This window comes from Dyadobacter bucti, assembly GCF_005869225.1.
Lineage (GTDB): Bacteria > Bacteroidota > Bacteroidia > Cytophagales > Spirosomataceae > Dyadobacter > Dyadobacter bucti.
This window is the reverse complement of sequence record NZ_SWFP01000002.1, coordinates 630,857-746,199: the sequence shown is the minus strand read 5'-3', so window position 1 is coordinate 746,199 and position 115,343 is coordinate 630,857. Positions and strand designations below refer to the sequence as shown.

Below are 115,343 nucleotides of genomic sequence, written 5' to 3'. Positions count from 1 at the left end.
AATTTCGCCTGAAACGTCTTCTCCGAAACTGTACACATGCCAATAGCCCGGATCTCTCGAAACCGATAATTTTTCGCGCGTCCATTTGTTACCACCTCCCGGTGCAAGTGCCCATACTGGCCCGGACATATCACCAAAAACGTACTTTCCGGCCAGGGAAGGAATAGCTTTGCCGCGGTATAAAAACCCACCCGTAATGCTCAGGCCGTCGGTATGCGGGTATTCAAAGATCGGATCGATGGGTTTTTCCGGTTTGGGATCAGTAGTACTGAACGGATGAAAGCCCTCGATGGCTCGCCAGCCATAGTTGCCGCCTTTTGTGATGATATCTATTTCTTCAAATTTATTCTGACCAACTTCACCGGCAAAAAGCCGGCCGGTTTTTTTGTCAAAGCTGAAACGCCAGGGATTGCGCAGGCCATAGGCGTAAATTTCGGGACGTGCACTTATGGTTTTGACAAAAGGATTGTCGGCAGGAATCGCATAAGGTGTTTTGTTTACATCAATACGCAGAATTTTGCCTAATAAGGTGTTGAGATTCTGTCCGTTGCCGTAATCGCCGTGCTTGTCGCCACCTCCGCCTCCGTCTCCGCTGGCGATGTAAAGGAACCCGTCCGGCCCGAATTTGAGATCGCCGCCGTTATGATTGGACTCCGGCTGATCAAAAACAAGCACTTTACGCATCGTTTTCTTGTCGGCTGCCAGGGGATTTTCTTTGCTGACCGTGTATTCCCTGACCTCGGTATGGTGGTTAATACCTACTTTTCCGCCGGCCGTAACGCTGATGTAGACATAAAACTTACCATTGACAGCATAGTCGGGATGGAACGCCAGCCCCAGTAGCCCGCGCTCGTCGTAACCGTCTCTTTTTATTACTATATCGGAAATGTCGAGAAAAGGTTCTTTAACCAATTTACCCTTCTGAATGACCCTGACCCTTCCTTCCTGCTCGCAGACAAAAAGGAGTGAGGGGGATTTTTTGGTTACGGCAAACGCGGTAGGATGGACGATTTCGTCGGTGACAAGCTGCAACTTCACATTTTTTGACTGGGCCTGCCCGGTAACGGATGTGCCAAACAGGCTGACTGCAAGAACAGCGAGAATTAACTTTTTATACATAACTGAAGATTTTAGCAGGAATATATAAAATTTTCGGTTTCTGCGGTAATTGCTTCGCCGACTGGAAGTCGGTTACATAGGCGGCACCGGCTGGAAGCCGGCGCCAACCGGGAGGAATTCGGCGGAGAGATTATTAGTTGTAATGGCCCTTGGCGGAAACTATTGTAACCACGACTTTCGTTTCGTCCACAGCATACACGATCCGATGTTCCTGGTTAATTCGCCTGGACCAGAATCCGGCCAGGTCATGTTTTAGTTGTTCGGGCTGGCCTGTGCCGGTATAAGGATGCGCAGTCAGTTCGTCGAGAAGTTTCCGGATTTTTTTGAGTACAGCCTTATTTCCGGATTTTTTAAGTTTTTCGATTCCTTCGAGGGCTTTGGGGGTAAATTCAATGGAATAGCTCATAAACCGAGTAAATTGTCAAAATCGGCTTTGTCTACTTTTGTTGTTTTACCTTCCCTGTATTGATTGATTCCTTCCTGGATTTCAGCCATAGTTTCGGGATCCATGAAGTATTTGTCCTTTTTCCCCACAGGAGTTAAAGCATACGCTTTTTCCTTGCCGCGCTGAATGATTACCTGTTCGTTTGCATCAGCCAGATCCATGTATTTTTTTTGATTATCCCTGAACTCTCTGGAGCTAATAACAAACATGATGATGTTTTTTGTTGTGTACGAAATTGGTACACAAATTTAAGTCAAAAGGTTCAGATAATAACTCGCCGACTGGAAGTCGGCTGCATAGGCGGCACCGGCTGGAAGCCGGCGCCAACGGGTCGGTGCCAGCATTCAGCAGCATTACTGATTCAGTAATGTCATAATTTGATTTTCCAGGCCCTGGCTGGGGCGCTCGGCACTGGTATCCACCGCATTCAGATTTTTGTCAAGCAAAACATATTTGGGGAATACTGTCAGATCGTATTTCTCGATGACCGATTTTTCCCATTGAGGGTTTGCCCATAAATTGATTGTTTTCAGTCCGAACCTTTCGCTGTACCTGCGCCAGTTTTCTTCCGTTGTGTTTACACAAACGTTTACGATTTTGACCTGCTGGTCTCTGAATTTCTCCGCCAGCGCATTCTCGAAAGGAAATTCTTCGATACAAGGTTTGCACCCCGCAAACCAGAACGATAACACAACGACATTTCCCTTCATGGACTTCAGTGACGTCAGCGAATCTTTTAAATCGGTCAAGACAAAATTTGGTGCAGGCTTATTTTTTTCAAGAAACTTCTCTTTGCTTTTGAGCGATAGCTGTAATTTTTCCAGCCAGACAGGATCACGAAAAATGTTGCTGTTTTGTTTCAAGTATTCTTTCGCAACGTCTCTGTTGTACTGGTTGAAAACAAGCTGAATGGCCCACGCTTTGTACATATCCAGGACATCTCCCGACAATTCCATTTCGGCCTGACAAATGTGAAATGGAAGCCAATCGGCTGACTTGCACCCTGCAAACTTTTTTTCCTTCAGTCTTTTATTGAAAAGCTCGTAGAGAAATAAGTAATACTTATAATTGTTTTTTGCAGATTGGTTACCGACCGGCAGGGCGTCCAGAAAACTGTAATAGTTGGGCGGAATCGACTCTGCCTTTTGAATAGAAATCTCCCGCGATACAACAGTGTTCATTCTGGCAGATGCATCGGCATATCTGATGTTCCAGTATTCATGCGTTTGGAACCACTTGGGCAACTCATCTTTATTCTGATCAAAAAACAGCATTTCTTTTTGATAGAGGTCATTCATTTTGGCGCTGTAACTTGTCAGGTAACCGGCCGGTGGAGATGCTTCGCTACTTTTGTTTTTGACGGGAGACGAGCTGAGAAATTTCTTTTTTAACAAATAGCCATTAATCAGAGAAAGGCTGTCGGCAGTTTGAAACTTCACATTTTTAATGTCCGAGAAATCAACGGCGCAGGCAAGACTCGCACCGGGTATTAGCAAAATGGGTACCTCTATTCCTGGTAATGTCAATGTCACGCTTTGAGGCCCGCTAACCGGTATTTTGTAAGTTTTTTTTCCGAAGCCTGAGGATAATGTGTCGATGATATCGGTGTATTCTTCCGGAAACATTTTGTAGGAGGACACTTTACATGCATTGGGCCTAGTGTTGTTGGTATAATTAATTTCCAAAGAAGCCGTGCCGCTGAAATCATACCAAAAAGATGTCTGAGCGAACAAAGTATTCATCGCAGTTAGAAAAACACATATCAGAATTTGAATTTTGTGCCGGATCCGGCATTTTCTTTTGTTGTGTATCATCTTTTTCCTGACGATTTAATAAATAAGTGGGCAAAATTGTATCTTGAACAGTCGGCCCAAAATAGTTTGCCCGGCAAGAACAAATATAAAGTTATACTGTCTGCGAAATGGAATCGATTTATTAGTGAAGTGCATGCCTATTTTTTCGCTTTCGGGAGTTTTGCACCTCTGGTCAGGTCCCAGGATTGGTGGTAAGTTTTGGCCGATTTAGCGGTTACCCATATCAGCCCCAGCTCTTGTTTCGGGTTTTTGATTTGTGCCAAGATCATGTTTCCCCAGTCAGTGACGGGATTTTTTAGTTTCCACCATCCCAGTGTATTGCTGCCGTTCATACCGTCTTCGTCTGCGGGATAGCCGATCTGAAAAGCGCAGGCGGTCGGGGCGAAGCGGTTGGCCCAGGCTGCAAAACCTTTGCTCAGATCCTCTACGGTAGCTTCCGAAGCAAAATCCACGAAAATGAGATCACCTTTGCCACGGTATGTGGGAGGCATAAAGCCAGGATCATAATGCCTGATAAAAAGACGGTATGCCGGGTTATACGATTTTATTTTGTCGTCCCAGGTTTTGGCGGCGGCATCTGATGCTTTTTCATAATATTCCAGATCAATGCCGAATCCTGCTACGGATGGATGGTGTTTGAATTTGCCCAGCCAGCGGTCAATTTCAGTCAGAATATTAGTACTGGTTTTTTTGGACGGAAAAATTTCCAGAAATACGGCCACGCCCAGCAGGTCCATGTAATTCAGATAGGCTTCATGCTGTGCTTCCGTAAGGCCGTTGTGCCCGGGCGTAAGACCAGACATATCGCCGACAGCCCAGAATGCCCACGATTTGGAACCCGGAAAACGATTGTTAACATTAAAAATAACCTGAGCCAGCTCCTCCTTGGGAAGATTTATAAACTTGCCGATTTTAATATCCAGGGCAGTAATACCGTCTTCGGCGCTGATGCGGGACGGCTGCCAGGCGCCTGTCCATTTGTAGGAGGCGGCGGCGGGTTTTTGTTCCGGAGTTTGGGTTCTGTGACCTTTGATCATGTATGCCGAGCTGAGCAGGATTGTCAGGATCAGGGTGGTTATGGCAAGAGGGAGTTTTTGGTTCTTCATTGATTGTTTTTGTTTTTGCTGGTTTTGCCGATCTGGAGATCGGCTGCATAGGCGGCACCGACTGGAAGTCGGCGCCAGCTGACGCATATAAAACCTTTGTAAAATGCTTTCACTATAAAAGGCAGCGAACGTGGTGTTTGTACCTTAATTTGCGTTGAAATAAATAAACAGTCAGTAAAATGAAAATCAGAAGTTACGAGCTTTTTCAGGTTCCTCCCCGTTGGTTATTCCTGAAAATTGAAACCGACGAAGGTATTGTGGGCTGGGGCGAGCCTGTTATAGAAGGAAAAGCGGCTACCGTGAAAGCAGCAGTGATAGAATTGATGGAAGCATTGATCGGGAAAGATCCGATGGATATCGAAGGACATTGGAATACCATGTACCGGGGTGGCTTCTACCGGGGCGGGCCTATTCTGATGAGCGCACTTTCGGGAATCGATCAGGCGCTCTGGGATATCAAGGGCAAATTTTTCAACGCTCCCGTTTATCAGCTGCTGGGTGGTAAGGCAAGGGATAAAATAAAAGTATACTCCTGGATTGGCGGCGACCGTCCTGCCGAAGTAAGCAGCGCGGCGAAGAAGCAATTCGATAATGGTTTCAAGGCGATCAAAATGAACGCTACGGACGAAATGCAGTACATTGATTCTTTTGAAAAAATCGATCTGGTATTGCAGCGCGTTGCCTCGATCCGCGAAGCAGTGGGTTATGGCCTGGATATCGGAGTGGATTTTCACGGACGTCTGCACAAACCGATGGCAAAAGTGCTGGCCAAAGAACTCGAACAGTTTCACCCTATGTTCATCGAAGAACCGGTGCTGCCTGAAAACAATGAGGCGCTGAGGGAAATTGCGCAGCATACATCCATTCCCATCGCGACCGGCGAGCGTATGTTCAGCCGCTGGCATTTCAAGGATCTGCTGACAAAAGGATATGCCGATATCATCCAGCCCGATCTGTCACACGCAGGTGGTATTACCGAATGTAAAAAAATACTTTCTATGGCGGAGGCATTTGATGTGGCTGCGGCCCCGCACTGTCCGCTGGGGCCCATTGCGCTGGCCGCCTGCCTGCAGGTGGATGCTACCTGCCATAATGCTTTCATCCAGGAACAAAGTCTGGGCATACATTACAACCAGGGCAACGATTTGATGGATTACCTCGAAGATCAGTCTGTCTTTAATTATGAGAATGGCTATGTAAATATTCCGTCCGGGCCGGGGCTGGGAATTCAGATCGATGAAGCGCAGGTCAGAAGGATGGCGGAAGTGGGGCACAACTGGAAAAATCCGCTCTGGACGCACGAAGACGGCAGTGCAGCAGAATGGTAAAATTGAGTTTGAAAAGTTTGGCGTAGCTGAAAACTACGCCAAACCCCGCTAATCCAGGACAAAAAATCCGACACCATGATCAATACCGCCGCCAGGCCAACCAAAATCCGATACACCATTTTAGCGGCAGTTTTCGTGAATGTGGTGATCAACTACATGGACAGGAGCAATATTTCGGTCGCAGGCTCGATGATCTCGAAAGAACTGGATCTGGATTCTGTAAAAATGGGCTACGTGTTTTCGGCTTTCGGGTGGACATATGCTTCTCTGCAAATACCCAGCAGCGTACTTATTGACCGATACGGGGTCAGGGTTTTGTATGCACTTTCGCTGGTATTGTGGTCTGCCGCAACCGTTACCATCGGTATTGCAGAAGGGTTTGTTGCGTTGATCGCGCTCCGGCTGCTGATCGGAATGGCCGAAGCGCCTGCCTATCCGATGAATAACAGCATCGTCACAAGCTGGTTTCCTGATCAGGAAAAGGCATCTGCAATTGCTACTTACACATCGGGGCAGTACCTAGGTCTCGCATTTCTGACCCCATTGCTAACCTTGATCCAAAGCTATGCAGGCTGGCGTGGCTTGTTTTACATAACCGGCACGATCGGCGTGCTTTGGGGTATTTTCTGGTATTTCTTTTACCGGAATCCGTCAGAACATGCAAAGGTTAATCAGGCTGAGCTTACTTATATCCGTGAAGGGGGTGGGGGAATTGAGGTCAGGCCGGACAACAAGATGCCTTTTGCCTGGAAGAATTTTGGCTTTATTCTCTCGAAGAGGAAACTTTGGGGGATCTATCTCGGACAGTTCTGTGTGGCCAGTACGTCCGTTTTTTTCATTACCTGGTTTCCGCAGTATCTGATCAATTTCCGTAAAATGGATTTTATCAAATCGGGAATTTATGCATCATTTCCTTTTATATGCGCTTTTCTGGGCGTGTTGCTTTCCGGTTTTTTGTCTGACTATCTGGTTAAGAAAAATATCTCTCCGAGCGTAGCGCGCAAGACGCCCGTCATTTTCGGTATGCTTCTCGGCGTAAGCATCTTGTTTGCCAATTACGTGACAAGTCCGTTTTGGGTGATATTTTTTATGTCTGTAGCATTTTTCGGGAATGGACTGGCATCGATCACCTGGGTTTTTGTATCACTGCTCGCACCCAAAAATCTGATCGGCCTGACGGGCGGTACATTCAATTTTATGGGCGGGCTGGCCAGTATCATCGTTCCTATTGTCATAGGCTACCTGGTAAGGGACGGGGATTTTTCTCCGGCACTGGTCTTCGTGGGTTTTCTGGCCGTAACCGGCGGGCTGAGTTATATTTTCCTGGTCGGGAAGGTGGAAAGGGTTTTGATGGATGGGGTAGAGTGATTGAAGTCATTTGTGGTCATGTGTAGTCATGAAGGTCGTGTGTGGCCATGAGTTCAAGTATGGTCATGAAAGTTATGTTTGGTCATGAATAGTCATGAGGTCATGTGTAGTCTAGTAATGCAGCGCAGTGGAAAGGCAGGGGTAGCGTCTGCCGCCGGGCGGCCCGCTACGTCTGGGCGACATCGTTCTGTGACCGATTCCAGTTTTATTCAGGACAAAAATCATGTTTTGAGCATTTATTCCCTATTAAGTTCGTGTAAAAAATCAGGAACCCGCATCATGAAAAAAATCCTGGTCATCAACGGCCACCCCAATCCCGAAAGTCTCAATCACGCGCTGGCGGAAGCTTATATCAAAGGTGCAAGGAATACCGGGGCAGAAGTGAAATACCTCATCATTGCGGATCTGAAATTTAACCCCGACCTGCATTACGGCTACCGTAAAAGGACGGAGCTGGAACCGGACCTGCTCAATGCATGGGAACAAATTAAGTGGGCAGACCACATGGTTTGGGTGCATCCGACCTGGTGGGGCGGTATGCCGGCCATCATGAAAGGGTTCATCGACAGGCTTTTCCTTCCGGGAATGGCGTTCAGGTACCGTGAAAACTCAGTGTGGTGGGACAAGCTGCTTTCGGGGAAAACCGGGCATATCATCACAAGTATCGATCAGCCTGCTATTTACTACTGGCTGGCTTTTGGCCGGCCCAGCATCAACCAGCTGAAAAAATCGATACTTCAGTTTTGCGGCGTGGACCCTGTGAGGGTCACCGTCGTGACCAATGTGAGAACAGCAACACCGGAAAAGATCCGGCAGTGGATAGAAAAGGCTGAGAACCTTGGTAGTAAACTTAAATAGCGTTTGAAATCAGCCGGTTGTAAGGCTAACCGACCAGATTTCATGCGGGCCCAGAACGAGTTCCAGGCTCGTCATTATTCTCGGTTCCTGCTGATTTTCGGAGATGAGCAGATGCGCGGTTGCCTGAGAAAATTGGTCTGGCAGGATCACGGATTGTTCCATAGTGCTATGATTTGCAACCAGCAGGCATGTTGCACCGGCTTTGTGCAGTAACAGTGACGAGATTTTAAGTGCCGCGTTAGTCCTCGTAATCTCTACCTGCTCCGGTTTCCATTGCAGTATATGTTGAAGCAGGTAACCCACCGGATAGACGATGTCTTGATCGAGGATGCCGCCGGGGCCGGTCGTCTCGAAAAAAGTAACCGAAGCCGCACATCCTTCCGACAGATATTTAACACTGCCCAGTGTCCAGCATGCTGCGAATGCAGTGGTCTGGCGGTCATCATAATCGCCTGGTGCCTGGCTGTCGCCAGGCATTGCAACTGTTCTGAACCGGGGTTTCAGCGTGACCGGTGATATATATACCGCTTTGCCCGCAGACAGTTCCCCCGCACTTTTTATCAGGTCAGACTGGGCGTTCAGGTTGTCCGTTAGCGTCAGGTCATCGGATAAATGAGCCTGTGGATTCAGTGAAAAAGATACAAAGTCAAAGTTCTCATACGAAACCGGATTCCGGTTGAATTCCGCAAAATTGGCATCTGTCCCGCCTCCGATTTTGACATCCGGCAGATACTCACGCAAATCCGGTATGATCAGCTTCGGGTTCGTGCGCCGGGTCTCAGTTTCGAAAAGGATCAGTGTTTTGATCGATGAAGCATGTTGTTTGAGCACTTTTAACAACATCTTCAGGACATTGTCGAATCGCTGATTGCAAAAAACTACCAGCTCAAGTGGCATTTTCAGTTGGCGGCTCTGCTCCAGTGCCTTGTGCAGTTTTGCCGGGGCGTCCAGCTCGGAAAGTACAATGTCCGTCCTTAAATGACTGAAACCCACACGGGAAAGAAAAATGCGCTCTTTTTCTCCGGGTGAAGGCTCATTTTGAGCAAGCTGTACGCCTATCAAAGGAAAACGGCTCATTTCTCCCGTGGCGACTATCCTGATTTCCCTCTCTCTGTCCGGAGCTTTCGAACCGGTGGCGGTGGCCACTGTCAGTTTTACAGCCTGGCTAATCTCCGTACCTGCTGTGATTAGCTTGGGAAAAGGTAGATCCAGCGGCGTACAATAGGTCTTATAGGAAGCATCGGACCAGTTGCGCTGGTCTTCGGTTTCAAAAACCTCCCCTTCAAAATCCAGCCGGGCCGCACCGTTATTATCCAGTTGCCACTGCATTGCACTGATGTTCTTGAAAGGCTGATGCGGGCTGATCCGCTCAGGGAAAAAGGCGTATGAGAAGTAACCGTTCGAATGTTCGATGTAGCAGGGTTGGCCTGCGAGGTGGTCGGTAGAATGTAGAATGCAGAGACCGATGCGGTTCCTTAAAAACCTGCTTAACGCTTTTCCATCTATTGTAAATCCTATTGTACCGTCAGCAGAACCGGTAATCCGTACTTTCCAATTGAACTGTACGGAATCATGACGGACGGTACTGGTGTAACTGATCGCAAAGGAATTGACGGTCCGCGAAATGGTTTCGCTTTGGATGGTGACCGGTAATGTGTTCCAATCCTGGTCACGGATCGCAAAATAGATCATGCGCAGGATTTCCTGGTTACCAATACGGATGTAACGAAGGTAACCATTGACGTAGTCGGCCTGTAAAGGGCCAGCTTGCAATAACATACGTTCTTTTTAGTTAGGTTGATTCGTGGTTTTCTTTCCTGCAGAGCTGGTGTGTATTTACAACTACAATATCCGATAAAAACTTTTAAAAATCAGAGGGACCTGCGGCGGATCAGGCTGAAAGGATTGGCGATTTTTGCAATCTGTCTTTCACGTACCATTGAACTCAGCGTTCTGCCCATGTATTCAAAATCCGTCGAAACCACAGTGATGCCGCCTTCCAGGATTTCTTTCATCGGGGTATCGTCGTAGGAAATCAGTCCCACATCCTTGCCGAGCTGCCAGCCTTCATGGTGCACATGTTTTACAAATTCGATCAGGTCGCGGTCGGAAAAAAGCAAGTATGCTTCCCCTTTTCTGATGGCCTGGGCATTAAGCCGCTCTGTTACTGCGCATTCGATTTGGTTTGTGTTCCCAAAACGCCTGAATCCCGACACAATACCGTCCGGTACAAACTGAAACTGGCCTTTGGAAAGGACGAGCGTCAGTTTTTTGTATTTGGACAAAAGATCGGGGCAGGAATCAAGGGCCGCATAAATATCATTTTCGAAATCCTGGTATATCGCCGCATAATTGCCGGTAACCTGTTCCGCAGCCTTGTCGATGATTACCAGCTGGTCTTTCGGAATTCGGTTGACCACCTCCGAAACATCCTCATTAAAGTGCGGCATGATCACAAAATAATTGTAATTGTTGAGGTTGTTACCGATGAGGCTTTCGAACAGGTTCCGGTCGTAGTGATGAAAGAAGAGGCTCAATCTGGCATCCCCGGGAAGCCCGGCTTTCATCGCGTAATACAAGGTTTCCTTGTATGCATTGAGGGTATCGAAAAGGACAAATATATTGAGCGCGCTGCGCACTTGTGTATTGGTTACATAAAAACCTTTTCCATGCCGGGCCTGTATCACGCCCCGTTTACGCAGATCTTCATAGGCTTTTGCCACGGTCACTTTTGCAATGTTCTGCCAGCCGGCCAGTTCGCTGATCGAAGGTAGCTGCTGCCCGTGGTTCAGCGTTCCGTTTTCAATCGATGCGATTACATTGTTCAGGATCTGCTGGTATTTTGGTTCCCTGGAACGGGCGTCTATCTTGATTAAATCTTTCATTTTCAATGTCGCCCCCGTGTGAAATAATAGCTCTTTTTCGGAACATGCCCATCAGGAAAAAAAGCCGGAATACGCATCATACCATAGCAGGCCGGGAAACTGTAAAAGGTATTGGTGTTTTTGGGTATTTTAAATAGAAAAAATAAAACTTTCCCTGTCGTCATCCGGACAATTTAAAAAAACATTACCTTCGTTATCTCTACTGTACTCTACTGGTATTTACATAAAAGTAGTTCATTAAAAAATGAAAAGCCATATCCTGTTCATTGCGCTGATGTTATCGGCAGCTGTCACGTTTGCGCAAAAGCCATTTTCGAAAGGAAGGTTAAAAGTTTCTGATAACCAGCGTTACCTGGTGCACCAGGATGGTACTCCGTTTTTCTGGCTGGGCGACACGGCCTGGGAGCTTTTTCACCGGCTTTCCAAGCCTGAGGCGGATCAGTATTTGCAACACCGTGCCAAACAGGGTTTCACGGTTGTTCAAGCCGTGGCACTGGCCGAGATCGACGGACTGAACACCCCGAATGCCGAAGGGGCAGTTCCTCTGGAAAACAATGATCCGGCCAAACCCAACGAGGCATATTTCAAGCATGTGGATTATATTATAGACAAAGCAGCGGAAAATGGTATCGTCATCGCACTGCTTCCGACCTGGGGCGATAAGGTTTTTAAAGATAAATGGGGAAAAGGGCCGGAAATATTCAACGTCAGCAACGCGGCCGCTTTTGGAGAATGGATCGGGAACAGGTATAAGAACCGTGAAAATGTGGTCTGGGTACTCGGTGGCGACCGTACTCCCAGAAATGATTCGGATGATGTGAAGGTATGGCGGATGATGGCTGAGGGCGTTGCAAGGGGTACCGGAGGGAATGACCATGCGCTTATGAGCTTTCACCCGCAGCCGAACGGTCTCACCATGGGTGGTTCATCCAATTGGTTTCATAATGACAGCTGGCTGGATTTCAATATGCTGCAAAACGGCCATTGCCGGGACGAAATTACCTACGACAAAATTGCTTTTGTTTACAATAAAAAACCTGTGAAACCGGTACTGGACGCTGAGCCGATCTATGAGGACCATCCCGTTTGTTTTAATGCCGCCGACCTTGGGACTTCCAACGCCTATGATGTAAGGAAATATGCCTACCTGGATCTTTTTGCAGGCGCTTTCGGGCATACTTACGGGTGCCATGATGTATGGCAGATGTATGATAAAAACCGCGAACCGCTCAACGGGCCGCACCTGCCCTGGCATGAAGCGCTTGACTTGCCGGGGGCCAGGCAAATGACCTATGTACGCAGGCTGATGGAGTCGCGCCCGATGCTGGAACGTGTTCCCGACCAGTCGCTGGTGGAAGAAAATTACAACGGGCCGGCCAACCGGGTACAGGCCACCCGCGGCAAGGACTATGCTTTTATCTATGTATCCACCGGAACGCCGGTTACAGTACATGCGGGTAAAATCACAGGGAAGGAATTTTCGGCCCATTGGTATGACCCGAGAAAAGGGGAAGCCACCAAAATCGGTAACTTCCCCAATCAGGGCAAACATCAGTTCAAAGCGCCAACATCCGGTTACGGGAAAGACTGGGTTCTGATCCTGGACGATGCCGGCAAAAAGTACGACGTGGATTTTGCTGCCCAGGCAAAATGATTATTTGAATATCGCGGCAGGCTCGGGGGCTTATTTATTGATGACCTCGATCTTGCCGTTTTTCATGACCAGTTTTACATCGTGCAGCGATTTTTTAAATTCTTTCGTCATATCTCCTCCAAAAACGCTGATGTCTGCGAAAGCATTTTCTTTGATCACGCCAATCTGATTTTCCATTTGCAGCGCCTTGGCAGCATTGGCCGTGGCTGTTTTCAAAACAAATTCGGCGGGAAGTCCGAACTCGTAATAGCCTGTAATGGTATGTTTGGCGTTCCGCCCGCGGGGCTCTTTCATATCATAATAGGCATCTGAGCCCGCCACCATCATCACGCCCGACTTGCGGATCTGTTCCAGCCATACCGGCATTTTTGTCAGGCCCTGTTTCAATTCCTCAACCGTGTATTTTCCGCCAAGTACCTTGTTGAACTGCATCGAATAATCAAGCGAGCTGTATGTGGGAACCAGATAGATCCCTTTTTTTGCCATCAGTTCCAGCGTAGCATCTTTGAAACCGTAACCATGCTCCACACCATCGACTCCGGCCTCAATGGCTGCGTGTACTGCCCAGTCGCGGTCGCAATGTGCGGTTACTTTCACCCGCTGTTCGTGGGCGGTTTGTACGATCGCTTTCATTTCGTCCAGGCTTAAAGTGAGCCTGCCGCCGATCGCCAGGATTTTGATCACGTCCACGCCTTGTACTATGTGTTCTTTCACAGCTTTTTTTGCTTCCTCAACACCGCTGACCATGCTTTGCTCCATCCTGGATACCCGGTCGAAATCTTTGACCGGGAGATTGCTCAGCTGGCCGTCCATAGAGCCGATGATCGGGCCGGATACCAGCATCCTGGGACCGGTGATATAGCCGTTTTCGATGGCATTCCTGACTTCCACATCCAGGTACTGACCGGAGTTTCCCAGATCGCGTATCGTTGTAAAACCCGCATCCAGATAACTTTTGGCAAAACCAACCGCGCGCAAAACTCTTTTTTCGGACGAATTCATCACGGCGTCCACCGCAAGCTCTTCAGTAGCACCCTGGGCCGTCAGAATGTGCGTATGTGCATCCACCAGACCGGGCGTGACGGTGGCACTGCTGTAATCTAAGATTTCGGTATTGGGCGGAACTTCGAGTTTCTGGCCAACTTTAAGTATCAGGTTACCTTTGATGAGAATTTGCTGATCTTTAAGAAAAACGCTTTTTTCAGAATCGTAAAGCAGCCCGGCTTTGAGGAGATAGTGTTTTTCCGGTGATTGTGAATGTACTGGTAATGTAAAAATGAGCGCGAGACAGGCAATGAAGAGCAATCGGAGACAAACAATCATAAAAATGCAGTTAGGTGGTTGATGTGCCGGTCTAAAGCGAACCGGATTTTACCAATAGGCGGTAACACAATAAATCTACTCTCTGCTTGTCGGGATGAACTACTGGGATAAGAAGAAAAACTGAATTAAAACAGAATTAATATTACAAAATTTGTGTAGAAGTATTGAATTACTTCGATTTTATTTTGTAGTTTTCGCTACTTATTCAAATAGTCAAGACCCTCGGAGAAATGGACATTCCTCATCACCTTATTTTGTTAATGCTAATCGCATTTCCGCTGACGTTTATTTTTCTTTTCTGTAAGGATGTCATTTATCCTTATTTCAAAAAAAGCAGGTAACACGGGCAAGAACGCGTTGTCAGAAGGGTTTATCACCAACCAGAAAATGCCTGCCGTTGTTCCTGTATCCGTGCACTGCGGTGCTCACAAAAATCAGTACAGCCACAATAACCGACGCGTATAGCACCGGGAGGTTGTCGTTCCGGTTGGCAACGGCCACGGCAATCAGTCCCCATATTCCTACCACCGAAGTTTCCCGCAGGTTTCTCGTCCAGGTCAAAGCTATGTTCACGAAACCGGCGGCACAGATCATGATGATGGTCCAGCTGGTAGCGGAGACCCCAAAGCCGTCCCAACCGATTTTCGTTAGATATGCTGCTACATTCGCGATAATGGCCAGGCAGATCCATCCCAGGTAAATGGCGAAAGGCCACGATTCCAAAGCGATCTTTTTGAGCGAAATAAGGTCCAGCTCCATGCGTGTCCGAAACACGATCATAATGAGCGACGTAAGCAGGGCAGCCATAATGAGCACCGATAAGCCAATATAATCGTACAGCCAGGCAAGTATCCAGAGGCAGTTGGCAATACAGGAAATGACAAACAGCCAGCCGATCTTTGAGACGATGGCCGGAGCTTCCCGTGGCTGAAAAAGTCCTTGGGCCTGGTAAATACAAAACGCCGCTAAACCGAGATAAATAACACCCCATATTGAAAAAGCATATCCCGAAGGTGTAAAAAGGTTCTGGTAGCGGGCCGATACGCTGGCCATGGTACTGCCGTTGAAAATGCCGGTATTGGAAAGGTAATTCATGATCACCGTGATGATCAGCGCCAGGATGTTCGATATCTGCAGTGTTTTTTTCATGCCGTATGTAAATGCTTTGGATAATCCTTTCTTTCAAAAATAAAGCCAGCACAACTATCACCGGAGTTTTGCCGATTCAGTGTAAAATTTTCCTTATATGGTGGATGCAGTGTCAAATTTGGGGAACAACCCGACTTCCTGTTTCAGCAATATAATTTTGAGAAAATAAAGCTACTTTTGGCATGTCTAATTTTCATGATTTCAAACAAAATAGTGAAATTATAACAAAATGATCATATCGCTTTCAAGGCATGATCCGGTAGTGATAAAAGTTTGTTAATGTGTGCACAGCAATACAATGAGACCAAAATTCCTAACTATTAGTGACACCGTAATTGAGAAGATCAAATCGGGGGAATTGCAGCCCGGTGACAAAATACCGTCTGAAAATGAACTGATTAAAAACTACAGAGTCAGCAATACAACCGCGAGAAAAAGCCTGCTGGAAATAGAAAACCGGGGTTGGGCGAAACGCATTAAAGGCAAAGGCACATTTGTACTGAACCGGACCGTAGGCCACCACCTGATCCGAACGCTCGGGTCCATTAATGCTACCAGGCGGGGTTTCCATGAAAGCCTGATCGCCGAAGGTTTTCAGCCGCATAACCTGGTACTGGAGAAAACGATCCTGGACGATGGCATTTCGTCGGAAATAGGGGGTAAACATTTTATCATGGACGGGCCGGTGATGAAAATCCATCAGCTGCGCTATGCCGACGACGAGATCATCAAGGACGAGATCAAATATATTTCCCTGAAGCTGTGCCCGAAGATCAACCGGATGCCTACCGAAATTTCGTATTTCAAAGTGTATGAAAATACTTACCACCTGCGGATTGAGGAGGTGAAGCAGACACTGAGCACCGAGATCGTGGAGCCGGATTCCGAAATGAACAATTTTGAGCTGACAACGCCGACGCCTATGTTTATCCTGGACAGTGCGGTGATCTGCAGGGATGATATGATCGTTGAGATAGAAAGATCATACTACCGGGGCGACAAGTATAAGTTCGCGATCAGTGCCAATCCGGATTATAATGACGGTGACTAAAAGTGCACCTCAAAACCACTTGAAAACTTCAGAGGCATATACTTCGTGACCTTTCTGGTTAAAATGATTGACGCTTGCCATGTAGTCACGGATGAAGTTCTCGTTTTTTGCAATTTTCTGAAATGTGGCGAAAGGATCGGCCAGTCCGGTCTGGTATGTCGCCGCCAGGTCTCTCACTTGCGCCGCATGTTGCGCATAGGCATTTCCAGGTGCATTGATATCGATGCGCTGATCCGCGCCGGGCGTTACCAGTATCACTTTGATGTTGTTTTTCTGTGCGGTTTGGATCATGAATTCCCAGGCGGCCCTGGATTTTTCCAGTCCGGGTCCCGTATCATTTCCGGTGTAATCGATCACCACCACGTCCGGTTTGTGGTTGAGTACTTCTGCTTCAAACCGGGCCGCTCCCGAAACCGAGTTTTCTCCGCCTACAGCCGTGACGATCACATTGATCACCGCATAAGGGTACGTCTTTTTCAGTTTCTGCAGTACCAGGTTCGGGTACGATTCCAGCGTATGTACTTCATGATTTGCCCAGGAACCGCCCGGTCCCGAGTGCCCGTGGAAAACCACATTGACCCGCCGGTTCTTGGGCCAAACAGCATTCAGCTCCTGTTTTACCGACCCAAGATACCCGAGGCTGTCGGCCACTTGTGCATGGGCTGACAATACCATTGTTGACAATAAAATGCTTAGTACCAGTGCTGATTTCATGGTTTGACGGCATTAAGGGAATGTATGGTAACCGGCCCGGTAAGTCCTGATTTTTTCAGCGGGACATTTTCCCAGGGCGTCAGGTTTTTGTTGGCTTTTACAATGTTGGTTTTGGTGAACTTTTCGCCGGAAACAGCGTCTCCCGTAAGCCGGTTCGACCAGGTATTGGCTACTTCCACCCGAAGATCGTTATGGCCGTTTCTGATCACTCCCGTCACGTCAAACCGGTGCGGCAATGTCCATGAAATGCCGAGATGTTTACCGTTCAGCCATACGTCAGCTACCTCGCTGACTTCTCCGAGGTCGAGGAAAACTTTATCCTGCTTACCGGAAACAGCATATTGAAAAGTTTTGGTGTAGGTGGCAGTACCGGAAAAGTATTTCACGCCGGCATTTTCGGATTCCGGCCAGGAGATCAGTTTCGGGAAAGTTACTTCCCTGGGCGCGCCCCATTTTTCGGGGAACGTGAGCTTCCAGGGGCCTTCGATGACTTTCGACTTTGGTTTGCTTTCAACCGTTTGGATCTGGCCGTTATTTTTCAAAGTATAGGCGCCTTTTTCGGCAAACATTACCTGGCCGTCCTGATAGGTCAGCAGGGGCGGGTTTTCTCCATGATAGCCGATCTCCGTGAAATGCGGGTCAGCTTTACCATTTTCAGCAAATACCACGAAAGCGGCCCCGTGCGGCGGGAGTGAAAGCGGTAGTTCAATGTGCGTTTTTGTTTGTTGGTAGACCGGGATTTTGGTAATAATACCTGAAACGGGGTTCCACAGCTCGGGTGCCTTGTTCTCTTGCCTGAACACGCATTTTCTTGAAATCCAGCCGGAAGTCGTATTGCGGACCAGATAGAAATCTTTGCCTCCGCCTGCATAATGTATGTAGTCCAGCGTGCCTTTTTCCTGATCGGGATAACTGAAATCGGGGGTGATAGGAGCAGTTTTGGAAATATCCTTTCCGGCGAGTAAGCCTCCTTCTGCTTTCAGCTGATCGAGCTTCTTCAAAGCTGCGGCATTTACTTTCACGCCTTCTCCCACGCTCAGCACTTTGTATCTGCCAACTCCCGGTAATACCCATTCACCATTTTCGACAGTGAGGTCGCGGAGCAGGATTTCGGTATTGATTACTTCATAGTCAATTCCATTTCCGGCCTTGAACTTTGTGTTTTTGGGTGGGATCAGGTTTGGAATATCGTCTCCATAATAGTACAGCACATCGGCCACATACTTTGTTTTCTGAAGGATGTATGAAATGCGGCTCAGGTAGTCATTGAAAGGTTTGATCTTGGGCCACCACGTATTGCGGTCATTGTAATGCGTGCCTGCAAAGTAGGCGATGCCCGGATATCCCATTTCGCCCGGATTATGCGGAAAGCCGTGGATCACCAGCCTGTTCATACCCTCCGCAAAAGCCCTGTCGGCAATGATTTTCAGGTCTGCCGGGCCTTCCTGCCAGTCCCAGTAACTCGTGAAAGCCTCTTCTTCCACAATACCCCGTTTGTAAATATTGGATGCCGCAGCAATTTCCTTCACCAGCCAGATCAGGTCCACAATGCTGTCTTTGTCGAAAAAAGTACGGTTATACCAAAACTCGCCCCGGGGCACATCCAGCGAGCCGAGTGCCTTTAAAGTTTCAACCGGAATGTGGTGCAAATGACCGGGCCCGCCGGCTTCCGAGATGATCTGCAGGTTATAGCGGTTTGAAATTTCCTTCGCTTTCCGGTAGTGGTTGTGGATCATCAGTTCCGAAAAAGTTTTGGAAAAATCGAAATCGAACTGTTCTGATGTCTTTTGGTCAAATAACCCCTTGTCATAAATCGCCGGCAGGAATTTGTAAATGTCATATCCGTTCAGCTTTTTAAAGGTCGCCGGCAGGGATGGTGTCCAGGCAAATTCCTTGGCTTCATAACTTGCCAGATAAAGGTTTTTTAAAGCTGTTTTGGAAAAATCACCCAGCAGCGGTTGTAGCTTTTTAATAAAGTACATCAGGTGCATTTCGGTGGCTGTCGAGTCAAAATGGTCGAGGATCGGTCCGGCCGAGTTCTGGGACGGGCGGATCAGCTGCTCACCGGAGTTGGAACATATGTAGCGGTAAATTTCCCATTTTCCGGCAGGGGCTTTCCAGTCAAGCGTATTGTTTTTCGGATCGAAAAAAGCAGTTACGTTCACAATCCCGGAAGTGTCGGACAGGTTTTTGGCCCCTGAGGGGACCGCGATCACGGCTATTTCTTCGTAGTATTCCGGCTTGCCGTCTTTTCCGTAGACGATCTGGCGTGGTTTACCCTGACGGTCAGGTGTGATTTCAGGAACGGGCAGGTTGATCTTCTGAGGACTGTCTGTCGTTGTTTTGGAATAATATAAAGTTTTGGAAGCGAATTGCGGAGTTACCCAGGTACCGCCTGCATTCCAGCTGCTGGCAAGGTTCAGCCCGACTTCCAGCCCGAGCTTCCCGGCTTCATCAATCGCAAATTTGATAGCTTTCAGGGAAGAATCGCTCATGAAAGCCGGGCCGGCGGGAATGATCTTGTTCGGGTCGCTGGCCGGGGGAAGGCCGATCTCAAACAGATCCACGCCTCCCAATCCTGCATTTTTGATAGCGACCAGTTCTTCTTTTAGACGTACTTCGTCGGTATACCCGTTCAGCCACCACCAGTATACTTTGGGGCGGGACGTACCGGCCGGGTTTTTAAAATCTTTTGCCAGATCCTGCGCATGTGCGTTTTGAGCTGCAAAAGTCACGGTCGCCAGCAGCATACCTGAAATTACCTTGCGGAAATCCATGTTCGGAAAGGTTTAGAGAATGATCATTTGATAACTTTCACCGTTTTCAGCACCACCGGCCCCATTAGTCCGGAAGGTACAAGCGGTGTTTCGGTCCATAAAAGCTCACGGGAACCTCTTGCATTCAGGTTGGTTTTGGTAAATTTTTCCTGGCTGCCGATATCCCCTATGATCCGGTTGGACCAGGTATTGATCACCTCAACCCGCAGGTCATTTTGTCCTTGTTTTATCAATCCCGTCACATCAAAACGGTACGGTTTCGTCCAGGCAATGCCCAGGGATTTTCCGTTCAGCCACACTTCCGTTACTTTGGCCACTTCGCCCAGATCCAGATAAACGCGGTCGTTTTCCTGCGTTTTCAGGTTGTAACTGAAGGTTTTATCATACATACCCGAGCCTGAATAATGCTTGATTCCCGGTGTTTCCGATTGGGTCCAGGAGATCAGCTCGGGAAAAACGGCTTTTTCAGGAGCGCCCCAGCCTTTCGTAAACGAGATATTCCACGGGCCTGAAACGACGGTCGAATCGGGCGTGCTTTCAACGGTCTGGCTTTTTCCGTTTCCTTCCAATTTGAAGCTTCCTTTTTGTAATAACCTTACCCCGTCGGACGCATGTTCGAGCAGGGGAGGGTGGCCGGTTGCCGATAACGAACTGTAATGTTCGCCGCTATTATTTTTATTAAAAACAACAAAAAACGAGGAATAGGGCGGAAATGTGAGCGGGATACTGATATTTCCTGTCGACTGGTTGTAGATTTTTACCGGGCTGATCGTGCCGGTCTCGGGGTTCCATATTTCCGGTGATTTGCCTGATTGACGGAAAGCGCAAAGACGGGAGATCCATTCCTTACTTGTATTTCGTACAAAATAAAAATCCTGGTCTCCCTTGCGGTAATGAATGTAATCCAGTGCCGGCTGGCTTTTGTGCATGTAATCCAGGCGTGCGGATAATTTGTCGGGGTAATCGAAATCCGGTTCGAGGTTCATCGATTTCAGGATTTCCAGAGGCGGCCCGGTATGCACTGCATTCTGTCTGATGCTGGCTTTTTCCCACAACTGATCGATCAGCTGTTTGCTTTGGGGTGTTACGCCGGTTGGTTTTATTCCGGTGATGCGTGCACCGTCTTTGAGCAGTTGTTGTAATTTTCTGAGTACTGCCGGGTTTCTGCCGGAGATCGGCCCCAGTGCCAGCACCTTGAACTGCGCACCGTAAGGCAGCGTCAGTAAACCATTTTTGACAGTCAGGTCGCGGATCAGGATCTCGCTGTTGATCACCTCATAGTCATAACCCGAACCTACTGCAAACCGGGTATTCTTTGGCGTTACAAAATTGGGCACCTGATCGCCGTAGTAGTAAAGTACATCGGCCACAAAGTCCGTTTCCTGTAAAATGTAGGAAACCCGCGCCAGGTAATCGTTAAAAGGCTTCACCTTGGGCCACCAGGTGGTTTTATCGTTGAAATGCGTTCCGGCGACGTAATAAATCCCGGGGTAGCCGACACCCGCCGGGTTGTGGCTGAAACCATGTATCACAGGGCGGTTCATGCCTTCGCAAAATGCCCGGTCGCCGTTCGGTTTCATATCGCCGGGGCCTTCCTGCCAGTTCTGGAAGCTGGTAAATGCTTCCAGTTCGGTGATTTTCCGCTGGTAAATATGCGAGGCCGCAGCTATTTCCTTCACAAGCATCAGCAGGTCAATGCTGTCGGGCGTGGCATCGTACTGGCTGTGGTTGATCCAGAATTCGCCCCGCGGCACGTCCAGTGCTCCCAATGCCTTGATGCCTTCCACCGGAACATTGTGCAGCGGAGGGCCGGGGCCGCCGGATTCAGAGATCAGGTTGAGGCCGTAGCTGTTCGCGATTTCTTTCCCTTTCCGGTAGTGGTTGTTGATCATCAGCTCGGAAATAGTGAAGTCAAAATCCTTTTTGAAAGTGTCATAGCTATCAGGGCTGAACGCTTTTTTATCAAACAATGCAGGCAGGAATTTGCTGACATCATATCCGTTGAGCTTTCGGAACTGGCTGGCCATGGACGGTGTCCAGATAGTTCCGGTTGCTTCAAAACTGGCCAGATACAGGTTTTTGAGGGTTGTTTTGCTGAAATCTCCAAGCAGCGGCCGCAATTTTTGGATAAAATATTCAAAATGGACGCGGGTAGCGGTAGAATCAAAATGGTCGATGATCAGGCCTTTGGAATTCGGGCTGGGCAGTTTGAGCATTTCGCCGGAACTGGCACATACATACCGGTAAATGTCCCAGTCCCCGGCAGGCGCATTCCAGCTCAGAACTTCATTTTTCGGATCAAAGAATTTCGAGATATTGATGATCGATGCGGTGTCCAGATACTGGCCCTGCCGGTTGGCTGGAATGGCCAGGACGGTTACTTCCTCGTAATAAACCGGTTTCCCATCCGCGGCATAAGCGATTTCACGTACTTTCCCTTTTTCATCTTTTTTGGAAATTTCAGGAAACGGAAGTTTGGTTTTGTCCCTTGCCGACAATTTTGTTTTGGAAAAATACAGGGACTTGGCACCGTACTTCGGTTCTATCCAGGTCCCGCCGGCGTTCCAGCTGCTGGCCAGATTGAGCCCGACTTCCAGCCCCAGGCGCGTCGCTTCCTTAATAGCCAGGACAATGTGTTTCAGGGAAGAATCGCTCATGAAAGGCGGGCCGGCAGGTACGAGGCCGTCGGGTTTGAAACCGATCTCGAAAATATCCACGCCGCCCAGGCCCGCGTTTTTGATAGCCTGTAATTCTGCTTTGATCCTGGTGGAATCGGTATACCCGTTCATCCACCACCAGTATACTTTGGCGCGGGCGGTGCCGGAAGGATTTTTGAATCCCTCGCGGAGATCAGTAGTCGTTTCTACCTGACCGGATCCTGCGGGTTTGCTGCATGAAGTGTACAGCAAGCCACAGATTATCAATGATATAAATCCGAAATATATTGTTCTCATAAGCCCCTGAGGTTAAATGAATAAGGTTACCACGACACCACCAGACTCCCGGTAATGTTTTCGACCACAAAATGCTTCCCAAGTTTCGGGTCGCCTTCTTTAAAGGAAATTTTGCCTTCTTTCCAGGGATAATTGGCATTGAGATAAGCGTGAAAGTCCTTTGCGGTAATGTCGTCTTCGGCATATATGCGTACCGTCGCATTTTTTAATCCGCTGACCCTGAATCTTTTGGAAATTCCCATTTCTCCCGAATGCAGCTCTTTGAGCGAAACGATCCCGTCATTTTGCCCGACAAATACCCGTGATTCCCGGTTCCATGACGTGGGCAGCGTGTAAACCGAATTTCCCTGGTCGAGTTTCGTATCGAGTCCGAGCAAGAGCGGAGCACCTTGCGGGAACCTGAACTTGTTCTGAATGGTCGAATTGGGATTATAGCCCGAGAAAATGAATGCATTGTTGCTGCGCGCGATGGTTAATACGGGGTTTTTAACCGACGGATCTTCTTTGACAATATCGAGGTTCATCCCGAACTCCTGCAATGCATAACGCATCAGCAGAGGACCGGTGAAGAGCTTGGCAGGGTCATCCGGCGTAAGAAGTTTTCCGCCGGTGAATTTGCTGGAATTGGTTCCACGGATATACACCACTTTTCCACCTTTCCACTCCGGTTTTTCACGTACCCAGGCCGCATCGCGCAGTTGCCCGGCCTGGGTCATCTGGGAAAGGGCGCGGGTGCCTGCGTCTTTGGTATCCATAATTTGGGTGGTCATGCCGCCGCCGGAAAATAATGCGCTGTGCAGGATTTGGTCGGGGTAGGGCGTAGTCATGGCGTCGCCCCTATACACCGAAGTGATCTTGAATTCACCTTCCAGCGGTGCAGCGTTCTTGAGGTTCAGCAGGTCGAGAAATGCTTTTCCCGCGTGGCCGGCTGGTCCGTAGACCATCAGTTTTCCGCCGTTTTTTACAAATGCTATCAGTGATTTTTCCAGCTCGGAATCCGCGTCGGGCACAATCGTAACTAAAACCGATTCGCTGAATTTCTTTGGTTGGTTCTTGATCACATTTTTAAATGAGCCCGTGGAAATAATGGTATTCAGCGGAAAACCATTGTTGATCGCCTGACGTACCAGCCAGTCGCCATAATAGATTTCAGGCAGGCGGTCTTTGTATTTGTACGCCCAGTCGTGGTATTCATCGAATGGATACACCCACACCAGCGGGCCGGGCGCCGTCGGGGAGTCGTAACGTGCTTTTAAGATATGGGGTGTTACTTCGTCGGGAACCTGCGTGGGCATATTTCCGTAAGAATCATCGATACTCAGAAAATTTAGGTGTGTCGGCAGCTTAACCTCCCCTTTGGCATTGATGCGGGAAACGGACATCGGCAGGTAAATATCATGCGGCTCACGTCCGTAACGGTCGAGCCAGGGGCTGTTGATCCACCAAGGATCGTGGGTATAATACCTGAAAAGGTAGCGTTCATCCGGCAGTTCGGCCATCCGCGACATGTAGCCAACCATTTCCAGGCCAAAATCCCCGTCCAGGGCAGCCCAGGGGGAATTAGGGGGCGGCAGTATGTTTTTATCCTTATAAATCGATCGAAGATCAACGCCGTCGCGCGCGAGGTCGGTGCCTGTGGAAAGGTTGGTTCCCCTGGTCTGGATCTGAATGTCAGGACATTCTGTTCTGAAAAATTTCCAGAAATCGGAGATTTTCGATTTGGTTGCAGCCAGTTTGGCCTGGTCAAAGCTTTTCCCGTCAAAAATAGCACCGGTCGACGACCAGCCTTCTACCCCGAAACCGAAACCATTGCTCAGCCACAAAAAGTCAAATCCCATATCTTTCAGGAACTTGTTACTTTGTTTTCCCAAAAACGTCCCGAACGGCGTGCCCTCTGGAATCCCGTTGGGAAAGCCTGCATAAGGTTCTTTGTCGGCCTTTAATACCGAATAGCAGCTGACCATGGTATTGTGGCCCATGGCACTGCCGCCCAGGATTTCAGGATGCCTTTTGTATTTGAAATCCGACTTGGCAAATTCCGGCCCCGGATCAAAGGTTTCTCCAACCCGGATAGGCTTTCCGGTTACTTTCCGGCCTTCCTCTTTCAGCGTTTCAACGATGAACTTTAAATCGCCATAGGTAAACTGGGGTGGGTTTTCGAGGTAAAAATAAGCGCGCTCATGAATCGATAATTCTTTCGGCCCGGAGTTTACGGCATGTTTGGTATTGGGGTTACCGATGTAGCGGGCCCATTCCATCGGCTGCGAAGGTGTGCCTTTGTATTCCAGAATTTCGGAGCCGTCGCCTGTCCATAACATCACCGAAACGGTGTCCGCATGCCGGAGCAAAGCATGCCATTGTACGAACATTTCTTTGGCTACTTCCCGGATATAGGCTTTGTCATTTTTTTTGAACGGTTTGAGCGAAGCTTCAAGCGTAATGTTGTTGAAAGGCTTGCCCTTTAACGTGGACGGCTGCAATTGTGCACGGGCCGCCGCGCTGGCGAGCAGCAGACAAAATACGGGTAGGAGATGCCGGAGTCCTGATTTTCTGAAATTCATTTTCTTTTTCGTTAATAATAGAGAATAGTCACGGGGCCGAAAAGGCCGGATGGGGTCAAAGCGGTTTTGTTCCACGGCAGGCCGTTTTTGCCCCAGGACGAGGTTTTTAAATTGGTACTTGCATATTGCTGGTTCAAGACAGCATCGCCGATGATCCTGTTCGACCAATTGTTACCGATTTCGATTTTCAAATCATTTTGCCCGGTTTTCATTGCTCCGGAAATCTCGTACCGGAAAGGCGGCGTCCAGGTAGTTCCAAGCGGTTTGCCGTTCACCCATACGGTGGCAATTGCAGACAGATCGCCAAGGTCCAGAAAAATCCGTCGGGCCGATTTTTTTGACTCCTTATCGATATCGAATTTTGTAGTATATGTAGCACTGCCTGAATAATACCTCACCCCGTCCACCTCGCTCTTTGTCCAGGACTGCAAAGTATTCATTTCGACGGATTTCGGGCCGCCTCGCTTTTCAGAAAAGGCTACCTGCCATTTTGTTTTTAAAGTATCTGTCTGATTGGGGTCCGAAAAATAGTAACTGACGTTGCCGCCAGATGTACCCGCAGGCGACGCCGGATTTTTATCAAAAACAACAAAACTGCTCCCAAAAGGAGGTAGTATGATATCCATATCGGTAAAGTTGCCGTCGTTTTTATCGGAATCAATAGCATAGGCTTCGCCGGAAACCGGGTCCCATATTTCAACCTTTGCGTTGGATTGCCTGAACCTGCAATGTTCGCTGATCCATTTGCCCGTGGTATTCCGGACCAGATAGAAGTCCAGGCTTTCTTTTTGATAGTGAATAAAATCCAGTGTACCGGCTGCTTCGTTTTTATATTGGAAGTCAGGCGGTGTTTTCAGGTGTTGCGCAATATCCAGTTCCGCGATCACGCCTCCCTGTTTTTGCCATTCTGCAAGCCGTTTTTTAACCTCGGGCCCGATCCGGTTCCCGCTGCCGATACTGAGCACTTTGTAGCGGCCGACTCCTGGCAAAACCCATTCCCCGTTTGCTACTTTCAGGTCTCTGAGCATGACTTCGGTATTGATGATTTCATAGTCATATCCCTTGCCGGCTGTGAAGCGGGTGTTTTTGGGTGGGACGAGGTTTGGAATGTCCTCACCGTAATAATAAAGCACGTCGGCCACAAAACGGGCGTTTTGCAGCACATAGGAAATCCTGGCGAGGTAATCATGAAAGGGCTTGGCGGCAGGCCACCAGGTCTGCTTGTCGTTGTAGTGAATGCCGGCAAAGTAGCCTATTCCGGGCAGCATATCGCGCTTCGGGTTATGCGGGAAGCCGTGAATGACGAGCCGGTTCATACCTTCGCAAAATGCCCTGTCCGCGATGATCTTGAGTTCGGCGGGGCTTTCCTGCCAGCTTTTGGTGGTGGTGAAAGCCTCTTCTTCCACGATACCCTGTTTGTAAATATGCGATGCAGCTGCGATTTCTTTCACCAGCCATATTTTATCGATTCCATCTTTGTCGGCATTGACGGTCTTATGCCAGAATTCGCCCCGGGGGATATCCAGGGCGCCCAGTGCTTTCAAGGTTTCAACCGGAATGTTGTAAACGCCCGGTCCGCCTGCTTCCGAGATGATCTTCAGCCCGTTTGCATTGCAGATTTCCTTTGCCTTTTGATAATGGTTACGGATCATCATCTCAGAGAAAGTTTTCCGGAGGTCGTGACGAAAATTTTCCATGATTTCGGGTCTGTACTTTTTGCCGTTAAAGAGTGCCGGGATGAATTTTTGGACGAGATAACCGTTGAGACTGAGAAATTTCTCCGGCACTCCGGCCGACCATGCAAAGTCGGTAGCTTCGTAGCTGGCTAGATACAGGTATTTGAGGGCAGATCGGGAAAAATCACCCCCGGCGAGCGGTTTCAGGCGGTCAATAAAATAGCGTAAGTGTTCGGCAGTTGCCAGGCTGTCATAGTGGTCTATGATCGGACCGACGGAATTGGGCGAGGGCAGGAACAAGTGCTCGCCTGAATTGGCACATATATACCGGTATATTTCCCAGTTCCCGGACGCGGGAAGCCAGTTGAGTTTTTCGGTTTTTTTATCAAAGAATGAGGTTACATCAACAATGTCAGAGGTATCCAGATATTCCCGGCCGGATGTAGGAATAGCCAGTACTGTTACTTCCTGGCAATAAACAGGTCTTTTGTCCGGATCATAGGAAATCAACCTGCTTCTGCCCCGCGGATCATTGGGGGAGATTTCGGGAAAAGGTAATTTTACACCTTTTTCCGAAGCCGGACCAAGTTCTGTTTTGGATGAATACAAAGTCTTGGCGGCATGTTCCGGCTTGACCCAGCTGCCACCGGCGTTCCAGCTGCTGGCGACGCTCATTCCCGCTTCCATGTCCAGCTTGTAGGCTTCATCCAGAGCGACTTTCAGGGATTTCAGGAAACCGGGGCCCATAAACGGAGGCCCGGCTTTGATCATTCCACCCGGATTGTCATCTGCGGAAACGCCGATCTCAAAGATATCGACACCGCTGATCCCGGTATTTTTCATGGCACGTAATTCTTCCTTCAACCTGACCGTATCTACATCACCGTTCAGCCACCACCAGTATATTTTAGGTCTGGCACGTTGGGGAGGTTTTACGAAATTTTTATAAAAATCACTTTTCAATGCTTTTTTATCCTGCCCCATGCATGCATAGGGCAGGATAAAAAAGCATAGGATCCTGAAAACGGATTTCATAGGCATCAACTATTAATAACCCGGATTCTGTCCCAGTTTTGGGTTAATATCAATTTCCCGCAGGGGTATAGGCATGATCAGCTCGTGGTCCGCGACTGTAAAACTCAGCCCGTTATCCTGAAAATACTTGTTCATGACCGTCTGCACACGACCGGTGCGCACGAGGTCGAACCAGCGATGGCCTTCCAGGAAAAATTCTACTTTTCTTTCCTGTTCGAGCGCGAGTGTCAGGTCGGTTTTGGTCAGTGCAGCCAATGGTTTCAGTCCGGCACGGGCTCTTACCAGATTGATGTAAGTGTGTGCGTCGGCGGTACCATTGGTTTCATTCAAAGCTTCTGCGTACATTAAAAGTACATCTGCGTAGCGCAGAGATGTGAAGTTAATACCGCCGTCGCCCACGATCCCTGTTGTGAAATCTACGAATTTGAGTCCGTACAACTCTTTTTCATACTTGCCGGTGTTCAGTCGCACCGAATCGCCTATGGATGCGCTCCGCCTCAAATCTCCTGTTTCGTAGGAATTGGACATCTGGCGGGTAGGAAGTACGCGTCCTGATCCCTGCATGTTACCGGGGAAAATAGCCATGTCAAAGCGGGCAGGGGTAAAAATGCTTGAAAAAGAATTGCCCTCGCCAAGGTTTCCCGACATGTATTTCACTTCAAAAATCGACTCCTGCAATTCGTCGTTCCCGTTGGTGAACAACCTTTTATAGTCAGGGTTCAAGGAATATGTTTTCTGGTCGATCACCTCTTTCAATACATTTTTGGCAAGATCAAACTGCTTGTTGGTCAGGTACACTTTGCCGAGCAATGTTTTGGCTGCGCCCGACGATGCCTGCGATTTGCTCGGAAGCGTTACGCCGTTCAGCAGGGTAGCTGCTTCGGTCAGGTCGGATATAATGATGCTGTAAACCTCACTGACCGGTTTTCTGGTCATATCAAAGTTCATGATCTCGTCCGGGCTTCTGAAAGAAACGTTGACGACAGGCACGTTACCGAAGATGCGGACCAGGTAAAAATAGCTGTAAGCGCGCAGGAACAACGATTCACCTTTGAACTGGTTCTTCTGAGCGTCTGTCAGATTTACCGCGTCGAGGCGGGAAAGGACATTGTTCGATCTCGCTATGGTAGCAAAACAGGTGGTCCATACCGTGTTGAGAAAATCATTGGAAGCGGTAGGGTTCATCTCATCACACTCCGTTTCCGATACGGTAGGAGAAGTCCATTTGATTTCCGAATTGTCGGTCGTCAGGTCTCCGAGATTGATAAGGGAAGCATTGTGCAAGCCCTGAAGTCCGGCATAATTACCAACCAGCGCAGTTTCAAAATCCTTTGCGTCTTTGTAAAAAGAATTTTCACTGATCTGGTATTCAGGCTGTAAATCCAGAAAATCCGAACAGGAGCCGAGTGCGACCCCCATGCATATATAAATGATATACTTTTTCATTGCAGCAGCTTTTAGAAAGTTAATTTGATACCAAATGTGTAGGTCCGTGGCAGCGGATAGTTCAGATAGTCGATACCGGCATTGACCACATTGTCGCCCGAAATGCTGGATTCGGGATCGTAGCCCGGATAGTCGGTGAAGGTGAACAGGTTGGCTACGTTGGCATATACATTCAGGTTGGTCAGTCCCAGTTTGGAGGTAAGTTCTTTGGGCAGGTTATAGGACAATTTCACGTTCCTGATCCTTACAAAGGAATTGTCGAAAAGGTAATGTGAAGATGTACCAAAACCCAGCGCGTGGTTGCTCCTGATCGATCTTGGCATGATACCGTCGCCCGGATCAGACTCCGATCTCCATCTTCTGTCGGTCAGGATCAGGTTGTTCTGCACACCATTGGAACCCAGCAGCGACCCGCCTGCGTCGAGGTAGGTATAGGCCCCGTGCGAGCCCACCAGGCCAACATTGAGGCTGAGGTTTCCCAGTGAGAAGTTGTTGTCAAATCCCCAGGTGAAATCCGGCCAGGGCGATCCAACGATCTTTCTGTCGCTCTGATTGATAACCTTGTCACCATTCACGTCTTCGAATTTAAGATCGCCTGCCTGTGTTTTGGGATGCTGAAGTGCAGCTCCGTCGAGCTCGGCGCTGTTCATGAATACGCCCAGCTTGTTGATCAGGTAAAAACTTGAAATCGGAGAGCCTACTTCCGTAATCTGGTAGGCCGAATTCGCAATTCTCCCGCCCTCTGTGGCCAGCTTAAGGACCTTGTTGCGGTTGTGGCTGAATGTGACGCTTGAATTCCACTCAAAACGTTTGGTGCGAAGGTTCACAGTCTGCACACCGATCTCGAAACCTTTATTTTCAATATCGCCTATGTTTTGTGTGGAGCTGTTGAAACCCGACGCAGCAGGCAACTGAACCGCCAGTAACAAATCGGTTTTATGGTCGCGGTAGGCATCGGCGGTGATCGTGATCCTGTCTTTGAACAATCCCAGATCAATCCCGATATTGGTTTGTTTCGATTTTTCCCAGGTCAGGTTATCGTTGGATAAAGTGCTGGGGATCAGGCCAGGGTTCAGGGCCCTGTTCCTGATGTAACGGGTTGTCGATAATAGTCCGATGTGGGTATAATCGCCGATCTGGTTATTACCGGAAATACCATAGCTGGCCCTGATTTTCAGGTTGCTGATGAAATTCACGTTTTTCATGAACTCCTCTTCCGAGATATTATAACCTGCTGAAAAGGAAGGGAATGATCCCCATCTGTTATTTGATCCGAATCTTGAACTTCCGTCGCGTCTTACAGTTGCAGTAAACATGTATTTTCCCGCATAGGAATAATTCACCCTTGCCATCATGGAAAGCAATGCCCATTCATTGACGATCTGCGAACCGGCATTCACGATACCGGCAGTGATAAAGGGCACATATTCAGTAGGGAAGTCCGACGCACCGGCTGTAACCCTGTCCACGCTGTTTTTCTGGGACGTGAAACCCACCAGGGCGCTCACGAAATGTTTGTTATTGAAAACCTTGTTATAGTTTAATGTGTTTTCATTCAGCCAGTTGAGGGTTTCGGTTTTGGAGGTTCCTGCGGATGCAGGATAGTTGAGCGTGGTAAAGTTCGGTACTGCCGATGAACGCCACAATTTGATGTTGTTGGAACCGAAATTCACCCCGATCGAGCTTTTGAAAGTGAGGTCATTGGTGAGGTTGATCTCCACAAAATTATTGGTGACCACATCCATGATCTTGCGCCGGTCGTCGCTGCCGTTGCTCACGGCGAGCACGTTGGCCAGGAAACCTAAGCCGTCGGTCACATCCGCCTGATTAAAGTAGTACCCTCCGTTAGCATCATAAACCGGTATGGTTGGCGAGGCTGCGAGCACGTTGGCCAGAAGCCCGCCCGCTCCATAATGTGATTCGGTATTGGCAAACCTTCCGAACCCGTAAGAGCCATAGGTAGAAGTCCCGATCTTGATCCATTTGGCAACCTGCGCATCGACATTTACACGTAAATTGAAACGGTTGTAATCAGAATTGATGATAACGCCTTCCTGCGAGAAATACCCGCCTGATATAAAATACTTGGCTTTTTCAGTACCGCCTGTGGAGGAAACCTGAACGTTGCGCACCGGTGCAGTCCTGAATAGGACATCCTGCCAGTCGGTGTCAGTGGTGATCGATCCGGGGTTCCGGAATTCCGGCCGCACCCTTGTGGCTGCCGAACGTACTTCGTTGGGATCATCCGCCTTTCCGCCCGCATATACCCAGGCATTGTCGCGCCCGTCGGCCAGGTATTCTGCATATTGTCTTGCATTCAGCATTTCCAGCTTATTGGCCACTTCCTGAAATCCGTAGGAAGCATCCACGCTGATCTGCGATTTTCCATACGCGCCGCGTTTGGTAGTGATGATCACGACACCGTTTGCACCGCGCGAACCATAAATCGCCGTTGCGGATGCATCTTTCAGTATCTCGATCGACTCGATATCAGATGGGTTAATAGAGGCGAGCGGATTCACACGGTTACCTGTGTTAGAGGCCATACCCGCCGATGAAAAGCTGTTGGCACCATAGCTCCGCATGTCTGACCCGCCACCGCCTGACCCGATTGCAAAACCATCGACGACATATAGCGGCTGATTTCCGCCGGTGATGGAACTTACGCCGCGGATCAGGATATTGACGTTCCCGCCCGGCGCACCGGTGGTCTGACTGATTTGTACGCCCGGTACTTTCCCCTGAAGCATCTGGTCAAAACTACCTGTGGAAGGCTGGATAAACTGTTCATTGGAAATCTTGGTGATCGAACCCGTGAGGTCCTTTTTACGCTGCGTACCATATCCTACCACTACTACATCCTGTAATTGCTGCTGGTCTGCTTTAAGGCTTACATTGATTACCGAACGGTTGTCGATTTTCACTTCCTGCGGAACGTAGCCGATAAAACTTACCACGATACTCGCACCTGCCGAGACGGCAATTTTGTATTTGCCATCCACGTCGGCAGTTGTTCCGTTGTTTGTCCCCTTTTCCGTGATCGTTGCACCGATGAGCGGGGCATTGTCGTTGTCAGCGCTGATCTGGCCGGTCACGGTAATTTTCGGGTCATTCTGGGCGAGGAGCGTGCCGGTACAGAAAAGTAAACCGAGCAGCGCACCGGTCACCCAGGGCGAGAGCTTTGGGAATAAAGTACGTTTCATAATTTTTCAATTATTTAAATTAGACTTGTAAAAAGGGTTTAATCCTGGCGATCCGCATCCCGGGCCCTTTACGGGTCCGGTTAGGGCTGGGCCCGTGAAGGGCCCGGGTACGTATATTTCTGGCGAATTCGTACGGGGGGCCTTTACGGGCCTCCGTATAAAATAAAATTAATCCTGGCGGATCACTACCGCTTCGAGATTCAGATAATTGGCAATTTTTTCAATAGCCTTTGCATGATGTCCCACACCGAGCGCAAAATGGTGGGTAGGGCCTTCTTTCATCCATCTTTGTAAAAATGTCCTGACATCCGGCTTGAAAAACCCGCGCGTGTTGGTGTTGCCGGTAGGAGGGATAGGGCCCTCCACAGACTGTCCTTCCGCGATAACAAACTTGAATTTTCCGTCAAAAGTAGAGTTGATACTCAGCATCGTAATAGGTCCTTCCTTGATCTTAAACTCAACACCTGCCCCGAAGCCTGGCTTGCCATGGTATTTGGTAAGGCTTCTCAAAACAGGCTTTCCTTGTGCAATGGCTACATTGTGAGGGCCGTCGTGTCCTACCAATACGAAACCCTCGTTGAAATCCACCGGGTGGAATTCAGCGAAGCTACCGCCGATCCCTAAACGTTCCATAATCAGCATCGCAAAACAGGTTTTCAGATCCGACTCGCCGCACATGGGAAAGCCGGCGCCGGTCAGCAGCGAATTTCCGACAATGAGGTTGGACATCACCGTTCTGGTCTCACTGTTTTCGGGGCCCTCGTAGTAATATGCCAGTCCGTCCAGCTGTTTTTCTTCAATGAACTTTTCCAGGGCAACCGTTACCCGGGCTGCAATTTCAAGGTCCGAATCCCTGAGTTTTTCAGAGATAGGATCAGAGACGGGGTCGGGGGTATCAAAGAATTCCAGGATCCTGTCTTTCATCGGGTCTATTTCACCGGCGATTGAATTCTGGTACTGGGTCACGATCTCATGCGCCTCGCATTGTACAATATGTGCACCGAAATGTGCGGTAAGCATGGTGGAATCCGAATGCATATCCAGCATAGCCTCGATAGGGTGACCGATATGTCCGATCCGGGCTGTTTTCAGATCATGCAAAACAGCTGCGATACGGCAGTATTCTTCTATTTCCGCATCCGCCTGCTCATCATCATATAAAGTTCCGATGATCATGTCAGGCACTTTTTTGCCCATTCTCGCCGCTACTCCTGCGAATTCCGGAAGCGAACAGATATCATCGTTGTAGAGCTGCATATAGGTCGAAGCCCGTGAATAATCCATCGCCTTGTCGGGTTGGAGCGCGACCAGCACGATGGGTATGTTCATATTACGGATAATGGTGCCAAATGTGTTGGAAGTGGCATAAGTGACCATGTCGCAGAAGATCAGGTCCAGATTTGCTGCGTTCAGTTTGGGTACGAGTTCGTAGGCTTTCTGAACGTTGTCGACCAGGCCGAAATCGATGATCTCAGCATGTGATCCTGTTTCTATTTTTTTGATAAAAACGGCTTGTTTTTCCAGCATATCGTCCAGAAGCCCGTCAAACTGGCTCCAGTATTTATAATAACCTACACCAAACACGCCGATGCGCGGGAGCGTTGGTTTGCGTTTCTGAATAATGGCTTCCTGTTCTACGTGGTTCTCGCTTTGTAATGGATTTCCCATGGGGTTTATTTTGTGTTGTTTGGAATCTTAACGCACTAAGTTTTTAAGAGTAAAATTTTTTTGGTTAGGAGTGGTTATTGATAGTCATATTTTGTCATTTATGGTCATGTGTGGTTATTTATGGTAGGATTTTTTGTTTTTATTGATTGATGCTGGCTATGTTGGGTGTTAGGGTCTCTTCTTCTTTGAACAAAAACTTGATCTTTGGAATCAGGATTGCAAAGGCTGTGAAAGCTATCGGATAAAGCAGTCCGGAGGCGATCCACATCGGTTTATAGGAGTAGTCCTGGACAATTTTTCCGATCATAGGATTCAGTAAAAGACTCGAAACAGCACCTGCCGTACCTGACAACCCTACTACCGTAGAGGTGGCTTTTGGTCCGAAAATGTCAGAAATGGCAGTGATATAATTGGTGATCCAGCAGCCATGCGCGAACATGTACAGCGCCATTAACCCCACTGCAACCTCAACTGTGGATGTATACTCTGTAAAAGGAACCGCCAGCGTCAACGCTGCCGCGCAGCCCATGACCGTTTTTCGCGCTTTATTGATGCTGAAATTGTTTTTTACGAGTTTGTCGGATAAAAAGCCTCCCAGGATATTGGAAATGCCTAATGCCAGGAACGGTATCCAGAACAAACTGCCGATACGTTCAAATGAAACACCGCGCACTTCACTCAGGTATTTGGGGATCCAGAACATCATGAAGTACATTACGGGGTCCAATAAAAAGCGCATCAAAATGAATACCCAAGTTTCTTTAAATTTCAGAATAGTACCAAACGGAATGCTTTCCGCGCGTTTGGTTACTTCAACGGCGGCCTGTTGCGAAATGCTTTTTTTCCACGGAATAAAAAACCATACGATCACCCAGACGATCCCGATCAGTCCGGGTATAACAAAGCCTGCACGCCATCCGTAAAGCTCTGACAGCCATATCGTAAGCGGCGGTGCAATGACTGCCCCGATGGCCGAACCTCCGATGGCGATACCATTTGCAAAAGCCCGTTCTTTTTTGTCAAACCAATCATATACTGTTTTGGCAGCACCCGGGAAACAGGCACCTTCTCCCATACCCAGCAAAAAACGGAACGTGATCAGCTGGGGTAGTCCCGTCATCAAACCATGCAGGGCGTTCGCTACGGACCATACACCTACTGCTACGCCCAATCCTTTTTTTGCCCCGAACCTGTCGATCAGCCAGCCGCCTACCGTGAACATAAGCGCATAGCTAAATAGAAAACTCGTGTTCACCCACCCGTACTCCACGTCGCTGAAACCAAATTCTTTCTGGATTTTGATGATCGCGATCGACAAAACCTGCCTGTCAAGAAAGCTCAGGCCCGTGGCGACAAATACCAGAAAAACAACAAACCAACGGATAGGGTAGTATTTCATATAACTTAACGCACTAACTAAATTTGATTCAAAAATAAATGCAGAAAATACCAAAAACAAGTTTTTGTAATAAATTATTAAAAATTAATATTAAACCAATCAAAAACAGCTGTCCAACCATTTTGTGTCCGTATGCATCCTAAATGGAAACTACAATTCCAGACCCATGAAACTTATACAGACATTTTTACTCACATTGCTTTTGACGGCTATATTTTCCTGCCAAAAAGACGAAAAAGGCCCGGCCGAAAATAACGGCCTGGTGGGTAAGTGGAAGCTCGTCGAATCATTGCTGGATCCGGGGGACGGCAGCGGAACTTTCAGGAAAGTGGATGAAATTGCTTCCACCGTGGTTGAATTCAAAGCTAACGGAGATTTCAAAGAAGTGAAAGGCCCTATTTATTCTTCCATCAACGTGTACAATACTTATAAGATCCTGGATGACAAAAGCCTGGAACTGAGCCTGACAAACAATCCGCAGATGCAAATGCCGCCGACAACCTGGTATTACAGCGAACTAACGCCGACCAGTATGAAACTCAGCTATGGATGTGACAAGCCTTGCATAGGGAAATTTGTAGCGATCAGGTAATTATTTGACCTGCCATAGACGCAAAAAATTTGAACTGTTATTCTCGGTTCAAATTTTTTTTCTACATTTACGGGCACGTGCCCGTAAATGGCTACGTCCTAATCTTAACAACTTAATTCTAAAAATACATGGCAGCAGGTACCACTTCCCGCAGACAATTTATCACAACAGGTTTAGCGGCCGCGGCTGGTCTGTCTGCTGCTGCGTACCCTGTATTGGGACAGACAAAAACTGCCGATAAGATCCGGCTGGGTATCATAGGTACCGGTTCGCGGGGTGCCGGGCTATGTACCCTGATCAAGGAAATGCCGGAAATGGCCTTGGTGGCCTGCTGCGACATTATCCCTGAAAACCTGCAAAAAGGACTGAGCCTGGCCGAAAAAGGAGCAAAAGGCTATACCGATTACCGCAAGCTGCTCGAAGACAAAAGCCTCGACGCCGTGGTGATCGCTACGCCCCTATACCTGCATTATCCTATGGCGATTGCGGCGTTGCAGGCGGGAAAGCATATTTATCTCGAAAAATCAATGACTTACGATATTCCCCAGGCCATTGACCTGGTGAAGAAAGTCCGGGCTTCGGGGCTGGTTTTCCAGATCGGCTACCAGTACCGGTACTATGGTCTGTACCACCGGGTGAAGGAAATCATCCAGGAAAACTGGCTGGGCAAAATCACACATTTTGAATGCCAGTATAACCGTAATTCCAACTGGCGCTTCCCGGTTAAAGACCCAAAAATGGAGCGTGCGATCAACTGGCGGATGTACCGGGAATATTGCGGTGGCCCGCTTTCAGAATTGTGTGCGCATGAAATTGATGTGGTTAATTACCTGATGGACAGCCACCCGGTGAAAGTGGTGGGCCTGGGCGGGATCAATTACTGGAAAGACGGCCGCGACACTTATGACAATATCCGTACAGTTTACGATTATCCGAACGGAGTGAAAGCCAGCGTGACCTCCGTGCTTTCCAATGCGTACAATGGTTACAGTATCCGCATCCTCGGGGACAAGGCAACAGCTGAGATCCTCCGCGACAAAGCCCTGATTTATCCGGAAACGACCAACAATAAGAAAGGTGTGGTGGACGGAGTGACGGGTGCAACCCTGGCGGTGACTACGCAGGGGCAGGGAGTTGAACTGAAATTCGGAAAACCTGGGGAGGCCAGTTTGGAACCAACCGTATATGCGCTGCAAGATTTCGTGGAGTGTATCAAGTCAAAGAAAGAACCCATATCGAATGTAGAGACTGGCCGGGATGGTTCTATCGCGATCCACATGGGAAATGCCGCAGCCGACACGGAGTCGGTGCAGGTATGGAAGCCTGAGTACTCGGCCTAGGAATATGTCAGGAGGGGCTAAGGTGGCAAAATATTTATTTTTATTCTTTATTAAATGTAATTTGTAATACATTTGCCGCAGGTGAATCTTTCCTGAAAATGTCTTATCCGGCGGCCACATACGAAGAACGCGAGGTGATTGCGCTTGTTTCCCAGGGAGACGAGAAAGCTTTCCGCGCGCTGTTCGACCGGTACCACCACCGGCTTGGGGCCCACGTTTTCCGGCTGACCAGATCCCAGGAAATGGCAGAAGAGGTGGTACAGGATGTTTTTCTGAAAATATGGCTCGGTCGGGAAAAGCTGGCCGGCGTACAGGAATTTCAGGCTTATCTGTACGTAGCTTCCAAAAACCACGCGCTCAACTGCCTCAAAAAAGTGGCGATGGAAAGAAGTGTCACTACCGACCTGGAATGCGTTGTCCCTGAAGCCCAACCGGATGAAACGCATGAAGAAAATCTTCAATATGCACTTATGGACGAGGCTATTGACCATTTACCTCCCCAGCAGCGGCAGGTTTACCTGTTGAGCAGGCACGAGCGGCTGCAATACACCGAGATCGCCGACCGGATGAACATATCCCGGGAAACGGTTAAAAAATACCTTCGGATCGCTTCGGATTCTATTGCTTCCTACATTCGTAAAAAATTGGTTATCAGGGTATTGGTTATTTTGTTATATTTTATTTAAAAATATTTACATTAGAATACCCCCTTTTGTTCCCCCATTCTGTCTTACCTGCAGAGACGAAATCTCAATTCTTTCATTCATAACTATTTGTGAGCATGGGTGCATCTCCCGGGAAGCTGGCCGAATTATTCAACCGCTACTATACCGCTACCGCGACGGCAGCGGAAACGGACGAACTTTTTGCTTTGATCAGACAATCTGAAAATGATGTCGAACTCGCTGCTTTGCTCAGACATGCCTGGGAGAATTCGGACTTCGGCGGGCAGGAGTTCCCGGCAGCGGTCAGCGACCGGATTTTTGGTGCTATTGTTCAACCTGTTGAAAATGAAATATATGAACCCGAATATGAGGCTGAAAATGTGAGGAGTTTACCATGGCTCAGATATGTGGCTGCGGCTGCTGTTCTGGCGGGACTTATTTTTTTCTGGAAGTTCCGGTATAGTCCGGCGGTAGTGCAAACTGCCGCGGTTAAGCCCAAAGCGACAGACGTTGCGCCTGGCGGCAACCGTGCACTGCTTACCCTGACGGACGGTTCGGTGATTGTGCTGGACAGTGCCAAAAACGGCCTGCTGACGTGGCAGGGTGCTACCGCGGTAAGCAAAAAAGACAGCGGGCAGCTGGTTTACCTTACAAAAAAAACGGGCGAACCGGCAAAATTCCTTCAGACAAACACACTTTCTACACCCAAAGGCGGTCAGTATCAGGTGGTTTTATCTGACGGCAGCAAAGTATGGCTGAATGCATCTTCTTCCATCAAGTATCCCACTTCGTTTACTTCCGCTGAGCGGAGGGTCGAAATTACCGGTGAGGCATATTTTGAGGTTGCCAAAGATAAAACAAAGCCGTTCCGAGTTTTCTTCGGCGGTTCGGAGGTTGAGGTACTGGGTACGAGCTTTAATGTCATGGCCTACGATGACGAATCGGCAACAGAAACAACGCTGGTGGAAGGTTCGGTCGCATTGAAAAATAAGGGACAGCAAAAACGCCTCAGACCCGGCGAGCAAGGTGCAATCGCTGCTAATGGATCCATTGCGACATCTGTTGTAGATGTGGATGAAGCCACGGCCTGGAAAAAAGGATTCTTCTATTTCCGGGATGCGAGCGTGGAAGAGGTGATGCGCCAGATTTCGAGGTGGTATGACATCGAGGCGGGCTATGAGGGTAAAATCCCGGTGCGGCAGTTTACCGGGAAAGTATCAAGAAATGTAAATATATCCGAACTGCTCAACATGCTGCGTTACGCCGGTGTCAATTGCAGGATCGAAGATAAAAAGGTGATCATTTCTTTCTGAGTACTGGTTGCGTATAACTATTACCGTTTTTGTGAAGATCAAAAATCAAACCCAAATCTTTAACCCATGAAACCGCCCGAAAAACCACCGCCGTAAAAATTTCAGTGGTGCCGGACATAAAAACAGGGAAAATGCTGCGAACATTTCCCCTGCGGATATTCAGGCCCGTACAATCAGACTTCTGTTGAGAAAGCATTCTTGTTTTACCCAAACCTTACAAATGTATGAAAATAAACCTTTTAATCCGGCATTGGAGATACTATAAGGCATCCATACCTCCTAAACTCATATTGACCATGCAACTGATCACGTTTCTGCTTGTGGCCACGCTATCGCAGGTAGCCGCCACCGGGTACAGTCAGAAAATATCACTGGACCAGAAGAATGTTTCGATTGAAACTGCTTTGAAGGCCATTGAAAAACAAACGGATTACCTGTTCCTCTACGACAAGCTTGACCTGCCGGCGGCGAAAAAAGTGTCGGTTCAGGTCCGGAATGCGACGATCGAACAGACCCTTAACAGGCTGTTTCAGGACCTGCCTTTGTCCTACAAAATTTTTAAGAAGAATATTGTTATTAAGAAAGAGGCTGTACGGAAAGAAGAATCCGTCATTCCCGAAACGCAGGCGCCGGTTTTGGAACAAACTGTAAAAGGCAGGATCACAGATGAAAAAGGCGAGGGCCTGCCGGGCGTGAACATCCTGCTGAAAGGGACGCAGTCCGGCACTACCTCCGATTCGCAGGGTGCTTTTTCGGTGGAAGTGCCGGATGAAAACACGGTACTGATATTTTCTTTTGTCGGTTATGTGAGTCAGGAAATCATTGTTGGTACCAAAACAGACATGGACGTCACGATGGCAGCAGACCAGAAAGCGTTGGACGAAGTGGTGGTCGTGGGTTACGGAACGCAACGGAAAGCAGACCTGACGGGGGCGGTCACTGTGGTGAAAATGAATGATATAAGAGGTGCCAGCGCAAGCACAGGTAACGTCATGAAAGGACTCGACGGGCATCTGGCCGGTACGCAGGTTTCCTACTCTGGTAATCCCAATGCCGCCGCCGGAGTGCTGATCCGCGGCATGGGCACACTGAACAACACGAGCCCATTGTATGTGATCGACGGTATCCCGACGACCCGCGGCCTGAACGAGATCGCAGCCAACGACATCGAGTCGATTCAGGTACTGAAAGATGCATCCGCGGCTACGATCTACGGTTCCCGAGCTGCAAATGGTGTTTTTATCATCACGACCAAAAAGGCCAAACAGGGGAGCCGGTTACAGTTTTCGTCCTCGACTACCGCGAATTTTTTGCCTAAAAACCCGCTGCCTTTGCTCAACACAGACCAGTACGGACGTGCGCAGTGGATGGCAGCCAGAAACGACGGCGTAGACCCGAACTATGGCGTGTACAGGTTCGAGGACCATCGGGATGCCAGTGGGGCCTGGGCGCTGGACAGGATCATTCTTCCGGAATATCTGGATGATATCAAAACCATGAGACCCGGCAACACCGACTGGCAGAAAGAGATAAGCCGGACGGGTATTTCCCAGAACTACAATGCATCGTTTTCCAGCGGTACGGAAAAAGGGCGTGCGTTGCTGGCGCTGGATTATTTTGATAACCAGGGTACTACGAAGGAAAATAAATGGAACAGGATTTCGGTACGGCTGAACTCTGACTATCTGACACTGGGCAACCGCCTGAAAGTAGGGGAGGATATCAGTATCATTAAAATGTATTCGACCGGGGGAAACCACTTGACCGAAACCCGCAACCTGCAGTCCATCGTGCCGGTTCATACAATCGATGGCGTGGGCTGGGGTGGTCCGGTCATGGGTATGAGCGACAGGCTCAATCCGCTGCTTTCCATCATGCGGAACAAACAGAACCGCTCGGACGACGTGCGGATTTTCGGTTCCATTTTTGCAGATCTGCAAATCATCAAAAACCTGCATTTCAAAAGCGCATTCGGAATTGACAAAATAGGTCATTGGCAGCGGAATATGTATACCAAGTACACAGCCGGGTTTATGTCTGAAGATGTTACGAAAATGGAACAATGGTCGAGCTTTGGCGGCAGCTGGACCTGGAACAATGTATTGACTTATGATTTCAGTAAAGGGAAAAATGCTTTTACAGTGATGGCAGGGCAGGAAGCTGTGTACGAAAGCGGTGCGGATATGTATGGAGCGCGCGACGGATTTGCGATCGAGGACCCGGATTATATGTACCTCAATGTGGGCGAAACCAATGTCCGTAACGGGGGCGGGGCTTACGATAATTCCCTGAACTCCTACTTTGGAAAAGGCACTTATAATTTCAGTGATCGGTTTCTGGTCACAGCCATCGTGCGTTTGGACGGTTCTTCCCGTTTTGGCAAGAATAACAGATACTCCACTTTTCCGTCTTTGTCAGGAGGCTGGGTTTTGAGCGAGGAGCAATTTATCAAAAGCATACCCTTGATTTCCTATCTGAAAGTACGTTATGGCTGGGGGAAAACCGGTAACCAGGCGATCGATAATTATGCTTCCTGGGGACAGTACCAGGCACATTACGGGGATGACGACTGGCCTTTGAACAATGGTACTGCCTATGACATTTACGGAAATGACACCGGCCCGCTTCCATCGGGTTACCGGCGGCTCAGTCTTGGCAATTCGAATCTGAAATGGGAAACCACCACTCAGAATAACTTCGGTGTCGATATCTCGCTCTTCAACTCCAAATTCAACGCAACGTTCGACTACTACTACAAAAACACCTCTGATATCCTCGTCTATCCGCCTTACCTCTCCACCATCGGGCCCGGCGGCGGCCAGTGGGTCAACGGGGCGACGATGAAAAACTGGGGCTTTGAGTTCATGGCTTCCTATACCAACAATGTGGGCGAGGTCGGCTACACCATTTCTGCCAATGCAACCCATAATAAAAACAGAATCACTTCCCTGCCCGAAGCGGCCGTAGGCGGATATCCGGGCAACGGGAACGATCAGGTCATTCTTGGCCGGCCTTATAACTCATTCTACGGCTGGGTCAGTGACGGTATTTTCCAGAATCAGGCGGAAGTGGATGCCGCCCCGGTGCAGCCCGGAAAGGGTGTAGGGCGGATGAAGTTCAGGGATGTGAACCAGGACAACAAGATCGACGCCGATGACCGTACCTGGATCGGTGTGAACGAACCCAAAGTGTATGGCGGGATCAATGTGCGGCTCAACTGGAAAAGCTTTGATTTCAGTATGTTATGGAGAACGGAGATCGGCAGGATGGTGAACAACATCGGGATCAAATCCTATACTCATTTCTTCGGTTTTTTCGGGGGGCAGAACTACGGAACTGCGGTGCTTGACTCATGGTCGCCGACCAACACCACTTCCACCATTCCGGCCATATCAGCCTCCGACCAGAACAACGAGCAACGTTTTTCTTCCTATTTCGTCGAAAATGCTTCGTATATCAAGCTCGGTTCCATGGAGCTCGGTTATTCGCTGCCACAGTCGCTGGTGAAAAACTCGCTGATCTCGGGCGGAAGAATTTATGTCCAGGGGCAGAATTTATGGACGATCAAGGGTTTTGGTAAAAATCCTTTCAGCGGCTTTGATCCGCAGTCGCCTAATGAAAACTTCCCTATCCCGACCGCGCTGACATTCGGCTTTAACCTCACATTTTAATCTGTGAACTTATGAAACTCATTATCAATAGTATTACAACTTGCATCCTGCTGTTGCTTGCTACGGCATGCAGTGAATCGTTCCTGGAAAGAACGCCCAAGGGAATTTTATCGGAAGAACAGCTCTCAACACCCGAAAATGCAGAAAAAATGGTGATCGCTGCTTATTCTGCCCAGGGCAAAGAGAAATACTACCTGCACCCGCTCACGCCCTGGCCTTACGGGGACCTGCGTGGAGGCGATGCTTACAAAGGCGGGGCCGGGGTAGGGGATTTGCCGGAATGGAATATAGCCGAAACTTTTTCCAATATGACTACAGACGAAGCGGGCGTGCAGGGAAAATGGAATGTGGAATACAATACTATTTCCCGGACCAACCTTGCGCTGGGCATTCTCAATAAAATGACCGACGATCAGATGCCCAATAAAACCATGCGGATCGCAGAAATGCGTTTTTTGCGCTCCAATAACTATTTCTGGCTGAAAGTGAATTTCAAGCATGTTCCGTTTATAGACGAAACCGTACCAGTGGATCAATATAATACGGTCGGAAACGATCTGGGCGATCAGGAATTGTGGAACAAGATCATTGACGACCTGCGCTTTGCAGCGGAAAACCTGCCCGCTACCCACGCCGACGGTGCGGTGGGCAGGCCAACCAAATACGCCGCGAAGGCATATCTGGCGAAAGTACTGCTGTTTGCGGCTTACGAGCAGAATGCGACTCACGAAGTGATCCATATCAACAAAGAAAAACTGACTGAGGTCGTGGCTTTATGTCAGGATGTTGTGAGTTCGTCGGGCAAAGCGTTGTTCAACGATTTCGGGGATAATTTCGGATGTGAAACCCAAAACGGGATCGAGTCGCTCTGGGCGATACAGTTTTCACACGATGACGGTACCCCGCGCGGGAACATCAACGGTACTACTATGGTGAGCTATCCGATGGTGGCTGAATATGGCTGCTGCGGTTATCATTCTCCTTCCCAAAATCTTGTCAATGTTTTTCGTACCAAAAACGGCCTGCCGGATTTTGACAACTACAATACAGTGAACATCAATGGAGCGCAGGGTGTGAAAGCTAATCCGGTCGATCCGCGTTTACTACATACCGTTGCGATGGACGGGGTACCTTATAAGTACAAAGCCGATTTTATTTTCAATGAAAAAACCTGGACAAGGCAATATGAAACCTATGGCGGGTTTATGTCGATGAAAGAAACGGTGATCTACGATTCGCCTTGTTACCAGCCGGTTAACCCGTGGAAAGACAGTTCCAAAAACCGGGATGTGCTCCGTATGGACGATGTGATCCTGTGGCTGGCCGAAGCACTGATCCAACTCGACAGGCCCAACGAAGCGTTGCCGCTCATCAACCAGATCCGGGAGCGGGCTGCGAAAAGTACCGGCAAGCTGGTGGATGTGAAAGGGATGCCGACGGGCAATTTCGATATCAAACCGTACATCGCTACCGGGGCTGGGAAGAATATAGACTGGTCCAAAGCCACCGCTTTCAAGGCTTTACAATGGGAAAGAAGGCTTGAATTTGCCTGTGAAGGTTTCCGGGCCTACGACCTGATGCGCTGGGGGATTATGGCCGAAACCATAAACCAGTATTTTCAGGTAGAAAAGACCCGTCGGCCGCATCTGGCATCTGCCTCATTTACGAAAGGCCGGGACGAATTTTTACCTATTCCCAAAAAACAGATCGATTTGAGCAAAGGATTGTACAAGCAGAATACGGGCTACTAATCCATTCACAAACAAAAAGTTATATCCGGGAGAAGACTGTCTTTTCCCGGAAACATTAAATTCATATCGCAAATGAGCAGACGAAAGTTTTTGCAGGATATAACCGTAACATCGGTACTCGCTCCTTTTTCCGTAAAGAACATTCTGGATCAGGAAAATGACGGGATAAAAAAGAAACAACAGCCTGCTGCGAAGGCAGGTACTGAGCAAAAAGACCTTGAAAATGGCACCAGACTGCTAAGAGCCAAGCTCCTCAACGATCCGCTGCGTCCGACTTATCATTTTGTTTCACCCGAAGGAAATGCGTATCCTTTCGATCCGAACGGTGCGATCTTCTGGAAAGGAAAGTACCATCTGGGCTATATTTATCAGCATAATGATGAAAAAGGAAACCGGATACACTGGTGGGGACATGTGGTGAGCCACGATCTTTTTCATTGGACAGCACTTCCGCCTATGCTGACCGTCGGGCAGGGCGATCCGGAAACCGGGATTTTCAGCGGAGGCGCATTTTTGTCGAAGGAAGGGGTTCCGCATCTTGTGTATCACGGTACCGAATCGGGGAACTGTATTGCCAAAGCGGCCGACGATGAGCTGAATCAATGGGAGAAATTCAAGCAAAATCCGGTACTGCCGATCCGGAAAAAAGGCGAGCTGACCGAGCGCAAAGATGACAACAGTCAGAACGCCTGGGACCCGCATATCTGGCTGGAAGGCGATAATTATTACCAGATTTCGGGCGGGAACCCGGCTGCGCTGTTCAAGTCCCAGGACCTGGTGGGCTGGAAGTACGTCGGTACTTTTATGGATGAGACCAAACGGATGCGGAACGATTCCGAAGACTGGTCTTGCCCGGATTTTTTCAAATTGGGCAAAAAATATGTGGCCGTCGCGATCAGTCACAATCTGGGTACCCAGTATTACATCGGTGATTTTGTGAACGAACAGTTCGTGCCGGAAAAACATGCGCGAATGAACTGGTACGGCGGTACTTTTTTTGCTCCCGAAACACTTGTCGACAACAAAGGCCGCCGGATACTCTGGGGCTGGGTGCTGGAAAGAAGGGATTATAAAGACGAGCACGGCTGGTCGGGGACAATGAGCCTGCCGAGGGTATTGTCGTTGTCAGAAAAAGGGGATTTGATCATTGCCCCGCCGGATGAAGTGAAATTGCTGAGGTTTAACGAAAAGGTAATTAATGTGCTCACAATCAATGGGAAGGGAGAGAAAAAAGTAGCAGGTTTTTCCGGGAATGCGGTGGAATTGCATGCGAAATTCTCTGCCAGGCAAAATGAGGCATTCGGCTTGAAAGTACTGTGTTCGGAGGATGGAAAGGAAGAGACGATTATCAAATATGATCCTGTCAAAAAGGAAATTGTGATCGATTACGTCAATTCTGCCAGGCCCGGCAATGTGAAGTTCCCTTCCTATTGCATGATGGGTTATCTCGACAAATCGGTGCCCGAATTCGTTTCTGAGCAGCGTGCACCTTTTGCATTGAATCCTGGTGAAGATCTGACCCTGGAAGTTTTTATAGATAAATCGATCGTTGAAGTTTTCGTAAACAGTCGTATCTGCGTCACCCAGCGTGTGTACCCGACACCGGACAGTACCGCTATCAAGGTTTTCAGCGAAGGAGGCGGAAGCGTGAAAGTATCGGGCCTGCATTGCTGGCAGATGGCCAAAACAAACTTTTGTTAACATTAAAACATCTTGCAAATGAATAGCTTAACCAAAGTTTATTACTGGTCTTTTGTGGTTGCACTGGGCGGTTTTTTGTTCGGCCTGGACACGGCGGTCATTTCCGGGGCTGAAAAAGCGATCCAGATCTACTGGAAGCTGAGCAGTGTCGCACATGGATTTACCATCGCTTCCGGACTCATCGGAACGTTGATCGGGGCGATTTTTGCAGGCGCACCGGCTCAGAAATACGGGCGGAAGAAAGTTCTTTTTGTGATCTCGGTTCTATATCTCGTTTGCGCTCTGGGCTGTGCGCTCACTACCGACTGGCTGATTTTTTTAGTAGCGAGAATACTGGGCGGCGTGGCAGTGGGTGCTTCGTCGGTGGTAGGGCCTATGTATATCGCCGAAATTTCCCCGGCCCGGGTCAGAGGCCGGCTGGTTGGTTCCTTTCAGCTGAATGTGGTGTTTGGGATCATGATGGCCTATATTTCCAATTACCTTTTTATCGATGCAGGCGAAGAGGCCTGGCGGTGGATGCTGGGCGTGCAGGCTTTTCCTTCTTTTATTTTCTTCGGACTGCTTTTTACAATACCCGAAAGTCCGAGGTGGTATTTGCTCAAAGGGGATGAAGTTTCGGCACGCAAGGTACTGAGCCGTTCCGGTGAAACGGATATCAGTAAACTGGTTGCGGATTTTTCCTCCTCTATGACTGATTCCCAAAGTGTTTCGCTTTTTAATACAAATTACCGCAAGCCGGTGTTGTTCGTCGTCCTGCTGGCTACGTTTAATCAGCTCACGGGTATCAATGCGCTTCTTTATTTTGCACCCCGTATTTTCGAAATGGCCGGAATAGGGCAGGAAGACGCGTTTCTGCAATCCGTCTCGGTCGGGCTTACGCTGTTTATTTTCACTTTCAGCGGCGTATCGGTGATCGACAGGTTCGGACGGAGAACGCTGTTGCTGGTGGGGTCGCTGGGCATGACATGCTTTCTCGCGCTGAGTGGCTGGGCGCTGACCGGAGCTTCCGGCGGATATTTTCCCATGATTTGCCTGATGGGTTTCATTGTGTTCTTCTCCTTTTCGCAGGGCGCGGTGATCTGGGTCTTTATTTCCGAAATTTTCCCGAATCAGGTCAGGTCGCAGGGGCAGTCGCTGGGAAGTACTACGCACTGGCTGATGGCTGCGGTGATTTCATTTTTATTCCCGGTCATCGCCGACGAAGTCCCGAACGGGATCCAGTTTTCATTCTATTTTTTCTCCTTTATGATGGTACTTCATTTTCTTTTTGTGTGGAAAATGCTTCCCGAAACAAAAGGAAAAAGCCTTGAAGAAATTCAGAAAGCCATGGAAGGCAATAAGTTACATGAAATAACAATTTAAAGATATGAAAATTATAAAAGGCATTTTCATTGCCGGTATGTTATGTCAGACACCTGCTTTTTCGCAAGTGGTAGATACTATAAAGGTCACGGGGACATCCGGTATACAGTGGATTTCCGACCAGCCGGTTCCCAAAAGTGTGGTAGTATCGACCCGGTCTTTCCGCGAGCGGCTGCTGGCTGATCCGTACCGCCCGGCCTACCATTTTTGTGTTCCGGAGGGCAGGGGCATTCCGGGGGACCCTAACGGAGCATTTTATTTCAATGGCCGATACCATCTTATGTATCTGTATTACAGGGAACAAAGAGGTTTTTCGTGGGGACATGTGTCGAGCAAGGATATGTTCCACTGGCGGCATCACCCTGATGCAATTGTGCCGGGGAAAGGCGAAGACGGCATTTTCAGCGGGGGGGCTTTTGTGGACAAAGACGGGAAAGCGACTTTGAGCTACTGGCAGGTAATCAATCTGGCGAAAGGGGAAACATTTCAGTCGAGGATTGAGAAAAGTGGCCCGAGCGGAATAGGATTGTCGGAGAGTTCGGACGAACATTTCGACACATGGACCTCGGGTTCGGCAGATCCGATCATCCGTTCGACAGAATGGGGGTTTACCGTAACCAAAGACGAAAAAGGAAATGAGCAGATCTACGGCTCGGCAGATCCATCCAATATTTGGTTTAAAGACGGTAAATATTATATGCTGACCGGAAACCTGCTGGTACTGAACAAGTATGGCCGGAAAGACAATGACCCTCCCAAGTACCAGGGTGATCATTCGTATTTGTTTGTTTCAGAGGATAAAAAGAGCTGGAAATATCTGCACGAGTTCTATGATTCAGACCGGAAGTGGACGGATAAATCCGAAGACAATATGTGCGCCAGTTTTTTGCCCCTGCCTGCGGGACCCGATGGCGGGAAGTTGAGTGACAAGCATTTGCTGCTTTTTATCAGTCATAACAAGGGAGCGCAATACTATGTAGGGGACTATAAGAACGACAAGTTCCAGCCCGTCAACCATGGCCGTATGACCTGGGTTGATAATGCTTATTTTGCTCCGGAGGCTTTGACCGACCATAAAAACAGGCAGATCATGTGGTCATGGATATTTGACGACCGCCCCGACAAAGTGAAGGATGAGTCGGGCTGGACAGGGGTATATGGTTTGCCGCGTTCGTTATGGGCAGGAAAGGATGGAAAGCTGCGGATGGCGCCGGTAGAAGAAGTCAAACTGTTGCGGCAGGCAGAGCAGATCAAAAAGGATTTTGTGATCAAGGATGGCACGGAGCTGGCTTTGGACGGCTTTGGGAAGGAGCTTGTTGAACTCGAAATAACCGTCGCACCGGGGAAGGCGAAAACGATTGGCGTTATGGTAGGTTGCTCGCAGGATGGCCGCGAAAAAACCGAAATTTACTATGATGCTGCCGGCAAAACGCTGAATGTCAACACCGCAAAAAGCAGCCTGGGATATGGCCGCAAGGTTACCGAAAGTGCCCCTCTGGAACTGGACGCCGGCGAGCAGCTGACATTACGGGTTTTTGTAGACAAATCCATTGTTGAAGTTTTTGCAAATGACAAGCAGGCGATCGGCAGATCTGTTTACCCGACGTTGGGCGGCACCGGTATCAAACTTTTTTCAAAGGGCGGGGATGCAAAAATCATTTCTGTAAAATCCTGGGAAGTGATGCCTTCCAATCCATACTAGTGCATTTTACCCAAAAGCATCTTTATTTCCGGTTTGCTGCTATCATTCCGGGAATAAAGATGTTTTTTGTTTTAGGTGTTTTTGCGGTATCTATAAGTCACATAGATTCTGTTCCTCCATAAGTTTAATGGGTATTACATTGTCGCGAATATCTTTTAGTGAATGAGCGGAGACATTCTTGGTTGATTTTACGAAAAAATAAAGCGAATGAAAATACAGCGATGGCTATTCAGGATGACCTGCTGCGTAATAGTGGCCGGTTATTTTTCAGTTAGCATGGAAGCGCATGCACAGGAAAAAGTGTTCAGGGCCGGAGCCTCGGTCAGCAACATTACGCCTTATCTCGGCGATGGGATTGTAGGTAATTTCGGAACACCTCCTCCTGCCATGCATATCCACGATCAGCTCAGCGCCCGCGCTCTCGTTCTGGACGACGGGACTAATAAGCTAATTTTTGTCCTTTGCGATAATGTGTCGATCAACCGGGAGGTTTTTGATGAAGCCAAAAAACTCATTAACGAAAAAACGCAGCTTCCGAAAGCAAATATGCTCATGGCGGCCACGCATACTCATTCGGGAACAAGTGCCGGAGGCGAAGGTGAAAAGAGGCGCGGCTGGCATCCGGATGAGCCGCTGGATGAGTACCAGCGTTTTCTGGCGCACCGCATTGCTGACGGCGTGCAGGTTGCGATCAATAACCTCGAACCGGCAAAAATAGGGTGGGGCACAGGGAGTGTTCCGCAGCATCTTTTTAACAGAAGATGGAAAATGAAGCCGGGTACTCCGACGAAAAACCCATTCGGAGGAACCGATCAGGCGGTGATGAACCCGGGTGTGGGCAACCCGAATCTGCTGGAACCAGCGGGTACTACCGATCCCGGCGTTTCATTTATTTCGGTGCAATCTGTTTCCGGCCGACCGATTGCGGTTTTGGCAAATTATTCGCTCCATTATGTGGGTGGTCTGCCCGATAACCATATTTCAGCCGATTATTTCGCGGTTTTTGCCGACCGGATGCAGGAATTGCTGAAAGCGGACCGCCAGGATCCGCCTTTTGTGGGCATTATGTCCAACGGAACTTCGGGTGACGTGAATAATATCAATGTGAAGGGTTCGCCCGAAAAGTTGCCGCATTATCAGAAAATGCGTCTGGTTGCAAACGACGTGGCGACGGAGGTACTGCGCGTTTACAAAACGATCAAACATCAGGACTGGGTTGGGTTAAAGGCAGTGCAGTCGGAGCTTTCGCTGAAAGTACGGAGGCCGGATGCCGGCCTGGTGAAATGGGCGCAGGGAGTACTGTCTCGTCCGGACAGCATTAAACCGAATCATCCTCTGGAAAAAACCTACGCGCAACGCAGCTTGCAGATGCAGGAATGGCCTGATAACATTAGTGTTATCCTGCAGGCTTTCAGAATTGGTGACCTGGGTATTGCGGCGATTCCTTTTGAAACTTTTGCGGAGACGGGTTTGGAAATCAAAGCAAAAAGCCCGTTTAATCCATCATTCACGATAGAACTCGCCAATGGAGGGTATGGTTATCTGCCTACACCTGAGCAACATCAACTGGGTGGTTATGAGACCTGGCTGAGTACCAACCGTGTTGAAACAGAGGCGTCCCGTAAAATTGTGGCTGAGTTGCTTTTGCTGTTTTCCCGATTGAAATAATGCCACGGATACACTGATTTACACGAAGAACATCCGTGTACATTCGTGTATCCGTGGCATTGATATTAAGAATCCTTCACTTCCCGTTTCCCGGAGCGATACCTTCTGAGAAAAGGTGTAATCGGCCAAAAAATGGCGGCGACAAAGGCTCTGGCCCAGTTGGGCTTGCTTTTACGCGACTCTTCAACGCAATACCAGAGCAGAACGATTATTGCTATTGTCCAGGCTGCTGCCATGTTTTCTGTCGGTTAAGTTTAATGGAATGAGGTGTAAGCTGCTATTTTATAACAAGATAAGAAAAAACTCTTCCATAAAAGGCAAAGTCGGGTGACTGCCGGTATTTTGTAAATGGGTGATTATATGAATGTGAGGCTCTAATTTTTATTGCCCAGGGTTTCTGCGAGTTTGTTAGCAAGTTCGTCGCCCCGAAGATTCATTGCAATGATTTTACCACTTGGATCGATCAGAAAATTTTGAGGAATTCCAGCAACGCCGTATAATTTGGCCGCTTCATTATCCCAACCTTTCAGGTCCGACAATTGCGTCCATTCAAGCCGGTCTTTTTTAATAGCGGCCAGCCACTTGTTCTTGTCCGACTCGGTGTCCAGCGACACGCCGAGAATTGTAAAATTTTTATCCTTGTAAGCCTGGTATGCCTTCACAAGATTAGGGTTTTCTTCCCGGCAGGGCGCACACCACGATGCCCACATGTCGAGCAATACATATTTACCAGCCAAAGACGAGAGACTGACTATGTTGTCGCTGGTGTCCGGCATGCTAAAAATTGGTGCAAACGAACCTATTTCGATCTTCTGGCGCGCTGCGAGCTGATCGCCGAGCTGCTTTCCTTTTGGGCTATTTTTTAGTTCTGATGTCAGGGTTTTGTAAGCAGCAGCGACCTTGGTATGGTCTTCGACGTAAATCAGCTCGGTGAGGGCCATGAGGCTGATCATTGCATTGCGGTGCGATCTGACAAATTGGAGATATGCTTTTTTGCCTTCGTCCATCCTTGCCTTCTCCAATTTTTCAATTTCTTTTTTTAACACTTCCGATTGTTGCTGGTCAGCACCGGCGGCATTTTTTTTCTCCTCTATCTTTTCGCTCAGCGACATGATCCGCTTGTCGATCTGATTGTATTCAGTATTGGCCGCATTATTGGGTGTCCCGGTAACAATGGCCTCACCTAGTTTTCCTGAACTTTCATTCACAGTGATCAAGCCTTTTTCCAGATAAAAAAACTTTGATTCCTTGCTGTTCCTAAATCCGCTGTCGTTTTTGTTTAATGTAAGATAAGCCGGGATCGGAGCGTCAACCTCGCCAATGAACTTGAATGCTCCTTCTGTTACAAAAACCGAATCTAACACTGCCTTGCTTTCCGCATTGACCAGGTATATCTTGGCCGGTGGACCAACATCACCCAGCTTTCCCCGGATCGTAAATTCGTTTTTCTGAGCAAGCAATGCAAGTGGCAGGATCAAAAACGCGGCAGTCGTTAATTTTTTCATACGTTGGGATTTAGGGATGTGGGTATGAATGTCACCGGAGTGTAATATAGTTTGCTATTTTTGACCGTTAACAAAAAACGATGCCAAAATAGTATCCATTTATGAAAACCTGTTTTTGTAACTCCAATGAACCATATTCCCGTTGTTGTGGCCCTCTTATTAAAGGTGTTGCCAAAGCGGCCTCTGCCGAGAAGCTGATGCGCTCGCGGTACAGTGCTTATGTGGTTGGGGCAGTGGATTACCTGATCAGCACCACGCATGCTTCGAAACGGGCAAGCTTGTCCCGAAAGGAGATCGAACAATGGGCGAAAGGCAGCCAGTGGCTGGGGCTTGAAATCATACATGCCGATACTTTTACGGTTGAATTTAAGGCTACATATCGCGACAGGAGCGGGAAAAAACAGGTTCACCACGAGAAATCCACTTTTGTTTTCGAGGATGAAAGCTGGTATTATCTGACTGGCGTCTAAAATGCCACGGATGCACTGATTTGCACGAATCGTATCAACCGCGGGCATTCGTGTAAATCCTTGTTTCCGTGGCAGGGTAGGGAAATTTGCAGCAGCAGTGAGTTTTTGGATCGGATAACTTGTAAATTAGTCGGTATCAGGCCTAATTTGAGAAATCCCGGCTGGCAGGGTATTTGCCTGACTGAATGCTGGCAACACGACTATTGCTTTGTCTTAAATTTTGAACCCTAAACCACTAGCTAATGGATCAGGACTATCTGGGAATTAAAAGAGAATTGAAACTGAATGGCAAACCGCTGTCATTTTTTAGTCTGAGGGCCTTACAGGAAAAAGGTGAGGATATTTCGCGTTTGCCGTTTTGTATCCGGATTCTGCTGGAAAATGTACTGCGAAATTATGACGGATATGTTATCACCCGCGAACACATTGATACACTGCTGAAATGGCAGCCTGAACCGGAGGATAAGGAAATTCCCTTTATGCCCGCCCGCGTGCTGATGCAGGATTTTACGGGTGTGCCTGCTATCGTGGATATCGCGTCATTGCGGGAAGAAATGAGCAGGCAGGGCAAGGATTCCGCATTGATCAACCCATTGATCCCGGTCGATCTGGTGATCGACCATTCTGTGCAGGTGGATTATTTTGGCAATAATGAGGCTTATTCACGTAATGTAGACCGCGAATATGAACGCAACAGTGAGCGATACCGGTTTTTGAAATGGGCGCAAACTGCTTTTGATAATTTCTCGGTTGTGCCACCTGGTATGGGGATCTGTCACCAGGTAAATCTTGAATATCTTTCGAAATGCGTGATCGAAAAAGAGGGTACTGCTTTCCCGGATTCGCTGGTTGGAACCGATTCGCACACGCCGATGGTCAATGGGCTCGGTATCGTCGCTTACGGGGTAGGTGGTATCGAAGCCGAAGCTGCGATGCTGGGGCAACCACAGTTTTTCTCGGTGCCACAGGTCATCGGTTTGAAACTGACCGGAAAACTGCCAGCCGGGACCACAGCTACTGACTTGGTGCTCACCATTACCGAAGTGTTGAGGAAAACAAAAGTTGTCGGGAAGTTTGTAGAAGTGTCGGGCGAGGGGCTGGCGTCTTTATCCGTTCCTGACAGGGCTACTATCGGCAACATGTCGCCGGAGTTTGGCTGTACAATTACATATTTTCCAATTGACGAAAAAACTGTTCAATACCTGACCGATACCGGGCGACCGGTAGAAACCATTGCACTCACGGAGCAGTATTCGAAGGAAAATCTCTTGTGGCGGGAAAATGAGGATGCCATCATTTACAGCCAGGTTGTGGAACTGGATCTTTCTTCTATCGTGTCAACGATATCCGGGCCGAGCAGACCACAGGATAAAATATTGTTATCAGAGGCAAAACAGACGGTTTCCGACATTCTTGAAACCAAATATTCCCGGAAATACATTCAGTTTGTAGATCGCCCTCTCAGCCGCTGGGCAGACGAGGGCGGGAACGTCGAACCCTCGCTTATCGCGCAGGCGGAGCATTTTGATATGCGGGCTGCGAAAGTAAAGCATAACGACGAGCGGTATTATCTGAATGACGGCGACGTGGTGATTGCAGCTATCACGAGCTGTACCAATACATCCAACCCGGATGTAATGATCGGAGCGGGGCTTCTGGCGCAAAAAGCTTTGGAAAGAGGCCTTAATGTCAAGCCCTGGGTCAAGACCAGCCTCGCGCCGGGTTCAAAAGTGGTGACCGACTATCTGATGGAAGCAGGCCTGCTGACGAGCCTGGAAGCCATGAAATTCAATGTGGTAGGTTACGGCTGCACATCTTGTATCGGGAATTCAGGCCCGTTGCCCGACCATATCTCCGGGGCTGTCGCGGACAATGATCTCGTGGTGGCGGCGGCGCTTTCCGGTAACAGGAACTTTGAGGCCAGGATCCATCCGCAGATCAAACTTAATTTTCTGATGTCACCCCTGCTGGTGATAGCCTATGCGATTTCGGGCAGGATGGATATTGATATGGATGAAGAACCGCTGGGCTTCGATCAAGATGGAGGACCGGTGTTTCTCAGGGATATCTGGCCATCGCAGGAGGAAATCCATGAGGTCGTTAAAAATGTTGTGAAAAAGGAATTTTATGGAAAAAGTTACGGCAAGATATTTGAAGGGAACAGCCAGTGGCAGAACCTGGAAGTGCCTCTGGACAAAGCCTACAAATGGGATGAAAGATCAACTTATGTAAAAGAGGCGCCATTTTTTATTGGCCTGTCGCCTGTCCCGGGACAGATCCAGCCGTTAAAAGATGCACGGGTGCTCCTGATGCTTGGCGACTCTATTACTACAGACCATATTTCGCCGGCAGGGTCTTTCAGTGTACATTCGGCAGCCGGGCAATATCTGCTCGATCGGGGGATTCCTTATGAGGAGTTCAATTCATACGGTTCGCGCAGGGGAAATGATGAGGTGATGGTGCGGGGTACTTTTGCCAATGTCCGTATCAAAAACAAACTGGCATCTAAGGAAGGAGGGTTTACAACTTACCTGCCTGAAAATGAGGAAATGTCGGTTTATGAAGCGTCTCTTCGCTATAAGGCTGACCAGACACCATTGCTGGTGATCGCCGGAAAAGAATACGGCAGCGGTTCATCACGCGACTGGGCCGCGAAAGGAACATTTTTACTGGGTATAAGGGCCGTCATTGCCGAAAGTTACGAGCGTATCCACCGCAGTAACCTGGTCGGTATGGGTGTGATTCCTTTGCAGTTTCTGGATGGCGAAGGCAGAGAAAGCCTGGGCCTGGACGGTACTGAAACATTCAGCATCGCAGATCTGACCGACGCAGTGCGGCCGAATCAGTTGTTGTCTGTGTTGGCGGTAGCGGCAGATGGAAGCGAAAAAACTTTTCAGGTAAAAAGCCGGCTGGATAGTAAAATCGAAATAGATTATTATCGCAATGGCGGAATTCTGCAATATGTATTGAGGCAGTTTCTCGCAAAGGCATAGGAGCTTTTGTATGTAAATGGAAAAGTCCGGGATCGCACCCCGGACTTTCTGTTTTTAATAGCTTCTGGCGTTTTGTGCGTTGGTGCTTTTCCGAGCTGAGCTCGGGGAATAGTCGGCACCGAGCGCAGCTCGGCGCCAGCTTCGCTCGCATACTTTTGTTAACCTCAACCTGTCGGTTTGGCATTTTTTAAATCATCATTATTGATCTTTCTCCGGTTGTTTTCATTAAACAGGCCCCCAAATTCCCAATTCAGCGAAAGCCTGACCGACCGCATCAGATATTGGGTACGCAGGGAACTCGTGAAATCGGCCGACCGCACGATTTCTTTCCGTGATATATAATTTGAAAACGGGCTTACAGTCGTGAGGCTTATGGTCAGTTTTTTCGAAGGGATCTCCTTTTTTGCTGAAAGACTGTAGTAAAACCAATAGGTTTCGTAACCCTGAAGAGTAACGCTTCTTGCGTCATAATCCCCGTAAACCTGAACGCTGTAATTGTTAGGCAGTTTCCAGCTACTGTTGACGTTAATTCCCCAGGCAGTCCCGTTGTTGCTGATATTCAACGCACCGCTTTTGTATTTGGCATAACGCACATTGGCATTGCTATTGACTTTCCAGCCAGGCAATACGGTAAATGATGTCGAAAAGTTAACCCCGTACTGACCGTTTGATGCGAGGTTTTGCTTGGTGGTAGTTGCGACGCCGGCGGAATCAACAGTGATAATGCTTTCGATTGAATTATCCGTTTTCCGCCCGAAAACCGACATGTTCACAAACAGGTCAGAATTGGTCTGCAAGGCGTAGGTGAATTCTACCTGGTTCACTTCTTCAGGTCTTAACTCTGGATTTCCTGTCACAATATTTTTAGGGTCCTGACTGTCGCGGTTCGGGTTAAGGTCCCAGATCGACGGCCGGGAAATGCGTTTGGTATAGCTCAGTGTCAGGTTATTGTTGGCATCGAGCTTTTTGAAAAGCGTCGCGCTCGGTACAAAATTCCAGAACTCGTTTTTGAAATTTAAACCAATATCGCGTTGATTACCTTCCAGAAAAGTACCTTCCATACGCGCCCCGGCGTGTAAAGCCCAGCCGCTGTTCCATTTGAACTTAACCTGGCTGTACGCTGCCAGTACATCCTGCCGGTAGTCAAACTCATCCGATCTTGATCCGATCGGGACCAGCACATCAGGCTGACCGTTTTCGCTGGCCGCCACATCGTATAAGCTGCTTACGTTTCGTAAAATTGCCTTTGCACCGCTTTCCAGCGCATGTTTTCCCGACGCCGACAAGGGCAGGATATAATCACCCTGGAATGTCCACTCGCGATTTGTGGTCTTGTTATCATTTTTCTCCCGGTACACCAGAATATCTTCGTTGTCTCTCTGGGACGCATTGTAATCATAATTGTCCCGGGCGCGGTTGTGCTGGGCCATCAGGTACAATTCTTCACCGGGTTTTTTAAACTTCCGGGTATAACCCAGGTTCAGGTCCACGCCGGTATTGGGTGCTTTGGTTTTTACCGACTGATAGTATTCCTCAACCAGTTGTCCGCCGGGCGAGAATCTACGGTTGTGCTGCTCGCTGTTTTGGGGCCAGTTCCCGAGCCAGCCATTCAGCGAAAAATTAAAAAGATTTGCCGAATCCGGGGCATATTCTATCTGAAGGTCGCCCGAACCGTGCGGTTTTGCATTATCCTTTACAATATCCTGAATGATTCGTCCGCTCTGCTGGCCGTTTTCAGTTGTGGTCCTGTCCATGCCGAGTAATTCCTTATTCCGGAAACGGTGCATGTGCAGGGTAGAACTGATATTCCATTTGTCACGATTAATGGCAATGCGGGGATTTATGGCTTGTTCAAGATTCCCTATTACGGTTTCAATCGTCCCGCTGGTATTCTGGTTTCCTTTTTTCGTGATAATATTAATAACCCCTGCGGCTCCCTCTGCATCATATCTGGCAGAAGGACTTGTAATTACTTCCACCGATTTGATGGAACCGGCAGGCATCATGTTCAGGGCATCAGCCGGGCTCCGCGCCATTTGTCCGGAATATTTTCCGTTAATGAGGATCCGCAGGTTGGAATTGCCGCGCATGGTCACATTTCCGGCTGCATCCACATTCAGGATCGGCGCCTTGCGAAGCACGTCTGCTGCGGTTCCGCCCTGGTTGCTGATATCTTTTTCAGCATTATAGATCAGCATTCCGGGTTGCTGTTCGATCAGTTGGCGGGTGCCGGTAATGGTCACAGCACTCAGTTCAGTAGCATCAGGTTTGAGGAAAATAGTGCCAAATTCGAACGTTGACTGAGATTTGATCTGAAACGGCAGTGTTTTTTGTGCATAACCCACAAAAGATAAATTCAGGAAAAATGTGCCAATGGTAACATCTGACGATTTGAATACACCGTTTTCATCGGAATATGTAAGCGCTACTACCTTTTTTTCGGAGTCAAGAATGCTGATGGTGGCAAATTCGATGGGCTTTCTGGAAACGGAGTCGATGATCAGTCCTTTGATCTGGTAGGCCGGCACGGTCTGCGCTTTCAATATTCCCGGACCTCCTGAAATAGCCAGCAGGTAAAAAATAAGACAGAGGTTATATTTTATTTTATTTTTCATAGTGTTGAAATAAAGGACGTAAAGATATCAGCTGATGTCGAACGCACATCAGTAGCTGGTAGAAAAATGCAGGGCCGAATTTAGATTTTACCTGGTGAAACTGAGAGGTCCCGGTTTGAGAATTGTTGGTCGCGTTTTCTCTTTTTGCGTTTTTCCTTTCCACGCTTGCCCCACCAGACATAAAAACCGGTAACAGGAAGGCTGGTACAGATCAGGCTGGCCAGAAAATAGAGGACTTTGGTGATCATTCCGCCGACGGCGCCTACATGTAGCGCATAGTTTGTGCGCCTCAGCCACTTGGCAATGTCGAGCTCGGCAATTTGTGTCTCGGTGGACGGAAGTTGTTTGAGCGTGTGCTGGTCCAGGTAAACGTACCGCCAGGACCCGTTGTACATATCGGTACAAAGCGAAATAGGGTCGGAGGCTTTTTCCGGAAAATCAACGATAATCGCGTCTTTGTTGTAAACACCTATTTTTTCGACGCCAAGCTTCCATGCTTTGTCCACATTATCCATAGAGGCGGGAACGTTGGTGAGGGTGGTGTCCGAAAAAGACCTTACATAAGCTGCAGGTTGTTCCCCTCCCGAGCTCAGCCAATAAAAACTTTTCGAAAACCACCGGAAGCCCATGATCAGGCCGGTGATCGTGATGACGAGCGCGATGCTTAGTGAATAAAAACCAAGGACATTGTGCAAGTCGTAATTGACCCGCTTGAACTTCGCATTCCATTTGATCTTAAAACTTTTGTCCCTGCCCGACTTATTCCACTTTTTAGGCCACCAAAGTACCATACCGGTGATCAGCAATACGAAAAAAATGAGGGTCGCGTAACTGACAATGGCCTGCCCGGTTTTGCTCTCAAGCCAGAGGGAAGTATGTCCGTCGAGGATGAAATGGAAAAAATCTTCGTGATCCACCATCGCTACGATTTCGGCATTGTATGGATTGACATACACCAGCGAATCGGAATCGAGGCTGAAATGGGCGGTATGATCGGCACCGTGGTACCATACGCTATGGATTTTTTTATCGGGCAAAGCCTGTTTCACACTTCTCCATAGCACCGACGGAGGCAGCATTTCTTTTTTCTGAGGATTGGCGGCATGCAGGTGGGACAGGGTAAGATCTTCAATTTCTGTTTCAAAGACCAGAATACAACCGGTCAGACCAACAATGATGACAACAATTCCGGAAGCTAAGCCGAGCCAGAGATGCAGCCAGGCATTGATTTTTTTTAGGATTGTCATCATCATCATAATTAGTCGTTTTGTTGTGAAACCACCTAAAAACAAGCTGGCGGGAGTATTTGTTGAAGGGTCTTATTGATCCCCGGTTTCATGCCTACACAGTTTTTACATGAAACCGGGAGATTGTTATGGGTATAGGAAGCTTATTTTGTTTTTTCCAGGCGAAGAATGTAATCGATGCCTCCGACAAATTCAGCCCCATGCGTGAGCTTGTCGGTTGCCGGATCATATTCCCAGATATAGTCTTTGTCTGCAGCATTTACAGCGATGTAAGCCTTGCCATCTTCGACAATCACCGCCTGAACCATTCTTTCGCCTTTGTCGGCAGGCAGAGCGAGTTTTTTAATAAATGAGCCTGTTTTTACGTCAATGACAGAAAATGAGTGGTCGGTATCGATGGACTGTCCGGCTACTCTGGTACGAACAATGGCCTTCCCGTTTCCGATGTACCACATCGCAGCACCCATTTCATTATTGACTTTGGAAGAAAAATCAAAATAGTAAGTTGGGTCAAGCTGGGTAGAACCGCTTTTGATCCTGTAAACGGAAGAAGGCGACTTGTAATCATAATTTAAAACAGGGTCGCTGATGAAATAGAGGTCATTGTTTTCATCGATAAATGATCCCGGTGCATATACGGGAGAGCCGCCCGGCGAAGTGGTGCGGATATCGGAAATCGTACTTTCAATGCTCATCGCAGGATAATTGATCACGGCAACATTGAATTTCTGGTACACAGCCATATCTGGATATTTGGTAAAATCGGTCGAAGCGAAACCATAACCCAGGAACAACTTACCATCGCGGTACTCGGCAAAACCGATGTTGTAATCGTCGAAACCAGCTGGTCTTGCTTCCAGGTTCAGCTTGCCGGTTGTTACGGACATGTCTGCAACCTTGATGATCGCGTAGCGGCCTTCCGATTCTCCGGTACCGAAAATAACCAGGGTCTGATTGTCGACCCAGGCGTAGGAACTCCAGTTGAGGTGCGTAAAAGGAACTTCCTTATCGACCAGAAGCGCACCGTTTTCCACGTGATATTTACCAAGGCGACCGCTGCCGAAATTGGCGTGGTAATAAAAACCGTCTTTCTGGATCACGTCCTGTGCGTATACTTTACCGGTCATTTCGGCACCGTTACCCTGCAAGCTGATCGTCCCTTCCGTCAGCGAAGGCACATCAGCAATGTAATAGGCCGTGTTGGGCCAGCTGCCCACGCACAAAACAGCGGAATACTTACCTTCTTCCACAGGTTCAGGTTTCTCACCGCCGGTGTCGTCGCTGCAACTGTTCAGGGTAAACGCCAGAAGCATTATGGTAGCCGCCTTGGCTGAAAAGCTTATTAATTTGCTCATCTTATTGAATTTGTTTTTGAATTATTAGAATGGATTATTTTAAAAAATACCTGAGTTTCAATGAAAATGATCGCCCCGGTTTCTGCAACCTGAAATTGTCGAATGCCAGATCGTCGGTCAGGTTTCTGCATTCACCTGAAATATTATAGCGGCCGTTTTTGAAGGAATAGCTCAGCGAAGCATTGTGAATGACCTGGGTAGGGATCGTCGATTTCCCGTTTGCATTGCCAAAAGCTTCCCAGGTCAGGTAAAACCAATGCACATATTGGGTGAACCAGTTGAATTGCAGGCGGGTATCTTTTCCGAAAACATTATTTTTGCCAATGCTCAGATTTGCGTTGCCGAACATCCATGGCTGATTAGGGATTTTGTTCTTGTAAGTTGCCTCATAAGTCGTGGAAGTCGTATTGCCGAACTTGGTCATATTCACCGCGTTCTGGTAAGTGGCATTGATATTGAATGCGATCAGATCGGAATAATCGTATCTCAGTTCAGCCTCAAACCCGGTAACCTGCACGCTCGATTTGTTCTCGTTTTTCAATGCTTTCGAACGTTGGTCGGGAACGGGGTAGATGAAGTCCTTCGCGTCGCGGTAAAATCCGGAAGCTTCCAGGAAAAATTTATGTTTATCAAACCGGAGACCATAATAAGCGCCGAGGTTCACATTGTCGCTGCTCTCCGGTTTCAAATCAGGATTAGGCTGGATGTTCAGACCGTCGCCGAAAACCTCTTCGACTTCCTGCAGGCGATAGGCATGTTCCAGCGAAATTTTGATGCCGAGATCGGGCAGCAGCTTGTACCGGGAAGCGATCCCGTACCCGTAATTGTTGTATCTGGAGTCAATAACCTGGTAACTCTGGTCTACATATTTTTTTCTTTCAAGAGCCAGTCCGTAATATTTGGCAAAAAAAGTATTGACCAGTTTTTCTTCAAAAAACTGCTGTTGGTAGGCAATACCAAGGATCTGCTTGTTCATGATGCCCGGCATATCGTCAGACGGAGTCAGCAGTTCATTGAAACTTTCGTTTTTGAGGTGGTCAATGATATAATTGATATTGAAAGAGTGTTTTTCGTTCAGCGTGTAGCTGAGATTGGCACGGGTGAAAGTCCTTGGCCGGATGATGTTGGAAAGCGTTTTGATCGAACCCATTTCCGACGCGGCTTTGGCCGTCCAGCTGCCGTCCCAGTAATATTGTCTCAGAAGCGTATCGGCAGTAACGAATTTGTCTTTGGACATCGATGCAAACAGGCTGAGATCCAGCCCCTGCACAAACAGGTTATTCTTTTTATAGCGCAGCATCCCGCTGAGTGCGTTGCTTCTGCGGTTCACATTCCCGTAGACAATGGTTTGTTCAAAGCCTGTTTGCAGGTCCTGGTCACCCTCCGTATAGCCTAGTCCGGCATAGAGCACATCCGCCCATTTTTTATTGCTGACGCCCACTTCAAGCTGGGCCATTGACGACCGGAAAGTATCGTGAAAACGACGGGTATCTGTAGTCACAAAAGACGCGCCGCTGAGGTCGGTGATCTGGTTGCCGTTCCGCTTGCCGCCTTCAAGGATTTCCACGCCCTTCATTTTATAATTATTGTCCGAATAATTGAAAAATGCGGTTCCTTTGACAGTAATGCCCGTTGGCTTATGCACATACTGGCCCGTAAAAGCGGAACGATGGGTATTAAACGAGCCGTAACTGTGGCTTATGTCCAGGTAATTGGTCTGTTTCTGGCTGGTGATCACGTTCACCGCCCCGCCCATGGCATCGGATCCCAGCTGAACCGGCACCACTCCTTTATACACTTCAACCCGCTCCGCAAGATTGACAGGGATGTTGTTCAGGGACATGGAACTACCCAGGATTTCCATGGGTACGCCGTCGATAAAATATTTCACAGCCTTGCTCGAAAGACCATTGATGGAGAAATTGAAATTGGACCCCAAGCCGCCCTGCTCGCGTATACGTACACCCGCGCTGCGGTTCAGCACCTGGTTCAGATCGGCGGTAGTATTGGCGAATTGTTTGGTCTCGATCGCATTGACAGTGAAAGCCTGCTCTTTAACTTCCTGGACTTCTGTTTTACCATACACCTGAACCTCACTCAGATCGGTCTGGTTTTCTTTGAGGCTGATATTCAGGGTGGAAGCTTGTCCTGCTTTGAGTGTTAATGTTTCGGATGTCTTTTTAAAACTCACAGCGGAAACTTCAACGGTATAGTTTCCTGGCTTTAAATCAGGAATTGAAAAGTACCCGTCCGGGTTACTGGTTGTACCTCGGTTGGTTTTTTTGATAGCAATAGAAGCGCCCGGAATTGCTTCCCCAAGATCGTTTTTGATCTGCCCGGATAAGGTGGTCAGCGTTTGCGCAGAGATTCCGAATGACAGCAGACAAAAGACAATAATAAGTGCTGAGCGCAGGGATTTACTGGGTTGCATTGTTTCAGGTAAAATAAATAAGTTCTGATCAGGGATCCACGCCAGATTGGAAGCGTAATAATGCCTGCATAAAGGCTTAGTAGCGTAATCTGGATTCTACCGAAGGTGAAATGAGAAAAAAAATCAAGAATTTGTAGTAACCGGAAATAAGTAAAATCCGGAAAAGAATTTTGCTATATTTCGGCGCAATACACACTATCAATGCATGGAAAAATTTACGACCGGAAGGTTTATTGATCCGTTTACGGATTGGGGGTTCAAGAGGTTATTTGGTTCGGAGCCGCATAAGGAGCTATTGATCGACTTTCTGAACCAGCTGTTTTTGGGTGAAAGAGAGATCATAGATCTGGTCTATAACAAAAACGAACATCCCGGCGAGCTGGCCGAACACAGAAAAGCGGTATTTGATTTACTCTGTACCGGTTCCAACGGTGAGCAGTTCATCATCGAAGTCCAGCGGGTTTATCAGGAGTACTTCAAAGACCGCTGTTTGTATTACACTTCGTCACTGATCAGGGAACAAGCACTGGTCGGTTCTACCAAATGGACGTACCAGTTGAAACCGGTCTATCTGATCGGTCTGATGGATTTCTGCTTTGACGATTCCCACCGCGACAAGTTTCTGCACCGCATTCAGCTTACTACCAGGGATAGCGGCGAAGTGTTTTACGATAAGCTTGGCTTTATATTCATTGAAATGCCAAAGTTCAGCAAGACCGAGTCAGAACTTACCTCGGAACTCGATTACTGGTTCTATTTGTTGAAGAATTTAAGTAAATTGAATAAAATTCCGTTGTTTTTAAGGAAACCTGTTTTTAGTAAATTATTTAACATTGCGGAAGTGAGCAATTTAACCAAAGACGAAAAAATGGCGTACGATCAGAGTTTAAAGGCACAGTGGGATTATCTCAACTCGATGGACTACGTTGAGAAGAAGGGGTTTGAACGGGGTGTGGAAAAGGAAAAACTGAACAATGCCCGGGCGATGAAAATAAAAGGCATCGATAATCGCATAATTTCTGAAGTGACGGGACTTTCAGCCGAGCAGGTAGAAGCACTATGAAATCATTCGGAGCAATTTAGCAAAAAAAGAAAAAATGGCCTACAATCATAATTTAAAGGCTGAATGGGATTATCTCAACTCGATGGACTATATTGAGAAGAGGGGCGTCGAAATTGCCATCAGAGAAGGAGTTGAAGAAGCTTTTATAGAAGGATTTAAAAAAGGCTTTGTAGAAGGTTTTAAAAAAGGTAAGCAGCAAGAAAAACTGAAAAATGCCCGAGCGATGAAGGATAATAGTACTGACTTTCAGTTGATTAGTGAGATAACCGGACTCTCATTAAAAGAGATCGAGGCGCTATGAAATTGGATGGCATTCAATTGAACCTTTCAAGCCGCAAAATGTAATCTACATCGTCTGTGAATTTTAACCCTTTTTCCAGCTTCGCGGTTTTGGGATCATAAATCCATACATAGCTCCCGTCGGAATCTGAATTGACAGTGATGTAAACCAGTCCGTTTTCAGTCAGTACACATTGCCTGGAAGTGCCTTTGTCCAGCGGAAGATCCAGTCGGGTGGTTGATTTGGCAGCTAGATCCAATACATAAAAATCAAAATGAGGTACTTTCCAATGGTCTTGCATACCGGTAAAAAGTCCTTTTCTTTCTGTCCGTAAGATCGCCTTGCCATTCCCGATATACCAGAAACCATAACCGTGATTCTGAATCGGTGACCCGGAAATATTGAAAAAGTAGTCCGGGTCCAATGTTTCCTGTGATGCTCGTATTCGGTAGATACCGGTAGGCTTGCCGGGGTTATTACCAGCCGCTATACCAGGGCAGGCAACAAAATAAAAATCACCTTTTTCGTCGGTAAAAAAATAGGATTGCCGGGTATTGGCCCCACCCGGATAAGCTGATCGGATGTCTTTCAGCCTGGCAACAGATTTCATGTCCGGGTAGCTTAAAACTTCCACATACACCGTGTCGCTAGTCGTATAGCCTTTCTCGTTACTGTAATCGTGATAAGTGTAGCCAACCAGGATTTTGTCATTCATAAACTTGGAAAAGCCAACAGAAACCCAGTTAAACGCTCCGGATGGGGCTGGTATTTCCATCACACCCTGCGTGGCTTTCATTCCTTTTATCTGGATTTTGGCATACCTGATTTTCTGCGTTTTTTCATCGTAGCTTATAATCATCAGCGTATCGCTTCCCAGCCAGGTATAGTTCTCGATCCCGGAGAATCCCGGCAGTTTCAGCGCAGATTCTTCTGTAAAGGCATCATTTTTAATATGGTACTTGATAAACCGGTGTGTTTTATGGTCGATCCGATAGTAATGATCGTTGTGTGCCATCAGTTCATAAAACAAATGATCCGGAACAACTTTGACACCGGATTTCTCAGGATTAAGAATACCGCCACGCAACGAATCCACCCCGGCAAGATATTCTTTGCCATCTTTCATCATTGCATAAATGCTGTACTTCTTTCCGGAAATTACGGTCTGATCTGATTTTTGAAAATGGCAGCTTGCCAGCTGACCGATAACAAATAAGAGTAGAAGCGTCTTAAAAATATGCTTGAAATTGTCAGTCATTGACCCGTGCAGATTTTCAGATATTGAATTGGACCATCAGCTGTCTCTGTACCAGCGGAGGAAGGCCCATCAGCGAACCTTCTTCAAGAATAATTACCTCATCGGCTTTGCCGGAGCTGCTATAATTCAAAGCTATATAGTTCAGACCTTTCTTTAAAGTCACCTTTTCATTTTTCTGGTCCGGGCTGGCACAGGTTCCTTTAATGGTAAATTCGATGTCCTGTTTGGTGTTGATCATCATGGCCCCGCAAAAATCAATGCTGCCCGTGTGATTGTTTATTTCCACGTTGCTTTTTGGGCCAAGGGAAATCGTATAGGTGTTTTCATCCAGATCTTTATTGATGGTCTCGGACGAATTTTTAATGACAATGATATCGGTTTTGCCCGCAGGGTATTTCAGTAAAAAGAAAGCGGCACCGATTGCGCTCAGCAACAAAACCGCCGCTGCCTGACGCCAGAAAGGACTGAAAAAGAGTATTGCCCGGTGCTGTTTCTTTTCCGGAAAAACCGTCGCTATTTCCTCCCACATTTCATCCTGGATCTTGAATTTATCCGCACCGGCAGGCAGCACAAGCTCCTCGTCCGTCTCATCGTTGAACAGCCAGTCTTCTACTTCCTTTATTTCCTGCGGCGTACAATCTCCGTTATGGTATTTTTCGATAAGTTCTTTACTGATCCGCATGAAAGAGCTTTCTTGAAATGATGGTTGCATGTGTCACTTTAAACAAAAGTAGCATAAATAAGCTTTTCCCGAAGGTGCGGATGGAAAACTATGCGAGGTATTCTGTGAGGTTCGACCTGAGTGTAGTGAGTGCCCTGGAAATGTGGTACTCGACAGCCCTTTCGGAAATAAGCAGGGAAGATGCAATTTCTTTGTTGGTGAGACCTTGTTCGCGGCTCATTTTAAAAACATTGCGGCACTGGCAGGGAAGTGTGTCCACCAGGCAGTCCACCTTGTCTTTGAGGTTGCTGTACATGACATCATTTTCGGTGCAATTGGCCGAATTGCAATAGTAAGATACGGCGGTAGCAGTATGTTCCTGCCGTGTTTTAACATTACGAAGATATTCGAAAACCTTGAACTTGGCCGAGCGGAGCAGATATCGCTCTATAGAAGTCGTAATTTCCAGCTCATCTTTTCTTTCCCAGAGCGACTTGAAAATTTCCTGTACCATTCCTTTGGCAATCTCAGTTTGTTTCAGATTGTTGTAACAAACCGCGAATACTTTCTCCCAATGCAGCAGATAGATCTGTCTGAAAGAGTTTTCATCTATGCGGAAAGGGGTCGAACCGGTAACGTCTTCAGTCATACATCGAGCCGTTGTCAAATAACGCAACGCACAAATATAGCATCTTGTTTAAAATAAGTCCAAATAAGATGTTGAAATCAATGGAACTAATGTTTATGCAACAATGTTGCAAAAATTATTCAATGCACCTTAGTAAGTTTCCGAATCTGTTTATGTTTACAAGATCGATTTTTTCAGTACCGCTCGCGCTTTTTTTTAGTTTTTTGCACATAGCCTGCTGCATTCTGCCATTGCTCTCACTGGCTGCCGGCTCTGCGGCCAATCTGATTTTCCTTACCCGCTACAAATCCGTCTTCACGTCGATCCAGCTCTTGATGTTTGGATTCATTTTGACAAAACTTATCGGCGGGTACGTGAAAAAGTGGCCTTTTCATGGAAAATTGGAAAAAGTATCCTATCAGATCAGCCTGGTGATCGTCGCGGCGGGATTACTGATCGGCTACTTCGAACCGTTCAAAACCGAGGAGCAGCAGATCGCCCGGCAGCAATTTCAGCTTTTCAAAACGCACAGGAAAATGGAGTTTACGCTGACCGGGACATACGACGCGCAACAGTTGCGGAAAGATATGGAGGCGATAGGAGGGGTGAAACCGCACAAAATTGAGATCCGGCAGCAATCTGTCGCTTTAGTGTTTCGCAGCGATCAGGTGAGCGGATCAGAAATACTGCGTACCCTCAGGGAAAAAGGATACGCAGTGGCGCTGGCAGACTAGCGGAAAATGGGTAACTATGACTTGCTTTTGGCAATAGATTCGATCAATCCCCGCATATAACCGATCGCAAACAGCGCACCGATGTTGCTGTAACCCGGATGCTCATTGGAATCTCCCGACATGGTAGGAACGTGATCTGGACGCATCGGGCCTTTGAAGCCGATCTCGTGATACGTCTTCATGGCCTGGTACATATCGGTTTTACCGTCGTCGTGAAATGTTTCTTCAAAATGATTGCGGTCGCCGCGGACATCCCGGAAATGTACAAAGTGGATTTTTTCGCGTTTGCCAAAATATTTGATCACCGACGGAATGTCCTCGCCCATCGTAGCGAAAGTACCCTGGCATAAAGTGATGCCGTTGCTTGCACTCGGCACGATCTCGATCAGGCGTTTGAAGGCATCGGCGGAAGTCATGATACGTGAAATGCCACGGATCGAGTCTACCGGAGGATCGTCGGGGTGAAGCGCGAGTTTTATACCGGCTTTTTCGGCTTCGGGCACAGCTGCTTTCAGGAAATATTCGAGGTTTTTCCACATGGTTTCCTTGGAAAACGCTCCGTATTGCGTGATACTTTTATCTTTAATATCCTCATAATCAAATGCACTTACCAGCGCGCCGCCCCGGCTCGGACGGTCCATCGTCGTGCGCGCCCAGCTGATCACGGGCATCCAGTTGTAGCAAATCGTGTCGATTCCGGCTTTTGCGAGATTTTTCATCAGCTTGATAAAATTTTCGATCTCTTCATCCCTCCCTTCCAGCGCCAGCTTCGTTTTTTCCGAAAGTGCAGGAGGGCCTTCTATGACTTTCAGTGTCAACCCTTCTTTTTCCCAGGCGTTTTTTACTGCCAGTATTGCCTCGTATTCCCAGGGTTTCACGTCATTTAATCCAGCCATTTTCGGGTTGATCCCGCCGACGGCGCCCAACACCCGCATCTGTTTCGACAGCTCGATCCTCCTCGGGTCCATGCCGAAAAAGTGGGCCAGACAAAACTGTATGCCGCCGTCCTGCACATAGTCGGCGGCAGCCGTTCCGGCAACAGCCGGGATGTTTTTACTCGCAATGGACAAGGCGGCCAGCGAAGCACTTTTCTTGATAAAACTACGTCTTGTATTTCTCATGATCAGTTATTTGTCCCACCACACACGGGTCATAAAAGTATCCGGGCCCTGTCGGTCGATGGCTGTTTTAAAATTAGGATTAATGCCTTCCTCGCTCAAAGGATAGCGCAACCGGCGGGGGATCTGGCCGTTGGTATCATTGCCAAGATAGTTAACAGGCACCAAAACCGGAAATCCAGTCCGCCTCCAGTTTGCCCAGCCCTCGATATGGTTGAAAGTCGAAGCTGCGATCAGGTATATTTCCGTATGGATAGCATTCATTTTGGCATCCATTGTGCCTGCGGCGGGGTAGGGATTAAGGGTCGCGTAAGCAGTGATCTGCGCCGCAGGAATGCTGCCGCCCATAGAGGTCATTTGTGCCAGGGCAGCCGACTGGCCCGCTTCAAAACTCGCCTGGGCCGAACCTGTGGCCCAACCGCGTTCAATGGCTTCTGCTTTCAGCAGTTGGGTTTCGGCATAAGTCATATAAATCCAGGGCAGCGCGATATTCATCGTATTGGTGGCCGGACGGGAGTAATTGTCAAGGTTTTTTTCGTCCAGACTGTTCAATCCTACTGCATCCGTTGCATTGGGAAGACCCTTTTGTTTTTCTACGCTGGTATCGCCATTTTTCAGCATCGCAATGACCGGTAGCCTTGGGTCTTTCCGCGCTTTCATCATATCGATCAGCGTTTTGGCCCACTGCACACCTGCGTTGCTGATATTGGTGATGTTGGAGCCGCTCGGCCCAAGTATCCAGGAGTTTGGGTTCGAATTGATCTCCGCGCCGGTATTGCTGTATTTGATCGCAATCGTTTCTTCGTTACTATTGATCAAACCACCGTCAATTGCCTTTTTTGCCCATGATTGTGCATTCGCCGGATCTGCTTTCTGCATACGCATTGCCAGGCGCAACATGAGCGTATTGGCTGCCCGTTTCCATTTGTCAAGATCACCGGCGTACATGTAATCAGCCGCTTTGGGTATGTACTTAGTAGCATCAAATGCCTTTCCCGCCTGGTCCAGCTCGTTGAGCATGTCCATGTAAATATCCTTTTGCGCGTCATATTTCGGAGCGAAATTGTTATCGATAAAGCCTTTTCCCGCCTCCGAATAGGGAATGTCGCCGTACATATCCGTAGTACGGGAAAACTCCATCACTTTCAGGATCCTGGCCATGGAAAGAACGTTCACATTTTTGGGATCTTTCTGGGCTACATCGATCAGGTTTACAATGCTTTTGACTGCATTTGTATAGGAATTGTCGAAAAATGCCGAGTTGATCTCGCCCAGGAAAGTATAAAAGCTACCCTTGTAAAAAGTTGCATCGATGGACGACATCTGCTGGATCAGGCAGGCAGCATAGCCAAAGTTTGCACGCCAGGTTTTGGAAGCCGGGCCGCTGGCCGAGCCGGTAAGAAACAGCTGGGATTCGCCCAGGAGGTAATCGATCGGTACGGTTGTAGGCGTATTGGGGTTTACATTGATAGTTTCAAAATCTTTTGTACAAGCCCCAACAGAAAGAAGCAGTGTTGCCGAGAAAATTATTTTTTTGAACATTGGTTTCAACAATTTAAGATTGGGAACGGATACTTTTAAAACTTAAGGTTGAGGTTCACACCGTACGACCGGGTAGGAGGTGTGCCCGCAAACTCTACACCCTGTGCGTTTCCATTGTTGTAAGTGGCCTCAGGATCGATAATGGGCACTTTTTTCATGAGCACCAGCAGGTTTCTTCCCACCAGCGAAAACGACGCGCCTTTGAAAGGAAGCTTGTTCAGGTATTTTCCCGGAATTGAATATTGCAGGATGATCTGGCGCAGTTTGATAAAGTCCGATTTGTGAACGAAAGGCGTTGCGATAGCCGAGTACCAGTTGCTGTAGTAAACCTGGGCTGGTGCCTTGGCAGTATTTGTTTCCCCGCTTTCGGTTACCCCTTCGCCCGTTACACCGCCTTCGCGGCCAGCCAATGTTTCCTTACTCAGCCCGAAACGGTACGCCAGCGCATTGGTTCCTGAATAGATATACCCGCCGAATTTTCCGTCCACCAGCACACTTAAAGTAATGCCCTTGTAGGAAAATGAGTTGTTAAGCCCCAATGTATAGGGAGGTACACCCGAGCCGAAATTCCTGATATCGCCCGCCATGGCAAGTCCCTGGGAGTTGTAAACGATGTTTCCTTCTGCGTCACGTTTGAAATCATACCCTTTGATCTGGCTGTAAGGCAGGCCCACATCCTGGTGGATGAATGCCGATCCCGGCCTCGACTGGTCAACGCGCAATGTCTGAAGGTTTCCGTACAGGCTGAGTACTTCGCTCCGGTTGTAACCCATATTGAAAGAAGCATCCCACTCGAAATCCTTTGCTTTCAGGATCGTGCCGCCGATCAGCAACTCAATACCCCGGTTCCGGATCGCACCTACATTGAAAAGCGCACTGGTATATCCGGCTGTTTCTGAAATGGTTGCACTGACAATATCGTTGGTTGTTTTTCTGTCGTAAACGGCCACGTCGAGATTCAGACGGTTCTGGAAAAATTTGGCCTCGATACCCAATTCCGATACAGTCGATGTCAGCGGTTGCAGGTTTGCATTTGGTACTCTTGTTCCATTGATCTGCGCCAGGGCCGAGCCGAGGTGCGCTCCGTTCAGCGCATAGTATAACGAAAGGTTGTAAGGGTCTGTGTCACCACCTGCCTGTGCCCAGGATCCTCTGAATTTCAGATAATTGATCACCTGAGGCATTTTGACCGCCTCGGAGGCTACAAAGCTTACACCCACGGATGGATAAAAAATGCTGTTTTTTCCTTTCGCCAAAGTAGAGAACCAGTCGTTGCGGGCGGTGGCGGTCACAAACAGGTAGGTGTCATAAGAAAACTCCGCTGAGCCATAAACCGAATTAATCCTTTTCTCAATGTATGCTTCGGTCACCGTTCTTGCGGCAGGGTCGATGTTGGATACGTCGTAGAAAAACGGAATGTTGAAGCTGTTGTTAGCGGTCACTTCATTGAGCCTGGTCACCTGTTTCATCTGGTTACCTCCGAAAAGCCCGTTGAAGGTAAATTTTTCACCTAATTTCCTGTTTATGCCTACCAGTATTTCTTTGTTTGTTTCGGTAAAATCACGGATCGAAGAAGTATAGCTTCCGCGCAGCACATAGCCGGTTCCGTAAGGTTCTATGCCTTTGTAGCGGTAGTTGAAATTGTCAAAACCGATCCTCCCTTTCAGATACAGCCAGTCGGTAATGGTGTATTTGGGCTCAAAAGAAGTGATGATCCTTTTCTTGATATCATCCTGCTGAAACTGCTCGGTTGCGAAATAGGGATTTTGGGTATACTGGTTGTCCGACCATACCTTCTCATTTCCGTTCGCGTCAAACTGGCTTTCTTTCAAAACATCAACATCAAGTGACGTCGGCAGCACATACATCGCGAAATTGGCATTGCCCGGCGAATCGTTGACACGCGGGCGGTTGTGGTTTCTCTCAATAATGTATTTCGCGTTGGCCACAAAAGACAGGTTTTTGCCCAGATTTCCATTTGTGTTCAGCGCAAAGTTGTTTCTTCTCAAAGTATTGTGCGGCAGTACTCCCTTGTTGTTCAGGTCGTTCATAGACAGCCTGTAAGTTACTTTTTCAGTAGCACCGGTGAGGGCGATGGAGTTGGTGAAAGTAGTACCGACATTGTAAAATTTCCTCAGATTGTTATCTGCTTTCACATAAGGCCGGAGTTGCCCGTCGTACGACATCGCATCAGATCCGTCGAGCCTGCCGCCCCAGCTGTTTCTTGTGGCTGTTTGGGCAACGGTCGTAGGTTTTACACCATTGCTCCCCAATCCGTATTCATATTGGTAATCTTTATAAGACGGAAAAAGAAGGTCTTCCGCCAGAAAATTGCTGTTTACTTCCACCCCGATCCCCCTGTCGGCTTTTCCGCCTTTGGTTGTCACAAGAATAGCACCGTTGGAAGCACGCGAACCGTACAATGCAGCTGCCGTGGCGCCTTTCAATACACTTATGCTTTCAATTTCATCCGGGTTAAGGCTGGAAATTCCATCGCCCCGGTCTGCACCCGTCCAGGCCCCCTCGCGATTGGCGCCGATACTGACCGCCCCGAGGTTATCATTGTTGATCGGGATACCGTCTACGATGATCAGCGGCTGGTTATTGCCTGAGATAGAACCATTCCCTCTTATCACTATACGCGTGGAACCGCTGGGCCCGGTGGCAGTTCCGGATATGTTCAGACCAGCCACTTTACCGACCAGACTGTTTGCGATATTGGTCGAGCGCGCCTGCGTCAGTTCCTCACCTTTTACCTCTGAAATAGCATATCCAAGCGATTTTTTCTCTTTTTTGATACCCAAAGCAGTGACCACCACTTCATTGAGCGTTTCGGTTTCCACCGCCATTTTGATATTCACTACCGAACGTTGTCCGACAGTAACTTCCTGTCTTTGGAAACCAATTGAGCTGAACACCAGCACAGCATCCGCCGAAGGCACAACAAGCTCATATTCCCCTTTGGCATCGGTATTGGTACCATTTGCGGTGCCTTTGATCAAAACATTCACACCAGGAAGCACACTTCCGGTGTTGTCTGTCACAGTCCCTTTGATAGTTATGTCAGCAGCCGCTGTGCTGATCCTGTTTTCCGGGAAATTCTGTCTGGCTGCCGGTTCAGTATCAGCCTGGGAGGCTTGAACAGTCGCTATGTCCAGCTTTGGAGGCAGGATCACGAAAGCGTTTTTCCTGACTTTCCGGAGCATGAGGTGGGTAGATTTAAGCAAAAGCTCCATGTTTTTTTCGATGGAAAGGCTTTTGTCAAAAACATACCGGTCGACTTTGATATCCTGCATGAGGCTTTCTTCGAAAAGAATATCGGCGTTGTAGTATTGTTTGATCTGTAACAAAACATCCACCAGTCTGGCGGGCTGAGATTCCGGCTCTTTGCGGTAGGGCTGGATGTTCTGGTTGGTAAAAGCGAGCACTTGCGCCATCGATTGCGGAAGCGGGCCGATACTCAGGGATATTAAGTAAAAAGAGAACAGTATTAGTCTTGATTTCATAATTCGATCCGGGTTAAAAATTAAAAGCAGTGTAGGTATTCGGGCAGGTTAATTGCTGATCATGAGGATGGTTTTGCCGGAACGGTCGAGCTTGAAGCCGAACATTTCTGACAGCAGCGTCAAAAGCTCTTCACCGCTTTCGGGCTGGAAAGTGCCGCTCACCGCGCGGTTGGCAAATGTGGAATCCGGGATGGCGATCTGCATTCCGTAATGTTCACGGATCTGGCGGGTAACTTCTTTCAGCGGGGTTTTATCAAAAACAAAACGGTGCTCAGTCCAGGCAGTAAGCGTTTTTGTATCCGTTTTTGTTTTTAAATTGGGTTTTCCGGTTTTCTGAAGCGTCATCAAATCTCCCGGCTTCATCATGATCTGGTTGGTTTTGCTACCCTGGGTGTAACGTACCTGGACTTTTCCTTTTTTTAATAAAACCTTCGCTTCCTGCGAACGGGTATAAACCGAGAACTCGGTGCCGAGCACCATCACCTCAAATTTTCGCGCCGTTTTTACCAGAAATTTTTTATTATCTATCGTATGCTTCACCACAAAAAAGGCTTCTCCGTCCAGGGTCACCTCCCGCGTTTTATTACCGAAACCAAACCTTGGTACTGTCATCGAAGTGTTGGCATTGAGGATCACCCTGGTGCCATCATCCAGTATAACAGTGCTGGTCTTACCGTATGGCGTGCGGAAGGTTTTGAAATAGATTTTTTCACGGCCCGCCCAGGTCAGAAAGCAAAGCAGAAAACAGGCGGCGATGAGCCATTTTTTACGGAAAACGAACCGTTCTCCGGTCTGGATGGTAACCGGGCTAACCTCCGTCTCCGTGCATACTTCCTTTTTTACAGGCGGATTTTCTTTCATAAAATCAATGAAAGCGTCGAAGCGCGCGTCGGCATGCTGTACCAGGTACTGAGGCGACTGGGTCTGCCATTCGGCTAGCCACTCAAAGTACAGCTCCTGGTTTTCTTCGGAAGCGAGCCAGTCCCTGATCAGGCGCTTTTGCATGGGACTTGCGGTGCCGGCGAAATAATTGAGGATCAGTGATTTATTTACGGATGGCGTATTCATGGAATTGTTGGATGTCTGACAATGTATTATTTAAATATGCTGACGAACAGGACCAGCCAGGTCCAGTTGTCTTTCAGCCCCTCGCGGAGGGCGGTGAGGGCTTTGCTGATGTGGCCCTCAATGGTGCGGCCCGACAGGTTCAGCTCAATGGCGATTTCCTGTATTTTTTTGTTTTCAAACCGGTTGAGCAAAAACACTTTCTGGCACTGAGGTGGGAGTTTATCAACGATCTCATTGATTTTCTGGCTCAGTTCTTCGAAATACATCAGTGTTTCGGGCCGGTCGGCCGAGGCGGGGTCATACTGTGGAAGCAGTTCGAAAGAGTCCGTATTCCTGAGCTCGTTTGCCAGGAAATTGTAGCTCCTGTTCTGGACCGATTTAAACAGATAGGCCCGGTAGGAAGTTTTAACGGAGAGATACGACTGGTTTTTCCAGAATGTGTAGAAAATGTCCGAGACCAGGTCTTCCGCAATGTCTTTGGAATAGACAAACCGCACCGCGTAGGAGCACATCGCGTGATGATACTGCCTGAAAAGCAGTTCGCAACCCTTTTCGGCACTGGTTTCAAACGTTTTGCGGATGAATAGCTCGTTATTTAATTCTTTGCCTGATTTGGCTTTCTTTTGAGATTCCCGGTCGTCCGTCATTTTTTCAATTTCAGATTCCCGGGAATCCTGCGCCTCACTCCATTCTGAATTCAACCCTGGGTACATTGTTATGTTTTAATAAATATTCGAATATTTTCATTACCCTTTTTTATTAAGACAAGAAAAACTCCCGGGGCACGTGGTCAATTGATATATTTTTTTAAAAAATTGTATAATTCGCCCTTCTCGAGTGCTATAGATCACCTTCCCGAAGTTGCCGGGCGGCATTGAAATCAAATGTTTTCCGATGTACTTCCGTGTGGCCGAAGGACATACCCTAGCCAGGTAGCGAGCGGTTTACCCGCTCGGTTTTATTAAACGACAGGTCCGTTTCAACAGCCCCTGTTTCCGTAAAAGATAGTATTAGTAATCAATATAAAAGTATGAGATCAATTGGTTATGGACAATGTACTTTTGTGAAGTGGCTACAATGTGATAGAAAATTTTGTTTTTGATTGCATAGTCAGTCATTTTAAATTTTACCTGTGAACAGCGTATTGAAAATTTATGACCGAAAAGTTGAATCTGCATGAAACCCAGGTTGGCGTAGTTGGATTGGGTTTAATGGGTAGCAGTATCGTAGCTGCCCTGCTAGTTGCCGGTCACCAGGTAAAAGCGGTTGCGCCCCTGCCCGCCGATGCGGCAGACGCGATTTTCAGGATCAATAACCAGCTTCAGAAATGCAGGGAAGCGGGGTTGATCAGTTACCCGCATGAATATTATGCCGGCAGGCTGACCCTATCTGAGGATTATCGGACACTGCAGAATTGCACAGTTGTGATCGAATGTGTTATTGAAAATATTGATATCAAAGCCTCTGTATATCGCCAGATCACGGCGGTGGTGAAGCCGGAAACGATCATCGCAACCAATACCTCCGCAATCCCGATCAGCGTACTTCAGAAACTGGTCGAACATCCGGAGCGGTTTCTGGGAATTCACTGGGCGGAGCCCGCTACTATGACGCGTTTTCTGGAAGTTACCTGCGGGAATCTCACGGCTGAAAAACATGCCGAAAGCATATTGCGCCTCGCCCATCAGTGGAACAAAGAACCTACATTCCTGAAAAAAGATATCCGGGGTTTTATCACCAATCGCCTCATGTATGCCGTGTACCGCGAGATTTTTCATCTCCTGGATAACGGTACTGCCCAAAAAGAGGATGTTGACAAGGCATTCCGGTACGATGCCGGTTCCTGGATGACTCTGATGGGGATTTTCCGGCGGATGGACTACATGGGCCTCAAAGATTTTGCCCCTATTATGGAAAACCTTTTCCCGCAGCTCAGCAATTCAACTGAAGTACCTGAGGTGATGCAGGAAATGGTGCGGAATTCGGCCCGGGGGGTGTATAACGGAATAGGTTTGTACCCTTACGCCGAGGGGGAAGCCAAACAGTGGGAAGATGCTTTTGCCGATTTTAACCGGAATATACATCACCTGGCAGCAGCATATTCGGCGGATAAAGTGAAAGAGCAGGTTGCGTATGGTCCGGCGGGTACAGATAGAAAGACTGCAAAACCCAGGATCCAGAAGGAAAAAAAGTAAACACAGGTAAATGAAAACTACCTCGACAGTCAATTTAAAATGAAAACGTACAAAGAATCTGCCATTTTACTGGAAAGGGCCAAAAAGGTTTTGGCAAGCGGGGTTTCTTCCGAGTTTAGAAAATACAATCATCCTCACGCGCTGTTTTACACCCACGGGACGGGAAGCAGAATATATGATGTGGACGGCAATGAGTACCTGGACTTTACGCTCAGCCAGGGGCCGCTGATCCTGGGGCATTCTCATCCCGATGTTTTAAAGGCGGTCAGGGAGTACTCCGAGAAAGGCCAGCTTTTTGCCGGACAGCATATCCAGGAGATCGAACTTGCCGAGAAGATCAACGAACTCATTCCGTCTGCCGAGCTGATGCGGTTTTGTCTGGACGGATCAGAAGCGGTGCAAACAGCCTTTCGGGTGGCGAGGGCTAAGACAGGCCGCAAAAAATTTCTCCGCTTTGAAGGCCATTACCACGGCTGGATGGACAATGTTTGCTGGGGGATCTCCACACCGTCGGCAGATGCGCTCGGCAGCCGCGAAAATCCCAATGTTTTCCCTTGGACAAAAGGACTGCCGGAAGGGGTTGAAAATGAGTTTATCATACTTCCCTGGAATGATCTGGAACTGGTAAGGAAAACAGTTTCGGAAAGATTCGAGGAAATAGCTGCCATTATTACGGAGCCTGTCATGTGCAATAATGGTTGTATCGAACCGAGAGCGGGATTTTTGCAAGGTCTGCGTGAGATATGCACCGAATTTGGCATTGCGCTGATTTTCGATGAGGTTATCACCGGGTTTCGGTTGTCTCTTGGCGGCGCCCAGCAACACTTTGGTATTACACCCGACCTGTCGATTTTCGCAAAAGCGATTGCGAGCGGGTATGCGATCAGTGCCATTGTAGGTAAAAACGAATGGATGCATCTGATCGAGGATGCAACGGTGATCCATGCCGGTACGATGAACGCCAACAACCCGACAGTGGCAGCCGCACTCGCAACGATTTCGGTACTGGAAAAAGAAAAGCCGCACGAAAGAATGTTTGCATTGGGTAAAAAACTGATGGAAGGTTTGAAAAAAGCAGCTTCGGAAACCGGGCATTCCCTGCGGGTAGAAGGCCCGGGGCCTATGTTTGCGATCAGTTTTTCGGATCAGGGAAAAACTTATGAATACAGAGACACGCTGTCGGCGGACAAAGGAAAACTCGGGAAGTTCATCGCAGGTATGCACGATGAAGGCGTGCGGGTGATTGGCCGGGGATTGTGGTATATCAGTGCTGCACATACCGAAGATGACATTGACCAGGCCATTGTTACCTCCCGAAAAGTGCTCGAAAATATAAAATAACAGCTTTCACTCACCCCAAAAAATGAACGATGCCGAGGAATACAGAGAACCCATACTGGTATTAGGGAGCAATAAACTGGCATACAGCCTGGTCATCAGTTTGCGGAATGCAGGGCACCCGGTCATGCTGAGTACCAGAAAAGCAAGGGATGCCTGGAAATACATCGGTTTCCACAAAGGCGACCTGCGGCAGTGGGAGGCGGGACAGTTTGGCAATTTTAATGTCAAAGTGATTGAGAATTTCTCGTTCCATCCAACGATCAGGCTGGCCATTGTGATCGCTGAGGAAAACCTGACGGTGAAGAAAAACATTATCAAGATCCTGGAATCACGGCTTTCTCCTGATACATTGATTGCTGTCAATTCGGAAGCAATTCCTTTGGAGCTCCTTCAAAAGGATGCAGCTGCAGCGAAACGAATTTTGGTCGCAAACTGGGTAGAACCGGTGGATACGACGTTTTTTCTTGAAATAATTGCCAACCGGGATACGGACGAGGCCCTTGTAAAACATTTTGAAGGTCTCGGCAGGAAGTACTGGGGCAAGGATCCCTATGTGATTGGCGGGGAAACGGGAATCCGTATGAAACTAATGGCTGCTTTGATCAGAGAGGCATTTTATCTGGTAAAAAACGGCTATGCTACCATTGCTGATGTGGATCGTGCCTGCCGCAACGATGCCGGATACTACCTTCCGTTTGCCGGTAATCTGCGCTATATGGACCTCATGGGAACCAACGCCTATGGTATGGTCATGAAGGACCTGAACCCGGAGCTGGCCACCGACAAGCTGCCGCCGGATTTCTTTTTTTCCATGATGCAAAGAGGGGAAACAGGCATGACGGGCGGTAAGGGATTTTACAGCTACCAAGCCGGGGAAAGTGAAAATTGGGAAATACTTTTGAAAAAATTCAGCGATCAGGTTCATGAGCTCATCGGAGAATATCCATTTAACTACAAAAAAGAAACGGCTGATATTTGATGCGCACCTGGACCTTTCCATGAACGCCATCGAATGGAACCGTGACCTTACCCGGCCGTTGGATGAAATCCGGCAACGGGAAATGAACATGTCGGATAAGAACGATCGCGGAAAAGGGACGGTATGCCTGCCCGAACTGCGAAAAGGAAGGGTAGGGTTGGTGGTAGCTACGCAGCTTGCCAGGCATACTCCTTACGGCAGCTCTCTGAGCGGATGGAATTCACCCCAGCAGGCCTGGGCCATGACGCAGGCGCAGCTGGCCTGGTACCGGGAGATGGAGGCGCTGGCCGAGATGGCGCAGATCACCGATTTGCAGCAACTTGAAACCCACCTGGCCCTTTGGAACGACGAAACCATCCCGGATGAAACCAAGCCGGTCGGGTATATACTGAGCCTGGAAGGGGCGGATTCGCTGGTCAATATTTCTTACCTCCACCGCGCCTATGAATATGGTTTGAGGGCAGTGGGACTTTCCCATTTCGGGCCGGGCAGATATGCGCCGGGAACGAAAACCCAGGGGCCGGTTACACCTCTTGGCTTTGAGCTGATGAAGGAAATGGGCAAGTTGAACATGATCCTCGATGTAACACATCTGACAGATGAAGGTTTTGATCAGGCGCTGGATTATTATGAAGGGGCGATCTGGGCAAGTCATCATAACGTCCGTAAAATAGTCCCGAACCAGCGCCAGCTTACCGACGGACAGATCAAACGGCTGATAGAACGGGGCGCGGTCATCGGCGGTATGCTCGACTGCTGGGCCATGGATATCCGGTTTATAGATATGGTCTCCGATCCGTGGCAGCTGGACATTAAACTTGAAAACCTGGTCGATCACTGGGACCATATATGCCAGATCGCCGGAAACAGTCAGCACATTGCCATAGGCAGTGACCTGGACGGTATTTTTGGCACCGAACAGTCTCCGTGGGACATGAACTCTGTTGCCGATCTTCAGAAGTTTGAATCTATACTTACCCGACGCGGCTACACGGACGCAGATATCGATAATATTTTCAGCAAAAACTGGATTAGGTTTTTAAGGAGGGTTTGGAAGTAGGAGGGAAGGGAGAAGGGAGTAAAGGGAGGAAGGGAGTAAAGGCAGAAGGGAGGAAATGAAGAAGGGAGGAAGGGCGAGGTTGCGACAAAAAGAAAAAATATTCATAAAAAGCTAATAGCCAATCGCTAACAGCCAACAGCTGAAAGCCAACAGCCAAAAAACCATGTCAACACCACCATTTTGCGCCGGGGCGGCACAGGTTAAAACCACGCCGCCGCTGGGAACCAGAATCAACGGCGATTTTGTGACACATTACGCCAATTTTATCCATGACGATTTGTATGCCAAGGCTTTGGTGCTGCAAAACGGAGAAGTCACTGTGGCGATGGTGGTGGTGGATATTTGCATTATGCCCAAGGATTTTCTGGACCAGACGAAAGTTGAAATTGAAAAGGTTACAGGTATTCCTTTTGCCCATATACTGATTTCCAGTACACATACCCACGCCGCAGGCTCTGTGGCGGACGTTCACCTGGGCAGTACGGATCCCGCCTACGCAAAAAAGCTTCCCGGACTGATCGTGTCGGCTGTGCAGCAGGCGATCGCTAAAATGCGGCCGGCTACAATAGGCTTCGGCTCGGTAGCTGCGCCGGAGCACCTTCTTTGCCGCAGATACGAAATGGCGGAAGGATATACACCTTTTAATCCCGTTACCGGAGAGCCGGACCAGATCAAAACCAATCCTTTCGGGGTAGAAGATTTTATTGTCAAAGGTATTGCGCCCACAGATCCGGAATTGGGTTACCTGGCAGTTAAAGATATGGACGGTCAATGGATCGGTCTGCTGGCCAATTACTCTCTCCACTACGTAGGCGACTGGGAAAACGGCACCATATCTGCCGATTATTTCGGTGTATTTGCGGCTCAGCTTACGGAAAAAATTCAGGCACCAGCCGGTTTTGTATGCATGATGAGTAATGGTACCAGCGGCGACGTCAATATCTGGGATTTTAAGGACAGCGAACGTTACCCGAAAGCCCATTTTGAAAAAAGTAAAGTCATTGGTACCGACCTGGCCGACAAGGTTTTTCAGGATCTGCCGGGAATTTCCTGGCAGGAGAATCCCCAGCTTTCCGTACTGTACCATGAAACGGAAATCGATGTAGTGAAACCTTCTCCCCAACAATTGCTTTCTGCCAGGCAGATCGTTTCAGCGGCTCATTATGAAGATATCGTGATCGATCAGGACGGGTTGCGGCAGATCTATGCCCGGGAGCAGTTGCTCCTGGACGAGTTTCCCGACAAAGGGATCTGTCCGGTGCAGGCGATCAGGATCGGCCATGGGGTGATAGGTGCGCTGGCCGGAGAGTTTTTTTCGGAAACCGGCTTATACCTTAAAGAAAATATAACACAAGGCCCATATTTCACCATCACAATGGCCAACGGCAACGTAGGTTATGTGCCTCCCGCGGCAGAAATCGCCAAAGGAGGGTATGAAACCTGGCGCTGCCGATACAGTTGCCTGGTGCCCGGAGCGGAGAAAGCCATCAGAGAAAAATTGCTGTCGCTCGTACAGCAGTTAACTGTGGATATGTAAGGTTTTCCGGTAATCGCTGGGCGTCATATCCTTTAATTTTTTGAACTGACGGTTGAAATTGGCCAAATTATTGAAGCCGCATTCATAGGCGACTTCCACCACATTGCGGTCATTTTGCGAGAGGAGCTTGCAGGCGTGCCCGATGCGCACAGTGGTCAGGTACTCCACGAATGTGACGCGGAATTGCTCCTTGAAGAAGTTGCAGAACGCAGTAACGCCCATATTCCCCACTGCCGCTATCTCCGAGAGGCTGATTTCCTTGTCGAAATTTTCCATGATATAGCCAGTGATCCGCTTGAAGCGCTCCGACGAATCGTAATAGAAATTCTGGACGAAGCGCGGGCTGGCCAGCAGCTCATACTCCGTTGTAACCGACATGATATCAAAAATAAGAAAGAGGGAAGACAGCCGTTGCAAACCGTTCATGTCGGGCATCTGCCTGATGAGCGTATTGATCTTTTCCCTGGTTTCACCTCTCAGCGCCATGCCGCGCTCAGCCAGTTTCAGTACCTTTTTGAAATTCTCGATCTCCGGAATATTCATAAAATCCTCCCCCAGAAAATCGTTGGTAAAATGGAGTACCAGTGCATCGGCTTTGTCCGGGGCCTGTCGCTGAAGATAAACCGGGTCGTTGACCCACACGTGAGGTAAAAGAGAGCCGATAAATACCAGGTCTTCTTCGTCAAAATACCCGATATGGTCCCCGACCATTCTTCTCCCAGTGCTCTTGTTTACGAGCACAAACTCATAATGTGCATGGTAATGCCAGGGCGCAGGGAAAAAATCGCCTGTCTCCCGAAAAACGATAAATGACTTGTCAACGTCCTGAGGTAGGTGAAATTCAACAGCTTTCATGGGTAAAGAAATTTGGCTGGCCACACTTACCATTTTGGCCTGCACAATTTTATACGATTTTATTGGGAACGCTTCATGCTTTTACAGAAAAAGTAGCGGTAACGTTATCGGAGTCACCAAACGGTAACTATACACGGGCCCCGTCTTTTCGGGTAATTTAAAAAAATATTCTGTCGGTTACATATTTTGTACACGCTATGATAGTATCAGGATTACGAACAATAGTACAAGAAATTGGCAGAGGTGAAATATAATTTTGTGAAATGAAGAATAGTTGAAACAATCTTGGTGCTAATTCGGGAATTTGTAAATGAATGATGGTAAATAAGTGTAATTGTAAAATATAGTCTATTCCTGATATGTCCCTCCTGAAGTACCTGAACCTGCACATCGCCTTTTTGTTGACTGCCTCCGTTGCGTCTGTTTTCGCGCAACCGGAAAAACCGCTCCAGACTGCCGAAAAGGCTCTTACCTACGAAGTGGTGCGGGCAAAGCAGCCCGTGAAAATTGACGCCGACTGGAACAAGGCCGTCTGGAAAAAAACCAGATCGATTTCCATTGAAAAATACATGGGCGCTATTCCTCCTTTCAAGCCCACGGTTGAGGCAAAAATGATGTATGATGATGCCAATGTCTATGTGATTTTCAGGGTGAAAGACAAGCATGTGCGGAGCCTTGTTCAGGAGTACAACGGCAATGTTTCCGGAGATGCCTGCGTCGAGTTTTTCTTCTCGCCCGATTCCGCCCTTCCCGAAAGGTATTTTAACCTGGAAGTGAACGCAGGGGGCACGCCGCTCATTTTTTATGTTACAAAACCCTGGACCGGCTTTCAGAAGCTGGAAGCCGAAGATATCAGACAGATCGAAATTGCCCATTCGCTTCCTGCCAGAGTAGACCCGGAGATTTCCGGACACGTTACCTGGACGATCGAGTACCGGGTTCCGTTATCCATGCTTAAAAAATTCTCTAATGTAACAGATCCGAAACCGGGCGTTACCTGGAAAGCCAATTTTTACAAAACCGCAAGCCAGAGCACTAACCCGCACTGGATCACCTGGTCTTATGTAGACAATCCTAAACCCAACTTTCATTTACCGCAGTTTTTCGGTACACTCATTTTTAAGTAAAAAGAATGAAAATCAATATTTCAGGTAGTACGGTAATTAAGCTCTTATCTCTAACATTTTTGATTGTGGAAACTGCATCTGATAATCAGGCCCAGCCCGCCGGGGATCTTTACAAATCCTCCGTTTTTACCCCTGCCCATAGTTTCACTTCCGGCGCGGAAGGCCCTGCCGTGGACAAGGACGGCGTTTTGTATGCGGTGAATTTTGAAAAACAGGGCACGATCGGCCAGGTCACGCCCGAAGGAAAAGGCAGCATCTTCATAGAACTTCCCGGCGGGAGCGTCGGCAATGGGATCAGGTTCCACAGCGGAGGCAAAATGTTCATCGCCGACTACACCAACCACAATATACTGCAGGTTGATATGGTCTCGAAACAGATCAGCGTATTTGCACACGAACCAAAAATGAACCAGCCCAATGATATCGCTATTGACGACAGCGACCGTATATATGCCAGCGACCCCAACTGGGGCAACGGTACAGGCAACATCTGGCGCATTGATACCGACGGTAAAGTAACCCTGCTCGAAGCGAACACCGGCACCACAAACGGCATAGAAGTTAGTCCTGACAATAAGACATTGTATGTAAATGAAACGGTGCAGCGCAAAGTCTGGGCTTATGACCTGGGCAAGGATGGGAGCATCAGCAACAAACGGCTGCTGATCGAATTTCCGGATTTCGGGATGGACGGAATGCGCTGTGATACAAAGGGAAATCTCTATATCACCCGCCACGGAAAAGGTACCGTCGCCAAAGTTTCACCGGCTGGAAAAGTGCTGCTGGAAATACCGGTCGGCGGGAAAATGCCAAGCAATCTCGCCTTCGGTGGTAAAGACGGCCGCACGGTTTACGTCACTTTACAGGACCATGGCAATGTCGAAAAATTCAGGGTGGAAGACGCGGGCCGTGAATGGAAAATGCTCAAAAAATGAACAGGGACCAGTTTTACAAAGCCGCGCTTGTTATTTCCCTCATCTCTATGGTTGTGACTCTGGTCATGATTGTCATGGGAAATATTTCGTCTGGCGGGCCGTTTTTGATCACTTTTCTGGTGGCATTATCCATTGCTTTCAGGGGCATTCCGCTTTTGAAGGGCCTGGCTTTTACAATATTTATACTGGGCGTTTCCGCGACGGCCCTTTATTATCCCGGCCTTTTTATCCGTGTCAATGATTTTGAACTGGCATTGCTGATCACTCCGCTCATTCAGCTGATCATGTTCGGTACCGGGTCCTCAATGGGTCTCAAAGACTTTATAGAGCTTTCTAAATCACCGAAATCGGTGATTGTCGGTGTACTTGCGCAATTCATTATCATGCCTTTACTGGGTTTTCTGCTTGCCCGAGCCACCGATTTTTCTCCGGAAATATCGGCCGGTATTATCCTGCTGGGCTGTGCGCCGACATCGGTGACGGCGAGCTTGTTTGCTTATCTTGCCAAAGCCAATGTTGCCCTCGCGATTACTGTTACCTCCCTCACTACATTACTTGCCCCGTTGCTCATCCCTTTGCTGATGAAGCTTTTTGCAGGCGGTTTTATTGAAATTGATGTTTTGGGTATGATGTGGGGAATGATCAAAATCGTGCTGCTGCCTATTGCTGCGGGGCTTTTGTTTAATAAAATGCTGAGCGGACGGGCCAAATGGCTGGACGCAGGTATGCCTTACGTGTCTATGTTCGGCGTAGCGCTGATTGTGGCGATCATCATGGCCGCCGGCCGCGACAGCATCCTGAACATCGGATTTATGCTGCTCATGGTCGTGCTGTTGCATAACGTGCTCGGCTATTTCTTTGGTTATTGGGCAGCGCGCTTGTGCAGGCTCAACGAACGTGACTCCCGGACGATAGCCATTGCCACGGGTATGCAGAATGCCGGGCTTGTTTCGGGGATTGCAAAAGTGATGGGCAAAATTGCCACAGTTGGGCTGGCTTCCGCGATCTGCGGGCCGATTATGGGCCTCACGGCTTCCGTTCTGGCGTCCTACTGGAGTGGACTGGAATCGAAGCAGGCTGCCAAAAATGCATCGGATGTCTGATTTTACTTCAACGAAACCTATTTAACCAGAATCAAAAACAATTGTAATGTCAAAAAGAATAGCGCTGCTGGGTATTTATCATGAGTCGAATACGTTCGCCGAAAGTCTGACGACGATGATTGATTTTCAGAAAGGACATTCGCTTGCGGGCCAGGATATCAGAAAGGAATACCAGGATGCACACCATGAAGTGGGAGGGATGATAGAGGTCATCGACCAGGCAGGAATGGAACTGGTTCCCGTGGTTTTCTCAGAAGCCACGCCGGGCGGTACCGTGTCAGCGGAAACTTATGAGACCTTATTGAACGCGATGCTGGCCAAGCTGGAAGAAGTTTTGCCGGTAGACGGTGTCCTGGTGGTTCCGCACGGTGCTGGTGTCAGCGAGAATTTCCGGGATATGGACGGGCACTGGATCAGCCTGATCCGCGAAAGGCTGGGGCCGGACGTGCCGATTGCCGGCTCTCTGGACCTCCACGCCAATGTCAGCAAGCTCATGACAGATTCGGCAGATGCATTCGTGTCCTATAAAAAGAACCCGCACATCGACCAGCGGCAGACCGGAAGAGCCGTCGCCGATATCCTTGTCAAAATGGTTGAAAAAAAGGCGAAGCCAAAGCAAATCCTTGTGCAGGTACCGCTCGCAATCAGCATTGAACAGCAGTTTACGAGTGATGAGCCCTGTAAAAGCCTCTATTCCCTGGCGGACGAACTGAGTAAAACGGAAGATATTTTGTCAGTCAGCATACTGCTTGGTTTTCCCTATGCCGACGTGGCCGAGATGGGAACTTCGCTGGTGGTAGTATCTGACAATAACCCGGATGCCGCCTGGCAGGTAGGTAAGCAGCTGGAAACCTATATCCTGGACAATCGCGAGAGTTTTGTAGGAACCAAAAATGACATTCCCGCGACGATTCAAATGGTTGCTGAAAAAGAAAAACCCGTTTTGCTGCTTGATATGGGCGATAATATTGGCGGAGGCAGTCCCGGGAACAACATCTGCCTGCTGGAAGGACTGGAAGCCGATGGCACTTACAAATATTTTGTCTGCCTGTATGATCCTGCCGCAGTTGAGCGGGCATCGGGCTATCAGCCGGGCGATTCGTTCATTTTGTCGATGAAAGGAACGGTCAAAGATGGTCTGAAAGACATTGAACTTCCGGTTACGCTGTTGCGGCTGTCGGACGGAAATTTCAAAGAAGACAATCCGAGGCACGGCGGGCAGGTCAATTATTATATGGGTAAAACTGCTGTGGTAAGCAGGCCGAACGGCAGCGTGATCATGCTCACTTCCCTGCGGGTACCGCCTTTCAGCCTGGGCCAGCTTACTTCCTGCGACATTGATCCCAGGTCATTTGATGTCATCGTGGCCAAAGGAGTGGTTGCACCGATCGCTGCCTATGCGCCGGTTTGTCCGTCTATTATCCAGGTCAATACCCCCGGCGTGACCCAGGCTGATATGACGATGTTTGACCATAAAAACCGTCGCAAACCGCTGTTTCCGTTTGAAAATCCCTGATAATGAATTTAATTCCAAAAAAAACATCAAAAATATTTTAAATAAAAAAACATGAAAAAGCTTATCCTAAACCCGTTGATCATGTTGCTTTTGCTTGCGCAATCGGTGAGCGCGCAAGTAAAAAGCAACGACCCTGAGGCTCGTTTGAAACAAATGGGGATCACATTGAAAACACCCGGAAAACCCACCGCCAACTTCCTGCTCGCTGTGCGCGTAGGTAACCTGGTTTACCTCTCAGGGCATGGGCCGGTGAAAGAGGATGGAGAATATATGAAAGGTAAAGTGGGTGATCAGATCAATTTTGAGCAGGCCCAGGAGGCAGCCCGCCTGACCGGAATTTCACTTTTGTCTGCTTTGAAGGCCGAGATCGGCGATCTGAACAAAGTGAAGCGGATCGTGAAAGTACTGGGTATGGTCAACGCTGTTCCTACTTTCGACCGTCACTCCCAGGTGATCAATGGCTTTTCCGATTTGATGGTGCAGGTTTTTGGGGAAAATGGCAAGCACGCCCGCTCTGCAATTGGTCTGGGTTCGCTGCCGATGGGCATCCCTGTTGAAATTGAAATGATTGTGGAACTGAAAGAATAGGAGATCACATGATGAAAATTAAAACTATTCCTACCCTTAAAAATATCGTTTTCTCGGCCTTTGCAACCGCATGGGTGCTTGGAAATATCGACAATGCGAATGCCCAGGTCGCCAAAAATAACCTCCGGCCTGCCTCTTTGGGGAAGCTCGGTATGGTGGCTTCGGCCAATCCACTCGCCAGCCTGGCCGGGCAAAAGATCCTGATCAAAGGCGGCAATGCCATCGATGCGATCGTGGCAACAGCGGCTTCCCTCAATGCCGTGGAGCCTTACATGTCCGGAACTGCCGGTGTAGGGTATATGCTTTTTTATTCTGCCAAAGACCAAAAAGTAAGGTCGCTGGTATTCGGCGGCTGGGTACCGAAGAATTTTGATGCCAAAGCGATGAAATCCGATGCCAAGCTGGCCGACGGGGCCGGTCACGGAGGTATGGAGACGATCGGGCCGCGGACGCCGGCAGTGCCGGGAAACCTGGCAGGCTGGAACCGGGCACTCAAAGACTACGGTACAATGTCGCTTTCGGAGGTTTTTGAAAGTACCATCGACTACCTGGAAAACGGTGTGCCTGTCACTGAGTTTGATCAGGCCATGTGGGAAGGCACGCTCGACCGCGTTTCGCCCCATCCTGAATCGGCTGCCATATTCCTGAAAGAGGACAAATCGACTTACAAGATCGGGGACTTTTTTACCAATAAACCGCTGGCCAAAACCATGCGGCGGATTGCCAAAGAAGGAATCGATGTTTTTTACAAAGGGGAAATTGCCCGGGAAATGGCCGCGGCTTTCAAACGTGACGGCGGGTTTATCAGTGTGGAAGACCTGGCTTCGGTACCGGACAAAGTACAATGGGTTGAACCGATTTCTGTCAAATACCGCGACTATACCGTTTATAATAACCCGCCTCCGGGCATGGGCATCCAGCAGCTGCAGGTACTGAAGATCATGGAAGGTTTTGACCTGAAGAAAATGGGGCACAACAGTGTCGATTACCTGGCGCACCTCATGGAGGCTATTTACCTCAGCCGGATCGATACGGACAAGTACATCGGCGATCCGAAGTTTGTAAACGTGCCGGTAACGATGCTTTTGTCGGACAGTTACATCGCTTCTCAAAGGGCAAAAGTAGTGGCGAATATCAAGGAGCGGAGAACGAATATGAAAAAGCAGTCGCTGCTGGAAAAAGTGCCCGGAGCTTTCGAGAGTGCCGTTCCGGATCAATATAAATATGCTACTACCAGCCTCTCGGCAACCGACCGGTGGGGAAATGCAGTGGTGATCATCCAAACGCATGGCGGCGGCTTCGGATCGGGATATGTGGCCGGAAAAACAGGGGTGGTTTTCAACAGCGCCCTCGACTGGATGACATTGATACCCGGACAGGCCAATACTGTGGAGCCTGGCAAGGCTGTGGGCTGGTGTATCGGAGGCATGATGCAGTTTCATAAAAACGGTAAACCGGAGCTGATCGTTGGTTCGCCCGGCAGTTTCGGGATATTGCAGTCGGTACCGCAGGTGGCGATGAACGTGGTGGATTTTGGCATGAACATACAGGATGCGATCAGTGCGCCGAGGTTCCGCTGGAAAGATGAGCTCGGCTCGGTGCCCGCCAAAGAACTCATTATCGAAACAAGGATTCCCGAAAAGACACTGCAGGAACTGAGGGATATGGGTTATGTACTCGATACCAGCCTCGGCGAATGGTCAATGACCGTCGGCGGTGCCCAGGGTATCACCATTGACCATAAAACCGGCTGGATCATGGGCGGCGCCGATCCAAGACGAAACGGCTATTCCATAGGCTGGTAACTAAACCCAATCACCATCATGAAAAACGAAGAAAATAACCCAAGACGACAGTTTATCAAAAAATCTGCCGGTGCCGCTGCAAGCCTTTCCATGTTTTCAGGACTTTTCCCGAACGGTTTTATCAACCTGACCGGCCCTGAGAATGACTTGTCGCGAACCGAAAAAAATCCATTAGCCTTGAAACGAATCGCGCTCATTGCCAATACTTACCGCAACAGCGCGCACGCGGATGTGATTGCCACCAAGCTGTTTGTAGGTATCCCCACCGACGACGGCATGGTAGCTCCGCAGGTCCAGATCGTATCGGTATGGATCGACCAGATCGGCGCGAACGACACCGGGGTCAGGATTGCCAAAATGAACAATGCGACACTATACCCGACGATCGCGGAAGCATTGACAATGGGCGGCGACAAGCTGGCTGTCGATGCGGTGATTTACATCGGTGAGCACGGGGATTATCCCAACAGCCGCCTGGGTGTGAAAATGTACCCGCGCATGAATTACCTCGAACAGATTTTCAGGGTATTTGATGCTTCAAATAAATCGGTACCCCTTTTTTCCGATAAACATTTAGCATACTCCTGGCTGGACAGCAAATGGGTATACGACCGCGCCCAGGAACTGCAGGTGCCGATGATGGCCGGGTCGTCGCTTCCTTATTGCTGGCGCGACCCGATGCTCGTGCATCCGATTGGTACCAAGATCACCGAAGCCGTGGCCATAGGATATGCGTCCCTGGATGCTTACGGTTTCCACGTACTGGAAATTCTTCAGTGCATGGTGGAACGCAGGGCAGGAGGAGAAACCGGCGTGGCCAGTGTGCAGGGGCTCACCGGACCTGCGGTCTGGAAAGCGATTGATGACGGGAAGATTTCAAAAGAACTCGTCGATGCTGCATGTAATTCTATCAAGATCAGGGCTGCCGGGAACATGCGCGAAATCGTTAAAGATCCGAAAGCTGTAATTGTTCGATATAACGACGGCCTGAAAGGTGCGATACTGATGCTGGATGAGCTGGTCAATACGGGCTGGGCGTATGCCGCAAAAGCAGGCGGGAAAACAGTCGCTACCGAATTTGTGCTGGACAACAGCATGAGCTACTCGCATTTTAGCTACCTTACCCTAAACATCCAGAAATTCCTCGTTTCCGGCAAACCGCAGGGGCCTGTGGAAAGAACATTGCTCACGAGCGGCATCATTGATATGGGCATAAGGTCGGTGGTAGACGGTGGAAAAGAACGGAAAACACCGTTTTTGAATGTAAAATATTCGCCAGCCGCCGGTATTGAACCGATCCTGCCGTCGAGTCCGCGCCCCACCGGGCAGAGCATCGGGCCCTGGCCGCCCAAAGGATATGAATTTATCATTCCTGATAAATTTAAAAAACAATAAAACCTTAAATGTCAACTATATGCGTCGCAGGGATTTATTAAAAGGTTTGTCGGTACTCCCGGTCTCGGGCGGGGTTACCGGTCAGGTATTTGCCGCAAACACTGCCATGGCGGCTCCGAAACGCGACCTCTTTAAAGAACTGGGGCTCCGGACTTTTATCAATGCTGCCGGGGTTTATACTTCTATGACAGCCTCACTGATGCCGCAGGAAGTGCTGGACGCTATCAATACAGGAGCAGAAGAGTATGTGATGCTGGACGACGTGCAGGATAAGGTGGGCGAAAAGATCGCGGCAATCTGTCATTCGGAAGCCGCGATGGTAACAGCAGGCTGCTGGTCCGCACTGGTGCTGGGTATGGCAGGCGTTTTGACGGGCATGGATAATAAAAAAGTAATGCAGCTGCCTTTTCTGGAAGGTACCGGCATGAAATCGGAAGTGATCGTCCAGAAGACCCACGCCAACGGATACCACCTGGCACTGACCAATGCGGGGGTTAAGATCATCGTAGTGGAGACGCGGGAAGAAGTTGAAAAAGCGATCAATGAAAAAACAGCACTGATGTGGTTTCTGAACCGGGAAGCACCGGAAGGTAAAATACAGCATCAGGAGTGGCTGTACATTGCAAAAAAGCATAACCTGCCCACCATGATCGACATCGCTGCCGACGTTCCGCCGGTGGAGAACCTCTGGAAATACAATGATATGGGTTTCGACCTGGTTTGCATTTCAGGAGGAAAAGCCATGCGCGGACCTCAGAGTGCGGGTATTTTAATGGGTAAAAAAGACCTGATCGCGGCAGCCCGGCTGAGCGCGCCGCCGCGCAGCGGGATAGGACGCGGCCAAAAGGTGAACAAGGAAGAAATTCTGGGCATGTATGTCGCCCTCGAAAAATATGTGAAGCATGACCACGCCAGGGAGTGGAAAATGTGGGAACAGAAAATCGCGCTGATCGATAATGCCATCAAAGGTATTGCGGGCGTAAAGACGGAAATTGTCCTGCCGCCCGTCGCCAATCATACGCCTTCACTGAGCATATCCTGGGACGACAAAAAAGTTAAACTCACCAGGGACGCCCTCGGAGAAAAGCTCCGCAAAGGTAACCCGTCCATTGAAGTAATAGCCTGGGAAACGGAAAACAACATCAGACTTACTGTTTTTATGCTGAAACCCGGGCAGGAAAAAATCGTGGCACAGCGTATCAAAGAAGAACTGACGCAGGCTTCAGCCTGAAATTTCTGACTTGAAACCAAAGATTTTAATATTTTTATCAAGCTTAAACCATTACAGTACCTATTTCCTGAATCCATGAATAAAATCAGTTTTTTTCTGCTGTTGCTTTTGTCTTTACCGGCTATTTCCCGGGCACAGTCTTATGACATCATTATCAAAGGCGGCCACGTGATCGACCCGAAAAATAATATCAATGGTATCATGGATGTGGCCATTACGGGCGACAAAATTGCCCAGCTTGCCAAAAGCATCCCGGCTGGTCAGGGAAAGCAGGTCATTGATGCAGCCGGGCTGTACGTAACACCCGGTATCATCGACATCCACGGCCACGTGTTTGCGGGAACTACACCCGACGGTGATCTCAGCAACGGTTTCAGTGCGCTGCCTCCCGATGGCTTCACCTTCCGGGTGGGCGTTACAACGATCGTGGATGCAGGGGGGGCCGGCTCAAAATCATTTCCGGAGTTTAAAAAGAATATCATAGACCGCTCCCAGACCCGCGTCCTGGCATTCCTGAATATTTCCAGTGAGGGTATGCGCGGTGACGAGTATTCGGTATATCAGCAGGACGTTAAGTTTATGGACCCGCAGCTGGCGGCCAGCGCAGCCAAAGAATACAAGGACTACATAGTCGGGATCAAAGTAGCACATTTTCACAAGTCAGATTTTATTGCTGTGGACCGTGCGCTGGAAGCCGGAAAACTGGCAAATATCCCTGTGATGATCGATTTCGGCGGAAGCAAGCCGAGGTTGTCCATTGAAGACCTTTTTATGAAAAGACTGCGCCCTGGCGATATTTTTACACATACCTACGGGCAGATCCTCGAAACCAAAGAATCGATTGTGGATCTGGAAACAGGCAAATTAAAACCGTTTGTACTGGCTGCGCGTAAAAGAGGGGTGATTTTCGACGTTGGCCACGGGGGCGGAAGCTTTACTTATTCGCAGGCGTTACCTGCGACCAAAGCCGGTTTTTATCCAGAAACCATCAGTACCGACCTCCATACCGGCAGCATGAACGGCGCTATGAAAGATATGCTCAATGTGATGTCGAAATTCATGGCCTTGAATATGGACCTGCAAAGTGTGATCACAGCAAGTACCTGGGCGGCGGCCAAGGCGATCAAACATGAAGAGCTGGGACATATTTCGGTAGGGGCGAATGCCGATGTGGCGATCCTGAACCTGCGCAAAGGCAAGTTTGGATTCTATGACGTGGCCAGATATAAATCGGAAGGAACCGAAAAACTGGAGTGTGAAGTGACGATCAAAGGCGGCAAGATCGTGTATGACCTCAATGCGCGTTCTATGCCTTTGCCGTCTAAGCCATGAATGCCCGCTCATATTTACCATGCATAAACCCATTTTTTGTATCATAATGAAATATTTTTTTCTACCTCTTTTCAGGATTTTAGTACGCACAAAACGATTGACTGTTACGGCGGCGGTATTGTTGCTGAGTATCGGTTTTATCAGATATGACACAGTGAATAAGCTTCCTAAAGGCGATCCGGATAATGGAGGCCTTGTGCTTCCGGGAGGCTTCGAAGCTGTTGTGGTTGCCGACAGCGTGGGATCGGCCAGGCATCTGGCCGTGAATCAGAACGGCGATATCTATGTCAAATTGAGAAGTGTAGGGCCCAAAGGTGGCAGTGTGGCCCTGCGCGACACCGACCATGACGGAAAGGCGGATATCGTCCAGAATTTTGGAAATTACACCGATCCCGGAAGTTATGGAACTGCGATGCGGATTCACAACGATTACATTTATTACAGCACGGCCGGAGTGGTTTTCAGAAATAAACTGACTCCCGGAAAACTCATCCCCGAAAGCGAAGCCGAGGTAATCCTGACCGACGATTACAAGAATAAAGTCCATGGTTCCGAGCACATTGCCAAGCCGCTGGCTTTCGATAATGACGGACACATGTATGTGCCTTTCGGCGCACCGGGCGATGTCTGCCAGGCACAAAACAGGGTTCCCGGTATGGCTGGACAGGACCCCTGCCCGCAGTTGGAAGAGCACGGGGGCGTATGGCAGTTTGATGCCAATAAACCTGGCCAGTTGCAGTCGGACGGAAAAAAATACGCTACCGGGATCAGGAGCATTGTGGCGATGGACTGGAACAAGTCGGATAATACGCTTTATGCCTTGCAACACGGCCGTGACAATCTGGTGCGTACCTGGCCGGACCTGTATAATAACTGGCAAAGTGCCGTATTGCCGTCGGAAGAATTCCTTCGGGTAAAAGAAGGTTCCAATGCAGGCTGGCCCTACTATTACTACGATCATATGCAGGGCAAAAAGCTGCTGAATCCCGAATACGGCGGTGATGGTAAAAAGGCTGGAAAAGGTGCCGAATTTGAGCAGCCTATCATCGGTTTTCCTGGGCACTGGGCACCCAACGACCTGCACTTTTACCAGGGCGACCAGTTTCCTGCACGGTATAAAAACGGGGCTTTCATCGCTTTTCACGGTTCCACGATACGGGCACCTTATCCGCAGGCAGGTTATTTTGTTTGTTTTGTACCCTTCAAAAACGGCGCTCCATCAGGCCCCTGGGAGGTTTTTGCGGATGGGTTTGCGAGGGTGGATACGATCATCAATACGGCTGATGCCAAAGCGCGCCCGATGGGCATCGCCATGGGACCCGACGGTTCGCTGTATATTACGGAGAGTGTAAAAGGCAAAATATGGCGCATCATGTACAAGGGCGACCGGAACAAATTTGGCAAGGCACAGCTGGCTGCAATGGAAAAACGCAAGGAGCGCACAAATATCAAAACACCCGATATCGTAAAAGACAACCTGGAAAAGAAGATATTGGCTGCCGGAGAGCAGGCTTACAAACTGTATTGCGGAGCCTGCCACCAGGGCGACGGCAAGGGTGACGGCAGTCGCTTTCCGCCACTGGCCGGCTCCGAGCGTGTTACCGGTGACAAGAGAAAACTGATCGAGGTGATATTGAAAGGGCTGAGCGGCCCGCTAACGGTGAAAGGTGTGGAATATAACGGAGTAATGCCCGCACATGACTTTCTCAAAAATGAAGAAATTGCCCAGATCCTGACCTATATCAGGATGAGCTTTGGCAACACGGCGAGCGGTGTCAGTGTGGGTGAAGTCATAAGGGTCAAAAAAGCGCAGTAACGGCGTAACTACATCGGAGTATTTAAAAAAGCGGGCTTTCTGGATTACATCTCCGGAAGTCCGTTTTTTTATGTTCCACGCAGGATATTGTTGGTTTTTTAATTGTAATATTCCTATATATCTTATTTTTCAGCTTTTGGGTGACAAATTTCACTTCTTTGAATAGCACTGAAAATACTTCTGAAAGTTTAACTGCATTGAAAAAGATTATTTTCTTGGAAAAAATGCCATTTGTAAATTAAAATGCCGTTTTTTTCATTTTGTGTGGAATAAAAGTGACATGATTTATGATGTAACCAATAATTAATTTTACGGCCTGCGAGCGCGATTCTCATTTTTACCGGCGATTTTTTTCATTTTGAAGGATAGTATTAAAATTGAAGAAAATAGTATCAGTATTTGATATGGTTAAATGATAATTTTGGTAATAGTGATAATTTCAAAATAATGTATCGTTTTACCTAACCACAGTGTTATTATGTACGGAAAATCTTTACCGATTCCATTTCAATGGATGAATTGTACTTTTTCGCTTTGGGGTCATGCCGCACACATGCAGGGCACCTCGCGTCGAAGGTTTAAAATGTTGTTTGTAATCATGTTGCTGGGTGCTGGTTTTGCCTCAACAGCAGTGGGGCAGGAGCTGAACGTTACTGGAAAAGTGGTGGACGATAATGGAGCAGCATTGCCCGGCGTCAACGTACTTATCAAAGGATCAACAAAAGGAACTTCAACAGATGTTGAAGGCGCCTATGCTATAACCGTACCATCCGGCTCCGAGTCGCTTGTGTTCTCTTTTATCGGCTATGCTTCTCAGGATGTTGCAGTGAGCGGTCGCTCGGTCGTGAATGTGACGCTTAAAGAAGATGCCACCCAACTGGGCGAAGTAGTGGTTACGGCCCTCGGTATCGAGAGAAGTGCCAAGACACTGACGTACGCTACGCAGCAGGTTTCGGGAAAGCAGCTCACCGATGTGCGGGATGCTAACTTCGTGAACACACTTTCGGGAAAGGTAGCCGGGCTTGTGGTCACGCAGGGATCTTCGGGCCCGGGTTCTGCTACACGGGTGACGTTGAGAGGTAACCGTTCCATAGCAGGTAACAACAATGCTTTGTTTGTAGTAGATGGTGTGCCCATCGACAACAGCGTCAGAAGCCAGGTAAGCTCGGATTTTGGAGGGGTAAACCGAAGTGACGGTGCTGCCAACATCAACCCGGACGATATCGAATCCATGAGTATCCTCAAAGGGCCGGCGGCTTCTGCTCAATATGGTAGCCGCGGGGCAAATGGGGTTATCATGATCACCACAAAAAAAGGTAAGTCTGGTAAAATTTCTACGGATATCAACTCTGGAATATCGATGGAATCTCCTTTTTTGCTGCCAAGCTTTCAGAACACCTACGGACAGGGAGCTGGTGGAAAGTCAAGTGAAAACGCTTCGGGAAGCTGGGGGGCCGCAGGCACTACTTATCCCGATAACATCAAGAATTTTTACAGAGACGGGATTTCGACCAACAACTCGATCGGGGTTTCGGGCGGTAGTGAGAATATTCAGACCTACATGTCGTATACCCACAATAAAAATCAGGGTCTGATCCCTAACAACGATCTGCTGAGACATACTTTGAACCTGAGGATCAACGCAAACCTCACCAAAAGGTTGAGCGTGGACGGAAAGATCACCTATATCAATCAGGATATCAAAAACAAACCATTCTCCGGTGAAAACAGCGGGCCGATCATGAACCTGCTGAAAACGCCAAGAAGTGTGGATTTAAACGATTACAAAAACTACCAGACCGAAACAGGAAGCCCAAGATACTGGACCAGCTCTGGCATTTATATGAACCCGTACTGGACGCTGAACAAAACATTTGGTCGTGAAAAAAGGGATCGTTCCATCATTCTGGGATCTGCCAAGTATGAACTGGCAAGCTGGCTGAATGTGCAGGGACGTATCAGTTATGATACTTATGTGGACGGCTACGAGCGTGGGTATGCCAATGGTACACTTTTGTATGCGGCCGCTGGGGGCAACTATGAGAATTTCGATGGTAAAACACTGGAACGTAACATGGACCTGATTTTCTCGGGTAACAATAAACTCGGAGAGAACTTCGGTCTTACATACAACTTTGGTGCCGGCCAGACTTACAACAAATATTCAGAGGTAGGGGCGACTGCAACAGGTCTGTCAGTAGTGGATAAGTTCGACTTATCTTTTGCCACGAACCTTACCCGGGTTTCGGCATTTTCTGAAAAAGAACTGCAGTATGTATTTGGAACAGCCTCTTTTTCTTTCAAAGATTATCTGACAGTTGATGGTTCGATCCGCAACGACTGGTCGTCTGCGCTTCCAAATCCCTATTCCTACACATACGCATCTTTTGGTGCTAATGTCATTCTTTCAGAAGCGCTGCGTTTGCCTTCCTGGATCAGCTTCGCAAAACTCCGCGGGTCGTGGGCACAGGTGGGTAATGACACAAGTCCGTACCAGCTCGATCCTTCTTATGCCTTTACAAATGGAGGGGTGAATGGTTATATCTCAAGAAGTACCACACTGCCAAACTCAGCGATGAAGCCTGAAATTTCGGCAGCAACGGAATTTGGTCTGGATTTCCGGATTCTCAACGGGCTTCTTGGTGTGGACGTAACTTACTATAACAGTAACACAACCAACCAGATCCTGGTACTTCCGCTACCTTCACCTTCAGGATTCAGTGCCCAGACAATCAATGCCGGAAAAGTGAATAACAAAGGGATTGAAATAATATTGACGGCCAACCCGCTGAAAAACGGACCGCTTACATGGCAGTCGAACGTGAATTTTGCCCGTAATACAAATAAGGTGATCTACCTGCACGAGAATTTCAAAAAGGTGAGCCTTGGAAGTGGTATCAGAACTGCTACGCCGGTCGTGGCTGAGGGAGGCTCTTTCGGTGATATGGAAGGTTATACCTGGCTGAAAGATGCACAGGGCAGATATGTGGTCACGGCTACCGGCGTGCCGGCAGTAGGGCCAATTGCACCGATTGGTAACTACAATCCTAAATTCACATTGGGCTGGAGCAATACGTTCAACTACAAAAAATTCGTATTCTCTTTCCTTGTTGACGGCCGCGTGGGTGGTATCGTTACTTCCGGAACAGAGGCGAACCTTGCGTTTGATGGTAACTCGGATTACACCGAAGAACACCGCGAGGGAGGTTGGGTACTTCCTGCTGTGAAAGCGGACGGTTCGGAAAATACCACGGCGATCAACGCCGAAACATTCTGGCAGACCGTGTCTCAGGGACGGTACTCATGGGGTGAGTTCTTCACTTACTCTGCAACGAACTTCCGTTTGAGAGAGGTGACGCTGGGCTATAACATTCCTTTCCCTTCGAATTTCTTCCTGAAAAATGCGCGTCTGTCATTTACAGCCCGCAACTTGTTTTTCCTTTACAGAGGCTATGCAACATTGGATATCCCGGGTTTGAAAAAACGGAAACTGCCGTTTGATCCTGATATGAACCTGGGTGCAGGTAATTTCCAGGGTCTTGACTACGGAAATATGCCATCGTCGAGAACCGTCGGATTGAATCTTAAACTTAGCTTTTAATTGAAGTTCAGGAACTGTTGCATTTTTAAATATTGACATATTATGAAACTAAATATAAATCAGAAATTAAGGAAGATCTTGGGCGTTGGTTCAATCGGGCTGGTTGGGTTTTTCGGTGCTGCCTGCACCGACGACTTCGACGCCATGAACAAGAGTAAAACGGCCCTGGTTGTATTGACTCCGGCCGAATACCCGAAATTGTTTTCCCGTGCATTGTCCGAAGGCTCGTACCATCCTTCATACCAGACTGCAACCAATCTCTTTGCGGATCTGTACGCACAGTATTTCGCGACAACCACAGCCAACTTCCAGTCCGACAGGTACTTTACCAATATGTCGTGGATCAATTCGCACTGGAACCCCATTTATATCCAGGTGGTGCCCCAGCTTAAAACATTGTTTGAAAATTATGAAGCAAACACCGCGGAATATTCGCTGGCAAGCATCTGGTGGGTGTTTTCTTTTCACCGTGTTACCGATTACTATGGCCCTATCCCTTATTTCGAGGCAGGAACACCTTCGTCGTCTGTGAAGTATGATGCTCAGGATGTGATCTACGACGATTTCTTCAAAAGACTTGACGCCGCCGTTGCTATCCTGAAAACCAAAACGGGCGAAAAACCTTTCGGGACTTCTGATATCATGTATGCAGGAGACGTTAACAAATGGATCAAATTTGCCAACACTTTGCGCCTGCGACTTGCACTTCGTATTTCAAAAGTGGATCCTGCCCGCGCTAAAACTGAGGCAGAAGCTGCGGTAGCGTCAGGTGTGCTCACCGCTGCAGCTGAGGATGCGATGATGGTCCGTACTGCCGTAAGCAGTGCCGACGCCAACGGTCTTTCAAGAATTGCGGCGTGGGGCGAGTTCCGTATGAGCGCAACCATGGAATCCATCCTGAAAGGGTATAATGATCCGCGTATGGCGCAATTCTTCCAGCCGTCGTTCAATACCAAGACTTACGAAGGCGTGCGCAACGGTCTGAGCCCTGCCCAGCTGATCGAACCTTTGAACACCAACGATAACAATTCAAACATCGGAGCAAGATGGATCCGCAACACCGGGACTGGCTCAGGATGGGAAAACCTGCTGGCTGTGAAAGCAGATATCATGCATGCTGCCGAGGCTTATTTCCTGAGGGCAGAAGGCGCTCTCAATGGCTGGAACATGGGTGGCGACGCGCAGGATTTGTATGAAGATGGTATCCGTCAATCCATGGCAACCTGGGGTTATACAGGTGCAGCGGTAGAAACTTATATCACAGGCACTACTCCTCCCATCGCTCCCGGCGATTCGCAAAACTCCCCGGCGGTGAGCAATATCCCCGTAAAATGGGGTGCGACCGTGGCTGTGCAGCGCGAACAGATCGGTACTCAGAAATGGCTGGCGCTATATCCTGATGGTTCGGAAGCATGGGCTGAGTTCAGAAGATCAACTTTCCCCAAGCTGTATCATGTTGTGAATTCGGTTAATCCTGACGTGCCCAATACGGCATTTATCAGAAGGTTCCCGTTCATTGATGCAGAAAAACAAAATAACCGGGCTGCTGTAACCGAGGCTGTGAAACTCCTCAATGGAGAAGACAAAGCCAGTACGCCGCTGTGGTGGGATAAAAACTAAGATTCCAACGTAAATCTAATAATATCCCGGGGCGATTCAGTATTGCGTCCGGGATATTTTCCTTTTTATTGCTTTTGATGTAAAACCCTGCTCAATTAACCCGCTACGAATATGGCCAAAGCAAAATCCTACATTTACCCGCTTATTATCATTGCCATCCTGTTTTTTGTTTTTGGCTTTATTACCTGGGTCAACGGCATATTGATCCCGTATTTTCAGATCTGTCTGGAACTGACCAATTTTCAGTCCCTGCTGGTAGCGTTCGCTTCTTACATAGCATACTTTTTCATGGCAATTCCTTCCGCCTGGATCCTGAAATATACCGGGTATAAAAAAGGGATGGTGATTGGTCTGCTGATCATGGCACTCGGGACGGTCATGTTCGTTCCTGCGGCTTTTTCCCGGACATATCTTCTGTTTCTGGGCGGGTTGTTTGTTACCGGTACCGGCCTGGCGCTTTTGCAGACTGCCGCCAATCCTTATGTTGCTATCATCGGCCCTTCCGAAAGTACCGCCCAGCGGATCGGTTTTATGGGTATTGCCAATAAAACAGCCGGAATATTAAGCCAGCGCATTCTGGGGGCTATTTTCTTACTGAATGCAGACTCAATTGTTGCCAGCATTTCTACCGCGAGCGTAACTGAAAAAGCGGCTATTCTCGATGAATATGTATTAAAAGTAGTGAATCCCTACCTGGTTATTACAGCAATACTCGCCTTGTTGGCAGTGATGGTATTTCTGTCCAGGCTGCCGGAAGTGGAGGAGAGCGAGGACGAACCGCTGGGATTCGAAAAGCCTGAGGGGAGCAAAACATCTGTATTCCAATATCCTTACCTGGTGCTTGGCGTGATCGCTTTGTTTATGGCCGCCGGCTGCGAGGTCATCCCCATCGACGGGATCATTCTGTACAGCCGTGCACTGGATATTCCGCTGCAGGAATCGCGGCATTTTGCAGAGTACACATTATATGCGATGCTCGTAGGTTATGTGGCGAGTACAGTACTTATTCCGAAATGGTTATCCCAGCAGACTGCCCTGAAATATTGCTCAATCTCTGGTCTTGTCCTGATCACGGGTGCGTATTTCAGCACAGGTATGGTTTCTATTTATTGCCTGATCTGCACCGGTTTCGGAGCTGCATTACTCTGGGGGACGATCTGGGGACTTGCGATCCGTAACCTTAAAAAATTCACCAAAATAGGCTCGGCCCTGCTGCTGATGTCGGTGATAGGCGGTGGTATATTCCCATTGATATTCGGAAGCCTGATCGACTGGAACCCGGCTTCGCCGCAGACATCCCTGCTCGTGCTGATACCCTGCTATCTGTTTTTGCTGTATTATTCGGTATGGGGTTTCAAGAAACTGGAATGGCAGAAGGAAGTAGTTTCCCTTTCTTCGACTACCGCGCAGTGAGATGAGTTTGCAGCCGAAGCGTCATTCAATATTGCTTGTTACAACGTTAATTGGCTCTCAGTGTAACACAGATCATCCGTTAATCCAGATTTTTACTGATTTCCGTTAGCAGATACGTCTTAGGGTCGCTGAAATATTCCCAGAAAAATATCCCGCCCAGGTTGTTTTTCTTGACATACTCGCATTTTTCACGGATCGAACGCTCGTCGTCGTAAGTGATCAGGATCTTTGTTTCGGGATTGAACAGGTAAGGCGCCTTGGCTTTTTTATCCCAATAGGCAGTGTTGCCGCGCCGGTTGACCAGGCTGTCTTTCAGCATGGTGTAGCCGCCGGCTGGCTGCCTTTCTTTTTTTAGCTTCTTCTGTCCTACTCCATTATCCTTTGTGCTTTCCGCCATCCACCCCTTGCCGTAGAAAGCAGCTCCCAGGCCCAGTTTTTCAGGTGGCACCCCCGCAGCTATAAAGTTTTTGATAGACTGGTCTGCCGAGGATCCCGGCGATTTTTTGCTTGCATACAAATTGGTATGATGCCCCACCGTGCCGTTTTTTCCGGAATAATCGTAGGTCATGACATACACGTAGTCGAGTATTTTGCCAACTTCCGCCATTTCGGTTTTATCTATAAAGGTCTGGGAACCTCCGACGGCGGCCGTGAGCGGGTATTTTTTCCCGGTTTCAATAGTCAGTTTGTCCAGTTCTTCGCGGATGGCCTTGAACATCAGCGTGTAATTCTGCTTGTCTTCCGGCCTGAAAATATTATCCTCTCCCAGCTGACCTGGATATTCCCAGTCCACGTCCACGCCGTCCAGGTTATACTGTCTGATGATATCGACACTGGTTTTGGCGAACAAAGCCCTGGAAGTCGGGGTGAGCACTGCGTCCGAAAAGTAGTTGCTCCAGGCCCAGCCGCCGATGGAAATAGTGATTTTCAAATCGGGATTGATGAGTTTGAGCTTGTTAAGGTTTCTGAAATTGGTAGAATCCGTTGCAAGGTTTGTGAGCACGGCCATGCTGTCGCGGCAGTCTACAAATGCGTAGATAATGTCAGTCAGCTTTTTTGCATCGATCTGGTCTACATTCACCAGTCCCCGAAAACCGCCCACATATCCTGTAACCACATATTTTTTTGCCCGTGTCGTTTGCGCGGATAAGCTGCCGCAAAACACCAGCAGCAACCCGAGGATGTATATTTTTGATTTCATATCATGTTGTTGAATGAGTTCAATGGCCTGTTTCCAGTTTACCGATTTTTTCAAACATTACCTTGAAAGTGTTCCAGGGCGTTTTGTCACCGTCTTTCGGGTCCTGGGTATTGGCATAATAACCTTTCAGAAAAGGTGTCGGGCCTGACCATACCGTATGCGCCAGTCCATAAAAGCGTCCCTTGAGTTCCTTGTTGGAAAGGTCTCTCGACCGAACGTGGCTGTCCACCTGCTGGAGTGCAATCTCCGGCCGGTTCCAGGAGCATGTCACCACGCGCAGGCCCTTCATGGCAAAATAAACCGCCGTCTGATTGTCACGGGTGTATTGCCAGTCACAGATGATTACATCCCTGGGAATGAGGTCGATAGCCGGATACGTATGGTTATAGCTGGCTGCCCATAAGCCGATGCCGGTAGTCCTGCCGTCGATCAGCCGGTCGCCCCATATCCATAGTTCCTGATTTTTCATTGCAAGATGATCCCGTATTTTTTGCACCTCATTGGCAAAAAGGACTGCCTTGTCCCTGCCTGCACACCTGGGGCATTTGTCCTCTCCAAGGTAAAAAACTTCGTCCATACCTGCGTGAAATGCCTTTGCTTCGAACGCTTCCATGATCTCGTCCACCAATTCAAAAACGACCTTATGCACGCCTGGATGCAGCGGGCAGTAACTTTTGCAATACAGACCGTCCGGGTTAGGCCATTTGTATTCACCTTTGGCGGGCATTTTCACCCAGGGGGTTTCATCAAAATCCGGATAGACTTTCAACAGGTTTTCGGTCTTTTCAGCCCACGACTGATGTCCCAGCAAATTGATCTGCGGAATGATGGCGATGCCTTGTTTTTTACATGCATCAACCAGTTTTCTTACATCCTTTTTTGAAAGGGTGACAGAGTCCCGCAACTCGGGATGGCTTTCAAACCGGTAGTTGTAATCCACTCTCAGGATCAGGGTATTGACTTTTCTGGGGGCAAGCTCTTCATTAACGAACTTGATAAAGTCGGGCAGTCCGTCGGGCCGGGGAGCGGCAATGGCGAAACCTCTGATCTGGACCAGACTGTCCAGATTGTTCTGGGCGAAGCTCTCGCCGGCAAGCAAAAAAAGAAACAGGAGGAAGTAGTATTTTGTCATGATCGGATCGACAGATTAGTGTTGATGTAAAACGTGAAATACACGTTAGTCCCGATACAAAGGACGATTCTTCCTAAAAATACTAAGTTGCCGCGACGGTCAGAACCCGAACTTTACACCGAAAGACAAATTGACAATGTCCGAAGGCTTGAGATATTTGGTATTCTGGACGTAGCTGATCAGCAGGAGGTCGTAGGTGCCGAGTTCGTAATAGCATTCAAATCCCCTCCGTCTGTTCTTGATAACTACATCCTTACCCACTTTTCCACCCATATATAGCCCCGGCCTGAAAGATGTTGCCCACCAGTAATAGCCGATCGGATAGTAGGACGGCCACTTGGTGTCAAACTGCGTTCCGAACGTATAACTTAAGTACGCACCGAACGAAAAGGGAGCGATGTTATAGTTGTTTTTCAGATGGATACGCCAGGGAGAATAGGTCGTTTTGGCGGTGATGGTCACCAGTGCATCCCCACCGAATTTCTGGGGCAGATAACCGAACAGCAGGTCGGTCTCCAAAGTCCTGTTTCTTGAAATATAACCCGGCCCGCCCGAAAGGAAGCCGATGTTTCCTGCAAACTGTAATTTGAGATGATCAGGTAAAAACCATTTTATTTGTTTCCGGTCCGGCAGGGTGTCCTGGGCGTTGGCGAAAATATGCAGTAAGAGTAAAATCGGAAATATCAGTTTTTTCATCATTTCAGTATGCTACCCGTTCTACTTTGTACCCGCCTTTCCATGTCGTTACGATCATGTAACCTCGTTCGCCCACCGTGGTTGTGACGTAATAATCGACTCCGTCATTGTAGATAAAGCCATCCCGGTAACCGTGTTCGTGGCCGTACAAAGTGAATTTTACATTGGGGTCGGCGGCAAGGATACCGGCATACCTGCTTTCCAGGTTTTTATCAAAATCGCCGTTGAAAGGTGGCACGTGTGCTACTACGATGGCGTTTTTACCGGAGGTATTGCTGGCAAGTTCCGATTGCAGCCATTCGAGGTCGGGTACTGCGCCATTGAAGGCATATTCCCGGGAATTGGTGTCGATAAATATGAATTTGTTGTCGCCGTATTCAAACGAATAATCCAGGTCGCCGTACATTCTCCCGAAAGCAGCCGGGCCGTTCGCGACCAGGTCGTGGTTGCCGATCACAGTCACGTAGGGGTATTTTAGTTTCTGCATGATCTCGTTCACCCACCTGAATTCCTGGGTAAGCCCAAAATCCGAGATGTCCCCGGCATGGAGGACGAATGCAATGTTACGCTGGTTGTTGGCACTTTTGACGAAATCAGACGCTTCATCGTAAAAGCGTTGGGTATCGCCCATGAGAATAAACCGGACCGTGTCGGTCAAAGGCAGTTTCTGGATACGTTCGATGTTTTTCCGGTTCAGATTTTTTTCATCATCGTTGAGAATGATCTGGTTGGGATTGTATTGAAAAATACCCTCGCAGGAAACGGAGATTCCGGCCACGAGCAGTAAGATGATATAGCGGAGAGACCTGGGCATGGAAAATATAACAAGGAATTAGGAGTAAATAAGCTTACATTATTTAAACTGACTTCCCTGTTCTTTCATTCCCGCAACCCTTTTTATTTATATAAAATAATCGTTGAGATCAATTTATTCCATTTCCTTCTCGAAAATCTCCTGAATCTGCCGTATTTCCCCTGCATAGTGCGAGCGCTTCCGGGTACCGAAATAAAGGGTGTTCTCGATAACGTTGTTTCCTTCCCAGATCAGCTTGATAGTTCCGGAATCGAGTTCTTTTTTGGATAAAAAATCCGGCACTACCGCCACGCCTGTTCCGGCGCTCAGGCAACGGATGATCGAACTCATATTGGGAACAATGTAGTTCGGCTTGAAATCGGGGCGTTTGCCGAAATTCGTATGCCAGAACCTCCTGAGGTGCTCCATGTCGCCGGTAGTACCGTACCAGGCTTGCATTTTCATGACGTCGAAAAAAATGCCGACATCGAGCGGGATATCAAAGCCTACCAGGCCCATTTGATGCGAACTTTCATTGAAAAGCACGTTCCTCTTGTCTGGCATCATTCTTGAACACTCGCTACCATACTTTATCTACTACAAACCTATGAAAGCAGTCCGTTACTGGTTAATGTCAAGTTTCATTTGTATGTGCATAAACGTGATGGCACAGGAAAATAAGAATGATTCAGTCCCGAAATATATCCAAGTACCTGCCGGGTATCTGATGGTGCTCCGGCAGGGCGACGATGTTCTGGCGCAGATTGAAGAACTGGCCACAAAAGAAAAAATCCCGTCCGCCAATTTCTCGGGGATGGGATTTGTGAGCGCCAAATTCGGCTTCTTCAATTTCAAAACGAAAGAGTATGAACCGAAAGAATTCAAGGACGTGGAGCTGGCCAGCATGACGGGCTCCATAGCCTGGCAAAACGGAAAAGTATCCCTTCATACCCATGGAATTGTTACGGACAAGAAATTCAGATCCTGGGGCGGGCACCTGCTCGGTGCTACCGTCGGCACAGGATCGGTGGAGATCATGGTCACCGTTCACGACCGCCAGCTGGAACGTGTCATGGAGCAACCGCTGGGCGCCAATGTGCTCAATTTGGGGCGGGAGGAGTGATTGGTCATAAGTAGTGAGGTGTTGTCATTTTTGGTCATTTATAGTCATTTTTGGTCATTTATAGTCATTTTTAGTCATTTATAGTCATTTTTAGTCATGTTTGGTTTTGTGTTCATGTTTGTTCCAACACCTGGCACATCGACAAATCTTTCAGACTTGACAACAAATGACGATCCTTGACTAAAAATGACCACAAATGACAATCCCTACTAAAAATGAACATTCTTGACAACAAATAGCCACACCTGCAAAACTCAATTCTTCTCATTTCCAAACGGAAACAACGCCGACGGCACATGCGAACGGTTCATAATCCCGCCTAGCTCCCTGGCTTTTTCAGGATGTTTGGAAGCAATGTCCGTGGTTTCTGCGGGGTCTTTCGACAGATCGTAAAGCTCTACGGGGCCTTCCGGATTTGTACTTGCTTTCAGCCGGACCGCTTTCCAATTGCCCTGGCGCACTGCCTGCCTGCCGCCTTGTTCATGGAATTCCCAATACAAAAAGTCGTGTTTTTTCTGGGCCCCTTTTCCAGTCAAAGTGGGTACGATTGAGATGCCGTCAGTATTGGAAGTGACTTTGGTACCGGCCAGTTCCGCAAAAGTAGGGAGCATATCCCAGAACGCCCCGATATGATCATGGGTCGTCCCGGGTTTGATCACGCCTGGCCAGCACGCGGCAAAAGGCTCCCGCATACCTCCTTCGTACAGGTCGCGTTTTACGCCCCGGAACCCGCCGCTGCTGTTGAAAAATTTGGGGTCTGCCCCGCCTTCCACGTGCGGACCGTTGTCACTGGTGAAAATCACCAGCGTATTTTTGTCCAATCCTTTTTCTTTGAGCTTGGCAAGAATCTCGCCCACATAAAGGTCGAGCCGTGAAACCATGGCAGCAAAAGCCGCGTGCGGATGCTCCTGGGAAGCATAGCCGCCTCTGGTAGCATTGGGTCCGTAATCAGCACCCTTATGTGGTTTTTCGGGAAATTTGCCTTTGTAATACTGGAAAATGCTGTCGTCCGGAACGATCAGTTCGGCGTGGGGCAGGATGTAAGGCAAAAACAAAAAGAAAGGTTCTTTACCGTTTTTTGAATCTACAAATTCCAAAGCCTTTTTCTGGATCAGGTCGGGCGCGTATTCCTTATTATGCAGTAGGTTATGATTGGCTTCAAGTACTATTTTTTTTTGATTATCCCAAAGGTGGTTCGGGTAGTAGCGATGCGCCAGGGTCTGGCAATTGTATCCGTAAAACTGATCGAAACCCTGCTTGTTGGGATCGCCCTCAGAGCCTACCGGCCCCAGCCCCCACTTACCGAAAGCGCCGGTCGCATACCCTGCTTTTTTTAAAACCTCTGCGATCGTGATCACCGAATCCGCAATAGGCTGCTGGCCTTCCGGCTGTACGCCGCGATTGCCGCGGATATAGGTATGCCCGGTATGCAGCCCGCTCAGCAACGAAGACCGGGATGGTGCGCACACGCTCGTACCGGAGTAGAACTGGCTGAACTTCGCGCCTTCTTTGGCGAGCCGGTCGATGTTCGGGGTTTTGATCAGTTTTTGTCCGTTAAAACCCACATCGCCGTAACCCAGGTCGTCGGCTAAAATGAAGATAATATTCGGGCGCGGCGCTTTTTTGTTTTGGGCAGATCCGCCGTAATGAAAGCCTATGGTCAATAGCAGAAGCGAGAAAAGATACTTTTTCATTCATTCGTTTTTTGGGGCTCATTGAATAAACCTGTGTTCCCTTTTTCCCAGATTTTGGTCAGCTCGTCAACTATGGACGGATTTTTTGCGGCAACATTATGGTTTTCGTGGGGATCGGCCTGATGATCGTAGAGTTCGACGACCGGTTCTTTTTCCCGGAAATACTTCGTGAGGCGGTACCGGTCGTTTCGCACGGAAATCCCTTTGTTGTAATAACTGTAAGCCACATTGTTCCAATCCGTGTGATTTCCTTTTTTCAGGAGGGGCGCAAAGCTTTTTCCGTCCAGGGCTGGCAGTGTTTTTACGCCGCACAGCTCCATCAATGTCGGATAAATGTCAATCGAGCTTACGATCTGGTCACGGACAGTTCCGCCTTTTGAGCCCGGGTCTTTGACGATCAGCACACTTTTCACCGACTGATCGAAGATGGTATGCTTACCCCAGACGCGGTAATCGCCCAAATGCCAGCCATGGTCGCTCCAAACCACGATAATTGTGTTTTCAGCCAGCCCGGACTCTTTCAGTTGGTCGATCACTTTCCCGATCTGCGCGTCGGTATAGCTGATCGCGGCATAGTAGGCGTGCCTTAGTTTTCTGGCATAAGCATCGGAAACCGGCTTTTCCAGGGAAGCTTTTTCCTCGCCCAGCTTGTACTGGTTAAACTCTGAGCTCGCGTGGAGGCTGGCAGCATTGACGTTTTCCGGAATGTCGGGAGAAGGCGTCAGCGTTATTTTCGATTCATCGTACAGGTCCCAGTATTTTTTAGGAGCAGTAAAGGGAAGGTGCGGCTTGAAAAATCCCACACCCAGGAAAAAGGGCTCCTTTTTTGCAGCCAGTTCTTTTAGTTTTTTGATAGCAAGATTGGCAGTCAGGCCGTCCGGATAACTTTCGTCGGCTACATCTGCGCCTTCGTATGGTTTTACTTCCCCTTTTTCTCCCTGCCGGTTGCTGCCGTCGGCATATCCGAAGAATGCATTCCAGCCGGTTCCCCATTTTCCTGCATCGAAAGGTATTTCATCCCAACTGTTGGGCAGCTCCGGCTTGTCGCTTTTCGGATCATTGTAACCGTACACATAACCGTCGGGCGAGTGGCTAATTTTTCCGATCCCTACTGTATAATATCCATTGCGCCGCAGGTTGTCCACGAATGTCTCAGGCACATCGGTTTTTGCTTTTCCGGCTATACGTTGCTCGATGGCCTCGTTTTTGATCTCAGTGATATTTCTTGGCCTGCGTCCGGTAAGCAGGCTGTACCGCGAAGCACCGCAGGTAGGCTGCGTCACGAACTGGTTCCTGAACACGGTAGCCTGCCCGATCAGCTTATCCAGGTTCGGGGAATGTACGATGGCATTTCCGTAAACTTTCAGGTCGGGGCGCAGGTCGTCGACGCAGATAAAAAGGACATTGGGTTTCTGCTGTTTTTTTTGCGCGGCCGCCGGCATGAAAACGAGGGTGCAGATCCCGATGGAAACCGCGCTCCCGAGTATTATTTTTTTGATCATACTTAATATCCTGAATTCTGTAAAAAATCCCCCGGATTGGTCACCCGGTCAATCTGTGTTTGTGGGATCGGACGTACCAGGTGCATTTCCCTGATATTGGGAGAAGCGTCGAGGTTGTATTTTTTTACCCGTTCCAGCAGCGTACCCGTTCTTTTCAGGTCGTACCATCTGTCGAGCTCGCCCACCAGTTCGCGTGCCCGTTCGTCGAGGATAAAATCCAGGTTAACGTTTGCCGCAGTTATCTGCATTTCTTTTTCTTTTCCTGCAACCGCCGCGCGGGATCTTACAACATTCAGATAATCAGCCGCTTCCGCACTTTTATTTTGCCGCCAGGCAGCTTCTCCGGCGACCAGGTACATTTCAGCCAGTCGTATCACAAAGAAATCCCGTCTGCCATCCTCCGCATTGATGCTCGCCCGGAGTGGGTCAAGGAATTTTTTGACCGCCGGAAACCTTCTGCGCTGCCCACCGCCGAATTCAAGGTTGGTAACATTACCGCCCACCCAGTTGTCATTGAAATCAATAAGCCAGTAAGGAGCTGCATTCTGTACCGCGTCAGCAACCGGATACGGAACGATCTTGATCGCCGTGTCGCCGGGAGATACATTATGTCCGTTGATAACCCCTTTGTTATTGGCGATCCAGACAGTTTTAAAGGTGCCGTCCCAGCGTGCATCTTTGGCCGGATCGAAAAGTTTGATCAGGTAATTGGTAGGCATAAATCGCTGGTAGGGACGCCCGTTGGCCAGGTCCCGGATAATGGTCGGGTTCTGGGCATAGTCGAAGATAAAGAACAAGTGACTTTGGTTACCGGTACCGTTCGTCAGCGGATCGCTGGTATATTGCACCGACCATACTACCTCGGAATTTGTTTCATTTCCAATGTCCCAGAGGCTTGCAAAAGGTTTGACCAATTGGAAATTATAGTTTTTGATCACGGATGCTGCCAGTCTTTCCGCCTCAGCCCAATTGCCTAACGTCAGCTGAACCCGTGCTAGCAGCGCTTCCGAGGCCGGTTTGGAAACCCGACCTACTTTTGCCGGTGTGGCTGGCAGGTTTTCAATAGCAAACTGAAGATCCGGTATGATTCCCTCATTGTAGATCGTTTGTACTGCGGTCCGTTTTGCGGTGGTTTGTACGCCGATCGTCTCTTCCAGCGAAAAGTGCACGTCGCCAAACTGTTGTACCAGGTGAAAATAGCTGAGCGCACGGATAAAACGCGCTTCCGCAATGATCCGCTGTCGTTCACTATCACTTAATCCCTCCACTTTGGGCGCGCGGTTGATCACTGCATTCGCTTGATTGATACCGATATAGAAATTATTCCAGACCGTCGTGATCATACCATTGGTGCCCAGCAAATTGGCCGAGTAATTGTTGATGTCCGGGAAGTTGGTAACCCCGCCAAAACCATTTGTAAAAACGTCGGTCCCGGTTACGGTCAGGAAAAAACTTTCCTGTTTTCCATAAAACAAGCGCAGGGTGGAGTAGGTCGCTTTCAGCCCGTCTTCGATCCCTTTCGGTGTGGCATAATAGCTTTCCGCAGTGGCAAGCCCCACCGGTTTTTCTTCCAGGATATCGTTGCAGGAAGTGACTGTAAGTAATAATAAGAGATATGTTAGTTTTTTCATGTTAGTTATTTTTGGCCGTCAGCTTTCGGCCGTCGGCGTTCGATTCTTTGGTTGTCGGTCTTCGGCCGTCAGTTTTCGTTTTTTTATCTGTGTTGGCCTTTGTTTCGACCGCCGACCGCCCTTTAAAATTTCAAATTAACCCCAAACACATAAGTTGCAGCGCTCATTGGGGTGCTGGCACCTACGATTGCTTTTGATGTAGCGGGATCAAATGCCTCCGGGTCAACCAGTTTGTATTTAGAAAAAATGAAAGCATTGTCGGCCGTTGCATAGATCCGCAGGCTGGAAATACCGGTCTTTCCAAATAGCTTTTTAGGCAGACTATAACCCAGGGTAATGTTCCTGATCTTTACAAAAGAACCGTCAAAATAGCGAACGGCGTCGGCATACAAAGGAGCAGAGGCTGCGTAAGGTATCGGGATCTTATTGGCAGGATTTTCGGGAGTCCAATAATCGAAATTGATGCTGTTGTATCGTCCCTGCCACTGGTTCCCGCCCAGGTTATGGAAGTCGCTCTGGATGGTCTGTCCCTGGCGGGCAAAAACCAGAAATGAAAAATCGATCCCTTTGTAGCCAAACCGGTTGGTAATCCCGCCGCTCCATTTAGGTACGCTGGAACCCAGCACGGTACGGTCGTCGGCGTTGATCTTTCCGTCCGGCGCCTTGGTAAGGTTTCCATCTGCGTCACGTCCGTTCACATCCTCAATTTTAATATCGCCCGGGCGTTGCCCCGCCTCGGCGGCTTTTGCAGCTTCGTTCGTCTGCCAGATCCCGGCTTGTTTGAAACTGTAAAAAACGCTGATCGGCTGACCGATAAACCACTGGTTTCCCACATCATCATCTCGGCCGTTGAACAATTCTACGATCTCTTCCTTATTGGAAAAAACATTGGCCGTTGCGTCCCATTTGAAACCGGAAGATGAATTGATGATGTTACCGCTAAGTGTCAGCTCCCAGCCCTTGTTTCGTGTAGCGCCGATATTCTGCAGGATCGAATTGTAGCCCGACGTGATCGGGATCAGCCTGCTAAGCAGCAGATCGCTCGTTTTGGTATCGTACAATTCCAGCGAGCCGGAGATACGGTCGTTCAGAAAACCGAAATCGACACCGATATTAATGGTTTTCGATATCTCCCATTTCAGGTCCGGGTTGGGGATCACATTCAGGGCATAGCCGAAAGCAGGTTCGGTACCAAATGCATAGGACGAACGTTCCAGGCCGCCAAGCGTCTGATAAGGCTGGATCGACGTGTTGCCGACCTCACCATAGCCCGCGCGGAGTTTCAGGAAAGAAATGGCTTTGTTTTTGTTCAGGAAAGACTCTTCGGACAATACCCAGCCTGCGGAAACTGAAGGGAAAAATGCCCATTTATTGCCCGCTGACAATCTGGAGGAACCATCGGCCCGGCCGGTCAGCGTTAAAAGATACCGGTCTTTAAATCCATAGTTGACCCGGCCCATGTAAGACAAAAGCCCCCATTCGGTCAGCGAACTGCCTTTATCGGTAATGTCCACAGCACTTCCGATATCGTAAAAAGAGGAAGTCTCGATCGGAATATCACGCACGCTGATCAGGGAAGATTCAAACCGGTTTTTCTGGGTGCTGAAAAGTCCCGTTACATTCAGGGAGTGCTTGCCAAACTTTTTATCATAATTCACGATATTTTCGAGCGTGTAGGCAAATGTCTGCTGGTTGTCTACCGTGGCAGTGTTGATGCTTCCGGCCAGCGTTCCGTTATAATTCCCTTTCCTGTAAGTGCTCAGGTCGGGGCCATAGTTGAGGCGGTATGTGAGCCCCTCAGCGATTTTATATTCACCATAAATGTTGGCGAAAACCCTGTATTTCTTGCGCTCGTCCACATATTGGTTGGGCTGATATTCCAGCAAAGGGTTGGTCGCATTTCCTTCTCGCGGGTTCGGGTAAGCAACGAAATTTCCGTTGGCGTCATAAGGCAGGATCAGCGGTGAAAATGACAAAGCATTGGAATAAGGCGCATTGGCCATTACATTCCGGACATCGTTTGTCACCGTGGCGCTTACACCTACCTTTAAACGTTCCGTCAGCTTGCTTTCAATGTTGGCCCGTACAGAATACCGCCGGTAATCACTTTTCTGCTGGATGCCTTTTTCATCAAAAAACGATCCGGACAGATAATAGGTCGTATTTTTTGAACCGCCGCTGGCCGACAGCTGGTGGCTTTGCTGCACACCGTCGCGCAGGATGAGGTCGAGCCAGTCGGTGGAAACTCCTTTTGCGAGGTTCTCTATTTCCAGTCCGCTCAGAAAGGAGGCGTCCTGGCTGGCATCATCGGCCGCCAGTCCTCTCGATGCACGGATGTACCGGGAAAAAT

80 protein-coding genes (2 of these 80 running past the window's edge) are annotated in these 115,343 nt (G+C 48.5%); 39 read left to right on the top strand and 41 right to left on the bottom strand.

The features are described from left to right. The 5 genes from FBF61_RS08130 to FBF61_RS08110 all read right to left on the bottom strand — a co-directional run. A protein-coding gene (locus tag FBF61_RS08130) for a PQQ-dependent sugar dehydrogenase (protein ID WP_138476704.1) crosses the window boundary here: on the bottom strand, window positions 1-1,119 show its 5' portion. It extends 60 nt beyond the left edge of the window; only the first 1,119 of its 1,179 coding nucleotides appear in the window; the start codon lies at window positions 1,117-1,119; its stop codon lies off the left edge, out of view. A gap of 133 nt (window positions 1,120-1,252) precedes the next feature. After that, window positions 1,253-1,525: a Txe/YoeB family addiction module toxin gene (locus FBF61_RS08125; protein ID WP_138476703.1), complete on the bottom strand. Its 273-nt coding sequence runs from the start codon at window positions 1,523-1,525 to the stop codon at window positions 1,253-1,255. After that, the gene (locus FBF61_RS08120) at window positions 1,522-1,773 is read right to left on the bottom strand and encodes a type II toxin-antitoxin system Phd/YefM family antitoxin (protein ID WP_138476702.1); all 252 of its coding nucleotides are present in this window, start codon (window positions 1,771-1,773) and stop codon (window positions 1,522-1,524) included. Before FBF61_RS08120 ends, FBF61_RS08125 begins: the two co-directional genes overlap by 4 nt. 144 nt (window positions 1,774-1,917) lie before the next feature. Then, window positions 1,918-3,306: a TlpA family protein disulfide reductase gene (locus FBF61_RS08115; protein ID WP_166444459.1), complete on the bottom strand. Its 1,389-nt coding sequence runs from the start codon at window positions 3,304-3,306 to the stop codon at window positions 1,918-1,920. 209 nt (window positions 3,307-3,515) lie between these two features. Further along, window positions 3,516-4,484: a hypothetical protein gene (locus FBF61_RS08110; protein WP_138476700.1), complete on the bottom strand. Its 969-nt coding sequence runs from the start codon at window positions 4,482-4,484 to the stop codon at window positions 3,516-3,518. A 179-nt stretch (window positions 4,485-4,663) separates the two neighbouring features. Here FBF61_RS08110 and dgoD point away from each other — a divergent pair, with 179 nt between their 5' ends. The 3 genes from dgoD (at window position 4,664) to FBF61_RS08095 (ending at window position 8,038) form a co-directional block, all read left to right on the top strand. Beyond that, complete coding sequence (gene dgoD / locus FBF61_RS08105) at window positions 4,664-5,812, top strand: galactonate dehydratase (RefSeq protein WP_138476699.1); 1,149 nt, start codon at window positions 4,664-4,666, stop codon at window positions 5,810-5,812. A gap of 75 nt (window positions 5,813-5,887) precedes the next feature. After that, entirely contained in the window at window positions 5,888-7,180 is a 1,293-nt protein-coding gene (locus FBF61_RS08100) for an MFS transporter (protein ID WP_138476698.1), read from the top strand. A 279-nt stretch (window positions 7,181-7,459) separates the two neighbouring features. After that, window positions 7,460-8,038: an NAD(P)H-dependent oxidoreductase gene (locus tag FBF61_RS08095; protein WP_138476697.1), complete on the top strand. Its 579-nt coding sequence runs from the start codon at window positions 7,460-7,462 to the stop codon at window positions 8,036-8,038. Between the two features lie 9 nt (window positions 8,039-8,047). Here FBF61_RS08095 and FBF61_RS08090 read toward each other — a convergent pair whose 3' ends face one another. Continuing rightward, complete coding sequence (locus tag FBF61_RS08090) at window positions 8,048-9,817, bottom strand: D-apionate lactonase family protein (protein ID WP_138476696.1); 1,770 nt, start codon at window positions 9,815-9,817, stop codon at window positions 8,048-8,050. A 92-nt stretch (window positions 9,818-9,909) separates the two neighbouring features. Further along, window positions 9,910-10,923 (bottom strand): GntR family transcriptional regulator, encoded by a 1,014-nt coding sequence (locus tag FBF61_RS08085; protein WP_138476695.1) that lies wholly within the window; start codon window positions 10,921-10,923, stop codon window positions 9,910-9,912. Window positions 10,924-11,167: 244 nt separating this feature from the next. Here FBF61_RS08085 and FBF61_RS08080 point away from each other — a divergent pair, with 244 nt between their 5' ends. After that, window positions 11,168-12,577, top strand: coding sequence for a glycoside hydrolase family 140 protein (locus tag FBF61_RS08080; RefSeq protein WP_138476694.1), 1,410 nt, complete (start codon window positions 11,168-11,170; stop codon window positions 12,575-12,577). Between the two features lie 30 nt (window positions 12,578-12,607). Here FBF61_RS08080 and FBF61_RS08075 read toward each other — a convergent pair whose 3' ends face one another. After that, window positions 12,608-13,900: an amidohydrolase family protein gene (locus FBF61_RS08075; RefSeq protein WP_138476693.1), complete on the bottom strand. Its 1,293-nt coding sequence runs from the start codon at window positions 13,898-13,900 to the stop codon at window positions 12,608-12,610. 360 nt (window positions 13,901-14,260) lie between these two features. Continuing rightward, the gene (locus FBF61_RS08070) at window positions 14,261-15,049 is read right to left on the bottom strand and encodes a TspO/MBR family protein (protein ID WP_138476692.1); all 789 of its coding nucleotides are present in this window, start codon (window positions 15,047-15,049) and stop codon (window positions 14,261-14,263) included. Between the two features lie 298 nt (window positions 15,050-15,347). Here FBF61_RS08070 and FBF61_RS08065 point away from each other — a divergent pair, with 298 nt between their 5' ends. Then, the gene (locus FBF61_RS08065) at window positions 15,348-16,100 is read left to right on the top strand and encodes a GntR family transcriptional regulator (RefSeq protein ID WP_138476691.1); all 753 of its coding nucleotides are present in this window, start codon (window positions 15,348-15,350) and stop codon (window positions 16,098-16,100) included. Window positions 16,101-16,109: 9 nt separating this feature from the next. Here the strand turns inward: FBF61_RS08065 and FBF61_RS08060 are convergent, their stop codons facing one another. From FBF61_RS08060 to FBF61_RS08020, 9 genes are all read right to left on the bottom strand, one after another. Then, window positions 16,110-16,814, bottom strand: a complete 705-nt coding sequence (locus tag FBF61_RS08060) for an SGNH/GDSL hydrolase family protein (RefSeq protein ID WP_138476690.1) — start codon at window positions 16,812-16,814, stop codon at window positions 16,110-16,112. Beyond that, the gene (locus tag FBF61_RS08055; RefSeq protein ID WP_138476689.1) at window positions 16,811-19,591 is read right to left on the bottom strand and encodes a glycosyl hydrolase; all 2,781 of its coding nucleotides are present in this window, start codon (window positions 19,589-19,591) and stop codon (window positions 16,811-16,813) included. The genes FBF61_RS08060 and FBF61_RS08055 overlap by 4 nt, the downstream gene beginning before the upstream one ends. 23 nt (window positions 19,592-19,614) lie before the next feature. Next, complete coding sequence (locus FBF61_RS08050; RefSeq protein ID WP_138476688.1) at window positions 19,615-22,545, bottom strand: glycosyl hydrolase; 2,931 nt, start codon at window positions 22,543-22,545, stop codon at window positions 19,615-19,617. Window positions 22,546-22,571: 26 nt separating this feature from the next. Further along, window positions 22,572-25,106, bottom strand: coding sequence for a hypothetical protein (locus tag FBF61_RS08045; RefSeq protein ID WP_138476687.1), 2,535 nt, complete (start codon window positions 25,104-25,106; stop codon window positions 22,572-22,574). An 11-nt stretch (window positions 25,107-25,117) separates the two neighbouring features. Next, window positions 25,118-27,817 (bottom strand): glycosyl hydrolase, encoded by a 2,700-nt coding sequence (locus FBF61_RS08040; RefSeq protein WP_166444458.1) that lies wholly within the window; start codon window positions 27,815-27,817, stop codon window positions 25,118-25,120. A 12-nt stretch (window positions 27,818-27,829) separates the two neighbouring features. Beyond that, window positions 27,830-29,263 carry a RagB/SusD family nutrient uptake outer membrane protein gene (locus FBF61_RS08035; protein WP_138476685.1) on the bottom strand — a complete coding sequence of 478 codons (1,434 nt, stop codon included), beginning with the start codon at window positions 29,261-29,263 and terminating at the stop codon, window positions 27,830-27,832. 11 nt (window positions 29,264-29,274) lie between these two features. After that, window positions 29,275-32,466 carry a SusC/RagA family TonB-linked outer membrane protein gene (locus FBF61_RS08030; RefSeq protein WP_138476684.1) on the bottom strand — a complete coding sequence of 1,064 codons (3,192 nt, stop codon included), beginning with the start codon at window positions 32,464-32,466 and terminating at the stop codon, window positions 29,275-29,277. Window positions 32,467-32,634: 168 nt separating this feature from the next. Beyond that, window positions 32,635-34,134: an L-fucose/L-arabinose isomerase family protein gene (locus FBF61_RS08025; protein ID WP_138476683.1), complete on the bottom strand. Its 1,500-nt coding sequence runs from the start codon at window positions 34,132-34,134 to the stop codon at window positions 32,635-32,637. Between the two features lie 139 nt (window positions 34,135-34,273). Further along, window positions 34,274-35,533 (bottom strand): MFS transporter, encoded by a 1,260-nt coding sequence (locus FBF61_RS08020; protein ID WP_138476682.1) that lies wholly within the window; start codon window positions 35,531-35,533, stop codon window positions 34,274-34,276. A gap of 166 nt (window positions 35,534-35,699) precedes the next feature. Here FBF61_RS08020 and FBF61_RS08015 point away from each other — a divergent pair, with 166 nt between their 5' ends. From FBF61_RS08015 to FBF61_RS07970, 10 genes are all read left to right on the top strand, one after another. Beyond that, on the top strand, window positions 35,700-36,125 hold the full coding sequence (locus FBF61_RS08015; protein WP_138476681.1) for a hypothetical protein: 426 nt from the start codon (window positions 35,700-35,702) through the stop codon (window positions 36,123-36,125). Between the two features lie 128 nt (window positions 36,126-36,253). Continuing rightward, window positions 36,254-37,465, top strand: a complete 1,212-nt coding sequence (locus FBF61_RS08010; RefSeq protein WP_138476680.1) for a Gfo/Idh/MocA family protein — start codon at window positions 36,254-36,256, stop codon at window positions 37,463-37,465. Between the two features lie 98 nt (window positions 37,466-37,563). Next, the gene (locus tag FBF61_RS08005; protein WP_138476679.1) at window positions 37,564-38,151 is read left to right on the top strand and encodes an RNA polymerase sigma factor; all 588 of its coding nucleotides are present in this window, start codon (window positions 37,564-37,566) and stop codon (window positions 38,149-38,151) included. A gap of 95 nt (window positions 38,152-38,246) precedes the next feature. Further along, window positions 38,247-39,443: a FecR family protein gene (locus tag FBF61_RS08000; RefSeq protein WP_138476678.1), complete on the top strand. Its 1,197-nt coding sequence runs from the start codon at window positions 38,247-38,249 to the stop codon at window positions 39,441-39,443. A gap of 224 nt (window positions 39,444-39,667) precedes the next feature. Beyond that, the gene (locus FBF61_RS07995) at window positions 39,668-43,114 is read left to right on the top strand and encodes a TonB-dependent receptor (RefSeq protein WP_138476677.1); all 3,447 of its coding nucleotides are present in this window, start codon (window positions 39,668-39,670) and stop codon (window positions 43,112-43,114) included. Window positions 43,115-43,125: 11 nt separating this feature from the next. Continuing rightward, entirely contained in the window at window positions 43,126-44,865 is a 1,740-nt protein-coding gene (locus tag FBF61_RS07990) for a RagB/SusD family nutrient uptake outer membrane protein (protein WP_138476676.1), read from the top strand. A 72-nt stretch (window positions 44,866-44,937) separates the two neighbouring features. Next, entirely contained in the window at window positions 44,938-46,566 is a 1,629-nt protein-coding gene (locus FBF61_RS07985) for a glycoside hydrolase family 32 protein (RefSeq protein WP_138476675.1), read from the top strand. 18 nt (window positions 46,567-46,584) lie between these two features. Next, a complete protein-coding gene (locus FBF61_RS07980; protein ID WP_138476674.1) occupies window positions 46,585-47,928 on the top strand; it encodes a sugar porter family MFS transporter in 1,344 nt (447 codons plus the stop codon). A 4-nt stretch (window positions 47,929-47,932) separates the two neighbouring features. Continuing rightward, entirely contained in the window at window positions 47,933-49,630 is a 1,698-nt protein-coding gene (locus FBF61_RS07975; protein WP_138476673.1) for a glycoside hydrolase family 32 protein, read from the top strand. A gap of 207 nt (window positions 49,631-49,837) precedes the next feature. Beyond that, a complete protein-coding gene (locus FBF61_RS07970) occupies window positions 49,838-51,298 on the top strand; it encodes a neutral/alkaline non-lysosomal ceramidase N-terminal domain-containing protein (protein ID WP_138476672.1) in 1,461 nt (486 codons plus the stop codon). A 374-nt stretch (window positions 51,299-51,672) separates the two neighbouring features. Here the strand turns inward: FBF61_RS07970 and FBF61_RS07965 are convergent, their stop codons facing one another. Next, window positions 51,673-52,803, bottom strand: coding sequence for a TlpA disulfide reductase family protein (locus FBF61_RS07965; RefSeq protein WP_138476671.1), 1,131 nt, complete (start codon window positions 52,801-52,803; stop codon window positions 51,673-51,675). 101 nt (window positions 52,804-52,904) lie between these two features. On the opposite strand from FBF61_RS07965, the gene FBF61_RS07960 reads away from it, so the two are divergent. Then, window positions 52,905-53,273: a YchJ family protein gene (locus tag FBF61_RS07960; protein ID WP_138476670.1), complete on the top strand. Its 369-nt coding sequence runs from the start codon at window positions 52,905-52,907 to the stop codon at window positions 53,271-53,273. Window positions 53,274-53,515: 242 nt separating this feature from the next. Further along, window positions 53,516-56,266 (top strand): aconitate hydratase AcnA, encoded by a 2,751-nt coding sequence (gene acnA / locus FBF61_RS07955; protein ID WP_138476669.1) that lies wholly within the window; start codon window positions 53,516-53,518, stop codon window positions 56,264-56,266. A 164-nt stretch (window positions 56,267-56,430) separates the two neighbouring features. On the opposite strand, the gene FBF61_RS07950 is transcribed toward acnA, so the two are convergent. The 4 genes from FBF61_RS07950 to FBF61_RS07935 form a co-directional block, all read right to left on the bottom strand. After that, a complete protein-coding gene (locus FBF61_RS07950; RefSeq protein WP_138476668.1) occupies window positions 56,431-58,881 on the bottom strand; it encodes a TonB-dependent receptor in 2,451 nt (816 codons plus the stop codon). Window positions 58,882-58,961: 80 nt separating this feature from the next. Continuing rightward, window positions 58,962-60,131 (bottom strand): PepSY-associated TM helix domain-containing protein, encoded by a 1,170-nt coding sequence (locus tag FBF61_RS07945; RefSeq protein ID WP_229214957.1) that lies wholly within the window; start codon window positions 60,129-60,131, stop codon window positions 58,962-58,964. Window positions 60,132-60,271: 140 nt separating this feature from the next. Further along, window positions 60,272-61,483, bottom strand: coding sequence for a DUF4374 domain-containing protein (locus FBF61_RS07940; protein WP_138476667.1), 1,212 nt, complete (start codon window positions 61,481-61,483; stop codon window positions 60,272-60,274). Window positions 61,484-61,517: 34 nt separating this feature from the next. Further along, entirely contained in the window at window positions 61,518-63,914 is a 2,397-nt protein-coding gene (locus tag FBF61_RS07935) for a TonB-dependent receptor (protein WP_138476666.1), read from the bottom strand. Between the two features lie 205 nt (window positions 63,915-64,119). Between FBF61_RS07935 and FBF61_RS07930 the strand changes: the two genes are divergently transcribed. Both FBF61_RS07930 and FBF61_RS07925 read left to right on the top strand, forming a co-directional pair. Next, window positions 64,120-64,977, top strand: coding sequence for an Rpn family recombination-promoting nuclease/putative transposase (locus tag FBF61_RS07930; RefSeq protein ID WP_138476665.1), 858 nt, complete (start codon window positions 64,120-64,122; stop codon window positions 64,975-64,977). A 34-nt stretch (window positions 64,978-65,011) separates the two neighbouring features. Beyond that, window positions 65,012-65,278 (top strand): hypothetical protein, encoded by a 267-nt coding sequence (locus FBF61_RS07925; RefSeq protein WP_138476664.1) that lies wholly within the window; start codon window positions 65,012-65,014, stop codon window positions 65,276-65,278. A gap of 13 nt (window positions 65,279-65,291) precedes the next feature. Here FBF61_RS07925 and FBF61_RS07920 read toward each other — a convergent pair whose 3' ends face one another. From FBF61_RS07920 to FBF61_RS07910, 3 genes are read right to left on the bottom strand one after another with little or no spacing between them, the layout of a single operon-like run. After that, on the bottom strand, window positions 65,292-66,515 hold the full coding sequence (locus FBF61_RS07920; protein WP_138476663.1) for a DUF4374 domain-containing protein: 1,224 nt from the start codon (window positions 66,513-66,515) through the stop codon (window positions 65,292-65,294). A gap of 16 nt (window positions 66,516-66,531) precedes the next feature. Continuing rightward, on the bottom strand, window positions 66,532-67,227 hold the full coding sequence (locus FBF61_RS07915; protein WP_138476662.1) for a hypothetical protein: 696 nt from the start codon (window positions 67,225-67,227) through the stop codon (window positions 66,532-66,534). A gap of 58 nt (window positions 67,228-67,285) precedes the next feature. Further along, the gene (locus FBF61_RS07910; protein WP_138476661.1) at window positions 67,286-67,825 is read right to left on the bottom strand and encodes an RNA polymerase sigma-70 factor; all 540 of its coding nucleotides are present in this window, start codon (window positions 67,823-67,825) and stop codon (window positions 67,286-67,288) included. A gap of 122 nt (window positions 67,826-67,947) precedes the next feature. Between FBF61_RS07910 and FBF61_RS07905 the strand changes: the two genes are divergently transcribed. Next, window positions 67,948-68,538: a hypothetical protein gene (locus FBF61_RS07905; protein ID WP_138476660.1), complete on the top strand. Its 591-nt coding sequence runs from the start codon at window positions 67,948-67,950 to the stop codon at window positions 68,536-68,538. 14 nt (window positions 68,539-68,552) lie between these two features. Here FBF61_RS07905 and FBF61_RS07900 read toward each other — a convergent pair whose 3' ends face one another. From FBF61_RS07900 to FBF61_RS07880, 5 genes are read right to left on the bottom strand one after another with little or no spacing between them, the layout of a single operon-like run. Next, window positions 68,553-69,659, bottom strand: coding sequence for a mannonate dehydratase (locus tag FBF61_RS07900; RefSeq protein ID WP_138476659.1), 1,107 nt, complete (start codon window positions 69,657-69,659; stop codon window positions 68,553-68,555). A 6-nt stretch (window positions 69,660-69,665) separates the two neighbouring features. After that, window positions 69,666-71,198 carry a SusD/RagB family nutrient-binding outer membrane lipoprotein gene (locus FBF61_RS07895; RefSeq protein WP_138476658.1) on the bottom strand — a complete coding sequence of 511 codons (1,533 nt, stop codon included), beginning with the start codon at window positions 71,196-71,198 and terminating at the stop codon, window positions 69,666-69,668. Between the two features lie 35 nt (window positions 71,199-71,233). Further along, entirely contained in the window at window positions 71,234-74,704 is a 3,471-nt protein-coding gene (locus tag FBF61_RS07890; protein WP_229214956.1) for a SusC/RagA family TonB-linked outer membrane protein, read from the bottom strand. Window positions 74,705-74,752: 48 nt separating this feature from the next. Continuing rightward, complete coding sequence (locus tag FBF61_RS07885) at window positions 74,753-75,772, bottom strand: FecR family protein (RefSeq protein WP_138476657.1); 1,020 nt, start codon at window positions 75,770-75,772, stop codon at window positions 74,753-74,755. Between the two features lie 26 nt (window positions 75,773-75,798). Next, a complete protein-coding gene (locus tag FBF61_RS07880; RefSeq protein ID WP_138476656.1) occupies window positions 75,799-76,485 on the bottom strand; it encodes an RNA polymerase sigma-70 factor in 687 nt (228 codons plus the stop codon). Window positions 76,486-76,926: 441 nt separating this feature from the next. Here FBF61_RS07880 and FBF61_RS07875 point away from each other — a divergent pair, with 441 nt between their 5' ends. From FBF61_RS07875 to FBF61_RS07855, 5 genes are all read left to right on the top strand, one after another. Further along, on the top strand, window positions 76,927-77,967 hold the full coding sequence (locus FBF61_RS07875; protein WP_138476655.1) for a 3-hydroxyacyl-CoA dehydrogenase family protein: 1,041 nt from the start codon (window positions 76,927-76,929) through the stop codon (window positions 77,965-77,967). Window positions 77,968-78,006: 39 nt separating this feature from the next. Further along, window positions 78,007-79,308, top strand: a complete 1,302-nt coding sequence (locus FBF61_RS07870; RefSeq protein WP_138476654.1) for an aspartate aminotransferase family protein — start codon at window positions 78,007-78,009, stop codon at window positions 79,306-79,308. 22 nt (window positions 79,309-79,330) lie between these two features. Further along, window positions 79,331-80,287: a 3-hydroxyacyl-CoA dehydrogenase family protein gene (locus FBF61_RS07865; RefSeq protein WP_229214955.1), complete on the top strand. Its 957-nt coding sequence runs from the start codon at window positions 79,331-79,333 to the stop codon at window positions 80,285-80,287. Further along, window positions 80,232-81,347, top strand: coding sequence for a dipeptidase (locus tag FBF61_RS07860; RefSeq protein ID WP_138476653.1), 1,116 nt, complete (start codon window positions 80,232-80,234; stop codon window positions 81,345-81,347). The genes FBF61_RS07865 and FBF61_RS07860 overlap by 56 nt, the downstream gene beginning before the upstream one ends. 163 nt (window positions 81,348-81,510) lie before the next feature. Then, complete coding sequence (locus FBF61_RS07855; protein ID WP_138476652.1) at window positions 81,511-82,884, top strand: hypothetical protein; 1,374 nt, start codon at window positions 81,511-81,513, stop codon at window positions 82,882-82,884. Here the strand turns inward: FBF61_RS07855 and FBF61_RS07850 are convergent. After that, complete coding sequence (locus FBF61_RS07850) at window positions 82,867-83,739, bottom strand: AraC family transcriptional regulator (protein WP_138476651.1); 873 nt, start codon at window positions 83,737-83,739, stop codon at window positions 82,867-82,869. The genes FBF61_RS07855 and FBF61_RS07850 overlap by 18 nt on opposite strands. Window positions 83,740-84,098: 359 nt before the next feature. Between FBF61_RS07850 and FBF61_RS07845 the strand changes: the two genes are divergently transcribed. The 13 genes from FBF61_RS07845 (at window position 84,099) to FBF61_RS07785 (ending at window position 103,221) form a co-directional block, all read left to right on the top strand. Further along, on the top strand, window positions 84,099-84,866 hold the full coding sequence (locus FBF61_RS07845; protein WP_138476650.1) for a carbohydrate-binding family 9-like protein: 768 nt from the start codon (window positions 84,099-84,101) through the stop codon (window positions 84,864-84,866). 65 nt (window positions 84,867-84,931) lie between these two features. Then, window positions 84,932-85,801, top strand: a complete 870-nt coding sequence (locus FBF61_RS07840; RefSeq protein WP_229214954.1) for an SMP-30/gluconolactonase/LRE family protein — start codon at window positions 84,932-84,934, stop codon at window positions 85,799-85,801. Next, on the top strand, window positions 85,798-86,904 hold the full coding sequence (locus FBF61_RS07835; protein WP_229214953.1) for a bile acid:sodium symporter family protein: 1,107 nt from the start codon (window positions 85,798-85,800) through the stop codon (window positions 86,902-86,904). Before FBF61_RS07840 ends, FBF61_RS07835 begins: the two co-directional genes overlap by 4 nt. A 46-nt stretch (window positions 86,905-86,950) precedes the next feature. Next, on the top strand, window positions 86,951-88,420 hold the full coding sequence (locus FBF61_RS07830; RefSeq protein WP_138476648.1) for a M81 family metallopeptidase: 1,470 nt from the start codon (window positions 86,951-86,953) through the stop codon (window positions 88,418-88,420). Window positions 88,421-88,471: 51 nt separating this feature from the next. After that, the gene (locus tag FBF61_RS07825) at window positions 88,472-89,008 is read left to right on the top strand and encodes a RidA family protein (protein ID WP_138476647.1); all 537 of its coding nucleotides are present in this window, start codon (window positions 88,472-88,474) and stop codon (window positions 89,006-89,008) included. Between the two features lie 8 nt (window positions 89,009-89,016). Then, window positions 89,017-90,813, top strand: coding sequence for a gamma-glutamyltransferase (gene ggt, locus FBF61_RS07820; RefSeq protein WP_229214952.1), 1,797 nt, complete (start codon window positions 89,017-89,019; stop codon window positions 90,811-90,813). Between the two features lie 18 nt (window positions 90,814-90,831). Further along, window positions 90,832-92,208 carry a hypothetical protein gene (locus tag FBF61_RS07815; protein WP_138476646.1) on the top strand — a complete coding sequence of 459 codons (1,377 nt, stop codon included), beginning with the start codon at window positions 90,832-90,834 and terminating at the stop codon, window positions 92,206-92,208. A gap of 19 nt (window positions 92,209-92,227) precedes the next feature. Beyond that, window positions 92,228-93,439 (top strand): aminotransferase class V-fold PLP-dependent enzyme, encoded by a 1,212-nt coding sequence (locus FBF61_RS07810; protein ID WP_138476645.1) that lies wholly within the window; start codon window positions 92,228-92,230, stop codon window positions 93,437-93,439. Between the two features lie 75 nt (window positions 93,440-93,514). Beyond that, entirely contained in the window at window positions 93,515-94,771 is a 1,257-nt protein-coding gene (locus FBF61_RS07805; protein ID WP_138476644.1) for an amidohydrolase/deacetylase family metallohydrolase, read from the top strand. Window positions 94,772-94,817: 46 nt separating this feature from the next. After that, window positions 94,818-96,587, top strand: a complete 1,770-nt coding sequence (locus tag FBF61_RS07800; RefSeq protein WP_138476643.1) for a PQQ-dependent sugar dehydrogenase — start codon at window positions 94,818-94,820, stop codon at window positions 96,585-96,587. A 583-nt stretch (window positions 96,588-97,170) separates the two neighbouring features. Further along, window positions 97,171-100,188, top strand: a complete 3,018-nt coding sequence (locus FBF61_RS07795; RefSeq protein ID WP_229214951.1) for a SusC/RagA family TonB-linked outer membrane protein — start codon at window positions 97,171-97,173, stop codon at window positions 100,186-100,188. Window positions 100,189-100,230: 42 nt separating this feature from the next. Continuing rightward, window positions 100,231-101,808: a SusD/RagB family nutrient-binding outer membrane lipoprotein gene (locus FBF61_RS07790; protein ID WP_138476641.1), complete on the top strand. Its 1,578-nt coding sequence runs from the start codon at window positions 100,231-100,233 to the stop codon at window positions 101,806-101,808. Between the two features lie 111 nt (window positions 101,809-101,919). Further along, window positions 101,920-103,221 carry a sugar MFS transporter gene (locus tag FBF61_RS07785; protein WP_138476640.1) on the top strand — a complete coding sequence of 434 codons (1,302 nt, stop codon included), beginning with the start codon at window positions 101,920-101,922 and terminating at the stop codon, window positions 103,219-103,221. A 79-nt stretch (window positions 103,222-103,300) separates the two neighbouring features. On the opposite strand, the gene FBF61_RS07780 is transcribed toward FBF61_RS07785, so the two are convergent. The 5 genes from FBF61_RS07780 to FBF61_RS07760 form a co-directional block, all read right to left on the bottom strand. Beyond that, window positions 103,301-104,422: a glycoside hydrolase family 18 protein gene (locus FBF61_RS07780; protein ID WP_138476639.1), complete on the bottom strand. Its 1,122-nt coding sequence runs from the start codon at window positions 104,420-104,422 to the stop codon at window positions 103,301-103,303. A 19-nt stretch (window positions 104,423-104,441) separates the two neighbouring features. Further along, a complete protein-coding gene (locus tag FBF61_RS07775; RefSeq protein ID WP_138476638.1) occupies window positions 104,442-105,554 on the bottom strand; it encodes a family 20 glycosylhydrolase in 1,113 nt (370 codons plus the stop codon). A 99-nt stretch (window positions 105,555-105,653) separates the two neighbouring features. Further along, window positions 105,654-106,253, bottom strand: a complete 600-nt coding sequence (locus FBF61_RS35030) for a hypothetical protein (RefSeq protein WP_229214950.1) — start codon at window positions 106,251-106,253, stop codon at window positions 105,654-105,656. A 1-nt stretch (window position 106,254) separates the two neighbouring features. Then, window positions 106,255-107,064: a metallophosphoesterase family protein gene (locus tag FBF61_RS07765; RefSeq protein ID WP_138476637.1), complete on the bottom strand. Its 810-nt coding sequence runs from the start codon at window positions 107,062-107,064 to the stop codon at window positions 106,255-106,257. A gap of 114 nt (window positions 107,065-107,178) precedes the next feature. Beyond that, window positions 107,179-107,610, bottom strand: coding sequence for a LysR substrate-binding domain-containing protein (locus FBF61_RS07760; RefSeq protein WP_138476636.1), 432 nt, complete (start codon window positions 107,608-107,610; stop codon window positions 107,179-107,181). Window positions 107,611-107,707: 97 nt separating this feature from the next. On the opposite strand from FBF61_RS07760, the gene FBF61_RS07755 reads away from it, so the two are divergent. Next, complete coding sequence (locus FBF61_RS07755) at window positions 107,708-108,166, top strand: PPC domain-containing DNA-binding protein (RefSeq protein ID WP_229214949.1); 459 nt, start codon at window positions 107,708-107,710, stop codon at window positions 108,164-108,166. A 254-nt stretch (window positions 108,167-108,420) separates the two neighbouring features. Here the strand turns inward: FBF61_RS07755 and FBF61_RS07750 are convergent, their stop codons facing one another. The 4 genes from FBF61_RS07750 to FBF61_RS07735 form a co-directional block, all read right to left on the bottom strand. Then, a complete protein-coding gene (locus FBF61_RS07750; protein ID WP_138476634.1) occupies window positions 108,421-109,860 on the bottom strand; it encodes an arylsulfatase in 1,440 nt (479 codons plus the stop codon). Beyond that, the gene (locus FBF61_RS07745; RefSeq protein WP_138476633.1) at window positions 109,857-111,362 is read right to left on the bottom strand and encodes a sulfatase; all 1,506 of its coding nucleotides are present in this window, start codon (window positions 111,360-111,362) and stop codon (window positions 109,857-109,859) included. The genes FBF61_RS07750 and FBF61_RS07745 overlap by 4 nt, the downstream gene beginning before the upstream one ends. Before the next feature lie 2 nt (window positions 111,363-111,364). Next, window positions 111,365-112,993, bottom strand: a complete 1,629-nt coding sequence (locus FBF61_RS07740; protein ID WP_138476632.1) for a RagB/SusD family nutrient uptake outer membrane protein — start codon at window positions 112,991-112,993, stop codon at window positions 111,365-111,367. A 122-nt stretch (window positions 112,994-113,115) separates the two neighbouring features. Continuing rightward, window positions 113,116-115,343: the 3' portion of a SusC/RagA family TonB-linked outer membrane protein gene (locus FBF61_RS07735; protein WP_138476631.1), read on the bottom strand. It continues 796 nt past the right edge of the window; 2,228 of the gene's 3,024 nt are visible here — the last part of the coding sequence; its start codon lies beyond the right edge, outside the window — the gene reads right to left on this strand; it ends in the stop codon at window positions 113,116-113,118.

Coding starts and splice junctions, on each gene's coding strand:
- FBF61_RS08125 (WP_138476703.1), bottom strand. CDS start 1,525: ATGAGCTATTCCATTGAATTTACCCCCAAAGCCCTCGAAGGAATCGAA.
- FBF61_RS08120 (WP_138476702.1), bottom strand. CDS start 1,773: ATGTTTGTTATTAGCTCCAGAGAGTTCAGGGATAATCAAAAAAAATAC.
- FBF61_RS08115 (WP_166444459.1), bottom strand. CDS start 3,306: ATGAATACTTTGTTCGCTCAGACATCTTTTTGGTATGATTTCAGCGGC.
- FBF61_RS08110 (WP_138476700.1), bottom strand. CDS start 4,484: ATGAAGAACCAAAAACTCCCTCTTGCCATAACCACCCTGATCCTGACA.
- dgoD (WP_138476699.1), top strand. CDS start 4,664: ATGAAAATCAGAAGTTACGAGCTTTTTCAGGTTCCTCCCCGTTGGTTA.
- FBF61_RS08100 (WP_138476698.1), top strand. CDS start 5,888: ATGATCAATACCGCCGCCAGGCCAACCAAAATCCGATACACCATTTTA.
- FBF61_RS08095 (WP_138476697.1), top strand. CDS start 7,460: ATGAAAAAAATCCTGGTCATCAACGGCCACCCCAATCCCGAAAGTCTC.
- FBF61_RS08090 (WP_138476696.1), bottom strand. CDS start 9,817: ATGTTATTGCAAGCTGGCCCTTTACAGGCCGACTACGTCAATGGTTAC.
- FBF61_RS08085 (WP_138476695.1), bottom strand. CDS start 10,923: ATGAAAGATTTAATCAAGATAGACGCCCGTTCCAGGGAACCAAAATAC.
- FBF61_RS08080 (WP_138476694.1), top strand. CDS start 11,168: ATGAAAAGCCATATCCTGTTCATTGCGCTGATGTTATCGGCAGCTGTC.
- FBF61_RS08075 (WP_138476693.1), bottom strand. CDS start 13,900: ATGATTGTTTGTCTCCGATTGCTCTTCATTGCCTGTCTCGCGCTCATT.
- FBF61_RS08070 (WP_138476692.1), bottom strand. CDS start 15,049: ATGAAAAAAACACTGCAGATATCGAACATCCTGGCGCTGATCATCACG.
- FBF61_RS08065 (WP_138476691.1), top strand. CDS start 15,348: ATGAGACCAAAATTCCTAACTATTAGTGACACCGTAATTGAGAAGATC.
- FBF61_RS08060 (WP_138476690.1), bottom strand. CDS start 16,814: ATGAAATCAGCACTGGTACTAAGCATTTTATTGTCAACAATGGTATTG.
- FBF61_RS08055 (WP_138476689.1), bottom strand. CDS start 19,591: ATGGATTTCCGCAAGGTAATTTCAGGTATGCTGCTGGCGACCGTGACT.
- FBF61_RS08050 (WP_138476688.1), bottom strand. CDS start 22,545: ATGAGAACAATATATTTCGGATTTATATCATTGATAATCTGTGGCTTG.
- FBF61_RS08045 (WP_138476687.1), bottom strand. CDS start 25,106: ATGAATTTCAGAAAATCAGGACTCCGGCATCTCCTACCCGTATTTTGT.
- FBF61_RS08040 (WP_166444458.1), bottom strand. CDS start 27,817: ATGAAATCCGTTTTCAGGATCCTATGCTTTTTTATCCTGCCCTATGCA.
- FBF61_RS08035 (WP_138476685.1), bottom strand. CDS start 29,263: ATGAAAAAGTATATCATTTATATATGCATGGGGGTCGCACTCGGCTCC.
- FBF61_RS08030 (WP_138476684.1), bottom strand. CDS start 32,466: ATGAAACGTACTTTATTCCCAAAGCTCTCGCCCTGGGTGACCGGTGCG.
- FBF61_RS08025 (WP_138476683.1), bottom strand. CDS start 34,134: ATGGGAAATCCATTACAAAGCGAGAACCACGTAGAACAGGAAGCCATT.
- FBF61_RS08020 (WP_138476682.1), bottom strand. CDS start 35,533: ATGAAATACTACCCTATCCGTTGGTTTGTTGTTTTTCTGGTATTTGTC.
- FBF61_RS08015 (WP_138476681.1), top strand. CDS start 35,700: ATGAAACTTATACAGACATTTTTACTCACATTGCTTTTGACGGCTATA.
- FBF61_RS08010 (WP_138476680.1), top strand. CDS start 36,254: ATGGCAGCAGGTACCACTTCCCGCAGACAATTTATCACAACAGGTTTA.
- FBF61_RS08005 (WP_138476679.1), top strand. CDS start 37,564: ATGTCTTATCCGGCGGCCACATACGAAGAACGCGAGGTGATTGCGCTT.
- FBF61_RS08000 (WP_138476678.1), top strand. CDS start 38,247: ATGGGTGCATCTCCCGGGAAGCTGGCCGAATTATTCAACCGCTACTAT.
- FBF61_RS07995 (WP_138476677.1), top strand. CDS start 39,668: ATGAAAATAAACCTTTTAATCCGGCATTGGAGATACTATAAGGCATCC.
- FBF61_RS07990 (WP_138476676.1), top strand. CDS start 43,126: ATGAAACTCATTATCAATAGTATTACAACTTGCATCCTGCTGTTGCTT.
- FBF61_RS07985 (WP_138476675.1), top strand. CDS start 44,938: ATGAGCAGACGAAAGTTTTTGCAGGATATAACCGTAACATCGGTACTC.
- FBF61_RS07980 (WP_138476674.1), top strand. CDS start 46,585: ATGAATAGCTTAACCAAAGTTTATTACTGGTCTTTTGTGGTTGCACTG.
- FBF61_RS07975 (WP_138476673.1), top strand. CDS start 47,933: ATGAAAATTATAAAAGGCATTTTCATTGCCGGTATGTTATGTCAGACA.
- FBF61_RS07970 (WP_138476672.1), top strand. CDS start 49,838: ATGAAAATACAGCGATGGCTATTCAGGATGACCTGCTGCGTAATAGTG.
- FBF61_RS07965 (WP_138476671.1), bottom strand. CDS start 52,803: ATGAAAAAATTAACGACTGCCGCGTTTTTGATCCTGCCACTTGCATTG.
- FBF61_RS07960 (WP_138476670.1), top strand. CDS start 52,905: ATGAAAACCTGTTTTTGTAACTCCAATGAACCATATTCCCGTTGTTGT.
- acnA (WP_138476669.1), top strand. CDS start 53,516: ATGGATCAGGACTATCTGGGAATTAAAAGAGAATTGAAACTGAATGGC.
- FBF61_RS07950 (WP_138476668.1), bottom strand. CDS start 58,881: ATGAAAAATAAAATAAAATATAACCTCTGTCTTATTTTTTACCTGCTG.
- FBF61_RS07945 (WP_229214957.1), bottom strand. CDS start 60,131: ATGATGACAATCCTAAAAAAAATCAATGCCTGGCTGCATCTCTGGCTC.
- FBF61_RS07940 (WP_138476667.1), bottom strand. CDS start 61,483: ATGAGCAAATTAATAAGCTTTTCAGCCAAGGCGGCTACCATAATGCTT.
- FBF61_RS07935 (WP_138476666.1), bottom strand. CDS start 63,914: ATGCAACCCAGTAAATCCCTGCGCTCAGCACTTATTATTGTCTTTTGT.
- FBF61_RS07930 (WP_138476665.1), top strand. CDS start 64,120: ATGGAAAAATTTACGACCGGAAGGTTTATTGATCCGTTTACGGATTGG.
- FBF61_RS07925 (WP_138476664.1), top strand. CDS start 65,012: ATGGCCTACAATCATAATTTAAAGGCTGAATGGGATTATCTCAACTCG.
- FBF61_RS07920 (WP_138476663.1), bottom strand. CDS start 66,515: ATGACTGACAATTTCAAGCATATTTTTAAGACGCTTCTACTCTTATTT.
- FBF61_RS07915 (WP_138476662.1), bottom strand. CDS start 67,227: ATGCAACCATCATTTCAAGAAAGCTCTTTCATGCGGATCAGTAAAGAA.
- FBF61_RS07910 (WP_138476661.1), bottom strand. CDS start 67,825: ATGACTGAAGACGTTACCGGTTCGACCCCTTTCCGCATAGATGAAAAC.
- FBF61_RS07905 (WP_138476660.1), top strand. CDS start 67,948: ATGCACCTTAGTAAGTTTCCGAATCTGTTTATGTTTACAAGATCGATT.
- FBF61_RS07900 (WP_138476659.1), bottom strand. CDS start 69,659: ATGAGAAATACAAGACGTAGTTTTATCAAGAAAAGTGCTTCGCTGGCC.
- FBF61_RS07895 (WP_138476658.1), bottom strand. CDS start 71,198: ATGTTCAAAAAAATAATTTTCTCGGCAACACTGCTTCTTTCTGTTGGG.
- FBF61_RS07890 (WP_229214956.1), bottom strand. CDS start 74,704: ATGAAATCAAGACTAATACTGTTCTCTTTTTACTTAATATCCCTGAGT.
- FBF61_RS07885 (WP_138476657.1), bottom strand. CDS start 75,772: ATGAATACGCCATCCGTAAATAAATCACTGATCCTCAATTATTTCGCC.
- FBF61_RS07880 (WP_138476656.1), bottom strand. CDS start 76,485: ATGTACCCAGGGTTGAATTCAGAATGGAGTGAGGCGCAGGATTCCCGG.
- FBF61_RS07875 (WP_138476655.1), top strand. CDS start 76,927: ATGACCGAAAAGTTGAATCTGCATGAAACCCAGGTTGGCGTAGTTGGA.
- FBF61_RS07870 (WP_138476654.1), top strand. CDS start 78,007: ATGAAAACGTACAAAGAATCTGCCATTTTACTGGAAAGGGCCAAAAAG.
- FBF61_RS07865 (WP_229214955.1), top strand. CDS start 79,331: ATGAACGATGCCGAGGAATACAGAGAACCCATACTGGTATTAGGGAGC.
- FBF61_RS07860 (WP_138476653.1), top strand. CDS start 80,232: ATGAGCTCATCGGAGAATATCCATTTAACTACAAAAAAGAAACGGCTG.
- FBF61_RS07855 (WP_138476652.1), top strand. CDS start 81,511: ATGTCAACACCACCATTTTGCGCCGGGGCGGCACAGGTTAAAACCACG.
- FBF61_RS07850 (WP_138476651.1), bottom strand. CDS start 83,739: ATGAAAGCTGTTGAATTTCACCTACCTCAGGACGTTGACAAGTCATTT.
- FBF61_RS07845 (WP_138476650.1), top strand. CDS start 84,099: ATGTCCCTCCTGAAGTACCTGAACCTGCACATCGCCTTTTTGTTGACT.
- FBF61_RS07835 (WP_229214953.1), top strand. CDS start 85,798: ATGAACAGGGACCAGTTTTACAAAGCCGCGCTTGTTATTTCCCTCATC.
- FBF61_RS07830 (WP_138476648.1), top strand. CDS start 86,951: ATGTCAAAAAGAATAGCGCTGCTGGGTATTTATCATGAGTCGAATACG.
- FBF61_RS07825 (WP_138476647.1), top strand. CDS start 88,472: ATGAAAAAGCTTATCCTAAACCCGTTGATCATGTTGCTTTTGCTTGCG.
- ggt (WP_229214952.1), top strand. CDS start 89,017: ATGATGAAAATTAAAACTATTCCTACCCTTAAAAATATCGTTTTCTCG.
- FBF61_RS07815 (WP_138476646.1), top strand. CDS start 90,832: ATGAAAAACGAAGAAAATAACCCAAGACGACAGTTTATCAAAAAATCT.
- FBF61_RS07810 (WP_138476645.1), top strand. CDS start 92,228: ATGCGTCGCAGGGATTTATTAAAAGGTTTGTCGGTACTCCCGGTCTCG.
- FBF61_RS07805 (WP_138476644.1), top strand. CDS start 93,515: ATGAATAAAATCAGTTTTTTTCTGCTGTTGCTTTTGTCTTTACCGGCT.
- FBF61_RS07800 (WP_138476643.1), top strand. CDS start 94,818: ATGAAATATTTTTTTCTACCTCTTTTCAGGATTTTAGTACGCACAAAA.
- FBF61_RS07795 (WP_229214951.1), top strand. CDS start 97,171: ATGTTGTTTGTAATCATGTTGCTGGGTGCTGGTTTTGCCTCAACAGCA.
- FBF61_RS07790 (WP_138476641.1), top strand. CDS start 100,231: ATGAAACTAAATATAAATCAGAAATTAAGGAAGATCTTGGGCGTTGGT.
- FBF61_RS07785 (WP_138476640.1), top strand. CDS start 101,920: ATGGCCAAAGCAAAATCCTACATTTACCCGCTTATTATCATTGCCATC.
- FBF61_RS07780 (WP_138476639.1), bottom strand. CDS start 104,422: ATGAAATCAAAAATATACATCCTCGGGTTGCTGCTGGTGTTTTGCGGC.
- FBF61_RS07775 (WP_138476638.1), bottom strand. CDS start 105,554: ATGACAAAATACTACTTCCTCCTGTTTCTTTTTTTGCTTGCCGGCGAG.
- FBF61_RS35030 (WP_229214950.1), bottom strand. CDS start 106,253: ATGATGAAAAAACTGATATTTCCGATTTTACTCTTACTGCATATTTTC.
- FBF61_RS07765 (WP_138476637.1), bottom strand. CDS start 107,064: ATGCCCAGGTCTCTCCGCTATATCATCTTACTGCTCGTGGCCGGAATC.
- FBF61_RS07760 (WP_138476636.1), bottom strand. CDS start 107,610: ATGATGCCAGACAAGAGGAACGTGCTTTTCAATGAAAGTTCGCATCAA.
- FBF61_RS07755 (WP_229214949.1), top strand. CDS start 107,708: ATGGCACAGGAAAATAAGAATGATTCAGTCCCGAAATATATCCAAGTA.
- FBF61_RS07750 (WP_138476634.1), bottom strand. CDS start 109,860: ATGAAAAAGTATCTTTTCTCGCTTCTGCTATTGACCATAGGCTTTCAT.
- FBF61_RS07745 (WP_138476633.1), bottom strand. CDS start 111,362: ATGATCAAAAAAATAATACTCGGGAGCGCGGTTTCCATCGGGATCTGC.
- FBF61_RS07740 (WP_138476632.1), bottom strand. CDS start 112,993: ATGAAAAAACTAACATATCTCTTATTATTACTTACAGTCACTTCCTGC.